We start from the raw sequence: 115,343 nt of genomic DNA, 5'->3' as shown, positions 1-115,343 counted from the left end.
TGTCGGTAGCAACAATTTTACAGAACTCGCATTTAGTGCAAATAAGTTTCAATTTTTCACCAAAACTCTTACCCTTAATAAGCTCGTTCTCAAGCATCGTGTCTTTTACAAACATACATCCGCGCCCGGCGCATGTACCACCAAGGTATCCGTCTGCGTCAATAAAGATAGAGGCTGGGCATTGACCGTGAAAACCACATTTTTTATATTCCCAGCAGTTTAGTAACTTTGTCATATCATCATGGACTTTTGCCTTTTTGATATTAAACTTTTTTAGTTTCTCTATTAGTTCATCATCCAGCACCACGCCACATTCTACCAAAGGCTCAGAACCGGATTGAGAAAATATGTCATCTGCAACTACCATCCCCTTTTTTAAGTTAAATATGTTGACCTCTTTCGGTTTTTTAAATCCAAAAGATTGATACAGGCACTCATACAAACTCTCAGGTGTAAACGGCCTTATTATTGCATCAACGATTGATTCCGAGTCCTTGATTGCTTTCACCTCAACACTTGTTACCTCAGGGTGCAGCACAGCCAGCATTTTTAAATGTGGATATTTAGCATAAATTTCCTCTGCGTGTTTTAGAAGGGGATCAAATACCAGCGAGTCAATAATAAGATAATTGCACGACTCGGCATCCAGCGCCCTTTTTAAATCTTTAATTCCTTTGTAGGCTTTGAGGTTAATAAGGCTCTTGAAGTCATTTTTCAGACTCCAGCGGATAGGATGATCTATATCCTCCGACACACACATAAAAAAAATCTTTTTAGTAACCGGTGTTGATACTTTTTTTGCCATGAGCTTATTTTAACATAGTTATACTTAAAATGTTTTTTTATTTTCAACAGTAGAGAAATATTCCGCAAAAATTGCAGTTGCAACTGAGAGAGCCGCAGGTAAAATCAGGAAGTTTTTAAGAATGTTGCACAGGCTATGTTGAAGGCTTTTTTCTTTTTATGAATTCATCCCTGGCGGCATCCATATTCTTCCTTTTTGTGATGTTTTTTTCAATATGTTCCATCAACTCCCTGGAGGGAGGGATTTTACCGTCATTACTGGTTACTATCATTGTGTAGAAATCACAGTCACGGCAGATTGTATTTATTTTTTCATCCCAGGTTTTGTACCTTCTGCCGCCTCCGCACATATCCGTTGTTGCGTTTATATACATGCAGGCGCGTCCGGCATTGACACCGTCTAAAAATCCATTGGCGTCAACATTTAAAAAAGAAGGGCACTCTTCAAAATTATTACACTTCTTAAATTCCCAGCAATTGATGACTTTATGGGAGTCCTCGTGCACTTTTACTTTTGAAATATTGTGTTTTATCAGCTCCAAAATATGGGCATCATTAAGTACCACGCCACATTCTATCAATGGCTCGTCTTTGCCGGGTACATAGACGTTTTCCGCTAATATCACACCGCTTTTGAGCTGAACACTCGTGATATGTTTTACCCCGGCCACGATTGCTCTTTTTAAACCGAAAACTCTCTCTACATATCCGTACATGCGCTTTAGTGTAAAAGGTCTCACCAGTATATCAACAATTACATCACACTTTTTCAAAAGCTTTTGCACTTGTCCTATGTCGGTATGAGAATTCATTATGGCCAAAATCTTAAAGGTGACGTTAGAATATTGAATCTTATAGATAAATTCACAAAAAGCTTCAAGGTCTGTGAAATGGCATTCGTCAACAATTAAGAGGTCACAACGCATCGTAAAGAGAAATATTTCAAGACGTTTTAAGCTGTTACATCCATTAGCCACAACCACTCCCTTATAGTACTCCATCAAACTCCATAATATTGATGAAAAAATATCTTCCCTGATGTAGACAACAAATTCCTTCTTATTTACTGCATGCTTGTTGAGAATTCTTCTTAATAACTGCGATTTTTCTCTCTCTTTTTTTAGCTTCTTTGCGTTAGGCAGTATTACATCGGAGTTAAAAAAAGCCTTCATAAACATACTTAACGTATTACTCATGTCATCGGTTACTTCCATAATATCTAATTCAAAAAACGGAGCAGAATCCATTTTACCCGATTTTTCAATATCACTGTAAAAACGGTAAATTACTCCGTTTGTAAGTATAGCGATTTTTGCAGGAGTTAATGAGAAAAATTCATGAAGCGGATTTTTTTCCTTATCAAGATTAGTGCCCCAATGCTTACACTCTATCAGCATTGACGGTACTCCTTTTTGCATAATTGCATAGTCAACCTTATAAGGGACACTGTGCTCACCGCTTATCAGATAGTCAGGGACAACCTCTGCAGGGTCAAAAACATCGTATCCGAGAGCTTTTAGCAAAGGCATGATTAAAGCAACCTTTGTGGATTCCTTGTTTTTTATAAGATCATACTTTTTACGTATCTCAGCAGCAAGAGCGCGTAATCTTTTTACTAAATCAATCATTCAGCAGTCCTCTTTCACCCCCTCTATGATGCATACTAACATGTAGCCGGCATAGTTGTCCATATTCCACGATACTCATACCAAGTTGCAGGCAAAAATAAACACAGGCAGCAAGGGAGAATTTGCGCCTGCCGAATAAATATCGTTTACTACAAAAAAATCCCTATTCCCGTCCACGCTCAGGATGCACAGCGGTATAGGTCCCCCACACAATACTACCCCTCGATAATCTGCCCCTTCAGGCCATCGGGAGTGTAAACGCATATGGCGTCTTTATTACCGGAATCAGGATAAATCATGCACCTGTAGGAAGCAACCTTGCCATAGTTTACCCTTATGTGCTCCCAACCGTTTACATAAAAACTGCACTCGTCATTAAAGCATACATACAAAAACGGTGTACACCAACCCAGTCCGTCACTTAAATTAAACGCAGGTGGTTCCATCTTGTCCATCTTCCGCCCACAGTACGGACACGGCGGCGCCTCTGTTATTTTCATCTCTGTTGCCCTGGTCTCTGTAACCATAGTCTGTATCATCTCCTTTAATTTAACAACGGTTTATTTTTAAAACCGCCGTCTGCTTTTGATTTATTAAAAACAACTGCTCTAAATCCCCGACGATAACCTATGATACTCCTGGATTGATTTAATCCCAACCTTCTTTGATTTTAACATTTCTATGGCAGTTACAACAGCCCTCGCCGCTGAAATTGTTGTTGCATACGGTATCTTATAAGTCAGAGCCGACGTCCTGATTGACTGTGAATCCAGTTTGGATTTGGAATCAGAAATCGTGTTGATTATAAAACTGATCTCCTTGCTCTTTATTAAATCAACAATGTGCGGTCTGCCCTCATCTACTTTATTAACAACCTCTACTTCAAGCCCCCTGATTTGCAAAAATTCAGCCGTACCCCTTGTCGCCACTATTGAAAAACCCTTTGAAATAAGGATACGCGCCACATCCACACACGTCTGCTTGTCCTTATCCCGCACGCTTATAAAAATCTTACCCTCCATAGGAATCTTGTTATAACCGGAGACCTGCGCCTTTGCATACGCTAATCCGAAATCCACATCTATTCCCATAACCTCACCGGTTGATTTCATCTCAGGTCCCAGTATCGTATCCACCCCGGGAAACCTCCCAAACGGCAACACTGATTCCTTTACTGCTATGTGTCTTATCACCGGCTCCTTTGTAATGCCTAATTCGTCAAGACTCTTGCCGGCCATTACTTTTGCAGCCAGTTTGGCTATTGACCGCCCAGTGGTTTTACTGACAAACGGTACCGTGCGGCTTGCCCTCGGGTTAACCTCCAATATGTATATATCACCATCTTTGACGGCAAACTGTACGTTCATAAGCCCTACAACGTTAAGCTCCAAAGCCAATGCTTTTGTCTGCTTTTTTATCTCATCCACTATGCGGGGATGTAATGAATACGGCGGTAGTGAACACGCTGAGTCGCCTGAGTGAATCCCAGCCTCCTCGATGTGCTCCATCACACCGCCTATTAACACTTTAACTCCATCCGATATCGCATCCACATCCACCTCTATGGCGTCCTCCAGATACTTATCTATCAACACCGGCTTTTCATGTGAGACCTTAACCGCCCTTCCCATATAATCATACAAAGACTCTGCATCATAGACTATCTCCATAGCCCTGCCGCCTAAGACATACGACGGCCTCACCATAACAGGATACCCAACCTCATTGGCTGTCTTTACCGCCTCATCAACAGACCGTGCTATACCGCTAAGCGGCTGTTTGAGGTTTAACTTATGCAAGAGCTCCTTAAACCTCGACCTGTCCTCCGCCCTGTCTATAGCATCAGCAGATGTGCCAAGCACCCTGACCCCTGCCCTCTCAAGCGGCACAGCAAGTTTTAGCGGCGTCTGCCCCCCAAACTGCACTATCACCCCCTCCGGTTTCTCCACATCCGTTATCGAAAGTACATCCTCTATTGTAAGCGGCTCAAAGTACAGCCGGTCCGACGTGTCATAGTCCGTACTGACCGTCTCAGGATTACAATTTATCATGATAGTCTCATACCCAAGCTCCTTAAGGGCATAAACCGCCTGAACGCAGCAGTAGTCAAACTCTATCCCCTGCCCGATTCTGTTGGGGCCGGAGCCGAGAATCACTATTTTTTTCCGCTCTGTTGGGTTTGCCTCACAAGCCGATACTTCTATTTTACCGGTTCCATCACCGGTTAATCTGTAAAACGGCCTCTCATATGTTGAGTACAGATATGGTGTACGCGCTTTAAATTCCGCACCGCAGGTATCCACTATTTTATATACAGGCACGATTCCTTTCTGTTTTCTTAGCTTTCTGACCGTATCCTCATCCGTCTTAAGCAGTGCTGAAAGTATTTTGTCTGAATAACCAAACTCCTTCGCTTTTCTCAATAGCTCCAAATCCGTATCTAATAATTCAGCTATTTCCGCTTCCGAGAGGTTTTCTTTGCCATGAGCCATCTTAGCGATGGATTTTTCCATATCTATAATTTCCTTCATGTTGTTTAAAAACCACGGGTCTATTTTTGTTACATCAGCCAGCGTCTCAACTGTGACCCCCCTTCTGAGCGCCTGCCCTGTAAACCAGAGTCTTTCCGAATTAGGCACTTTTAGTTTTAACATAAGAGCCTTTTCGCTTATAACATCAACGGGCTCATCAAAACCGTATGTGTCCGCCTCAAGGCTTCTCATAGCTTTCTGAAGCGATTCCTTAAAAGTCCTCCCAATAGCCATAACCTCACCCACGGATTTCATCGCAACGGTTAAAACCGGCTCAGCCTCAGGGAATTTTTCAAATGCAAAGCGCGGTATCTTTGTCACCACATAGTCTATGGCAGGCTCAAAAGAGGCCGGAGTTTCACGGGTTATATCGTTTGGAATTTCATCAAGCCTTAAACCAACGGCAAGTTTAGCGGCTATTTTTGCTATTGGAAAACCTGTTGCCTTGCTGGCAAGTGCAGAGCTTCTTGACACCCGCGGGTTCATCTCTATAACCAGCATTCTACCGGTCTCAGGGCTTACTGCAAACTGGATGTTACTCCCTCCTGTGTCAACCCCGATTTCGCGGATAATTGCAATTGAGGCATCCCTCATCCTCTGATATTCACGGTCGGTAAGGGTCTGCGCCGGGGCCACAGTTATAGAGTCCCCTGTGTGGACTCCCATAGGATCAAAATTCTCAATTGAGCATATGATAACAACATTGTCGGCGTTGTCTCTCATTACCTCAAGCTCGTATTCTTTCCAGCCTATAACCGACTCCTCAACAAGCACCTGAGTAACAGGGCTCAAATCCAGTGCATTTTTGATAAGAGCGCCGTATTCCTCAAGATTATAGGCAATACCTCCGCCTGTGCCCCCCAGTGTAAAGGCAGGACGCAAGATAGCCGGAAACCTGACATATTCAACAGCCCTCATTCCCTCCTCCACAGTGGTTACGGCAACACTGCGTGGAATTTCAAGCCCAATACGCTCCATGGAATGCTTAAAGAGCTCCCTGTTTTCAGCCTTTCTAATAGCATCAAGCCCGGCACCTATCAGTTTTATGCCATATTTTTCAACAATTCCAAGCTCACAAAGCTCAACAGTCAGATTCAGCGCCGTCTGCCCTCCCATTGTGGGCAGCAGAGCGTCCGGGCGTTCCTTTTCGATTATCATCTCAAGGATTTCACAGGTAAGGGGTTCAATGTAGGTTACATCGGCCATATCAGGGTCAGTCATTATCGTTGCCGGATTGGAGTTTACCAACACGACCTCATAGCCCTCTTCCCTCAGCGCCTTACACGCCTGAGTCCCCGAATAATCAAACTCGCACGCCTGACCAATCACTATCGGGCCGGAGCCTATGATAAGAATCCTTTTAATGTCCAGTCTCTTTGGCACTTTTTCCCTCTTGCTTTATATAATTTTCCATCTCATCAGTCAATTTCTGAGCATCCTCGACACTCTCACTGCTGTATATTATCACATTTTCATGTGGCTCACTTCTAAAAAGACATTCAACTGCATACATATGTTCGGAAACACCAAAGCCGGGAATGACAGTCCCGTGCCCCAGAGCTATTTTTTTAACAAATTCCACCCCATCTGGGTTAGACATCTTAAACTCTAAGTGATTGACTCTGACTCTATCGAGATCGCTTAATTGTTTTGTTAAGACAGTGCTTCCGACAATACCATGCTTATTAAATGTTATCAGCCCTGCGTCTTTATCCACCAATACCTCAAGTGATAGTTCCTTAAAAAGAAAAGCTACAGACAGTGGAAATGAGATAATTACCAGTACTAAAGCAACAATGTAGTGGATAATGGTCAAATCGCCGGCCTTGTAAATTATAAACATATATAAGAGAGCAACTCCCCCTGAGACAAATGCCGCAGACATCTCCCTGTTAAATATCCCCACATGTAAAACACTTGTCTTTTCCGCCTTAAATGATTTGGAGATTAGCAGCAGATGATTGCCTTCATAGCAAATGTCATAATTGTGCCCGCTATGCTTATTATTGTTTAAAACTGAGACAACCCTCCCTTGACGATAAAACTATGTTGTGATTATAACAGCCCGACGTGTTTAAGGGCCTCTTTGATGGCTGGGTTTGTAATGGATGCTTCTTTAAGGGCTTTTTCAAGCAATTCAGCCAGTTGCTCGATTTCTTTGGTTTTTCGTACAGTAGGGGCAAGTGCAGTACGTCTGTCCCACAATACAAATCCCATTAAAAGCCCCATGCCGCTAAAAAATAGTCCAAACAGTATTCCAAAGCCCCAAAGCATGAAAGTTGTCATCTGATCAAACCGTCTGTTCATATCAGCTTTCAAGCTGTTTATATCAGCTTTCATATCGTCAATCCTTTGGTTTGTAGCTTTCAACCCCTCTTCAAGCCTTTGGTTTGTAGCCTTTAGCCCCTCTTCAATCCTTTGGTTTGTAGCCTTTAGCCCCTCTTCAAGTCGAATCATGCGATCTCTGTCGGCCTGCGTAAAGGATGAATCTGCTGCGGAGGCAACGGTTGATAGAGAAAACAATATAAATATGGATATCGCTATGCGCTTCATGGTTAATTGTAACACATAGTGGTTATTGCCCGCAACAAGGCTGTGTTTTTTAAACTACTCCGTGTTCAGAGAGTATGCTTTATCTGTGGCATGAGTTTTAAAGTGCCATTTTAAATTCCAGCTCGGTGATGCCGGCATCTTTAATTATTGCTTTGAGTGTATATGGATTTATGCGCTTATTGTTAGGGATTGTTATGCGATAGGTTCCATTAAACATACCGATATGTTTTCCTCTACTAACAACGTTGTAACCAAACTTACTAAATGCCTTAATTGCACGTTCTGCGGATACATCAGTGAACAGCATTTACCAAAGCGACTTCTACTTTATATACATTATTGTCCTTTAACTCCATCTCTATCATTTCGAGATAAGTTTTTATAGCATCTTTAATATTCTCTTTGGCTTCATCAAGAGTATCCCCTTGGCTGTGGCATCCTCTGAGGAGAGGACAATGAACATCATAACCATATTCTGTTTCATTTATAATAACTGTGAACTCCATTTATTACTCCTTGATTTATGATATCAGAAATAACTGAAAAATACTATTGTTTAAATATTATTCTCCCGACTTCATCACTTGAGGTTGCCCCTGTAAATACTAATTTTCCACTATAGCCGGCTATGCTGCCTGATGATACATCTGATATTGTTATTGTAGAAGTACCTGTAATACCTTCCAAAACAGTGATACAGCACCGCCTTTAATACCAAGCTGCGTTCAATCATCTAACTTCGTCGGCATTGTCACAAGCTCCTCAACGTACGCTTCCTTAAAGGGGAATCCCCTGTAAGGGGAGGTGTTTCTCCCAGCCGCCTGCATTTACTTTTGACTGCTACTTGGTATTACATTTATTTTTCTTTAAATATTAAATTAAAAAATGAGCATATTTTTATCAAAATGTTGTAAAATCACAGTAAAACTTAAGAGGACTGATGTTTGACGGAAAAACGATATTAGTGACGGGCGGCACAGGGTCTTTTGGTAAAAAATTTGCCGAATACGTATTAAAGAAATATAAGGTAAAAAAACTTATAATTTTCAGCCGTGACGAGTTTAAACAGTATGAAATGTCCTCTGTATTTAAAACTCCGCAGTATCCAGTAAGGTATTTTATCGGCGATATAAGGGACCGTGAGAGGCTCTACAGAGCATTTAATGGGGTTGATTACGTAATACATGCCGCCGCAATTAAACATGTCTTAGCCGCCGAATATAACCCTTTTGAGGTGGTCAAGACTAACATAATCGGCGCAGAGAATATTGTTGAGGCAGCAATTGATAACGGTGTAAAAAAAGTCATAGCATTGTCAACCGATAAGGCGGTTAGTCCGGTAAATCTCTACGGCGCCACTAAACTTGCCATGGAAAAGATATTTGTTGCGGCAGGCGCTTACGTAGGCGGCAAAGACACCAAATTTTCCATAGTCCGCTACGGCAATGTGGTTGGCAGCAGAGGAAGTGTTGTTCCGTTTTTTATGAAATTAATAAAATCCGGCATTAAGGAATTACCCGTTACCGATGAACGTATGACCAGATTTTGGATAACTCTTGAGGAATCTGTGGAGTTGGTTCTTGATGCCCTCATGGAGTCTGTCGGCGGCGAGGTGTTTATTCCTAAAATTCCAAGTATGAGAATTACTGACCTTGCAAGAGCAGTGTGCAGCGACTGCAAATTTAAATACGTGGGTATAAAGCCGGGTGAGAAAATCCATGAAACCCTTATATCCGCCGATGAGGCACGCACCACCATCGAGTATCAACCCCCCGGGATGGATATGTTTGTCATTGTGCCGCACACGCACTTTGAATCTAAAGCTACGGCTAAATACAGAAGTTTTAAACGGCTAAAAGAAGATTTCACTTACAGAAGCGATACAAATGACAGTTGGCTTACAATTCAACAGATGCGCTCTTACATTAACACCATGTATGAACACAATGACTTATGAGCCGCTTTATTCCCTATGGCAAACAATTAATAGAAGATGACGACATTGCAGCAGTAGCAGAGACACTAAGAAGTGACTTTATTACACAGGGGCCGAAAGTTGAAGAATTTGAAGACGCTCTCGCTGCATACTGTGGAGCAAAACATGCCGTAGTATTTAACTCCGGCACCTCAGCCCTTCATGCTGCATACTTTGCTGCAGGGTTAGCTTATGGGGAAGAGTTTATAACAAGCCCGATAACATTTTCAGCCACCGCCACGGCAGGTCTTTTCTTAGGTGCAAAGCCTGTGTTTGCTCCGGTTGAACCGGATACCGGAAACATTGATACAGCAAGCCTTAATGACCTGATAACGTCTAAAACGAAACTGATTGTTCCAGTTCATTTTGCCGGAGCTCCGGTTGACTCTAAAGCCCTGTTTGGAATACTTCAGAGTACCGGCGGAAAAATTGTGATTGTCGAGGATGCATGTCATGCCCTTGGCACTGAGTACAGGGACGAATCAACATGGCTAAAAGTCGGAGCCTTAAAACACTCCCATATGTGCGCTTTTAGTTTTCATCCTGTTAAGGCAATTACCACCGGTGAGGGTGGCGCCGTTACCACAAACGATTCATTATATTACAGAAAACTGAAACTGTTCAGAAATCATGGAATAACCAAACAGACTGATAATTTTGTTAACCCTGAGGGTGCACCGTGGTACTACGAAATGCAGTGTGAGGGCCTCAACTACAGGATGACCGACATTGCAGCGGCGCTGGGGATTTCACAACTTAAAAAACTTCCACAGTTTATAGAAAAGCGGCGCTCTGTTGCCAATACCTACAGCAGCGCTTTTGCCGGCAACCGGTACTTTGATTTGCCCGTTGAGAGGGATTATGCCAAATCCTCATATCATCTATATCATATAAGGCTTAAAGATAAATATATTAAACTAAAACTTGAAATTTTTAATAAACTCAGAGAACATGGACTTGGCGTTCAATGCCACTACATTCCGGTGTATCATCATCCATATTACAGAGGGCTGGGCTATAAAAACATCGAAAGTGCAGACGATTTTTATAGCAGGGAAATCTCAATCCCCATATTTCCGGCAATGACGGATGCTGACGTTGCATATGTTGCAGAAAAAGTATTTGAAACTTTTAGGTGGATTAACTGATATGGCTGATATAAAATTAAGGGCGGTTGCCTTTGTTCCCGTCAGGTTAAACTCCAGCAGACTTCCCGAGAAACATCTTAAATATATCGGACGGCAGAGGACACTTCTTTCGTGGGTAATACTGCGGCTTAAGGGGGCACTTGAAATTGATGACATAGTAATATGTACGACCTGTGAGAAGGAAAATGAGCAGCTCAGAGATGCAGCCCTTTTAGAGGGTGTATCGTTTTTTGCCTATGACGGTGGCGTTGATGATGTTGTAGGGAGGCTGACTGCCGCCTCTGTAAAATATCGAGCGGACATATGTGTTTTGGCAAGTGGTGACTGCCCGCTGCTTAGTAGTGAGACAATTGATTTAATGGTTAAAACATTGAGGGAAAACACTGAGGCCGATAATGTGTTGTTTTCCGATGTTAACGGCAGGCAGCCCATACATGAGGGCATTATAGTATCCAGGCGAAAACTCTGGCAGCTGGCCGATAAGTACTCGGACACGCCTGCTTTAAGGGAACACCAGTTTCCGGTTTTTCTGAGAAATGTCTATCCCGATAAGTTTGCACACATTAAAAACGTTTATGTTAAAGACAATGAAATTTTCTATAACTTAAACCACCGCATATCTATAGACACACCTGATGACCTTAAATTTATTAACAGGCTTTTCTTTCTCTTGCAAACACAGGGGAGTGAATTTAATTTAAAAAATGCGATAACCGCAATTATTGAAAACCCTGAAATCTGCAATATCAATAAACACGTCTATAGAAAAACCCTTGAGGATGTGACACTCAGAGTAGCATTTTTTGTTTCACCTGGGACAGCCTGCGGATATGATAATCTGCGCAGAGCGCTTGAGATTGCAGGCGTTTTAGTTAACAGGTTTGGCTTAGGAGTGGGATTTTTCGTTCCTGATGATGAATCTAAAAAATTTGTGCAAATGCAGGGCTTAAGGGCTGACACAGCAGAGGCCGGCAAACTTGTGGACTTCCATAAAGATTTTTCCTTTAATGCAGTTGTCTTTGACATTGACAATAATTATTATATTGACAGGGAGTTGATAGATACACTTAGAACTTCTGTGGGAGCAAAGGTTATTGTAATATCGAATATTTTCAGAGACTCGATATGCCCGGATATGCTCATTGCCTCAACATTGAATTACACGGTTAACAATAGTAAATGTAAAGTAAAGTCAGGTAAAGATTACATCGTTATCCCGCAGGAGATAAAAGATGCGACGATTGATATAGCCGCCAAAGAGGACAAATTGGTTATATACTCTTACGGAGATAGTTTTATTCCACGGCTTGCAGAGAAGCTTAGCGAACAGGACATCGGTTTCAGACAAAAATTTTACGATAGTGTTAGCGCAGAATTTCTCAGTGACTTTGCCTCCTCAAAGGTTCTACTCTGCACGATGGGAAACAGGGCCTACGAGGCAATTTATCTTAACTGTGTTCCAATTATTGTTTCTGTAAATCCAAAAGAATCACACGAAATAGCGGTCTTTAACAGATACTTGAAGGAGCTAAAACCGCATGATTTTGAAAACGGAGCAGTTAATATTGCTAAAGTAATTGTTGATCTTTTAGAAAAGTAGAGAGAGAAATGAAAACTCAAAGGACGGAGAGAGATTCTTTGAAGAGAGATAACGATAGTGCCTTTACCTAAAAACGACAATTGAAAATCATATAAACTGGCTTATTGTCTTGTTTTACAAGGAAATTCGGCCTCTGCGGAGCAGTTCATTTTACCGACTTTTTATTAAACCTGAGATTGTGTTTTTTTACATTTTGCTGAACACCACATGCCTGACCGCTATATAATGATTTAGAAAATATCTGAATTGTGATTATTATCACTACAGTACTGAGTTGTCTATCAACTCAATGTGTTACTAAAATCACACAACAGCCTTGAGCGCTTTTATTTAATCCATTGTAAATGGCCGTAATTTTAACTATATTATAAAATTTTAGTTGACAAACGAATTAATATCCTGTAACATATATCACAATTTAATGCAAATCTTATTATTTAAGAAACTGGACATTGACAAAGGTCAATAAATACTTTTATGTGAGGTGGTTGTATCAATTGAATAAATAATTAAAAAACAGATGCCATTTATTTTAGATGAATGTATTACAGGTTTTTCACTAAAAAAATGAAAACTAAAAATAATTTTTGTCTGTTTTTTACAAAAATAAAGAGGACGAGTTTAATAAAGATGGAAATGTACAAAAGGTTTTTTCTCCCAAATTATTTGCGTGCACCACCAAAAGCGCAACTGATACCAGGTTGCAGTCAGAAGTAAACACAGGCGGCTGGGAAAAAGCGACGCCTCCCCTTACAGGGAATTCTCCTTTAGAGGAGAGTATACCCAGGAGCTTTTGACGCACGCCAACGAAGTTAGACTATTGAATGCAACTTGGTATGACTTAAGTTTGTGTTGTCAATTTAGGATACCTACCACGGTACCCTACAGTAAAGAAGTGACTCTTTTATTGAAAAAGAGCATTGTCAATAAGGTTATGGAGGAATGTACAGTGAAAAAAATACTTATATCGGTAATAGTTGTTATGATGCTTTTTACACTTACACAGACGGGCATTACTGCTGAAGATACACAATCTGACACGGCAGTAGTTGTAAGAGGAGACACTAAAATAACGATTGGTGGAGAGATCAGATTCAGAGGTGCATATAGACACAACACTGCCGACCAGGTAAATGACGGCTCTTCTTACTACACAAAGTTAAACATTGTAGGATATACCGCCGGTACAGCTACCCCTTATAACGTAACCAACATATACGGCACTAACTACAGTGGCACAGCTACAAACGGTTCATATACGCTGGGGTCAGGTTCACTCAGCTCAGGAGACGACCATCAGGCATTTTACGACACCCGGGTGAGACTCTCTGTAGATATAAAGGTATCCGATTCGGTACATGGTTTTATCGAACTTGAAAGCAATCAGGGAGATACAGACACCACCGATACAGTAAGGTGGGGCACATCTTCAGCAGCGACCGGAATCGCAGCAGTAGGTAACTCAAAATCCGGTGACCTCAGGCTTCGCCAGGCATGGCTTCAGTACGCTAGGGACAACTATGGAGTAAAAATAGGCCACCAACTAGTCAAGCTTGGAAACGGACTGTTCCTGGATCACAGCAAATTCGGTGACGATGCCATCCTTGCTTTTATAAAACCTGCCAGGGAAATGTTGCTTGCAGCAACTACCATCAAATTTAAAGAAGGTACAATCAACAATCCTGATGACGCCACAGCTTACGCCATAGTAGGAGCCTACACTGGTAACAGATACAATATTAGCGGCGACATCACCTTTATTGACGACCAATCCTTTAGCAGTACCACTAATTACAAAGCACATGTATGGAACATCGGCCTGCGTGCAGACGGCACATGGATGGTAGGTAGTAAGGATTCATTAACCGCCCGCGGTGATATCGAATTACAGGCAGGTGATGTAAAATGGAACACTGTTAATATGGAAGATTCAGCAATAAGAGGATGGGCTCTATTGGCAGGGCTTGATTATAAAATAGATAAAAACATCAAATTGACCCTCGAGTACGCATACGGCAGCGGTAATGCAGATGACGATTCCAGCTCTAACGTCAATAACTTTATCACCTCACTGGGTGCCGATCAGCACTACACATATGTATATGAATACCATGTGCCGACAGCTTGCGGCGGATTGACCGGTTCTGGGCTCTGTAATACCATGTACTTAAAGGGCGGTGTAGCAGCAGACATTACCCCGTCTCTTTATGGCGAACTCTATGTTTACTGGCTACGTGCAGCCAAAAACATAAATATCTACAACGGCGATATGTCCAGTAACCTCGGCTGGGAAATTGATTCTAAACTCTCCTATAAGATCACAAAGAACCTTCAGTACTGGATCGAGGGTGGTTACATGTTCACCGGAAATGCATATGACAGAATCAAAACACAGACTTACACCTACACTTATTTGAGCACTAACCCTGCCGTTACATACGAAAACACCAGAAACAACGCTTATGCAATCAGACATGGTATTCAGCTGAATTTCTAATTTTAGTATTTCCACAAAAGGCTGCTTCAATACGAAGCAGCCTTTTATGTTTCAGGCGATTGAACCAGGTTGCAGTCAAAAGAGTAACGAGGCGGCAAGGAGAAAGCAACACAGGCGTACGAAATAGTACGCCCGTGTTTACCTCCGGCTGCAGCTTGGTATTATTTGTGTAAAATACGCTCCGAATTATTTCCGAATTATTGAAAAACTGCAACTCGGCCACTTGAAAAACAACATGTATTGTGTTATACTCCACGATGCTCTTAAGAAATACTTCATAACAACAAAAGGAGAATGCTGTATTAAATTCAATGACAGGCATAGAACTATTAATAACCTTCTCGTATTGTCTGTTGACAGCTGTTGATACTTTTACAGGTTTAGCACCAACCACTACAACGGCAGCGGCAATAACAGTACCTGTAATGACAAGTGCCTGAAATATTGATATTTGCAGTCTAATCTGGTATGTAGGAGGAGTATATTTTATTGTTAAAGCCGGAATGTAAAATAGTTTTCAGACTTTCTCAGAAAGTTTTAACCACTAAAAACATGAAAGGATATTTATAATTAAAAAGATGCTGACCGACAGGCGTGCTTTTTTGAAAACTATTTTGGGTGGTGGTTTACTTCTCATCTCCGGTTATCTGTTTAAAATTAATCTTTATCCATCCAGACTAACTAAAGATGAGACGGACACACTAAGGGTGTTTTTTGACGTGCTGATTCCAGGGGATGAAAGCCCACCGGCATCTGCGCTTAATGTGGATAAAATTTTAATAAGCGAAATTGAACAAGACAAAACCCTCCTGTTGCCGGCAAGAAAAACTTGCAAGTGGTTAAATGCATTGTCAAACAGCTCCTTTAACATTAAATCTTTTAAATTGTTAGATGATGCCAATCGCCAAAAAATAGCCGGCATAGCCTCAGAAAGTACAGAAGGCACAGTTCAAAGGTTTTTTTTTGATACAACTTTGAGAAAAGCTCTTTCTCATTATTACGCTAATCCCGCAAGCTGGAGCTCACTCCGCTACAACGGTCCCCCTCAACCAAACGGATTTCCGGAGCAGTCGGAAGCTCCGGTGCAGTTATAAATGAGTAACACTGAATACGATGTTGTGGTGGTCGGCTCTGGAGCAGGCGGAGGTGCCATTGCATGGGCTCTGTCGAGTCAAAAAATAAAGGTATTATTACTTGAGGCCGGGGGTTTTTATAATCCCGCAAAAGATTATCTGCTGGATAAACCACAGTGGGAACAAACCGGTTTTCCAATGAAAGAACCGCATGAGAAGTTCTATAGTTTTGGAAAGATGCAGAAACTAAACGAACGGTTTTCATCGCTTGCCGGCTTTAACCACATCACAGGGAGGTCAAACAAGACAAACCGGAGACTTGCCGGCACGTATCATCACCTGCGTGCAGTGGGCGGTTCAACCCTTATGTTTAGTGGTGAGGCTCACAGGTTAAACCCTAACTCGATGAAAATGAAAACCAGGTTCGGAGTGGCTGCCGACTGGCCGATGGAGTACACAGAGCTTGAGCCTTTCTATCAAACAGTGGAAAATATCATAGGTGTATCCGGACAATTTGATGCCAATGCTTTAAGGCCTTTCAGTGCCCCCTACCCTCTCCCACCCCACAAGATAAGCTACAGCAGCTCAATTATAAAGGAAGGCGCCCTTAAACATGGTATCAGCTTTGTGCCGAATTCTTTGGCTATATTATCAAAACCCTATGATGGCCGCCCTGCGTGCAATTACTGCGGAGGCTGTCTGCGAGGGTGCATGTTAACCGACAAAGGCAGCGTTGATGTTACTTTCATTGCAAAAGCAATTGCCACAGGATACCTGACGATAAAAACTCAATCCACAGCCGTAAGTATTGAGGCAGGCCCAAATGACAAGGTAGTACAGGTTCAATATGTGGATAGCAAGAGAAATTATCAGACGGCACATGGTAAGATATTTGTAATATCCTGTGGAGCGGTACATACTCCACGCCTTTTATTGCTCTCCAACAACCGCTACAGCCCCGACGGTTTATGCAACGATTACGGAGTCGTCGGGCATAACTTTATGGAAACCCTTTCCTGTACAGTCTCCGGCCTTTACGATAAACGGATAGAAAGTTACAGGGGGCTGCCCGCAGACATTATCTCCTGGGATTACAACAATCCTGACTCAATAAAAGACGTAATCGGCGGTTGCCGTTTTTCAGCAGGTTCAATAGAAACGGACTTTACAGGCCCGATAAACTATGCGCTGAGGGTAGCCGGAGGATGGGGCAAGAGGCACAAAGACGAAATGAGGAACGTCTTTGGTAATATACTCACGATTAGTGCTGTGGGGGAGAGCTTACCAAATAGGAGATCGTATGTCGGGCTGAACAAAAAGAAAAGGGATGCCCATGGAATGCCGCTTCCTAAAATCTGTACATATCTGGATGAGATGGAATTAAATCGTTTGAAGTTTATGCTTGAGACTTCCAAAGAGATATTGAACGCATCCGGCGCCGGTAAGATAATTGAACAGAACACATCTTACGACATTTTTAACTCTACGCACGTATTTGGCACCTGCAGGATGGGAACAGATATAAAGGACTCGGCAGTAAACCAGTATTGCCAAAGCCACAGGTGGAAAAATCTGTTTGTTGTGGATGCAAGCGTGTTTCCCAGCTCCGGCGGCGGACAATCTCCGTCTCTGACTATCGAAGCGCTGGCCTTAAGAACCGCAAAGTATATTACAGACAATTTACGATAATTATAATGAAATTCAAAAGTATAACGCAGGCGGCAAGGAACAAGTGACGCCCTCTCACAGGGGATTCACCTTTAGGGGAGACGCCCCGGAGCTTGTGACTAAACCAACAAAGTTAGACAAATGAATTAGAAAATGAGTGGACGGTAGGGGATTCGAACCCCCGAACACCCTTGTGGCTACTGGGTTAGGAATGTATCCAGGAACGAAACCGGAATGAGTGCATAGGTTGGCATTTGGTTATTTTCATTAATGCACTCTACCCCCATATCTTTTTTTATGCAACTACCAACTCAAAAGGGATAGTTTTACCATCTATGTCTACAGTTTTACTTACATAGAGTTTTTCGATTCCGATAACCATACCATCTCTGTTTTTCTTAAATATTATACCTTCACCAGCCTCTTCACAAATATACTCATCCTCTGGTTTCCCAAACCAGATATCCATAGTATCAAGTTCCTTTTGATAATATACAGTTACTTTGTCCATATAATTGTAGTGAACAGTATTTAATCTGACAGGTGCATAATTTCATCCTTTTCAAAATTGTAACACATTTCTATCTCTCTTCTTTTTAGTTAGAAGCATTTATTTCTTCTTATTTTCCCATTAAAATGTTACATATCAAAAAGTCTTATGCTTTAATATAGCATATCAAGCGTCAATTTAACCCCATCTACTAAAAAATAATCAGATGGGGCATACTTGTACGAAAAAAGAGGGGACACAGCAATTCTGGACTGAACACGTTTATGCATGGAGTAACAACTTGGTATAAAATACGAAAACAGATGGACTTTCATGTGTTTATAATGGCAAAATATATGGGGCTAACTATGGAATCTGTTTACTTTGCAAAAAGAAAAATACGTTACATCTTAGCACTTCTGGGATTGTGTGCAACGTTTGCTTGTATCGCCGTAGTTAGTGTCAAAGATGACGGACTTACTATTGATGAAATAGTTCATATCCCCTCGGGCTTTGCCGCTCTCAGGGACCAGAATTTTATAATAAACCTGGAGCACCCACCATTGTATAAAATGATTGCGGCAGTACCGTTGCTTTTTCAGAATATCAATTATAAAACCGACCTCATATTTTCCGGTTCAGAATACGAATCGAATGAGATTAACACTTTTTATACCCTCAACAAAAGTAACTATGACAATATTTTGTTTGCCGGACGTGTGGCACTAATCGTATTTAACACATTTTTACTATTTATCTTAGGTATGCTTCTAAGACAAATAATCTCACCTGTGCCGGCATTGCTTGGTGTATTTTTTATTGCCTTTGAACCAAACTTTTTTGCACATGCCCGTTATATTACAACCGATGCCGGTGTCGCCTTATTTTCAGTGCTTTCACTGACCGCCTTTGGCATTTTCCTGAAAAAACAACGGAGCACGTATCTTTACTTAACCGCTTTATTTTTGGGGGCGGCACTCTTAAGCAAATTCTCTGCAATACTCATTTATTTATTTATTTTAGTTTTCCAGATTTTTTATGAGCTTAAACAATTTTTTAAGCCTGACGGAGTAAAAACATTTAAAAAGATCTTTTTTAATTCTGCTCTGATTCTGATTGCACCATGGCTTTTAGTTTATCTGGTTATTTTTGGGGCCGCCATGCACGTAAACACAAATCAGCTCAATTATAAGATTAAAAACGGCCTGCACACTACAGAGTCAACCAGTGAAACAAGTATTTTCTTAAGGCCGGTATTTATATATAAGATTGGTTTTAATCATGTCACTATACGTTCCCGGTTAGGACATCAGCAGAGTCACCTGCCCCAATATCTAAACGGTGAGGTCAGAGTTAATAAAGGCTGGTGGTACTATTTCCCTTTAGCTTTGCTCTATAAAGAAACCCCAACTCTGCTGGTCTTATTCGCTCTGAGTTTAATACTGTTTTGGCGGAAAAACACTGAAGCACACCCTCTGGAGAAACTCCTGCTGTTTTTTAGCGGAATCTACCTTTGTGTATCTATAACCTCTGACCTCAATATAGGCATCCGCCATATTCTGCCGATGATTACCTCTCTTACTCTTCAGGCGATTATGCTCTTGTCACGCCAACAGTTTTGGTTAAAATATAAACTATGGTATGGAGCTGTAGCTTTTCAGCTTTTCAGCCTGATTAGCATCTATCCATACTATACAGCTTATTTCAATGTTTTTGCCGGAGGCCCCGCTAATGGTTACAAACATCTGCTTGATTCTAACCTGGACTGGGGGCAAAATCTCAAACGGCTTTATTTTTGGGCTCAGAAAAACAAAATAGAGTCAATTACCGTTCATTCATGGATGGAAACTTATTCCGATCTTTTCGACGAAGGAAAGATATTTAAACACCGGCTGAGTAGCGAAAACGGCAAGCCTAAAGGCTATCTTGCTATCAGTATTACTGCTATTGAGTTGGGTGGAAAGTTTTTACCCAAAGGCTATGAACGTCTGGAAAGAATGTATCTGAGAAACATGAAGCCCGTTGCAGTCGTTGCCCACAGCTTCCTTGTGTATCATTTCCCTTAAATTTCAGCTGCCTGCTAATATTCATACCAAGTAGCAGTCAAAAGAGTAACGAGGCGGCAAGGAGAAAACGACAAAGGCGTACTATGCTCGTACGTCAAGGAGCTTTCGACGAAGCCAACAAAGTTAATAGAATGACTGCAACTTGGTATCGCTCAATATCAGTTATACCGCCTACCGCCGCCTGTCCATATCATAAATATGGTAAACAAAACGCCCTCTAATTGTAAACGTTTCCATTTGCCACTCATTGGGTAGCGGCCAAAACGGCGAGGCATCTTTGATTGACTGTACTGCGGCATCATCAAGGCTGCGGTTTCCTGAGGTCCTAAACACATAAACCTGCCCAAGAGTCCCGTTTTTGTTTATTGTGAAACTCAACTGCAAATCTCCGGTTATTTTGCGCTTTAAAGCATCCGGAGGATATATCCATGAGGCTTCTATCATCTCACGTAGTCTTCTCATATATCCCTCATATTTCATATCCTCAACTTCAAAAGACAAACCTGTGTCTTTCTCCGCTCCATAAGTCCTGTCCTTACCCTGTTTAACACCGGTAATCTGTGAGTGTTTAGCGATTATATCTTTATCAAAGAGATTTGCAACGCTTGGAGGTGAGGGTTTTTGCCCCCTTGACGGAGTTGCGGTTTTCGCTGCACCGGCGCTGTCGGCTTCAGAGCCGGTGATTTCTGTTTTAGCGGGGGCGTGTGGTTTTTCTGTCTCTCCTTGGCTCCTATGTGGTTTAACGTCAACCTTTGGTTGCTGTGGTTTACCAGCAGGCTGCGTCTTTGCAGAATGCTGAGACGGCGGCTGCGGCCTTTGTGACGGTGATGCCCTACGTGACTCACTCTGAGGCGCCGCCGCTGCCGGCTGCTGCGGCTGTCCCGCCCCCTTTGTTTTCTCTTCACTATCTGCTCTCTCCGTCTTGTCTGAGTCTGGAACCCTCGGAAAATCAGCTTCCTTTGTTACTATCTTAGCCGTTATGGGCGGAGGTACCCACGGTTTTTTTTCTTTTTTGTAAACATATGTCAGAAGTAAAATCAGAATTATGTGAAATAAGGCTGAGAGAATTATATAGCGTTTAAACATTAGCTGAGGGGCCTTTGCTCAGAAAGTGTAAAATGCTTATAATATTAATACAAAACTGATGCAATGATAGAAAAACCTTAATTTCCAAAAAAATACCTTTTAAGTAACTTTGTCGTTAAGGTGGTGATTTCCTTTAAGCTTATAGTTTTTTGAGTCCAGAGGCCCATAGAAGCCTCTCTGATATCAGCCCTGCCATGAATTGACACAAGCTCCTCGGCTGCCTCATCACTTTGCAAAAAATAACTCTGAAGCGCTCTCATAAGAATAAAGTGTTTTCTGTATTTCGATTGCCAGTGTTTTTTGTAATTTTTCGGCCTGTCATTTATTATAGCTTCAGCAGCCAGTTTGGCCGACTTCATGGCATAGCATATTCCCTCATAGGTTACAGGAAGCACCTGCCCTGCCGCATCACCCACAAAAAAGACCCCGCTTTTGTAGTAGGCACTACCGTCCCAGACCGGAATGAAGTATCCCCTCCGTTTGCCAACTGTTTTAATGCCGCTGTCTTTAATAAAATTATCCAGACACAGTCCGGCGGCAGCGGTGTCCACCGTGCCGGTTCCTACCGATATTCCGTTATGGTGCGGGAAAATCCATGCATAAAACCCAGGTGCATAAAGTTTCCCAAATTGAAAACGGCACTTTGTTACGCCCCGGTCAGGGATAACCTCATGAGTTGTAAATATACGGCTGGGGGAAGTGCCGGTTACCGCCCTTCTTACAGTGGAGTTTACACCATCGGCGGCAATCACATACCGGGCCCTTAATGTCCTCTGCCACCCCTGAGAATTAATCCTAAGCGCCACACCACCTCTGTCAACGGAAACTCCGGTAACAGTACCTGTAATTACATCAACACCTGCCCGCTGCGCCTCTTGTCTAAGTGCTTTATCAAATTCCCTGCGGTTGATTATCGACACATATGCGCCCTCCAGGTCTATCTCCTGCATCGCACCCTTAGGAGATATGATTTCAAGGGAATGGACTTCTTTAGTGATTAGAGACTGTGGTATTTCAAACTCATCAAAAGCCGTGGATATTAACCCGCCACCGCAAGGTTTTTCATTATCAGGATTTCTCTCGATTAATACCGTCTCCACGGAGGCCCGTCCAAGCACCCTGGCTGCTGTGGCACCTGCCGGGCCCCCCCCCACTATCGCCACATGTACGTCATATTTAAACATTTCCTGTGCTTAGTATATTACTCAGACTGGATACGTGTTGTCAAAACCGGACACTTGGCATTTCTTACCACCTTTTCCGCCGTACTGCCAAAAATCATCCTGTCAATGCCTTTTCTGCCATGAGTTCCCATCACTATAAGGTCTATGCTGTTGGTGTCTGCAAATTTAAGAATTTCATCTGCCGGATTCCCTCTGGCTATGTGCCTGGAGACTGATTCCACATCCTTAAGCTGTTGCTCATAGATCAATTGAAGTTCCTTCTGAGCATTCTCCTCTATGTCCTTATAGAACTCATCATAAGACAACTGTGGCAGGTACCATCCCACAGCGCCGGCAACGTCGTAAATCACATGGAAAACATAGATTGAGGCACCATAACGCTTTGCTAAGTCTGATGCGTAATCCGCAGCCCACGATGCGCCTTCCATAAAATCCGTCGGTACTAATATTTTCCTTATCTCCATAAGACACCTCCTTGCAAGATGTAAAGGGACATCCACCTGACCTTATATCCCCTTACTTAGTCGTTCATAAAGAAGTCCGAGCCCCTTCAGAGAAAGGTTCAAATCATACAAGTCAACTTCCCTTAAAAAGGACTCCATTAATGGAGCATTGCCACCCGTTACCGCTATACTTATATTATAACCTAATTCTCTTTCAATTTCACGTGTAATGTTATCTACCGCCCCCGCCGTTCCATAAAAAACTCCGGAGAGAACCGCTTCTTCCGTATCCTTTCCCAGTGCAGACGGTTTTATCCCCTCAAGTTGAACAAGTGGAAGCATTGCGGTGTGGTTATGAAGGCTCTCTGAAAGTAGTCTGATTCCCGGCAAGAGTGCTCCTCCGGAAAACACACCGTCTCCATCCATTACACTTATTGATGTCACGGTGCCAAAATCCACTGTTAATGAGGGGCCTTTAAAGGCCTCAACAGCGGCAAGCGCCACAGCCACTCTGTCAATTCCCACTTTCTGCGGATACCTGACACTGAATTTTACCCCTGACTCCGTTGCTTTGGTAATCAAAACCGGCTCAATTCCAAAATATTCCCTTGCACAATCCACAACATGTACGGAAATACCCGGAACAACCGACATCACGGCAATATCCGTAATTTTGCCGCCTACGGTATAATTATTAAAAGGATTTTGCACTTTTTTCCTGAATGACTCATTTGGAATTGATATTTTCTCCAAAACACCGGGCTGTCCGATAATGCCGGCCTTCACATTAGTGTTTCCGATATCAATTGCCAACAACATGGGTAATCTCCCCACTCTTTAGTAAAACACTTGTTCCATCAGGTTTCTTAACTATCAGAAATCCATCTTCATTTATACCAACAGCTCTGCCACTGAGTGCTTCAGATACTGTTTGAATAGTAATAGTGGAATTTATCGTCCGGCTGATGGATTCCCATGTTTTAACCAGAGAGTGTTTATCATGTTTTAATTGCTCACAATAGTTAATAAAATACTTTAATAAAGACTCTACAATATTTCCTCTTTCGAAGTTTTTATTAGTCTCCAAACTGATACTTGTAGCGGTGTCATTCAACGAATCGGGAAACGCTGTGACATTAACATTTATGCCGATACCGGTAACGATATAAGACAGTGAGTTGCCTGCCACTGATGATTCAGCCAGGATACCTCCAAGTTTTTTATTGCCGCAGTAAATGTCGTTTGGCCATTTAGGCCAAACTGTTAGATTGCATGTCTCCTTAATGGCTGAGACAACAGATAGTGAGCTGATGACATTCATAAGGGTCTGTGGAAAGCCTGTTTCCGGCCTCAATATGACAGAGATGTAGATATTTAGCCCCGGGGGTGAAAACCACTGACTGCGGCCCTTACCGCGCCCGCTGTGTTGGCAGTCTGAAATAATCACAGTTCCATGTGGAGCATTTTTTTGTTTAGCCATGGTTTTGGCCAAATCGTTGGTAGAGCCGGTTTCAGGTATATACATGATATTGTAACAGCCAATGGGCCTCTTAAGGCATCTCAGATCAGAAGCTATGATGTTTTCAGGAACAAGTGAAATGTCTTTACAGAGATTACTCTCAATATCCATTATGAAAACCCACGGGAAACTCTCTTCGGCTGTTTGTTTTTAGAGGATAATTTATCTCGCCGCAGGCATGGCAAGATGCCCCTCTTTTCCCCGTTGGGGCAGTCTTGCAGACTGCTCCACAACATTTGGATACAGAACGAGTCAAACACTAATACCAGGTTGCAGTCAAAAGAGTAACAAGGCGGCAAGGAGAAAGCGACGCAGGCGTACTGTTTAGTACGTCGAGAAACTTTTGACGAAGCCAACGAAGTTAATCGAATGAATGCAACCTGATATAAGGCAGATGTGCAACCGTCACTACTTATACACCCTAAAAAAAGACCGGTTTTATCAACTGTTTTGAACCGGCTTCCAAACGTCTCTGAACAATCTACAAGATTGTTCCTACAGATGTTAAATCCATTCCTCAGGCTTTTTTGTCCGGCCACGGGCATAACGCATTCAGAAAGCATTTAGAACATTGGGGGTTTATTGCTTTGCATGTTGAGCGGCCAAAGAGGACAGTGCTGAGGGAAAATGCAATCCACTGCTCCTGCGGGATTATTTGTCTCAGGGTCATTTCAACCTTCTCAGGATTTTTAGAATTAACCAGCCCCAGACGGTTGGTTATTCTTAATACGTGAGTGTCAACCGGTATTGCGGGAATTGAGAAGGCTACAGCTAAAACCACGCTTGCCGTTTTCCTTCCAACACCGGGCAATTTAGTTAATTCCTCTATCGTGTTGGGAACATTGCAAGCATAATCTTCAATAATTCTGTGAGAGCAGGTTTTTATCGCCTCGGCTTTATTTTTGAAAAACCCTGTTGTTTTTATATCCTCCTCAAGTGTGCTTAAATCGGCATTTGCAAAGTCATCGATAGTAGGGTATTTTTTGAAAAGTGCCTTTGTCACTATATTAACTCTTACGTCGGTACACTGGGCGGAGAGAATGGTTGCTACAAGCAGCTCAAAGGCAGTTGTGAAATTCAGAGCACACTGAGGATTGGGAAAATTAACCCTTAGTTTTGAAATGATTTCGTCAACCTTGTTTTTTGATTCATTAAAGAGCATTAAGAATATGAACCTCAACTTTTCCCTTAAGTAATGATGAAAACTTTTCGGCATCAGCCTTAGTTCCCACCACGGTGCCATAGTGCATGGGGACAGCCATTTTAGGTTTTATATCAGAGGCCGCCTCTGCCGCCTCATCAGCGGTCATAACATATGTGCCGCTTACGGGAAGAAGCGCTATATCAATGTTTTTCAGGGTACTCATCTCCGGTATCCTGTCAGTATCTCCAGCCATGTAAACTTTTACACCGTTTACCTTAAATATATATCCCAGCCAGTTGTTAGATTTTGGATGGAAACTCTTATTGGTATTGTAGGCAGGCACAGCTTCAATTTCTATCCCTGAAACGGTAAGTTTATCTCCGGGAAGTGCAACCTTAACATATCTACCGCTAAGTTTAAATGCACAGTCATGCGTGACAACGAATTGTGTATTTTTATCGCTTATTTTACTTATGTCTTCCAGCGAAAAGTGGTCAAAGTGGCTGTGGCTTATAAAAATCAAATCAGCCTTATCGGATTTCTTAATGTTGTACGGGTCAGTATAAATCGTTTTCTCTCCGGTTATTTTAAAGCAATCATGACCCAGCCAATTAATATTTTCTATCATTTTAATGCTGCCTCCCGTGTTTTGTTTAATTGTATCCAATCCGGTAATTTTCAGCAAATTATACCTTAACAGGCTGCTCAAAAGCCGTGCCAGTCTCCGTTTCGCTTGTTGGTATCAGTATAATAACAACAGCACATTATCTACGTCAACTTTATTGTGCCTACCACTTTAAGCATTTTATGATGTTTATCATGGAAGATAACAGCTGATTCGTGGTAACATAATAATAAAAGTCAGGAGGAAGGATGGATAAATTTGTAAGGAATTTTATAGTGATGAGCATAGTGTATTTAGGGGTGGCGGCCTTTATGGGGGTTTTTATGCTTAGCGGAACTAAATTTCTTTCGCTTAGGTTTGTACATTCCCACTTCATGGTTCTTGGGTGGGTCTCAATGATGATATACGGAGTGGGATATCATATACTTCCCAGGTTTTCCGGACGTCTGCTTAAAAGCGTAAAAATTGCTGAGGTTCAGTTTTGGCTTGCTAACATTGGGCTTATCGGTATGGCTGTGTTCTATCCCACGTGTCAATACACATCGTCGTGGCAGTCGTTTCATATGCTTGCCCCTGTGTTTGGTTTCATAGAGTTTATATCAATAGCCCTGTTTTTCTACAACATGCTTGCCACACTTTTGGCTAAGGCGCCCGGGCAGGCTTAGCTGTCGATTTTTTAACGGCACTCCGGCAACTGATAAGTTATAAAGCACCTAATCCCTGTGAGGGCTTAGGTGCCCCCGGCCGTAATGACATCTTTAATAAATTCAACAGTACCTTCAAAATCCGATATTAACGCAATACAAGCTTTTCTATTATTTGTTTACCTTTGCCACTATTGACATAATTTATTAAAAAGTACTAAATTTTATAATAAAACTTAAAACGGTTTATGGAATACATTGAAATTTAATAAAATATTACTTATAGCTATATTGTTAACACTATCGCTTTTTTCCTGTAAAAGTGAAGTTCCAGCTCCAAAAACCGGCCAGCCAAAAGCGGCACTGTCAGTAAAAATAGGGATAATCTCAGCCCTTAGCGGGCCTGCCTCCGGCTATGGAAACTCCATAGCAAAGGGGTTTAAACTAGCAGCCGCAGAAATCAACAAAACAGCCCCTCTTCACATAGAATTGATTATCGAGGACTCCGCCGGCAAACAGGAGCAGGCGCTGTCGGTAGTAAAAAAACTGATTAACTCAGACAAGGTTACAGCAATTTTAGGGCCTACCCTAAGTACCGAGATGCGGCTTGTGGGACCGGAGGCAAATAGTAACGGCATACCCATCATGGCTACCTCAAACACAGCCTCCGGCATAACAGACATTGGACAATTCGTCTTTAGAAATTCCATGCCTGAATCCATAGCAATCCCATTTGCCGTCAAAAAGACAATTGAAAAATATCAAATTAAAAACGTAGCCCTCCTTTACGGTGATGATGATGTTTTTACGAAATCCGCTTTTGACACCATGAAGCTCACTGCAGAAACGCTCGGCTTAAACATCACCACCATAGAGAAGTTTCAAAAAGGCCAGACGGATTTTAAAGCCCAGCTTACGAAGATTAAATCCACCTCACCGGATGCCCTGTTGTGCTCGGCGCTTTACAACGAGGGCGGGGTGATTCTGCAACAAGCAAGAAAAATGGGAATCACTGTACCTGTCATTGGCGGAAACGGTTTTAACTCACCAAAGATATTTGAAATAGCAGGGAGTTCATCAGACAGCCTTATAGTTGCAACCCCGTGGTTTAGCGAATCGGTGGAAAACCCTGCAGTTAAAGACTTTATCACTATTTTTGAGAAAACTTACAGCGTTAAACCGGACCAGTTTGCCGCTCAAGCCTACGACGGCCTGCTTATTATGGCACATGCAATTAAAATGGCAGGCTCCTCAGACAGAAACAAGATCCGTGACTCTCTTGCCTCTGTCAGAAATTTTAATGGAGTTCTCGGGAAATTTTCATTTGACCAAAACCGTGATGTTGACATGGAACCTTTCGTGTTGATAGCTAAAGACGGTAAATTCCAATTGTTACAGTAAAAGCTATCCCACAATGCACCTCTTTATCGAGCAGTTAATAAACGGCATAACACTTGGAAGCATTTATTCTTTGACGGCTTTGGGTTTTACACTTATCTTTGGTGTGCTGGATATTATTAATATGGCACACGGTGAAATATTTATGTTTGGAGCTTTTACAGCAGTGCTAATTGTAAACAAACTGGGGTTGCCGTTGTGGGCAGGTTTTTTAGGAGCTTGTGTTGTCAGCGGACTTTTAGGATATGCTCTTGAACTATTTGCCTTGCGGCCGTTGAGAAGGAGAAAAAACATATCACCTCTTGCCCCGCTTATCAGCACAATAGGAGTGTCCATCATGCTTGAAAACATTGCCAGAGCGCTTTTTGGTAGTGACACGATTTCTTTTAAGACCTCAATTTCTGAAATAAACTATAAACTGGGTGAAATAGATATAAACTTAATAAATATTGTAATCCTTGCTGTTTCTTTTAGTTTAACCATAGTTTTATACGTTTGGCTGAAAAATTCCAAAACAGGGCGTGCGCTGCGGGCGGTTTCCGAAAATCCCGACACTGCTGCTTTTTTGGGAGTTAACACCTCAGGAGTTATAACCTTTACCGTGGTTAGCGCCTCTTGTGCCGGAGGGGCGGCGGGAGTGCTTGTTGCAATGGCCTTTAACAGTGTAAACAATGAAATCGGATTGGCTATGGGACTTAAGGGACTTGCAATCATAATTCTGGGCGGCATGGGAAGCATAAACGGCGCAGTCGCAGGGGGGCTGCTGCTGGGGCTTGCCGAGACTTTCGTGGTTGCTTACGGAGATTCCGGCTACAAGGAAGTTGCCGGTTTTATAATTATAATTGCCGTACTGTTAATCAAACCGTCGGGTCTATTCGGTACAGTTGAAAAAGCATAAGTGTCCGGCATTTTAAATTCATATTATCTTCAAATCGGCTCATTTGCAATGATTAATATTCTGCTGGGTCTCAGCGCCTGGATACCGCTTTCAACCGGACAGCTTTCTCTGGGTAGTGCAGGGTTTATGGGGTTGGGAGCTTACACATCCGCCATTTTCGTAACAAGATTTGGAATACCGCTGCCTTTTGCCATAATTATTGCCGGAGTACTCTCAATGTTGGCTGGAGTACTGGTCGGAATTCCGGCGCTTCGCCTCAAAGGTGTATATCTTGCCATAGCCACACTCGGCTTTGGAGAGGTGATGAGGGTGGTTTTCATAAAATGGGAATCAGTGACCGGAGGCGCTGTCGGCATAGCCGGCATACCGGTAATCAGCACTCCAACGGTCGGTTTTTTAATTGACAGCAGCATTATAGATAGCTCTGACAAGAACCTGGTATCTGATTTAACTACATTTTTAATACTACTCTTAGTAACCGGATTTTTCATCTGGTTTTTTATTGCAATGAGAAAGACCCGCATATGGAGGGCAAACAGCGCAATCAGGCTGGATGAGACGGCGGCTGAATCAATAGGAATAAACGTTCACCACTACAAGGTGTCGGCATTTAGCCAAAGCGCCTTTGTCTCTGCAATTGCAGGGGCGCTATATGCCCACACTGCATCATTCATAAGCCCGTCTGATTTTACATATCACAAGGCTGTTGAGGCACTCATGTTTACAGTAATTGGAGGGAGCGGACACGTCTTAGGGGCTGTGTTGGGAGCGAGTGTTTTAACGATTATACCGGAGGCGCTGAGGTTTTTAAAAGACTACAGGTATGCGGCTTTTGGTGGTGTTCTTGTCACTATGATGGTGTTTAAGCCGGAGGGGATTATTACAGAAAATCTTTTCAGAAAACTCCGTAAAAAAGTGTAATCGATGTTGCAATTAAAACTTATAAATAAACACTTTGGAGGGGTAAGGGCATTATGCGATGTTTCGCTTGAGGTTACAGCTGGGCGGATAGTCGGCCTTATAGGCCCTAACGGGGCAGGGAAAACCACGCTTTTTAATATCATAACCTCAATAACTAAACCGGACTCAGGACGGATTATATTTGACGGTAAGGACATAACCGGACTAAGGCCGTTTAGGGTAGCGAAGCTTGGAATTGGACGCACGTTTCAAAATATAAAACTGTTTGGCCGGATGGAAGTAGTTGAAAATGTCATGGCAGGGATGCACTGTGTAAGCAGGGGTGGAATTTGCAGATGTGCTTTTAAGTTTTCCAACTACAGGCAGGATGAGAAACTTTTGCATGAAAAAGCACAACGCCTGCTGTCTTTTGTCGGATTAGAGGGAAAGGGAGATGAGCTTTCGGAGAGTTTTTCCTATGGGCAGCAGAGACGCATAGAGATTGCCAGGGCATTGGCCTTAAATCCACGGCTTTTGCTCTTGGATGAGCCGGTCTCAGGTATGAACGAGACTGAGACACAGGACATTATGAGACTCATAAAGGAAATACGCAACAGCGGGGTTTCAGTGCTTTTAATAGAGCATGATATGGGCCTTATCATGGGCGTGTGTGACACCGTTATAGTGCTGAATATAGGACTTGTTATAGCAGTAGGGAGCCCTGAGGAGATTCAGAGAAACCCTGTGGTAATTGAGGCCTATCTCGGCAATGCGCCTGTAAGGGACAAAAGTGCCCACACTTAGAATAGATTCCCTGTCGGTTAGTTACGGCCACATTGAGGCTTTAAGAGGTGTTAACCTCAACGTCAGGGAAGGACAGATAGTTTCCCTTGTGGGCGCAAACGGGGCAGGGAAAACCACACTGATGAAAACAATCGCCGGACTAATTCAACCACTAACCGGTAAAATCACTTACAACGGCACTGAAATTAAAAACCTCAGAGCCGACCAGGTAGTACGAAAGGGGATATCATATGTGCCTGAGGGAAGAGCAATCTTAAATAAGATGACTGTTTATGAAAATTTGCTTATGGGCGCTTACATCAGAGACGACAGTGAAGTCATGACAGACCTGAAAAATATAATGGAGGAATTTCCGATTCTATGGAGCAGAAAAGACCAATTGGCGGGAACACTCTCAGGAGGTCAACAGCAGATGCTTGCAATTGGGAGGGCGCTAATGTCAAAACCGCAGGTTATGTTATTTGATGAACCCTCACTTGGGCTGGCCCCAATGGTTATAGAGCGTATATTTGAGATAATAAATGAAATAAACGAACGTGGCGTAACCATTCTCCTTGTTGAGCAAAATGTTCACAAGGCGTTAAGTCTCTCCAGCTACGCATACGTGATGGAAACCGGCAGGATAGTCATGGAAGGCAACCCAAAGCAATTGCTTAATGAAAAAATCATAATGGATGCTTATCTGGGAGGAATTAAAGGAGTTAGATAATTCGTAAGCGTCAAGTTAACCCCATCTTTTGAAACATTCAGAGGTGTCATACTTGTGCAAAAAAGAGGGGGTAATGGTCTGTTTTCTTTTTTTGTCATTCCCGTGAAAACGGGAATCCAATTTTAATTATAATGAAATTCAAAAGTATGTTCATATTGATTTTGTAAGAAAATGTGATTGCCACGGGATTTCATCCCTCGCAATGACGTTATGTGCTTGTTTTTGCAGTATTATTTTATCCGTCATTGCGAGGAGCGATAGCGACGTGGCAATCTTAGTTTTCAGAAATAATGAACGGAATTCTGCACATTGCTATAGTGACATTAAACGCAATAGATATTTTGTTATTTACATCTATGAATGCAACTCGGTATGACTGTTAAAAATTCAGGGGGGGCGGTGTTATGGCTCCATCCCCTCAATCACTACAGAAGGATATATATCACAGAAAATATGAGAGTGTTCAAAAATTTTAAATATTAAGAAAGTCGCTTTGAGGCATACCAAGGTGGAATCCCTGACCGTAGGTAATTCCAATTTCCTCGATTATTTCCATTATACGGTGGCTTTCAACAAACTCCGCCACGGTTCGTATGTTTAACTTTTTACATAGCGTTTGAATACTTTCAACAAAGGCATAATCTCTTGGATCCTCTGTGGCCAGCTCTTTTATAAACTCACCGTCTATCTTCAGAAAATTGACCGGCAGGTACTTTAAGTAGTAAAAAGAAGAATAACCGCTGCCGAAATCATCTATTGCCAGGTTAAAACCGTTTGAAATTACGGTTTGCAGAAAATCCTGAATTTTTGACAAATCTCCGGCAGCTTCTCTTTCAGTTATTTCAAAAACTATCTCCGATGGATTAAGCCCTGTTTTATAGGCCTCCTCTATTATAAATTCAAGAAATGTCTTGTCTTTGAGTTCCTTACCTGAAATATTTACAAAAAGGTAGTGATGGTCGTCCTTTAATTTTTTATTCTGAAACGCTTTACGAATAACCATCCTGTCAACATCAAAAATTTTGCCGATTCTCTCACACATATCAATAAACTTATAAGCAGGGATGACAGTTCCATCCTTGTCAATAAGCCTTGCAAGGACTTCATATGCAGCTATTGTCTTTTTATCAACATCGAAAATCGGCTGATAGTACGGAACAAATCTGTCATCCTCAAGAGCATCTTGCAGGAGGTTGAATTTTTCCGTTTGCTCCTTAAGAGAGTGTTTAATTTCACTATCGGTAGGAATAAAAATCTTATTTTTGCCAAGCTCCTTGGCATTGTACAGGGCGGCGTCAACAACGACCATAAGTTCAGCAGCAGTGTTACCGTGGGTTGGGAATTCAACAAGACCGATAGAGGCCTTTATTGGGATAATTTTCTTGTCAGGGGCCACTATCTTTTTGTGTTCAAACGCATATTTAATTTTTTCGGCTACAACTTTACCTTTTATAATATCAGTTTCACTGAGTATAACTGCAAACTCATCACCACCAAGTCTTGTCACAACGTCACCGTCACGCAAAAGCTCCTGAAGTGTGTTGGCCACTTCTTTTAAATACAAGTCGCCAAAAGGATGCCCGTAGTTGTCATTGATATATTTAAAATCATCAAGGTCCTGCATCATCAGTGAAAACTTGTAATTTTTCCGCTTCACTCTGGCTATTTCATAGTCCAAAAAATGCTCAAACATCCTTCTGTTATAAAGACCTGTGAGGGGGTCATGGCCGGCATAAAACTCCAGTTCGTTTATTGCCTTTGACAGAGCCCTTGCCGAGCCTGTCACCATGGTCATTATAGATACTAATGAATTTATGATGTTTATGTCCTTTTCGCTTATTTCCCCATTATAGAAAACACCCATTCCTAAAATCCCGCCTATCCCGGGCGTCTCAGACAGGTACTCGTGAGCTTTAATCATAATATTGTCTTTAGAAACGCTTTTATCTTTGCCTGAAAATATCGGAATAGGTATAAACTCCATTGGAATCGTATCTAAAATATCCGATATATCAAAACATTTTTTAACATGCTCATGAATCTTGTTTTTAAGCTCATCCATCTGTTTTTCATCAGGCTCGTTCATAAGAAACATATGGGCATCGAGCCTCTTGTCTTTACTTTCAAATATGTTAAAAAACACATCAAACGGGTAAATTCTGTATAAGTCTTTAAGGATTTCCTCAGAACGTTTTTCCCATTTTACGACATTGTCTCTGGAGAGAACAATTTTTGTAAGAACCTGTGTGAACTTTTCAAGTAATGCAGTGTCAACGGAACTTTGCTCCAGGGCATCCACTACCCTCAGGGACCTAAACAGAGTTTGCATAACCAGTGTTTCATTAGAACTAACAGACTTACCGGCGATATCCATCAAAACACGGAAGAGTTCAATAAGAACGGTTAAGTCTGTTGAGATATCCTCATTATGTTTCGTCTTTTCTGAAATTTTAGCTGTGAAATCTAAAATTGAACGTTCAATCCCCTCAATTAGAAAACTCTCCCTGATGAGATTTTCTAAAACGCTGCCGTTATCTTTAGAGAGTTGACACCTTAATACGGAAAAATTCATGTCCTCATATATCATATCAGGTCAACCCCGCATTTAAGTTCATAGAGCCACTTTATGAATTTATCTTTTGTATCACCCTTGAATAAATATCCGTGCTGAGGAGCAATAATATCAATGTCATAGGATTCAATCGCCTTAATCCATTTCCTTAAAGCCTTATTGCACGACATATATCTGCTGTGAAACGGCTCAATGCAAGGCAGAAACTCTTCAAAATCCTCGACAAACAGATTGTTTGAAGAACACGGCAGCACAGAGGCTCCTATGTCTCCGGTAAAGAGGATTTTAGATATGTTGTCGTAGAAGTTAAAGTGCCCTGGTGAGTGTAAAAAATGGGCGGCAATTACATTAATTTTAAAATCATCGTTTATTATAATCTCAGTGTCGCCGTCTTTTATTCCAATTATATTTTTTGTATTTCTGATTTCGTAATGAGGGATAAACCTGGTCCAGAGACTCGATATATATATCTTAGCACCTGTGACCTTCTCCCACACATTTAAACCACCGCTTACATCGGGGTCCTGATGGGAAAGCAATATGGTCTTTACGTTTTCAATTTTTGTGTATTGGAGTACCCTTGCAACCAGTATTGGAAAGAGCCCGAAGCCACCCGGGTCCATAAGCACAGTCGCTCCGTTATGCACTATCATATACTGGTTTGAGGGAACGCTTTTTTCATCCGGTGAGTCGGCAAAACCCAATAGTATGTATTTATGATTTGCCTTGTCATAAATAACTGTATCCATTCCATCCTCCTTGCTGAGTAATACCAAGCTGCATTCAATCGCCAAACTTCGCCGGCTTCGTCAAAAGCTTAGGGGCGTATCTCCCCTAAAGCCTGGTATAATGCAACTGCCTAATTATAAAGTTTTACCGTTTTCTATTGCAAGGGGGCGGCGCTCCATAAACACTCAAGATTGTCTTACAATTTTGGCAATGGAGAAATATGCATCAGTCAAATAAATATCGTTTACTACACATAAACTGAAACTTTCAAATTCGATTTAGTGTTAGGGGTGGGCTGGGTATAAGCGGCTGTTATATTAGCAAAATTATTGTTAGCACTCCTATCGGTTTGATCTGAGGTTTCTTTTGATTTACCTACCACTGCGCTTTCACCTGATTGGTCGGTCCGGCTGGTGTTGCCCTGAGCCTGAGCGTTGTCTTTGCCACCCTCAGCACCGGTTGTGCCTTGTGTTTGTTCATCACCGCCTTGCTGTTTTTCAAAGGACTTTCTTGAAACCTCCTGCTGTGCCGTTGCCTCTTTTTGTGAAGCCTCCTGAGCTACTTTCATATCCTGTGAGGAAGGATTGGCAGGGGCCATAGCCGAGGCCCTAACCTGTCTCATTTTACTTACTGTGGCCTCAGGATCCTTTTCCTCAGATGTATCTATTGATACCTCACCACCGGAGATGTATCTCTTTCCGTCAGGGCCGTTCTGATACTCATACCGCGGAGAGCCTGCATAACGGCCTCCTACCGATTGATGGGCTAATTCGTGGGCTCTTACTTCCTGGTCTCTTTGCTTTAACTTCTGAACTTCACGGTCAATTTTTTCCTGTTCCTCTTTGCTTCGCCCCTTGCTGCTTCCTATCTCTACAGTGTCTTTTACTTCTTTACCGCTCTGGTTTTTGGTGTCTCTCAGGCCGTTTTCACTTGTAACTGAGGCATCCCCGCCCTCAGTGCCGGTACTCCTGCCATCACTTGCGGCCACTGTGCCGCTCGACCTATCCAGACCCCACCCATAGGAATCCATAGGGTTTCCATAGCCTGCATAACCTACACCATCAACACCCATACTCCCCCCCTCTCATCAAGGGCTTCTTAATACCTCCACAAACCTCTCTCACACGTACACACAAAGGCCGCCATATTAACAGTACGCCGCCTGCGGGGCAGCAAGAGGATTTGCAACCAATGTCCTAATCGGTATGGAATCGTCACTTAACACCAAATGGGCACCTTTCATATTTGACGTGTTTATTATTATCGGTGATTTCAGATTTGCGTACAACTTCTTTCCGTCAACATTTAAAATTACTAGTACCAGAATGTCCTCAACATTATTACATCCAAGATATTCCTCTACAAAATCCTCAATTCTAAACGAATAATACGGGAAAAACTCAAACGGGTCAGTGACTATAAAAGCCACATCAGGGTCATCGGTAGCGTGAAGCCACTTTACCGGTTCCTTATATGGCAATATGCAGAAATGCTTTAAATCCTTAAAGCCTATTATACCCCTAGGGAAGGTGATTACCTTGTCATCATCAATCTCAACCATGTCAAACCTTGTTGTGTTGAACCTCATTAAGCCTCCGCTTGTTCTTTGTCTGCCACCCATACCATATGATAACATATTGTACATAATTAACACCTCTTCTATTTTTTATACAGATTATGTGTGCATATCAACCTGCTGTGTCGTGCCGACAGTGCCGTCATTTTTTGTGAATAAACTCATACCTGCTAAACGCCCGATTAAATTGCCGGCTCCGTCTTTGTAATCAAACCACCCGCCTATATTGCCAAGGTAAAGGGCTGACACTGCATTGTCTTGTAAAGTACTTAAACTGCTCTCCCCGTTTTGAGAATTTCTTAATACCGAGAGCTTATCAAAAACAGAATCATTTTTATCTATCCAGTTGTTTTTGTCCTCATCATAAGCGGAAAGCTCTGAATAACCATTACCGGTTGACGGACCAAAGAGCTCTTTCCCGTTATTTATTACACCATCGTTGTTTGAGTCAAATGAAAGAAAACCGCTTCCGGCCCCAAGCATCGGCATCTTGTCAGTCTGCCCGTCGGAGTTAAGGTCAAAGTTAAATGTCCCGCCGGTTAAATCCGCAGCATTTCCCCCAAAGTTTATAATCAGTGGGTCGGTTAGTTTAGCATCCCCTGCCGATAGTGAGGTGGAGGTCTCTGTTGTATGCTCATAACTCATATTTACGTCAAGATGGAAGTTAATTTCCAGGCCGTCTTTGGTTTTAATAGTGCCGGAGGCGTTAAATGCATACTCCTGCCTTTCGTACTTTGTTTCATGCGATGAGTACTGAAGCCCCCAGCCCTGAGGCTGCTGAGAATCATCTGAGGGGTTACTTAGCGGTGGTTGTTGTAGTGTATTATCGGAAGCCGTCTCCAGCACCTTACTACCGTCTGCTTTGCCGCTGCCGTCAACTATATTGGATACGTCAATTTTCTTACCGGTCATTCTCTCAAGTAATACTTTCAGAACCATTAATTTAAAATCACCCATGGAGGCTACATACATGTTGTCATCAATTTTTGCGTCCTTTTCACCGTTGCTGCCTTTAGTGTCCAAAAGTTTCCGGCTGTCACTGGAAATACTCACCTTATCTTTTAAAGGAGGCTGATTAAAGGACTCGATAGAGCTGCCTGTTGATTTGTTGTTGCTCCAAAAAGACAGATTCTCAGTATATTCATATTTTTCCAGCATCGAGTATTTGGAACTCAATCTGATGTTAGACGACGCTATATCCATATCATGTACCTCCTTTCTTGAAAACTCTGTTTATAACTCTAAAAGCCAACCCCAGTTAGTTACTTATACTTTCGGTAAAAAAACTAAGAAACTTTAAATCTTCTATGTGTGTGTGTTCAGGTTGGATTAGGAAAGGTGGAGGGAGTTTCAGAGGAGAGTTTTTTGCTTCCCTGAAACCCCTTCCACCTGTTTGGAGGATTGTGTTGGGGAGTATAAAATAAGGGGGGCGGGGGAACCCCCCTTAAGAACCAGCCCTATGCTGACACACTTGTCGTACTACTTGTGCTTGACGATGTGCCGGAAATTCCTTCTATCAACATCTTATACTTATTAAGCATGTTTTTCTGTGGATTACTATTGTTTAGCTCACTTGTGCTCAATTTGCCGTCTCCATCTGTATCAATGCTGTTAAATAAACTGGTTGACATCCCTGCTGAGGATGCCTCTGTAGAGCTTAAGTAACCGTCACTATCTGTATCAAAATTGTTAATATAAGACTGTGACATTGAGGTCAGCCGGTTGGAGTAATAACCATATACTAACTCATTAGCATTAACATAACCATCTGAATCAGTGTCTAAAGAGCTGAATGCGTCACTGGAAAGTCCTTTTGCTGTAAATTCAGAGGATGTTAATTTGCTGTCACTATCTGTGTCAAGACTGGTTATGATATTGGCGGCTGATGAATTTATAGCATTTTCATCGTTTTTGGCAAATGCTGTAAAGTCACTTGAGAATGCTGTTGAATATGAGTCGCCTCCTTGTATTTTCATCATATCATATGACGGAATTCCTGTACTTATTCCACTTATAGCTGACATATTAACCTCCTTTTAAAATATATTCTTAATATTCCTTTTATTTCCTATCCTTAACTAATACACTCTGACATCATTAAAGCAAATGTTATGCCAACCCAATAAACATGCGGCTTTACATAGCTTTATGACCTAATGGAAGGATAAAAGAATACTAAGGGAGGTAATATTTTCCAAACAGCACGGAAAGAATTTCCCGCTTTACAGCTTTTTAATGCTGCAAAGCAAGCCTCTCAAGCGGTATGAGCCAAAAGCAGGATCATAAGGAGGAGTATCTGCCGTAAGAACATTGGCGTTAGAGCGGAAAAAAGACTCATCAGTGGAAAAAACACTCTCAGGAAACCACCAGCCATGCTCCACACTTATCACCTCAGGGGCAATATCTTCTGTGACCCTTGCAAGCATAACAATCTCCCCACGCGGGCTTGATACCCTCACCCAATCACCATCCGCAACACCGGCATCTTTTGCCGCCACAGGATGTATCTCCGCTACAGGGTCAGCGTGCCGCTTTCTAAGCCCCTCTATCTGTCTGTGCTCACTGTGGAAAAATTCACGGCTCCTTGCTCCGGTTATTAAAACATAAGGATAGTTATTTGAATCAGGGTTATTAACCGGACTCTCAGGTGGCTCCACATAATCAGGAAGAGGACAGTACCCCATCCTCTTTAACGCTGTACTGTAAAGCTCTACCTTTTTTGAAGGCGTTCTAAACCCCTTTGTTTTATACTTATAATACTCATGAGGCGGACAGTGTGACCCCGTATCAACAAGCTGTTCAAACCGGATTCCCAGATTGCCCAGTTGATAATCAAATATATCCATATAAGACATGTCTTTTGAGGGCAGAGAAAGGCGTTTGGATAACTCATCTATAATCCACTCATCCTGCCTTGCATTATAGAATGATGTTAATGCCCGTTGAGCATAGACAAAATTTTCCACAACAAGCGGAATTCCCATCAAATGATTAATTTCAGGCCAGAAAGCGGCAGGCAGTACAAAGTCCGCCTGAAGCGCAGAAGGTGTCATAAATAAATCCGTTGCCACAAGTAAATCTAGTTTTCTTAGTGCCGAAAGGGTTCTATGTGGGTTTGATACGGTAAGAAGAGGGTTGTTGCCAAAGAGCATCAGTGCCCGCACCCTGTAAGGAATCCCCTCGTCAATGGCTTTAAACAGTCCGGGGATATGTGCCGAAGGCATATAGGCGCGCCAGCCGCTGAGAAGTTTAAACTCATCACCACCTATTCTTTTTTGCGAGGACTCTGTGGGAAGTTTGTCCTTTAACACGGGGTAACTTTTTAAAATATTCATTCCTAAGATGTCACCGCCCGGAACGTCCAGATTTCCGGTAATTGCCCTTAAAATTGCCACAGCCCGCACTGTTTGAAGTGAATTGGCGTTTTGCTCAAGCCCAAGCCCCCAGTCTAAAACTGCAGGTTTTACAGTGGCATAAGTTTCAGCCGCTCTTTCTATATCTTTGGCCGGTATCCACGTTTTTTCCTCCGCCCACTTAGTGGAGTACTGAGAGACGTGGGCTTTCAGCTCATCAAAACCAACCGTATAGTTTTCAACAAAATCGTTGTCATAAAGGTTCCGGCTTATTATGTGGTTAATCATGGCAAGCGCAAGGGCGGCATCAGTACCGGGTCTTATAGGAAGCCAAAACTTACACCTTTTTCCTGTTTCGGTTCTTCTCGGATCTACTGAGATTGTCTCACAGTCATTGTGCAGAGCCCTAAACACAGCCGGCGCCAGCTCTCCGTCAGCGCTGGTTACAAGAGGGTTATGCGCCCAAAATAAAATACATTTTGGTTTCACAGCACCATAGTAGTCCCCAACTACAAAACCGCCGTAGGTCAGATGGCTTACCGTTATACGCGGAATAAAGCACTGTGCAAGCCCCGGTTCGTACCAGTTAGGAGTACCAAGGGCATTAGCAAAGCGAACAACGTGCATATAGTGGTGACGCCCCGTGCCCTGTCCGATAGCTACACTCTCCGGGCCGAAATTGCTTTTTATGTCAGCTATTTTCCCTGCTATTTCATCTAATGCCTCATCCCAGCTAATCTCATCCCACTTATTTTGGCCGCGACGCCCTGTTCTTTTAAGAGGATTTTTCAGCCTTTGCGGATGATTTGCTATTTCGTGGGATCTCAACCCCTTAATGCACATATAGCCGCGACTTATAGGGGAGTCTGCATCTCCACGGACTTTAACCACCTTGCCACCTTCTACGTAAACAAGTGCTCCACAACCTCCATGACAAACCCGGCAAACGCTCCTATGTATCTCCAGAGGCATTTTAACCTGCTAATTTGAAATGGAAAAACCGGTACTCGTGCTTTTCTTGCCTTTCTTTAAAATATCGATAACGTCCGGGGTCAGGATAATACCGCTTTCAACCTGAACAATAAAAGATATAATCTTAGATATCCGTGTCAGTGCATCTCCTAAGTCCGCCATAAATGTAGAGGGTACAAACACTATATCGTCAGCCCTTATATATATATTTTGAGCCGCATCACCCTTTAACGCCTTTTTTAGGTCGAAGATCGCTGTTTTTCCGTCTCTTATCACTGTAACACCGGATTTGTCGGCATCTGCAGTGAACCCGCCGCATTTATGTATTACCTGAAGCAAGGTCATATTCTCCTCCATAGTAAGCACGCTTGGAGTTGTAACCTCGCCGGCAACAATCGCCTTTTTGCTTGTTAGTGCCGTCGGATTGACCATAACCATAGGATTTACTATATACTCTTTGAATCGCTCCATCATATGTGCCTCAAGAGTCTTCACTGTTTTACCGCGGGCCTCCACCTCACCAATCAGGGGATACGTAAACTTGCCGTCTAACCGGATCCTTACGCTAGTTAACGAAAGATCATCATGCCTATAGACTTTTATAGTTAAAATATCACCCGGGCCAAGGGTAAATTCAGGCTCCCTCTCCAACGCCTGCGTTGCATGAGAAATATTGTCCTCCTGCCCTCCTTCAGATTTGAACACCCCTGTTGACTTTGAACAGTTTAAAAGCAAAAAAACAGAAACAACCAACAATGATATTTTTAGTATATACTCTATAGTTTTCTTCATAATCCAGCCCCCACAAGTAGTTTTGCCAACGCTGTACGTTATCATAAAAAAAGCTTTTTAGGCAAGCTCTGTTGTTATGTTTTTTTATTGATAACAGAACAAGTGCTGGAAAATTTAAATATTTTCTTCCGGTTTAGTTCTATTCCGTAAGCAGAGATTATAGCGTTGTGCCGGTCAATCGCCTCTGTACTTAAAATGTTTGCAAAAACAAGATAATAATCCTCCGACCGTATTAAGTTTCCGTCAAATGGGGCTATAGAGCCAAAGAATACCTCACCGCTTTCCTCAGTGTAGTAAGACAGAATAATCCTTTTGCCTTCTACCGGAGTCTTTATATTTCCTGAAATATAAAGTTTCTCTCCCGGCAACTCCTTACATTCCGTGAAAAAACCGTATGAAGGTTTATTATCAGCAATTAAAGTTAATTCACCGAGGCGGGGAATTTGAATATTCAGAACCCTCATTTGGGTTAAGTATTCAACCTTTTTTAACAATTTTTTACCGTCAGGGTAAAGTGCTCTGAGTGTTCTTTCTGTTGCGTAAATATTACTGAGTTCAAGCGAGGCTCTGGCTGTTTCACGGCTGGAGCAGTTTGATCTCATCGAATCTATGGAATTGTCATACATTCGGTAATACAGGAGGCTAAAGAGAAAAAACGCCGGCAACAACACAGGAATTTTAGTTTTATTGCCGCTCTTAGCAATATACATTGAAAGTAAAATTACAGATGATATTATAAAATAGGCGGAAACCGTCATGTACCTGCTGGCGGTTGTATATATTACCCCTGCTCTGTTAACTGAGATCAGGGTAATTGTTGCTGCTGCATAACAGGCTGTAACCAGCCACGGATAATATCTTCTCAGGTTATCTTTTAGTTCCGGTATGATTTTGTAAACAACCGTTGTAAATAAACTAAAAAACACTAATCCGCACAGGAGTGAATGTTTGAGATTATCTTTTATCAAAGGGCCGCCGATACCGGAAAAAAAAGCTTTAATAATCTCAACCAAATCCCATTTGCCTCTGGATACAATGTGATGCTCATAGCCAAGAAAAAACACTGAAACACAAGCAAAGGCCAATATAATATAAACACCTATGTACCTTCTTTCCGTCTTAACAGTGTTACTTTTAAAGAGCTCATTAAAGGGAAAAAGAAACAGCCACAGAAGTAATCCGTTTGCAAAAGAAAAGGTTCCAACAAACGAGAAAATGGAATTTAATATTACTTTGCGTTTTAATGAAAAACCTGAAGTGTTGACAACAAGGCCTGCGCAGAGTAACAGGGGTGTTATATAAAAAACGAACTGCATCCCCCAAAGCCAGTTTTCATCTGCAACCGGAGAGAACACCATCAAGTTAACGAAAAAAACATTAACATATGCAATGACCGTATTTTTAAACGACCGTTGTATCAACACATAAATACAAATTGATGTCAAAAGAGCAAGGAAAACGCTCAGATACATAAAAATCCTCATATCGAGTCCGGTTAAAAGACCGGCAAATAAAAAAACCAATTTGGGGAAAAACATCCTGCTGTCAGTATGTTGTTGAAACAGGAAAGCAAAGAGATTTCCATTGTAGAAGGCGTCAAAGACCCCTGTAATATCCCATTCATCCCAGAAAGGGATATTGACCTGAAATCTGAAAACAAGGTAAAGAAGCAGGAAAAGGGGTGAATAAAGCAGAGTCAACAACGGTAACTTAAAGAAAAATATATTCAACTTCCACTTAATCATAGTTTGAGCACCCTTATAAAAGAAAGCATTTTAAGCCATCTCCGTCATGTTTTCTTGTTGTACACAGAACATGTATTTGAAAAATTAAATGTTGTCTTCTTGGTCAGGTCAATTCCGTAGGCTGAAATTATGATGTTTTGCTCCGGCAGATTGTCTGCTTTTAAAAAGTTAGCAAAACTCATATAATAATCCCGTCCCTGTATTAAATTATCGTCAAAAGGGGCAATAAAATCAAAGAGTTTCTCCCGCTCACCGGCAGTCCTGTAAGATAAAAGAATTCTTTTACCTTTTACTGGATTTCTCATCCGTCCTGAAATATATAATTCACTTCCTGGTAATGCCTCACAGTGTGTAAAAGAACCGTATGCAAGGTTATCAGGAGGCAGCAATTCACCGGGACTTGGAATCTGAATGCTTAGAACCTTCATTTCCGTCAGACTTTTCACCCTTTTAAAAAGGTGGCCGCTTTCAGGATAAAGCAGACTGAGTCCTTTCTCACTTCTGAAAACATTACTGACCTCAAGGGCTGCCTTAGCAGTTTCACGTATAAAACTCCTTCCCTTTATATATTCAACTGAACCGGTATAAGTGTGGTAATACAGGATGGAAAAGAGTAAAAACACCAATACCGTTACGGTGATTTTAACTTTATTGCTTTTCTTTAACATATACAATGAAAACAAGATGATTGTTGATATTGTGAAATAGCAGGAAACCGTAGTATATCTGCTGCCGGTTGCCGGCGTAACTCCTATTCTGTTAAATGAAATTAAGATTATTGCCAATGCTGAGTAACAGGCTGTAACTAACCACGGATAATATTTATTAAAGTTATCTTTTAAATCCGCCATGCTTTTGTATATAACCGCAGCAAGTAAAATAAAAATCACTATTCCTGCAATCAGTGAGTATTCGGTTTTATCCTGCATCAGAGGCCCCCCTATACCTGAAAAAAACCCCTTAACAACTAAAAGAAAACTCCAGCTGCCCGCCTTAGGTGCAACGTATCGCTCGTAGCCGAAAAAGAATATGGAGACGGAAACAAAGGCTGATAAAATATAACCCCATATGTACTTTCTTGGTGGTTTTTCAGCATCAGATTTTAAAAAATCGTTGAACGGAAAAATAAAAAACCATAAGAATAGTCCGTTTGCAAAAGAAAATGTTCCGACAAAAGAGAAAAAGGAATTGAATATTACCTTGTACTTAAAAGAGAAACCGGAAGTGTTGACAACAAGGCCTGCACAAAGTAACAGGGGTGTTATATAAACCACAAACTGCATTCCCCAAAACCAGTTTTCTGCCGCAGCCGGAGAGAACAGCATCAGATTAACAAAGAAAACAAGTATATACATAAAAACCATAGTGTCGCAGCAACGCAGTATTAATTTGTAAATACACAGGGAAGTTAAAAAAGCGAGGAAGACACTGAGATACATGAAAACTCTAACATCGAGTCCGTTTATAAGACCGATAAGTAAAAAAATCAATTTCGGGAAAAACATTCTGCTGTCAGTATGTTGTTGAAATAGGAAACCTGGAAGGTTCCCATTGTGGAAGGCGTCAAAAACCTGCGAAATATCCCATTCATCCCAAAAAGGGATATTAACCTGAAATCTGTATATAAGGTAAAGGAGAGGAAAAACAGGAGACCATACTAAAAGCAGTAAGAATAACTTAAAAAAAAATACTTTTAACTTTTGCTCAGACATAACAGTATCACGAAAACACCCTCTCCCTCATTGGTAAAAACACGAAAAACAACCCTGTCGGCCGCATAAAGCCCCATCTTAAAAAGCAAATTCTTAAATCTGTATGCGTCTTAGAAAGCTAAAACGAAAAAGCCTAATCAAGTTTTATTACATTTGTAGCTTTTTGGCCTCTTTCTTCATCAACGAGATCAAAGGAGACCTTTTGTCCCTCTCTCAGCGTCTTAAATCCATTTCCCTGGATTGATGAAAAATGTACAAAAACATCGCCACCGTCTTCTTTTTGAATAAACCCATATCCCTTGGCCTCATTGAACCATTTAACCTTACCTGTCTGTGACATCCTTAAAGATACCTCCATATTTTTAATCGCCCCAAAAGGACTGCAACAATGTTGTTATACTAATTCATCCCGTTTTAAGTCAAGATTTTTTTCTTTTGATTGTTTTTAATAAACTTTTTATCATACTGTGGGTTTATTATCTTCCGACAGTACAATTATCCGTGGTTCATAATTTTTTGGTATCTCATCCTCAGCAACATAACTAAAGCTGAAAATGATTATCCTGTCCCCGACAACACCCCTTCTGGCTGCAGCTCCGTTTAAACATACCTCTCCGGAGCCTCTCTTGCCGGCAATCAGATATGTCTCAAATCTTTCACCGTTGTTTATGTTGCTTATTAACACCTTCTCATACTGATTCATTCCAGCTAAGTCCATAAGGTCCTCATCGACAGTGAGGCTTCCGGAGTAAAGCAAGTTAGCCTCTGTAACCCGGGCCATATGGAGTTTCGCCCTTAACATGCATCTGTACATCTTAATACTTACCTCTTTTTTAGATTCTTTACAGCTTCAACCGCTCTCTTTCTACACTTATCATACCAAATATCACCATGGTAATGCAAAAAATAATTGCGGCTCAGCATGAAATATATAGCGAAAACCATAATTCCGTTCATTATTTTTAGTGGTTGAGATTGCCCTCCTCTGAAGGGGATTCCCCTGGTCGCTATCGCTCATGGCAATGACGAATAAAAAAACACAGTAAAAAAAGCTACATGCCGTCATTGCGAACCCCCGCAGGGGGTGTGGCAATCTCTTCTTTAATAAATTCAATAAGAACATACTTTTGCTTTTTGCTATAATTCAGGAAACTAATGAACCCTATTACCAAGTTGCAGTCAATCGTCTAATACCAAGTTTTACTTTTGCAGGGAATTTTTTTGTAAATCAGCCGGAACAAACCACTGTGGCTGATTGTATCCAATGCCGATAGCGGTAGGCTTGATGCCCTTAAAGCGGCTGCTTACGACAGGAAGCGCATCCGGCACATATAAAAACACGTAAGGGACGTCCTCTGCTAATATCTCGTGCAGTCTGTGATAGGCCCTTTTTCGTTTTTCTTTATCGAAAGCTCTCCTGCCCTCCTCTAAGAGAGCATCAACCTCCTTATTGTTGTATCCTATAAAGTTAAACTCCTTCTCCTTTGTTTTACTTGAATGCCATATATCATACTGGTCGGCGTCAAGCCCTATTGACCATCCGAGCACAATTGCCTCAAAACGCCTCTTATCCACAAATTCATTTATAAAAGTACTCCACTCAAGGGCACGTATATTGACCTTTATGCCAACCTGCTTAAGGCGATACTGAATTATCGTGGCTGTCTTTGTCCTAAGAGAATTTCCCATATTTGTTATAATTGTAAACTCAAAGCGGTTTCCGTCTTTTCTAAGCACTCCGTCTCTGTCCTTTTCCATCCATCCCGCCTCACGGAGTAGTGAACGGGCTTTTGCCGGATTAAAGTCATATTTTTTTACATTTGGATTATAAGGCCATGTGTTTGGTACATATGGTCCGGTTGAGGGGCTGCCAAGGCCAAAAAGCACCGCATCCACTATCTCTCCCTTGTCTATTGCATGGGATATTGCCTGGCGCACTCGCTTGTCCTGAAAAAACGGATGCTTCAGATTAAACCCCATAAACGTATAATTAAATACCGGATAGCGGAATTTTTGAAATTTTTCTTTAAAGAGCGCTGTATCGGTTTGTCTTTTATACTGGATAGGAGTAAGTCCCATAAAATCAATACTACCTGTTTTAAGTTCCAAAAACATTGTTGACTGGTCCGGGATTATCCTGTAAACGTATTTGTCAATATATGGTCTGCCCTCAAAATAATCATGATTTGATTTCAGCTCAACCCGCTCCCCTGCTATCCACTTATCCAGCACATAGGGACCCATCCCGACCGGAGACCTGCGAAAGGTATCCTTTAAAATATCCTTACCATCCAGCAAATGCTTTGGTAACACAACCAGTGCTCCCCAACTGCTCAGGGCAGGCGCAAAGGGTTTTTCGTATGTAACTCTGAAGGTATGCTTATCGAGCACTTCAGCCTGCTTAACCTGTAAAAAGTCCTCCTTATAGGCTGAGGGAGTTTTTTCGTCAATAATTGTCTTATACCCAAACATAACGTCATCGGCGGTAAACTCAACACCGTCTGTCCACCTGACTCCCCTTCTGAGGTGAAACGTGATTACAAGGCCGTCTGTGGAGACATCCCAGCTTTCAGCCAGATCCCCCGTCAACTGTAAATCGGGAGCATACTTAACAAGTCCGCTAAATATATGCCCTGCCACGGCATGTGAGGCGCTGTCACCGGCAAGCATCGGAATTAAAACGCTTGGCTCACCTATTGCGCCCTCTACTATAGTATCGCCATAGGCGGGCTCAAAGACCTCTGTTACGTTATCTGTTTTCCGGCTTAACTGCTCCGCTCCACCGCTTTCACATCCGCAGATTGCAAGTGAACACAACAGAACACTTAATATGATTTTATTCATGCTGCTATTTTACTACTTTTTGTATTGTTAATATAATGTATTGTGTCATTGACACAAGAAAAAGTATCAGAACAGCCGGGGCTACCGTTTTATATAACTTTATAACGTCTGCCTTAAAATACTCCCGTGTCACCACAAAACACACATGCACGGGAGAGAGCAGCACCCCTGCATATCCCGCCATAAAGGCAAATGAAAAAGCATACGGGCTAATCCCCGGCAGATGAAGCAGCAGTGGAAATGTACTTCCCACAAAGGCAAGTGTAAAGCCCGTCAGAAACCCGGCTATAAAAGGCAGCAGCACAAGCAGCGGCGTAAGGGGTATCCCCTGAGATGTAAAGTAGTTGCTTAGGTTTATGACTGCCCCTGAGTTTTGAAGCGTCTCCTTAAATAACATAACCCCAAGTATTAAGACTATAACATCCGGCTTAAAACCATACTTCAGAACTTCATAGATTTCCATGAGTCCATATCTGTAAACGATTAATAACAAAAAAACCGTTACAACCATTGCGCTGTGGAGTTTCACTTTAAAAACTATTACAATAAAAAGCAACAACACTATCGGGATAAAACTCCTTGTTGCACGCCATGGGCCGATATTTCCCGTCTGTTTTTTGTCAAAAGAACCGCTTATTCCTTTCATTCCAAACACGAAACCAATAACAAGCATAGAGAGTGAAGAGGTAAGGTTGAGTAGTATGAACTGCCTAAGCCCTATTTCCGTTATAATGCTTGCAAGTAAAACACCGGGATAAAGAGGAAGCATTATTTCCCACGGATGTCTAAACCAGTAGTTTGTGAAGGCTTTATCCTCTTTTGAAAGATTAAGTCCATGGGCGGACTCTTCCACCATAGGGCAGGAAAAATAGGCCCCTCCGATTGAGGGAAGCATCCCGATAAGTAACGGCATTGAAATTATTACAAACTTCTTTTTCCTTAGCAGCCCCTTTACTGAGGCCATCATTTCCTTAAGCACATCTCGTTCGCGCAGTATTTTCTCAACCATGCGGATAAAAGTAAGGGCTATCATAAGTGCCATGGTGTCTTTTGATACTATCGCAGTATAGGTGGTATTTAGAATTTTTTCAGGTACCATCAGATACTCCAAAAACAGAATAACCGACGCTATAATCAGCACAAAACCGATTTCCAGTTTTTTTCTGAGCAGAAAGACCATCACCATAAAGACAACCAGTATTTTAACAATATCAGACATAGGGGTTGTCTCCGCAGCTTTTTTTCAAAATATCCTCAACGGCAATCAATGCTTCAGCTCTGTTGGAAACACCTCCGGTAAGAGCCATCACCTGCACCTGCCTGATTATCCTGCTAAACAGTGGAGATGGTTTTAATCCAAAAGTCTCCATGAGGTCATAACCTGTTATAAAATGTCCGTCTCTGAGCCGTGGTAAAAACGTTTCCTTATAGAAGGTAAGCAGGTTTTTGCAAAATAAATTAAACCCGCAGGTATCTCCGGCATTTAAGGTGACCTCCGCCTGAGTCAAGACTAAAGAAGCAATGAAATCATCTCCTGTATCCAGCAGGAATTTTACAACCACATCTGTGTTCATCGCAGACTTAAAAACATCAAAAGCACAGCTGTGATTTTTAAGAATTTTATACACGAAGCCTGCCTCGTCTGAGGATGTTTTTAGACGCATACATATCTCTGAAGCTGCATCCGCGGTAATCTGAGAGGCATAAAATAAAGCTGATAGTTTAAGAAACGGCAATCTGTAAGATACACTATTAAAATAGGAGTCCAATTCAGCCATAAACTTTGTATAGAAGCCGCCGTTTATAATTGTTTCCACCTGACGATATAGTGCTGCAGCTTTTGACAGATCAACAGTTTTGCTTTTCATTTCAGGAAATATTTCGGTAAGCAGACTGCATTGATTCATAAAGTCAACGGCCCCTGAAGATTTCTCCTGTGCAGCCGTCTCCTTAAGTTCAAACATCACCCTTTCAGCCGGCACGTTACCGATAAGTTTTTTTAACGACACAATACCCTGAACCGTTTGCTCCTCTATCATAAAATCCAACTCAGCCATAAACCTGAAAGCCCTGAGCATTCTGAGCGGGTCATCTTTAAAGTTTTTGAGTGACACCATTTTTATTAAACCGATTTTCAGGTCATTATAGCCGCCTGTTACGTCAACCATGGATTCAATCCCGTTGTTAAGCGGAAAGGCCAGTGCATTTATTGTAAAATCTCTCTGCAACAGGTCATCCTCAATGGTTTCGCCTCTGAAGGAGGTAAAATCAAAGTAATACCTGCCCTTAACGACACGTGCCGTTTTAAACTTATCGTTGAGTTTAACAAAAGAGCCGCTGATTTTATCGGCAAAACCTTTAGCCTCTTTATAAGGGTTCTCTCCGGGCAGGGCTATGTCAATATCTCTCAGCTCCCTGCCTATCAGAATATCCCTCACTGTGCCGCCCACAACATAAACATCCTGCCTGCCGGAAAGGGTTTCCCTTAACGCATCATACAAAGTGCACAACCCGCTATTTCTTATATCCATGCTCATAAGTTGCTATCAACGGGTATTATAACAGAAAACACCTGTATAGTTTGAACACCACAACTCCCCTGTTTACAGCAGCATTTAAGATTATTTGTAAGCCTTCCGATAAATTTTTGCCGGTATTTGATGCATAAAGGCCTCGAGTCTTGTCATTTGGTTACCTCCCTGCTGTTGTTCATAGATTAGTGTCAGGAGGGGGATATTACCGTAATCCTTCCGCATTCGCTGTAAAACGCTTGTCAGCACATTACCAAAGGAGCAGTTTAATGTGATTACATTAATAATCCCCCTGGCGCCGTGTTCAATCATGTCTATGACACTTCCAAGGGGCGAGATTACACCACTGGAGAGCGTGGTGCTTAAATATTTAGAGGTCTTTTCGAACACCTCAGCAGGAGTCATGTCGAAATTATTCAAAATATCATCCTCAAATATACTGCGAACCTTCTGTGCCTGATACTGCAATTCCAGATTCACCAGCAGATATCTGATCAACTTCATATATTCAAGGCGCTTGCTGTATCTCTCTATATTTTTCGCCATGAATATAGGAACAATATCCACAAGGGTGGGCGGCACGAAAATGATTCCGTCCAGTTCCTCTATTCGCCGGTACAGATCGTTATTTGCGAAGGGATTGATCCTGGTGTAGTAGTCCCCGGTAAGGGCCACGGCTTTTTTAGGTATTGCTCTGTCCACTGTCACACCGTTAAAAACGGAAAGAGCGTACTCAATCCCCCTGATTGTCTCACCGCGCTCTATGCCATTGCATATGTGATTTCTTGCGATTTTAAAGGCGAAGTCGGCTGTTCCTTTTTCGATTTCATATGGACGCGACTCGTGGAGCTTCTGGAGTATCCTGTCAATGGCGGCCATGCCGATATAGATTGTATCCAATATCTTCATCCTCTGAAGCATTGAGATGTTTTCCCCGAAAAGCTGCTCAAAGGTTCCTATAACTGGAAGTGTATATGGAAGGTATTTTAGACCTTCGTAAATGGTGTTTTGACCATACAATCCCAGTTTGCAGTCCCCGGCCATAAACATAAAAAAAGCAGTCCCCTTCTCTCCGAAAGAACCACTTTCCAGCAGGTGAAAATAATCTCCCAAAAGAGTGATAAATGGCATACACTCGCCTGCTATAGAGTGGCGGCGTCCAAACTCCAGAATGGTTCCATCAGGGGGTGGAAGCACTACGGCGTCGGTCCCGTTGTATCTTAAGGCCGATGCAAGAATATGGGCGTGTTCTGAAAAGTGGGGAATATAGACTTTTTTAGGCCTGGGTGGGTCTGAAATAATGTTTGGGCCATCTTTAAGGAAGCCTGAGTTGTCCTTTAGATGCTGACATGACCGTCTATACTCCATTACCTCGTTGTGAAAGGCCTCTATGCGTGTAACAACGCCTGCGTCTGCGGTTTGTTCGTCAATTTCGAGAACCAATAGCGGTTTGTTGGTAAAGACGTTACTTATGTACCTGAAGCTCGATGCATCCGGACCGCAGCCGTAGTTTGTCAGAATAATGGGAAAGAGGCGTGGGTCGTTCCTTATCAGCTTTGCAATATTGAGCATCAACCGGTTGTAGTGCCATGGCACATTAGGGGTAATTTCGGAGGAGGGCTCCGGTGTCGGCTCTATAAGGTCGGCAGGGATTGCCTCCATCCCGATGTTTGCCATCTTACGGAAGAGGTTCATATTTAATTCCGGATCATACAGGCTGTAGGGTTTGCCGAAAATAACATAGATAGTATCGTTGCCGCCATAAGCGTTAAGGAACCCTCTCCCCAGGGTGTAACGCGCTTCTTTATATTTTTTAAAATCCTCTACCGCTTTCTGAAAGTAGTCGGTCAGTCTGACACCCTTGATGTAAGGTTTGATTGCCATATCGAGAAAGGATTTCTTAGGTAGCAGCTCACTTGCCAGAGATGTCAGATTCCTCTCGTATCCATCTATGTCAGTGTTGTTGGACAGTGTCTGGGTTACAACTCCGGTGCTGAAGGCTGTTCTGATAAACTCAGGTACGCTTTGCAGATAGGGACAGTGGATAATGGATGTATCAAGTGTTTCCCATGACGGGATATTTACATGCCCGGGCACGAATATGGTGTTGCAGCCTCTATCCTTAAGTTCCAGCACATGTCCGTGATAAACTTTCATGGGCAGACATGTCTCTACAGTGACATATGGCATCCCTCGTTCTATAAGGGAGCGGGTCGAAGGTCCGGATATTATGACCTGAAACCCTGCCCTTGTGAAGAAGCTGTTCCAAAGTGGGAAGTATTCATAAAACAGCAGTCCACGGGGAAAGCCGATAGAACCCTCAGGTTTTTCAGGGCATGAAATTGAAAGATTATTGAAAAGTTTGTTTAGACTTTCTATCAATTCAAGCGTGGCAGTTCCGGGTCTGCACCTCTGAGGGCTTGACGGAGAGCCACCCACTGAGGACATTCCAATATCATACACGATTGAGTCATATCTGCCGCAGATACCCCCGCAATGGATAAGGGATTGATTGATTTGCATCTGTTGTATATTGCAGCGGTTAGTGCATCCGTTACATTGAAAGCTCTTTTTGAGGCGGATATCTTCAACTGAGTCAAGTTGAAATCGTGTTGATACATATTCATGACGTTCCATGGCACTAAGGGTCATAAGGGCAACACCCATGGCGCCTGTGACCTTATGATAGGGTGGCACACAGACTCTTTTTTTGAGTAAGTGCTCAAAGGCTATTCTGACCGCCTCGTTTGAGGCCACACCACCCTGAAAGCAGATCATCTCTCCAAATGCACGGTGCATAGCAACCCGGTCAGTGAAGTTACCTGCAACCGCATAGCTAAGACCTGCAAGCAGGTCATTAATCGAATATCCCTTTTGTATGTAATAGACCAGATCGCTTCCCATAAAAACAGTACACTTGTTACCCAGGCTGACAGGTCTTACCGATGCAAGAGCCAACGCAGAGAAGTCACGTTCTATGTTGATATGCAGACGGTCCGCCTGTTCCTGTAGAAAAGACCCTGTGCCTGCGGCGCATACCCTGTTCATCAGGAAGTCTGTGTGACCGTCCTTGTTCATTGTGATAAACTTTGAGTCCTGGCCTCCAATTTCGATAATTGTATCGCACTTAGGAACAAGTCGCCTGGTTCCACAGACCTGAGCTGATATCTCGTTCTTTACAATATCGGCTCCTGTCACCTTTGCAGCCAGGTAACGTCCGCTTCCTGTAACCCCTGCCCCCAGTATCCCGGACTTTCCGTATTCACTATCTTTAAAATCCCTGAGCAGATGCTTTAATGTTCCCAGGATATCACCTGATGAGTAGCGGTAGTCATGATATAGTACAGAGCCGTTTCCATCAATGGCAACCAACTTTTCACTTACCGAGCCGATATCCATCCCAAGAAAAAGACCACGGCTTGTAGATTTCACCCAATGGGAAAAAGGAACGTTGGAATCTGTCTTATAAAACGATACCTTTGCATCATTTTGACTGGTATTATTTCCCGTAATTTTTTGTCTCAAAGGAAGAGGTGGCCTGTTGATGGAGTCCGGCGAATCAATATGGCGGGGGACGGACAACATCCCGATGAGATGTTGAAATGTATGAGAGGGATATGGCCTTGAGTCTTCCAGCGCAAACAAAGCAGCGCCGAAGGAGCCCATTGTTTTATAGTATTCCGGGACGATTATTTCCTTTTCATCCAGATGCAGGAGGTCGCAAAAGGCCTTTTTCATGGCCTCGTTTGAGGCCACACCGCCCTGAAAGGAGACAGGCGGAGACAATTGCCTGCTGCGGAGCAGGTTACTGATGTAATTACGGGCCATGGAATAGGCCAGGCCTAGGAGGATATCGGATAAAGGGGCACCTTTTTGCTGCAAATGGATCATATCGGTCTTTGCAAAGACAGCGCAACGCCCTGCTATACGTGACGGAGAGTCTGACATAAGGGCGATACGGGCGAAGTCCTGTATGTCAATGCCGAGCCTGCACGCCTGCTCGTCAAGAAATGCCCCTGTTCCGGCGGCGCATAACTCGTTCATAGTAAAATCCCTGACAGCGGTTTGAGCAAGGGATTTGTTCTCTTGATCCAGAAGTATTAGTTTGCTGTCCTGTCCCCCGATTTCAATAATCGCATTTACATCCGGATGCAGGGCCTTTGTCCCCGCTGCATGGCATATTATTTCATTTTCCACTCCTGCGTGAAGGTATTGTTTAACAATATTTTTGCCGGATCCAGTTCCATAGATACCGGATATCTCCATATCAGGATACATCTTCCCGTATCCTTCCAACATACCTCGCAGGACTTCAATTGGCCGGCATTGCGACCTCTCATAGACGCTCTCCAGTATTTGGCGATTGCAGTCGATAAGAGTGCACTTAACACTGATGGAACCTATATCTATGCCTAAATAAAACAGTTGTTTATCCACAAACCACCTGTCAAATAAAGCCACTCTGTTAAACAAATGGACGCATTGGAAACATAATCTACCACCTATATTTTACAATAAAAATAGTACGGTTATTTATTTATTTTTATTCGTTACAATTTGAAAGAATAAAATGAAATAAACTGTGGTTTCTACATGTAAGCGGACACTTTTATTTTGCTCAATTAGGACATTTTTACTTTGCTAAGGCAATTTTTTCAGGGGAATTGACACATAATAATTTTATATGATACCTTAGGTGTCAGGTAAAACAAAAGCCGGTGTGGTGGAATTGGCAGACGCGACGGACTCAAAATCCGTTGGGAGCAATCTCGTGGGGGTTCGACTCCCCCCACCGGCAGTTAGTAAGACCTTGATAATAAAGAATATACCACAGTGATTTTGTCACCAACGATTTTTTTAAAATCCCTTGCTAATTGAATTCCGAACTTATTATAAGGTTCCCAATCGAACTCATTGAAGGAAACCATCATATCTATATCCCAGTATTTATTATCCAACCTTCAAATCTATCTATTAATTCTTGTGGAATATTAAAAGACTCAAGAGCTGGAGCACAACCCTTATTGTCACAAATGCCGGATTCATCATAGCCTAGGTGAAACTATTATATAATCTATATCGTCAACATCCGAACTCCATAATTTAATATCGTTATCACTCATAATAACCTCAGCAAATAAATTATCCAGGTATCAATTTCTTTATAAACCGCTCTGTGGCTTTAAAATATTCTTTAACGGCGTTAGCCTCGTTTATCAATCCTCTGTAATAACCGGCAATATGAAGGCCGTCATAAAGATAATCAAATTCCCTCATCAGCTTACCGTTGTTTACGGATAACTCCTTTCTTAAAACTTCCCTGTAAGCCTCTACTGACTTAGGAAGCTTCTTTTTAAGCAGCCCCCTCTTAATTAAAGCCTCGTCTATGGCCTCCAGTAGCGCTAAATAGGCCGTGCTGAACGCTTCTCTTACAGGCTTGATGTCTGTATAAAAGTTATCCTCTATCGGCGATTGGCTTAATAATTCCCGTGCATTGGCCAAATACCTTAAGGCCTCTCCTGGTGTATGTGTTTTTGCTCGACGTGCCATATCAATTACTCCTGAAATCTCAGTTTCTTTTACTTTGCTCTATGAATGTATCTATGTCTTTTTTATCAAAAAGAGTTCGCTTACCAATTTTGACAGTTTTTAATACATCTTTTTTCATCAGATTATACAGTGTTGCTCTGCTTATTCTCAGGTATTCTGACGCTTCTTTAATATTTAATAAATTAATAGCCATATAAACATTATAAACCGTCTACCACAACATGTCAATATCCAATTGTGTCTATGGTACTTTATTAATTTATTGACATTTAGAGTAATTAATAGCATAATAGATTACATTATAGCATTATATATGATACAAGAATCTGGAGGTAAAATGTCAGGTAACCAAACAACAGAAACACAGGAAAAGGCTTTAGTACCTGTGGACATCAGGTATGAGGAATTTAACGGGCAGCCTATCAGGATTGCTATGTAAGCGTCAAGTAAACCCCATCTTCTAAAAAATAAATAGAGTTGTCATACTTGTGGGAAAAAAGAGGGGGCACAGTATGGCAAACATAATCCTTATCAGAATTTCACGCTTTACCTTTTTCCTAAAAAATGGATAAAATATTAATATGGATGAAACACCTACAGCTCCAGAAATAGTGCATATCAATGAGATGTGGCCTGTGGTGGAGGGATGAATCTCATTTAGAGGCTCTTGAGGCAATAAAGTCGTAGGGGAAGATAAAGTACTACGGCAAATCCCACAACAACATATGACAAAACATTATACTAAACCAACAAAGCATTGCAATGAAGGGGTCAAGGGGGCTAGCTCCCTTGCGCAGAGGGTTGTAGGGAGAGGCGGCGCCTCTCCCTACTCTCACTCCTCCCTTATAATGGCTTTGTATGGGGAGATTGATTATGACGGGCGTGTTCAGAGGGTGGCGTCGTCACTGGGTGAGTTGTTTGATGTTACGGTGTATTCGATTGATTCAAGGAGAGGGTACAAGAATGATTCATTTCGGTCTGAGCCGATAGGGCTCCCGCCGTTTCGTAAGGGGATTAAAATTCTGAGGTTTTTTTATTTTTGGATTACATTTATATTGCGTGCCATGAGGGTAAACCCGGCGATAATCTATGCTAACGACTCTAATGTGGCGATTCCTTGTTTTATAGCAAGTGTGTTGACCCGCAGTAAGTTTGTTTATGACGCCCATGAGTTGTTTATTCCGGATGAGGGTTCTGTGTTTTCGTTGAGGGAGGAGTTTTATTACCGGCTTGAGTGGGCGGTAGTGAGGTGGGCAAAGCTCGTAATAGCAGCAAACAGGGAGAGGGCTGAGATAATGAAAGCCCACTATAAGTTAAAGTCGTTGCCGCTTGTGATACCCAACATTCCACCCATGCCGGCCTCTACTATAAGTGTGGATGAGTTATATGAGAAGTATCCTGTATTAAAAAGGCAAAGTCCGCATAAAATACGCCTTGTCTATCAAGGGGATATAAACTATGACAGGGGGCTCAGGGTTTTGTATGATGCTATGAAATTACTTGACGATACTTTTGAGCTATTGTTTGTAGGAGGTGGGATTTCACTTGAGGGTATGAAAGCTCAGGCAATAGCCGATGGGTTAGATGGCAGGGTGTTTTTTTCCGGGCGTGTTCCCAGAGACCATCTTTTTGATATTTTGCAAACGTGTGATATTGGAGTTGTAATTTACATATCATCAAGCAAAGTGTTTCTGTACTGTGCTCCGAATAAGATTTATGAATACATTCAGGCGGGACTTCCTGTTTTAGCTACTTGTCAGCCGCCGCTGAAAGCACTTGTTGATACATTTAATGTTGGGCGTATGGTGGGATGTAAAGACAGTGCGGTTACTCTTTCCCCTGAGGAGTTTGCTGATGAAATCAGAGCGTTTCCAGCTCTCTATGACACTTATAAGGGCAACCTCGGTAAATTTCTGTCAGCTAACAGGTGGGAAGATATAAAGGCTGAACTACTTAATGCTTTCCGTAATTTTTGATACCCAGTTGCAGTCATTCGATTAACTTTGTTGGCTTCGTCTAAAGCTCCTTGACGTCTCCCCTAAAGGGGAATCCCCTGTAAGGGGAGGTCGCTTTCTCCTTGCCGCCTCGTTACTCTTTTGACTGCTACTTGGTATGAGATGTTCAAGATATCAATATTCATAAGGTCAAAATGATACAGCTTGGTATCAGCCTGTGGATACATCTCCAGCTCCGTTTACATCAAAACTTATCATAAACTCAACACCATCGGCAATGTTCTTAACTTGCAAGGTGCCGCCCATATTTGTCTCTATTATAGTTTTAGACATATAAAGCCCTATGCCGGTGCCTTCCTTTTCTTTCGTTGTGAAATAAGGTTCAAATATTTTATCTATAATGTCATCTGGAATTCCTCCGCCATTGTCTATTATCGAAACTGTGACTTTGGATTTGTCTTCATTATTGTTGATACTAATTTCAATATTTCCTTTTATCTCAGGGATATTTTTCTTTCTTGAAACAATCGCATCCCTTGAGTTATTTAGAATATTAAGGATCACTTGTTTTAACTCATTAGGATAGCCTTTAACAGGCAGTATTTGATATTTATCTGCCTTTACAGAAACATCTATATTACTTTTACTAAAAACACTTATAAACATCGAGAGTAGTTCTTCTATAGCCGTTTTTACATCAAACAGCACTTTCTTCTTTGAGGGTATAAAGAAGTTTCTGAAATCATCGATGGTTTTTGCCATAAAATCTATTTGATGCATTGTAGAATCTACTAAATTTCCAATGTATTTATCGTTAACCTCACCATAGGCATAACTATCTTGTAAATCTTGTACTTTTAATCCAACAGCGTTAATCGGTTGCTTCCATTGGTGGGCTATTAATCCTATCATCTCTCCCATAGAAGCCATTTTGGATTGCTGGATTAGCATTTGCTCATGTACTCTTCTTTTTTCGGTTTCTACTGCTACCATTGTCTCAAGGTTTTTGTTTAATTCTCTTAGTTGGGTTTCCATTTTCTTACGTTCGGTGATGTCAAGATTGGATCCCCTGAGTTTCACTACCTTACCGAGAGCGTCAAGAACAGGCTCACAGATAGTGTTGACAATTCGTTCAGTTTTATCAGGATGAATAATGCGTATCTCTAAATCATAGGGCTTGCCAAGTTCAACTGCCTCACTTACCGCATCATCAAAACGTCGGTAATCATCAGGATGGATATATTTTATGTGTTCAGAATAGTGTGGAGCGCCTTGTTTGGGATCCAGCCCCCAGATATTAAACATTTCTAATGACCACTGCGGTTGCCGGCTCATCGGATCATATGTCCAGGTACCAAAGTGTGCCTTACTTTGTGCCTCTATTACATCAAGTTGGCTTGCTTTAAGGTCATCGGACAACTGTTTTTCATTTGTTATATCTTTAACTATGTTGAGATTAAACAACGGTTGATTTGCGCCTAGTGAAAAAGGAACACATGTCAGACTTACCCATACCACTTTAGCGTCCTTGAGAATATACCGTTTCTCCATGTTATAAACCGATATATCACCATTGTATAGTTGTCTAAGCCCATCGAGTTGTTGTTGAATATCATCTGGATGGGTAATGTCTCGAAACGTGAAGTTAACAATCTCATCATGAGAATAACCGATGATATTGCAGTACGCCTTATTAACCTGAACAAATTTGCCGGTATTTATCTCAGTAATAGCAATCCCTATCGGCGTTTCATTAAAGATAACCCTAAATCTCTGCTCACTTTCCGATAATCTCTGCTCTATATGTTTTCTCTCTATTGCCACCGAGTATATGGACGCCAATCGTTCGATTATTGACAAATCCCTTTCCGTATAATCCCTTCTGGAATTTGCCAGGGCTATTTGCCCGATTATCTTGCCTCTCGATTTTACAGGAACCGACAAGAAGTTCTTTATCTCAACGTGTCCTGCCGGGGTACAACCCTTATATGAAATATGTTCCTTCGGTGCGTTGGTGAAAAAACCCTCTCCTGTATTTAGTGAATGTCCCCACAAGGCATTATATCCGTTCGGTCCTTTGGGAAATATGGCAGTTTGTTGTTCCTTTGCAACTTTACATTGCTTGTCCACCATGTCAGTAAGATTGACGGCCATGTTATCATCGTTTTCACATATCAACGATGCGTATCCATGCTCGCTCTCAGTAAGTAATAGCGATTCGTCGTGTACTATTTTTGAAATATAGTATTTGTCATTCTCAGGGTTTAAAAGGGCTTCTGTTACCTTAGCAATCGAGGATTGAAGCACAAGGTCCTGGTTCATTATATCCTGTATCTTCAATTGTTCCGTAACGTCAGTCGCTGTACAATAGGAAATACCCTCTGAAGGAACAGGCAATACCGTCCACGAAAGAAACTTATACGTACCGTCTTTACATAAAAATCTGTTTTTAAAACTATATAGCGGTATTCCATGCAATGCTGTTTCCACTGCATTAAGCGATGTCTGGATGTCCTCTGGATGTATAAACTCCATGTATGGCTTTGACTTAAGCTCATCGAGTGTAAATCCAAGTGTCTTCTCAAACGACGGACTGAGCACCTTGAAATACCCGTCAATCTCGGTTATACATAACATATCTATTGCAAGATCAAAGAATCTCTCGAGATCTTCACTTGCCTTTTTCCGTTCTGTAATATCGGTGTGTACTGATATCCACACTTTACCGTGTTCTGAGTGTTCAAAAGTTGAAACAGTTGCATGACACCAAAAGCGTTCGCCGGTCTTTTTAATATTTTGTATTTCTCCTTGCCAAAAATTGTTTTTATTTATTGATGTTATAATTTCTTTGGCTGTCTCTTCTGATGATTTCTCAGTAGGGGCATTAACTACTGAAACATTCTTGCCGATTAACTCCCCTGGGTTATACCCAAACATTTGTTCAAATTTTGGATTACAGTACAAAATACTTCCATCGCTAACGTTGATAAGGTTGATACCCTCTGACATATTGGATATTATTTCACTTTGAAGTTTCAAATCCTCTGTTAACTGTTTTTGTAGCTTTTCTAATTTACTATATGCATTAGTTAATTCATTTTCAACTTTTTTGCTTTCTGTTATGTTGTGCATAGAGACTACCGCACCAATGTTATCACCGTTGGAATCAATAAGAGTTCTACCTGTTGCCGATAGAATATAAGGGGAGCTTCCCTTTGGGGCTATGACCATCTCAACATTTGTTACTTCTTCTCCTTTAAGTGTTCGGAACAATGGGACATCTTCCATGGACATTTTTGTTTTTCCATCAGCATGATACAGATCGTAGTAGTCAGCCCACTTATCAGGTAATAAAGGTTCAGCTGGTAAGCCGTGAAACTTCTGAGTTGCTCTGTTAAATAGTTTTAAAACACCATCGCCATCACACGCTACTATTCCATCCTCTATACAATCCAACACAGCCTCTAAAAATAACTTGCTTCTGACAAGCTCATCCTGCATCTTCTTATGTTGTGTTATATCATTACCAATGCATAAGATTTCTGTAACATTACCTTCGCTGTCACAGATTGCCTTGTTTGTCCATGAAATCCATAGTCGCTGTCCGTTTTTGCGTATATTCTCATTTTCATTTATCTCATATTTCTGTGGATTTATTAATAAATCTTCTATGAAAGAATTTAAATCTCTGCCGGTTGTCTCAACCTCAGGTACAATCGTACCAACTACATTTTTACCTATTATTTCAGAATGTTCAAAACCAAACAAATCCAAAGCGTATTTGTTAATATAAAGAATATTACCTTTTATATCCATTCTCAATATAATACTATTGGCGCTTTCAACAATGGAGCCACTGCGTATTAAAGCTCGTAATTGCTCTAATTCTTCTATAAGTTGTTCTTTTGTCTTTTCAGCATCTCTCATAGAATTCTCCATTACGTCAAAATGAAACCATTTTCACTATTTGATTATAACATAACAAATGGGAACAGGGATTTATAGCGATGAGTTCCTTAGGAGCGCCTGCATCCTGTCAATCTTCAACAATATCCCAGTTAAGGGGAGTTCCTTTCTTTATATCAACCTTTGCACGTTTTGTAAGTATCAACGGCAAATACTTAGGCGGCAGCCCAAAGGCAGGTCGTATGGATTTTACATTTTCCTCTGTGAAAGCCTCCTGTGCAGATATGTCTTTAACTACAAAAAGTGAACGGGCATGTTCACGGCTTTTTTTTACGGCGCAAGACAGCTCATAGTTCACAGTACCAAGCGCTGTCTCCGTTTCCCTTATCCCATCAACCATTGCCCTGAACTCTGAGGGGTCAAGAGAAAACGCCGAATCAGGTCCCCCTATTGCTTTATCCAGTATGAAATGTTTCTCAATTATTTGAGCACCTAACGCTGTTGCCGCTATCGGCGTTGTTATACCCACTGTATGATCGGAAAGACCTATGACCGTATTTAATGTATCCCTCATATGCGGGATTGTTTTTAAATTAGCCTCACAAAGCGGAGCCGGATACACGCTTGAGCATTTCAACACAGCCATGCTCTCATTTCCTGCCGCAGTGCAAGTAGCAAGAGCCTCTTGTATTTCCTCAAAGGTTGCAACACCGGTTGAGATTATCACAGGCTTGCCCTTGCCGGCTGTGTATTGAATTAAGGGTAAATCTGTTATTTCAAACGATGCGATTTTGTACGCAGGCACACTCAGAGATTCAAGAAAATCCACCGACGTTTTATCAAACGGTGAGGAAAACCATATCAGACCCAGCTCCTGCGCTCTCTTTACTAATTTTGGAAACCACTCCCACGGTGTGTATGCCTCGCAGTAGAGTTCGAAGAGTGTCCTGCCGTCCCAAATAGTACCCTGATTAATCTTAAAACTGTCGCAGTCACAGTCTATTGTAATTGTATCTGCTCTGTATGTTTGAAACTTAACAGCATCGGCACCGGAGTCTTTTATCGCCTCTATGGTTTTAAGCGCTATGTCAAGATTCTGTCTGTGGTTTGCCGACAGCTCCGCCACTATAAATACCGGAGCGTCAGCCCCGATGTTTCTGCCGCCTATGATTATATTGCTCATATCTTGCCTCTATCCTGGAAAAATACTCTGTCAGAGTTCTTATGATAACACGCCTCCCCGGAAAATTTACAGGTGTAGATGCTGCTTTTTCATCCCTTATAATATGCACTCCCTCTATGCCCAGTGCCTCAGCACCGGTAAAGTCCTTTGCCGGATTATCCCCCACATAGACGGCAGCATATGGCGCTTTCTGACCAAGAAGATTAAAGGCTGTCTGGAAAGGCACATGAGAGGGTTTCCAGTACTCCCTTCCAAGTATATCCGTGTAGATTACCACATCAACAAGAGACTCTAAGCCAAGAGCTTTAATTTTATTTTGCTGCACGGAGGCCATCCCATCGGTTATGACGGCTGTTTTTATGCCGGAGTCTTTTAGTTTTGTTATTACCGGCACTACGTCATCATACAGGGTAATGTCAGGGCTGTGGTCTCTGTACAGATACAGAAGTGTCAGGACGTTTTCATTGCTGAATTGGCCTGTTTCACCGAGAATATTGTCAAAGACCTTGCCACGCCCTGTGCTGTTGAGGATTTCCATCATTCGGTTAAATAAAATGCCGCTATCCAGGGAAAACACATTAGCCATGTACTCTGAGACTACTTTAAATCCGCTTTTTACAAATTCCATTTCTGGATAAAGCGTGTCGTCAAGGTCAAAAAGTGCCGCTTTCACGGGTTAAACGAACCTTTTGGTTGTTAATGAGTTTTCATCAAGAAATAACTCATCCGTGTATCTGAGCATGTACAGGTTATCCCTAAAGTTTTGGAAATCAGGGGTGAGTGTGCCGCCTTTAAGGATTTTAATTAAATAGCGGGGGGTGTCTGCACCTGCTTCAATACTCAGTGCCGCCCCACCGCCGTATCGCGGATTTACCTCTATAAAAAACACTCTGTCAGTTTCCCAAAAACACTGTATCGTGTTGTGCCCGACCAGATTGAGTGCTTTGGCAAGCCTTACGGATTCATCTATAATAGTCCGGTTACATTGGGTTTTTGAGACGTAAGACTCCCCTCCAAAAACCACAATCCTTATCCTTGGTACAGCACAGATTACGTTTCCTGAAAAATCAGAAAACAAATCGACTGTGTATTCAGGGGCATTTATGTACTTTTGAATTATACAATCATGTCCTCCGGTGTTGATAAAGAGTTGAAGTTCATTGTGAGAATTGATTACAGCGGTGTTTGTGCTGCCCTTACCACGTATTGGTTTAACAAAGAGTGGGAATTCTAAAGCAGCACCGGCGTTGTAGGTTGGAGGGACGTTAAAGCCGTGGCCATTACAAAAGCCAATAAACTTTTTTTTATCCTGACAGACATCAATGGTTTGTGGAGCGGCCGTCATTATAAAGATTCCGTCTTTGAGAAAAACCTCTCTGAGTTTTGAAAAAATCGGCAGCTCTTCATCTCTTGTGGGTATTATAAGAGTAATTTGATGTTGCTTGCACAGGGATAAGACGGAATCTGCAAAGTGAGGGTCCGAGTCTCTCAGGCATAGGTAATGACAGTCGGCAAAGTAAAGAGCGGGGGCGTTTGGGCTTATGTCAATGGCATAAACCAGACCGCCGCCCTCTGCTGCAAGTGCTTTTTTGAAGGCTTTAATAAGCCATACTTTTTTTGAAGCGCTTGTGATAAGTACATTCATCGGATTACTGTAACTTACTCTTTTCGTACTCTACGATGTGTTCTATGCCTGAGCGTATGGAGACCACAGGGCTCCAGCCTGTGAGTTTCCGCAGCTTTGTAATATCGGCGGTGCTTGCCTCGTAGTGTTCAATACATCCCATGTCTTTTTGGTTTAACGGGATTATTGAGGCGATAGCACTTAAGACGTCCTCAACAGATGTACTGATACCGCTTCCAAGATTAATAACGCCGCAGCAGGCATCAGACTCAAAAAAGTGGTAAAGTCCTGTGGCAACGTCCTGTGAGTATATAAAGTCAAAACGGTTTTGACGATTATACACATGGATTTCCTCATTTCTGAGGGCTGCTCCGACCCATCTGGATATGACATCCCTTGAGCCCTTGCCGTAAACCCTGTAAATCCTGGCATTAACCATGCGGGCGTTAGGCAGCATGTACTCATTTATGAATTCGAGTTCCTTCTCGGTATAATATTTAGAAGCACCTGTTATATTTCTTGGGTTAACAGGGCTGTTTTCGTTCAGGAGCACGGGGGCGGAGAGATTTTCAGACATATAGAGAGCCGGTGAGTAAATCAGGTATGAGGACGCAAAAAGAAAAACCTTAAGAGCCGGCATTTTTGATGCAATATCAATAATCCTGTGGCTGAGCAGTGTGTTTTCGTTCCAATTTGTGCTCCAGAATTCCGGTGACTCCTTTGATCTTTCAAATGCGGCGGCAAGGTGAAATATGGCGGAGGGGTTAAAATCAATTATTTCATCAAGATAATCCGTGGAGATGTCGGCTATTAAATGCCGCAGATTCGGAGAGTGGCTTCTGATTTTATCCATCGGCGGAGGTTTCTTATCAACAGAGAGAACGGTGAAACCTTTGTCTGATAAAATGGCAAGGAGTTCGCATCCGATGACTCCCGCCCCACCTGTCACTAACACACGTTTTTTATTTATTGCGTCTTCCATCCTCTCCTGTTAATTTCGGTATTTTGGGGTAAGTTGTTTAACTATTATTTTTAAAAAAGGGGTTTATATTTTTTCTACATTGAATATACAAAACTACTGAGTAATGCAGTTACTTATTATAGCAAAAAGCAAAAGTATGTTCTTATTGAATTTATTAAAGAAGAGATTGCCACACCCCCTGCGGGGGTTCGCAATGACGGCATATAGCTGTTTTTACTGTGTTTTTTTATTCGTCATTGCGAGGAGCGATAGCGACGTGGCAATCTCAACCACTAAAAATAATGAACGGAATTATGGTTTTCGCTATAGAATACTTGAACAGCGCTGCCGCACACTTAAGCTCCTTCATGACTTATACCAAGCTGCATTCATTCGATTAACTTTGTTGGCTTTGTCAAAAGCTCCGGGGCGTACACTCCCCCAGAGGGGATACCCCTGACCCACTATGTGGGCACCAGTGATTTTTTTATTTAATAATACCTAACAGTTTGGAGATTAAATCAAGTGCCCTGGGATTGGTGAGAATTATCAGAAACGCTAACATTAAGAAATATAGTTTCATTTCGAGACGAATATTCTTAAAGTTATTGTCTATTTTATCATCAAGTCTTTTTATTTCAGCTCTAATGCCTGTTTCAAGCGTATCTATTTTGCCTTTTAAATCTGCTTCAAGCGTATCTATTTTGCCTTTTATGTCTGCCTCAAGCGTATCTATTTTGCCTTTTAAATCTGTTTCAAGTGTATCTATTTTGCCTTTTAAATCTGTTTCAAGCGTATCTATTTTGCCTTTTAAATCTGCTTCAAGCGTATCTATTTTACCTTTTAAATCTGTTTCAAGCGTGTCTATTTTGCCTTTTAAATCTGTTTCAAGTGTATCTATTTTGCCTTTTAAATCTGTTTCAAGTGTAGTTATTTTACCTTTTATGTCTGCCTCAAGCGTGTCTATTTTAGCTGAAAGTCTTGTTTCGAATAGTTGCAAATCGGCCTTAGAAGACAGTTCTTGCGATAACTCTTTTTTTATCTCTGCTTTTACTGCAGAAGAATACTCAGAGGTTTCTTTAAACACCTCCGCTATCTCTTTAGCCGCATTATCTCCAAGATCGGTCTTTCTAAGCCGCTCATATATCTCTAACGTATCAATTGCCGTTATCATGTTTCTAAGATATCATAAAAATTAAAAAAATACAATATCTTTCATTTTGCGTACCTTATAACTCCCCGTCTTTTAAAGGTGCACCACCTGCCTGACAAGCTAAGGATACACAGCTGTGGTGGAGTGGGAATTAAAAGATAATAAAAAACCCTCCTCTTAGGTTATATCTTTCCTTTCCATCTCCTCTTATATGATATCGTGAAGTTCATGTAATGAGGAAATTCTTTTGACATCAGGTACTGTGACGGAATACTTTTTAGATTCCATACAAATGGCTGTTGCGCCTACGGCAAGCCCTGCATTTATATCAGCATCTTTATCACCTACCATGAAAGATTGCTTTAAATCAATTTTGAAATCGGAGCGCGCCTTGTAGAGCATTCCAGGAGAGGGTTTCCGGCAGGCGCAGTTATCTCCGCTGTTATGTGGGCAGTAGTAAAATCCGTCAAAACCGTATTTTTCGATATATATATTATTTACCTCATTTACAAAACACTCATCTACGATACACCTTGCTATGCCGGATTGGTTAGTTACTCCAATAAGTAAATAGCCCTTTTCTTTAAACCTCATCAGGTTTTCGCAACCGTTAAAGGGTTTGAAATTGTTAATGTTATTTAAGTAGTGTGCATCCTCACAAATTGTGCCGTCACGGTCAAAGAAGATTGCTTTTTGTGTACATATAATATCCCCAAGGGCATCGATTACCTGAGCGGATGTTATAGAGCTCATACACTTAAGGTGGCCATGCGGACAGGTACGCTTAAAACACGGGGAACAGTCCATGGAACTATTTAAAACCTTCGACAAAAAAGAGTGTTGACAGTCTTCAGGTATGTCAGGCGGCCCGGTAAGTTCACAAGAGGTGGAACCAAAGATTGAAACACACGGTGTTGAGGTTGCATAGGCAATGTGCATAGGCCCCGAGTCATTTGTTATGACGGCGTCACACTCGGAAATCAGGGCGCATAACTGCCGCAAACCGGTCTTACCGGTTAAATCCATAAAAGCACTTTCTTCCGTGATGATTTCACTCAATGTTTCACCGGAGAGCTTATTTGAAGTATCGGTACCAAAGATTACTACACTACCGTTGAGCTCAGCCACAATGTGTTTAATGACTGAAATGTAATTATCATCAGGCCAGCGCTTTGCCGAGCCGTAAGCAGCCTGTGGGTTAATCCCAATAACCGGCCGCTTAAGAGGACGCAGAACTTCCCTTGCCTTCCGTCTTTGCTCCAGTGTCAGATATATCCACGGCAGAGTATAAGGCGCCTCGATACCCGATTCCCTGAGCAGGTTTAAGTAGTACAACACGTGGTGAAGTTTAAGCGTGTCTGCGTTGACTGCTACTCTGTGTGTCAGAAGCAGACCTCTGGCATCACGGTCATAACCGGTACGTTTACCTATTCCTGCCATAAAAGTGATGAGGGCTGCATCAAATGCGTTTTGAAAAAGAAACGCCTCATCATATCTCTCCGCCCTTAATTGCGATGAAAGACTAAATTTACCGGTGAGCTTTTCATGTGCCTTAGTGTATTTAACAAGAGCATCAACATTTGGGTTGTTTTCAAAAAGAGGCAGAACATTTTCTTTGGCTACAATGCTTATGTGGCTGTCTTTACGTGCTTTTCTTAAAGCTCTTAGAGCAGGCAGAGTCATCACAGCATCTCCTACCCAGTTAACTTCTCTGACAAGAATTTTTGATGCCACAGTTTTAGCGGCTTAACAAATCTCTACTGCTGCTGAAGAGGTTGAACACCGGCCACGGGCGGCGTATTCTATGATAAACCAATTTTTAGCCTGCACTCCCACATATTTTGTCAGGGCGTAGTTCAGAGTTCCCCCGATGATAATTCCAAAACCGTACGGCAATGACTTTTCTATCGCTTTTCTTGTAAAGTGCGTTCCGATTCTGTTGAATAGGTCTTTAATAACGTGTAACACAGCACCGCGTAAATAGTGCTGAATCATGCTAACTCCTGCGTCACTTGCTATTTTTACACCGATATTTGCTCCAAAAATCTGGAAAGCGGCACCTTTAAGGTTGCTCTTAAGTAATTTCATCGTAGTCTTATTCTCACATGCCGTCTCAATGTGCAGCCCGGCTTTTTCAAGCGTACCGGCAGCGGCTAATAAAAATGACAGATTAAGTGCTTCCTCAGTTGAGGCGTCAAACCCAAATGCCTCACACAAACACAAACACATATCTACCTGTAATTTCATAGCAGTGACCACATCAACCGCCATACCGCCGGTTATGGCAATCACTGTTCCTATGCCGGGAGTAATGCTGGGCAATGCCGTCACGCTGCCGATTAGTGCCGCCAGGTTTGAGTACTTTCTTACTATTTTGTCGGCTACCGCTATGTTGGCTTTAAGCTCTGAGTCGGAACCGCCGTAGCAGTCGTATGTGTCCCTGTATTTCTTCACTATCTTTTTTGCACTCTCAGGCCTCATAATTGCAGACCGGACAGTTTTAAAAAGCGGACATTCTTCTTTTGTCTCTCCTGTGTCCATATTGCTGTATTATAACGCACTTTTATCTTAAAAAGCATCAAGCCTCACAATGTTCACAAAAAACCCAGCGTTATATTTTAAAAGCATGGTATTTTCTGTTACACTATTTTGAGTGCAAGTTTACGGTACGGGCAATACAGGAGCAACAATGGAAAGAGTTGTGCAAATAGATAGATTCTCAATAGTTAAAAATGTTTTATTGTGGCTTATAATAATTTCAGCCCTGTATGTTAGCAGTTTATATGGTTATTTAGTCTTTCACACCTTTGCCGAGATGTTCAGTATAGTTATTGCTTTTAGTATTTTTATCATAGCCCATAATACTCGCAGTTACATGCAAAATAATTATTTATACTTCATAGGAATAACATATCTTTTTGTCGGTAGTCTTGACGCGTTGCATACGCTTGCATATAAAGGCATGAATATAATACATGGCAGACCGGCGGCCACTGAAATATGGATTGCCACCAGATACATTGAAAGCATTTCCCTGTTAATTGCTCCTTTTTTCTTATATAAGGAAAGAATCAGGCCATTTTTGATATATAGCGTTTACACGCTTATAACTTTACTAATTTTGACTTCGATCTTTATATGGAATAACTTTCCAGTTTGCTATGTACAAGGAGTCGGGCTGACAGCATTTAAAAAAATAAGTGAATACATCATTTGTTCCATTTTAGTTGCTTCATTAATTCTGTTGTTTAAAAATAAAAGATTTTTTGATAATAACGTTCTGAAATTATTATCACTTTCCATTTCTTTTGCAACAGCTACAGAGCTTTGCTTTACTCTCTATGTTGGCGTATATGATTTTATGAATCTGCTTGGGCATATGTTTAAAGTCATATCCTATTATTTTACTTACAAAGCTATAATAGTAACCGGAATGACTAAACCCTTTGATCTTCTGTTCAGGGACCTTAATCTTAGCAACAAAGCCAATATGGAGCGTGCAGAGGAAATCTCGATTTTCAATAAAAAACTGACAAATGAAATAGCACGACGAAAAAAAGTCGAAGATGAATTAATATCTCTCAATAAACATCTTGAGAGACGGGTTGATGAGGAAGTGGAAAAACTCAGACAAAAGGAAATGTTATTAATCCAACAGTCAAAGATGGCACTTATGGGTGAAATGATAGCAGCCATATCACACCAATGGAGACAGCCTCTTACTATTATTAGCTTTTTGATTCAGGACATGGAAGATGCCTACAGGCATGGAGAGCTCGATAGTAAATACGTTGACACTACTGTGAGCGGAACTATGAGGCAGATAGGTTTTATGTCAAAGACAATAGATGATTTTAGAGACTTTTTTAAACCGGCAAAAGAAAAAGAAACATTTGATATGATTGAAATTGCGGGGGAAGTGTTTTCATTATTTTCATCTCAATTGAAAAATGTTACTTACCGCATCACTTGTCACGCTCACAACAAGACATTTACTAACTTCTCCGAGGTAGTACCCTGTGGCGCTACGGTAATCACAACGTACAAAAGCCTGTTAGCACATGTTATATTAAACATAATAAAGAACTCAAATGATGCAATCATGGAAAGAGAAAATAGGGGACTCCCAGCTGCAGCACAACAGCATGGCATGATAATGGTGGACTGTTATAGAAATGACAATATATTAAAGATGGAAATAAGTGACAACGCAGGTGGAATTCCTGACAATATAATGGAGACGATCTTTGACCCCTACTTTACCACCAAGAGCAGTGGTACCGGGATAGGACTCTATCTGTCTAAAATAATTATGGAGGATAACCTAAACGGCAGGATTAGTGTAAGAAATACAGCGACAGGAGCAAAATTTACTTTGGAGTTTAATGTGTAATACCATGCCTGTGTTAACCATATGTTTTCAAACCGGCAGAGTTTATTCCTGGGCGACAATAATTATCGCCATCGGCCATGTCCGTGCCACAAGGGGCTTTGTGAATTTGAATCCCGAAAGCGATAGGTTTTCGATTCAGAAGGGATTACAATAGAAAACGCTGATATGTATAGTCCTCCATTTCTGTCGTAAAATTTTGATCCCGTTACAACTACACTCATCTGTGTCTTTACGGCAAGACCAATTTGATTTAAATACCACCGCGGGCCGGTCACTACCTTGTAGGTCTTATCAGATGAAAGCAGTGTAAAAACACAAGGCCCTCTCATCCCCTCATCCACACCGGCAACAACACCGGCAAGTGTTACCTCGGTGTTTAAGTCGTAACCATCACCCGCATCAGCACCTAAATTATGTGTCAATAGTATAATGAAAACGGCTGTCAAAAAAATTTTTCTTATCATAGTAATCCCCGTGTTTAAACACATAACACGGCATCATTAATCTTGCCGTGTTATGTGCCTCATGTCAAGGGTTAACGCATCCTGCCACCCATTCCTGAACCCGCCCAGTATGGAATGCCGCTTTCATCTCTGAGTTTGAGCACTTCATCGTCCTTTTTAACCTCAGCCGCAATTATGGCGGGCTTGGAGTTGAAGGTTATTTTTGAGCCTTTAACCTCTACAGTGTCGCCCTTTCTGAGTTCAACGTCCTGCCGCTCGATATACCATACCGGACCGAGATGTACAGCTACTTTGCCGTCTTCAGTTGTAAGCACGAGATGTAGTCCCTGAGCCATACCCCTCTTTGCCTTAAATGTTTCCACTGCCTCGATGGTTCCAGTAACAGTGGCGGCAGTTGACGGATCGTACATCCTTTGATACGTACTGCCCTGCCCCCAGCCGCAGCTTCCCTTCCAGCCGCGCCACGGTTGTGCTGAGGCGGTTGCTGCAAGCCCCAGTATCAATGCTATCGCTAATATTGAAATTTTCTTAATCATAATGCCCCCTTATTCTTTAGTTTATTAGTGTTAATTAGCCCTGTACGGGCAATTGGGGCCATACCCCATACCTCTGCACATACATCTTCCCATGCCCCTACCCATACCCCTGCCTGCTAATGCCGGTCTGCCGGCAAACGACTTCTTTTGATCCGTGGTCATCTCCGCAACTCTTTTACTTAGTTCCGTGTGAAATGCGATTCTGTCATCAACTGTGGCATTCCACATAGTGCCCCTGAGTCCTAAAAGCTCATCGGTAGTGTATGTGCTAAAATCCGTCGCATACGCAACCCCCGTCAAAAGTGTAAGGGTTAATACTATCATAATCACCGTTTTCATATCCATTCACCTCCTTTTTGATGCTTTATAAATGTAGTATTGCAAACAACGTGCCGGAGGTAAAATACTTAAATATCAATATCTTATAATACCTTAAGCTTATATTGAATACAGAATTTTGCATGTTTAAATGCAATAATTGCACTTTGGTTTGTTATACTGATTTGCAGCCGGAAGTATAATTCCAATTCTATAGCAAAAAGCAAAAGTATGTTCTTATTGAATTTATTAAAGAAGAGATTGCCACACCCCCTGCGGGGGTTCGCAATGACGGCATATAGCTGTTTTTACTGTGTTTTTTTATTCGTCATTGCGAGGAGCGATAGCGACGTGGCAATCTCAACCACTAAAAATAATGAACGGAATTATGGTTTTCGCTATAATACCAAGCAGCAGTCAAAAGGGTAACGAGGCGGCTGGGAGCCGGCGTTTACTTTTGAATTAGAATTGGTATAAATTAACGCTTCCGTTTTAACAAATAGTCCCAAATAGGGCCGCGATGCCCCATTTGATGAAAGATTTTTACTTTATCCAAATCCTGAGAACCAACAGGATAGACCCGCTCCCTGCACAAAGCAAAAGATTCCCTTAGTTCCCTGTCAATATGTGCAGGGTCAATATAAGGTGAAAAATAATACACAGGCTCTGTCAGATTATTCTCTTTACTTAGCCTATTTTCCCGGATAGCAAGCCCGTGTATATATGTATCAGGAATTATACGAAAACCGATGTTGGCCATTACTACAGCATGTTCAATCTGCTGTACATTTTGCAGTCCCTGTTTAAATGTTTCTGTTGTCTCACCAGGGCCGCCAAAAATAATAAAGTGATTAACCGCCACAGAGTTACCGGCAAAAAGTTCATTAGTTAAAAGAACCTCTTTCCATGTAAAACCCTTCTTTAAAGCCATAAGCGTAGTGTCCGTAGAGGCGTCTGTTCCAAACTCAACTGTCTTTAGACCTGCCCTCTTCAGCAGCTCAACATCCCTTGAGCTAAACCCCTGCGGCCTTAAAAATGCCGTAAAGGGAATATCTATTTTACGCCTTATCAGCTCCCTTGCAATGTTTAAGTAGTTACCATCCACATCATTAAACACGGAATCTGCGATAGCATAATAATCCATGTTAAAATTATCACGGAGTGCTTCAATCTCATCAACCACATCAACCGCCGTCCTGAAACGATACGTTGAGCCCTCCAGCAAGGGGTAGGAGCAGTAGGCACATTTCATTGGGCAGCCTCGCTTTGTAAATAAATTAAGCATACCTCCGTGCTTTAGATAAAACCCCGACAATTCACTATTTCGATAAGAGAAGCTACAGCTTTCAGAGTGCCCGCCCCCTGTGCTGTAAAACAATTTTTGAGCAGGCCGCCGACCATTGGTAAGCCTTGCCACCAGCTCAACAAACAGTATCTCTCCCTGCCCAACTACACCGTAATCAGCCCCGCAGCTCTCCATCAGTGCAGAAGGAAACAGTGAAAACCCGGCGCCGCCCATAACCACAGGGGCCGAACTTATCCCATGCAATGTTTCAACCACTCTTTTGTACTGCTCAAGATAAGACTCAGGTTTTGCATAGTTAAGATTATCAATGTTACGGATAGAAAGCCCTGTAATCTCAGGGTTGAAGTCCCTGCACATATCCTCTAAGTTGTAGCCCAACTGTGGAGAGGCCAGCATGTCATACTCTGCTACCGTGTGTCCGGCTGCGGTTAAAGCTCCGGCAATCATGGCCATTCCCAATGGATACACCGGATACGGCTCAACTGTTGTATTACATGAAATTAAGAGTACTCTTGCCACTTAAGTTTGACCCGGCCTGTCAGACTTTCTAATATGGTCAACCGGCTTATAAGTTCCGTCTTTAACCTCACGGGCGATTACATCAAAAAATAGCGCACCCATACGAACTTCCTGAGACTTTTCCCTGTGAAATGTGTCCCAGGCGTAGTGATACGCCGCCTCCAGCTCATCAACAGACATACTCTTAGGCTTGAACACTACCCTGTCACAGGTGTAATCATCCCAGCCATTGTGGAGCAGTCTGCCCTGTTTAATGAACTGTTCCCTTACAGGGGAGTGCATAAAAGGCGTAAGAACTGTGAATTCCGCTAAATCGATATTAATTTCCAAAAGAAAATCCACCAAACGCTTTATCCCGTCAAAGGTGTGCTCATCAGTGCCCAGAATAATCGTTCCCTCCACCTTGATACCATAATCGTGGTAGTGTTTTATCCGCTTTCTGATAGTGTCCGAGGTATCCACCACCGCCTGATACACGTACCATGCACCGGCCTCATAGGCCAGCCCCAGAAGTTTATCGGTATCCTTGATTGGATGGCTTACCCATTTTTTCTTTAATGGAGCCATAGCCTTAAACAACTCCTCCTCCCATGCGTCATCCTGTGCCAGTGAGTTATCCACAAGAAACAACCGGGTATTGTCTATCTGCTCAAGCTCCTCCACCACACGCCTGAGAGGACGGGGCCTGAAGACCTTACCACCCAGATAACCGGTGCAGCAGGGAAAACAACTGAATTTGCAGCCGCGGGAGGCATGGAAAAGGTCAACCATGGGCAGCCCCCGGTACTGATACCTGCTGCGGTTTAAAATCTCTCTCCTTGCCGGCCCTACCAATGCAATATCCGGTGGATTGTGCAAGTAGTTATAGGTCCTTTTCAGATGGTTATTCTTTAAATCATTCAGCACTGCCTCCATTCTGCCCTCCGCCTCACCAATAAAAACCGCATCAACATGCTTTGACAGCTCCTCACTGTGCAAAGCGGCGGCTATGCCCCCGGCAATAACTGGAATTCCTCTGTTGCGGTAAACCTCAGCAATAGCAAATGCACGGGGCAGTTGTGCTGTAAGCATAATCGAAAGGGCGGCTACATCCGTGTTGTCATCAAATGTAAGTTCATCAACATTGTCATCAACAAATTCCACTTCAACCCAATCCGGAAGTGTTGCCGCAAAAACCACAGGCCCGTGCGGCGGCAGATGAAAAGGCGACTGTCTTAGCAGCTTACGCCACTTTGGATATATTAGTTTCATCTTCACGTTATATACCTCCGTATCCTCTTTCCGAGAAACTCCTCCTAATACCAAGTTGCATTTATTCGATTAACTTTGTTGGCTTCGTCTAAAGCTCCTTGACGTTTCCCCTTTAAAGAGGTCCATAATAGATGTTATCTCCGTGTTAAGTCCATTGCTCAAACATCCCCAATCGTGCATGATAATTTTCGAGTCAGTGTCACCAACATTTCCCTCAAGAAAAACAAAAATCGAAACCGGCGGGTCATCCGTCTCCTGTGGCGGATCATCTACCCATCCGACAAGCATCTGAGCGGCCTTGCCTGATTCAATTAACCTCACTGCGTTCTTTAATGCTGTAAGTCCCTCACGCCCCCTTTCATTACCCACACAAAAAGCCGGTCCGGTTATAGAAAAAACAATGCAGCACTCACCCAGTATAATCACCGGAAGGGTATATGAAAAAAGATTAGGACTGCTCAAAAAACCATCCTGTTCCAATGTTGTCTCGTAGTAAGCCTTATCGGTGTTTACAGTATCATAGAATGATGCGACAATCATGCCGCAAATGCTGCCTTTATCCGCCCTGTAGCCGGCATCATCCAGGGCAAGTGCAGCCCCCGCAAAGCCCATCTTGGTGAAACTATCAAAACGTCCGAAACGGGCGGGCATTCCGGTCTTTGCAAATAATTGCTCAACTGCCGGCATCTCCACAGTACCCTTTTTCAGCGGCAGCGGCAGCGTATCGTTTAATTTACCAAAACCGTTGGCTGTCACAAAGCCGCCGCCTGAAACTCTTATATTCACTCAGGAGCCCTTATAATTAGTGCGGCATTTATGCCGCCAAATCCTGAGTTTGTTGTTAGTATGTTGCAGCCTTTAAACTCCTGCTTATAGTCTCCGGCTCTGTCTGAGGCCCGCTGCTCAGGATTTTTACATCCACAGGTGGGCGGTATGGTATGCAAGGAAAGTGCCTTCAGGCAAATTGCCGTCTCCAAAACTCCTGCTGCGCCCAGAGTGTGTCCAAGCGCTCCTTTTACCGAAAACACAGGGAAACGTCTCTTATCAAAAACTCTCTCAAGGGCTGTAAGCTCCATGTCATCATTATACCTGGTAGCTGTGCCGTGGGCACAGAATGCGCCGATATCCACAGGGCTCAGGGAGGCCTGTTTCAGTGCAGCATGTATAGCCGAAGTCAGGCCGGCACCGTCCCTTGAGGGCCCCGTTATGTGGTTGGCGTCATTAGCAATCCCTGAGCCTATAAGCTCAGGCAAATTCTCACCACTGCCCTGCCGGTCTGTCAAGTGCACCGCCGCCGCCGCCTCACCTATTGCCAACCCGTCTCTGTTTATATCAAAAGGGCGGCAAACCGTTTTTGTTAATGCCCTCAGAGATGCAAACCCTGAAAATGTAAAACGGCTTACCCAGTCGGCGCCGACAACTAAAACACTCCTACACTGCCCACGTTCAATTAGCTCCGCCCCCACAGAGATACCCACCGTTGAAGAAACACACGCAGCGTTTATTTCCATCCCTGTGCCGTTGAGGGACAACACCTCCGCTATCCACTTACGGTAATCCGAGGCCCATTTCTCACTTAACCGTGCAAGCCCTCCGGCTTGTCTTTCTATCTGCTCCACCCCGCCCTTTATCCCTGTCCAGATGACAAACGTATCCGGTGACAAATCATTCAGCTGTGGTAGTAACTTTGACAAAAGCGTAATTATCTTATTTGAATCACTCATGTCTAATGAAGGTATAATGGCTGCATCCGTGCCCTCCATGTGCACGGTACTGAATCTCTTAACCGGCGCTATTGCGGTTTTTCCCAAACACAGTGCATCGAAAGTATCATCAAGGTTCTCACCCAGGGAAGTAAACGCAGCCGCCTGCTTTATGAAGACTTTAGCCATGAAGCTTACCCTCTTTCCATAAATTGCGAAACCTCTCCAGATACTGAGGTATTAACACAAGGAGATTGAAGTTAAGGTCAGTCAGAAGCTGTACGGAGTATCCTGTAGCAATTAATCTTTCCGCCGGCCCTCTGAGTTCATATTCAAAATTCAACCGTGCCGCATCTGACCAGATTGCCCTGGTGATTATTCTAAACTCCTCAGGAAAGACAATCGGCGTGTGATAATCAAAATGTAATTGATAGATTGGCGCCAGAAAGCCTGCGTTATACATATCCATGTATCCAAAGGAATATTTTCCGCCGAAAGCGGCTCTGCCGTCTTCAAAATAACTGGGATAACGGCCATGCCATACGACATGCAAGGAGTCAACCTCTTCAAAACGTGCCACACGTTGAGTTTCTACAGTCAGAGGCGGCGGGGCGGCAGGGGATGTTTCAAAGTATGCCTTGCCCCTGCGGTTGCTCATCAGGCCTCCCTCACGCTAAACAGTGCAGATGCCACTTTTCTATTGTTTACTGTAAATGCTGCATTGCACATTTTTTGTTCCCCCTTGTCTGTCACTTTACATTCACATATGAGGGGCTGCTCAGGCAGTACAACGCCCATAAATTTTGCTTTCTCTATTGTTTCCAGCCTCAAATGCTTATCCGTTAGTATCTCCGCCGCCGCAAGGGCGCTCTGAAGCACCACAACTCCCGGCAAAACAGGCGCCTGCGGGAAATGGCCGGCAAACCCCATAAACCCTGAATTAAAAGGAATGCACATAACCAAAGTGTCCTTGCCCCTGACATTTATGAGTGTATGCTCAAAAATATAATTTTCCACCCGGCTGCCCCCGCCTTTAAGTTCATCCAGCAGAGCCTCCCTTTTGCCGGTTACATCAGAAAAGGGGGATTGTCCGCTTAAAACCGGCGGCTCAAGCGGTTGATCCAGTATCCACAGAGTTAAGGTGCCCTTAGCACACACCCTGCCGTCTGAGTGTTTTATTAGTCCCTCAAGCACTGTGGCATTTTTCATGTCAAGACTACGCATTATATCTATGCAAAGAGTATCGCCGGCTCTGCTTTCAGCCGTTACCTGAAAGTCCTTAACCCCCGTTAAAAAGCCCGACCTCACAGGTTTATTTTTTTGTCTGTCGTCATAGCCTGTATAGGCGGCGGCTGTCTGGGCTATAAGCTCAACATATGCCGCCGGATTTAATCCCTCATCGGAAGCATAAAAGATATTATCCTCTTTGATTACAACGGAGGCGCCTCCCGTATCAGTTTGTACATATAAGAGCTCATCTATAAGGAGCATAGCATCACGGTGTGGCAGGTAGTCTTCTATTTTCCTTCTGTGGCTCTTTAGGGTCATGTTGCATTGCTCCTGAGGTCAAAAAACAATATGCGTTTCCGTTTACCGGGCACTGTGGTACGTGCTTCAAACTCCTCTGTGGTTAATATCTTAATCTCAGGCGTCACCCTGGCCACGGCCTGTACTTTTTCACGTATTATACGCATATCCGTGAGCTTCTGATGCAGCGCTACACATAAGATGACATGGTCTGTTCCGTCGTCGTTTAAATGCGCCTCCACGAAGCCTCCCGCCACCGCCTCCACAGACTGTACGGCATGGAGAAATGTCTCCGGATAGACTCTCGTACCCTTAAATTTAAGCATTTGGTTCTTACGTCCCAACACCGGTGCCATACGCATGGTATTGCGGCCACAGCCGCACTTTTCACTGATTAAAAACGATATATCCCCTGTCTTATAACGCAAAAGCGGCATACCCTCCACTCCCAATGGAGTAGCTACAATCTCACCTGTCCGCCCGGGAGGTAAAACATTACCATCCTTGTCAACTATTTCCACTACTATCAGCTCCGGTATTATATGGCCGCCTTTTTGCTCCTGACACTCACAGAAGGATGTGGCCATTTCAGTGGAAGCGTAGGTTGACAATACCCTTGCGCTGCACAATGCCTCTAACTCAACTATATGCGGTAGGGGCTCAAGAGCACTGTTACGGATAGACTCTCCAATTCCAATGATACGTTTCACACCGGCACTGCGGGGCTGTCCGCCGTTTCTTTCGGCCTCAAGGGCACAGCGTCTTAACAGCGACGGCACCCCTACCACTGTCTGCGGCCTTGTCAGCTTTATCAATTCCCATAGCTGGGCAGGGCTTGAAGCGCCTGAGCGGATTACTCTGTTGCCTAACTTAACTGCACCCAGAAAATAAGCAAGCCCCGCCATAAAACAACGGTCTAACGCAGCCCCCACAACCATCGTCTGTCCTTTCTCAACTCCCGCTGTTTCAAATGCAATCTCCTCATTATACGCCAGACGGGATAAATCGCCTTTGGTCTGAAGCAGCTGTGCAGGTGTTGAGGAGGTAGTTGCCGAGCTCAGGCATACATCCGCTATTTCCTCCGGCGGCACAGATAAAAACTCACTGCAACAGGTATCTAAATCGCCCTTATCTGTAAAGGGCAGGTTTTTTATTTCAGAGAGTGAACTGACCGATTGCCATTGTGTACTGTGTTGTTTAAACGTTTTCCGGTAGAAAGGAGAGTTAAGAGCGCAATATTTCAGGTGCTTTAAAAAAATCTCCGTTTGTACCCGCTCAATCATTTCAGGTGATTCAAAGGCAAGCCCTCTCCACATTTCAGCCTCACATTGGGGCAGTACCGGCATAAGATGCTTGTTATTCATCACTCTCCAAGTTTATTTTTCATCAGATTAAAGACATGTTTTTTCATTTCATATTCCCTAAACTGCCCGGTAAAGGCGTCATTAAATACCGGGGGCAAAATCTCTATGTGTATCTTAGCCGGAAACAAATACGGCCTTTGTTTTGAGAGACATCTCTCCGAGCCCGTTATACACACCGGTACAACAGGAATATTGAGGCTGCATGACAAAGAGAAAGCGCCTGAGTGAAAACGGTGGAGTTTATTGTCCGGGGATCTGTGTCCCTCCGGAAAAATAAGCATTGACACATTACGGCTAACCAACTCTTTACCTTTGGTTTCAACAAATTCAAAAAAGGACATCTCCTCGGAATTAACGTAGCCGTTTAAACGCATGATTGTTCCATAGAACGGTATTTTAAAGGGCCATGCCCTTACAAACATTATAGTATGGCAATGAGCATACGCAGCGGTAAGGTAAGCGTCCACTGCCGAGCGGTGATTTACCACATATACAACAGGCCCCCCCGGCTGTAACTCCCTGCCGGCAACCGAAATTCTCAAAACCGGCCAAAAAAGAGCCATCGAAAACTTACTGTATATATAGGTAAATCTTCTTGCTGAGCCGTCTATTCCACAGCCCTCTGCAATAAGGCTGATTAGTACTATAAACGGCACAAATGTCAGATAAATTATGCTCATAATAATAAAATAAACTAAAAATATTTGGCTAAAAATAATAAAAAAATAATCTGAAATGGATATTTTGCCTCTGTTCATCCCTCTCTCTGTTTACTGTCAATGAAATCATAAATATCGCTGACAGTACGAATTGCCCGGACCTTCTCCTCATCTTTTTCACGGGAAAACTTAAAAGAAAAAGCCTTTTCCAAAGCTGCCACCAGGTTGACACTATCGAGGCTGTCCAATTCCAAATCCGTATATAAATTAGCTTCAGAAGTTAAAGCAGCCTCATCCAGCTCAAACTCGTTAATTAAAACCTCTTTGACCTTTTTTTCAATCTCCTTGCGGCTAATCATTCCCTACACCTCCTGATAACTAACACCGAGTTTGTTCCTCCAAACCCGAAGCTGTTTTTCAAAAAAAAACGTCCACTGTATGATGTATGCCGTTTCTGTATATATGCCGGCCCTTTACAATCCTCCGAGGGGCTCTCCAGATTCATAACAGGTAAAAGCAGATCATACTCCATTGCTTTTAAACAAGCAATCAGCTCTATGACCCCGCTTGCTCCCGTGGTATGGCCGATATACCCCTTAAGTGAATTAACAAGCACCGTCTCATCGCCAAAGACCTCTCTTATTCCTGCGGCCTCTGCGGCATCACCCTGAAGAGTTCCTGTGGCGTGGGCATTAACAAAGCTGATGTCCCTCTCACTGAGACCTGAGTCCGACAGTGCCGCCCTAATGCAGCGTACAATGGACTCAGTGCTTGATTGTGCCATAGAGGAGGCATCGGTCAGTGTGGAAAATCCTGTCACCTGAGCAATGCACTTTGCTCCACGGGCCTTAGCCGAGCTCTCCGACTCTAAAACCAGACACCCGGCGCCTGCGCCGCAAACCGTACCGTCGCGGTCCTTATCAAACGGCCTCGGGGTACGCTCCGGTGTGTTGTTGTACTTGTACGAGCTGGCCTTAAGCAGATCAAAGGAGCTTGACACCAATGGGTGCAATTCATCTGAACCGCCACAGAGCATAATGTCCTGTGTACCGTTTCTAATGGTTTCAAAACCAAGGCCTATAGACTGTGTAGATGATGTACAGGCCGAGCACGGTGATATCACTCTGCCGTATATACCAAAGGCATGGGCGATATTAGCCGCAGAGGTATGGCTCATTATTTTAAAGAAAGTCCCTGAATCCGTATCTGATAAGCTGCGCTTTTGAAAGTAACTCTCAAAAAAACCGCTCAATGCCTCTGTAGAGCCCGTTGTTGAGGCAAAAGACACACCCATTGTGCCGCTTGCTCTCAGCTGCTCTGTAATCCCTGCCTCATGCAGGGCATCTTTTACTGCATAGTATGCCATCCGGCTGGTTTTCCCCATACATCTGCGAAATTTCCTGGGTATTGCCCTGGAATCAAAGGCATCGTCACTAACCGGAGCTCCCACCCAACATTGCAGGTCAGGAATGCAGCGTTCCCACGTTTCTTTCATATTCCTTACTGCACTTTGCCCTGCTTTCATTGAGTTTAACATAATATCAACACCCATGCCAAAAGGAGACAACACGCCCATCCCTGTAATATAAACACTATTCATTATAAAGCCTTATCTGGTTCCGGATATTTTCCAACCCAAAAATCATGGACGTTGAGATAAAAGCCGATATCATAGTACCCATTAAGCCTGGGAGCTGAACACTCTGCCCGCACAGGTACAGAGCCCGCACTGAGGTGACAGGGATTAGATCACTCTGATACACTGTGTGCTTAGTACCGTATGCCGACCCTCCGGGTGTTGCCGTGTAACGCTCTATTGTATGCGGGGTGGCAGCCTCTAAGAGTCTATAGTTGCCGGTAAGTGCCGGAAACAGCTCCTCCACCTTTTTAAGAATATACCGGGTGTGTTTATCTTTAAAGTTATAATAGGCAGGGTCAACCGTGCGCTGTGCATATTGTTCAATTCCGGGCATTTGCTGAGGACTTGTGCTGATAACACTGAGAGCTTTCCTTTTATCTCCTCTCTCATCAGAGGCCATAACGGCTATATACTCCCTGCCGTCAGTACTAAAAACATAATTATTGGTAGCCTTAAAAACATCCGGCATGTTAAAAACATCCAGCCAGATTATAAAAAAAGAGTCAGTGCCGGCATGGCCTTTGAGTCTGTTGATAAAGGCAGGTTTTACCGCTCCTTGCGGCAGCATTGTACATAAGAGGTGCGGATGTGCGCTAAAGAGGCAGTAATCACACTCAACACGGCCGCCATCTGATGTATGCACGGCTTTAATGCTCTTACCCTCCGCTACCTCCAACTGCACAACCTCACGGTTACAGGCAATCTCACCGCCCTGTGACATAAACACTTCTGAGAGCGCATCTGCTATTTCATCACCGCCTCTGTCAAACATGTAGGCTGAATCATAAAAAGCCCCCATAATCAGTGCATGGTAATGCATAGAGATTTCCCTGCCCTCTGTTGCACACAAAGCATAGCAGTGATTCCCTGCGATACTTATGAATTCGTCCTCTGCACCGTGGCCTTTGAGAAAATCATGAAAAGAGATATCGCTGTTGCATGCTGTTAAAGAGTAGTTTTCAAAGTCTAAATCAAAATTTATAAACGGAGTACTATCCTGTGTCTTTATTATATAGTCCATGTAGGCATTAACAGCGGTGGCACTTTCAGGGAAATAATTGAGATATGCCTGTCTTACATTTTCAAATCCGCATGGTATTTCATAGACTTTTCCATTGTAGAAGATACGGTCAAAAGCCTTTGTATTCATAAGCAGTGGAGTTACCCTATCCCATATTCCGAGATACTTAAACATTGCAGGCATTGCAGAAGACTTAAAACCACCTGCATAATGAAACCCCACATCGCACCAGAGCTCATTACGCTTAAAACGTCTTACAAGGGGTGAGGGCTTCTTATCTCTTTCCAGCACCAGCACTTTGTGGCCGTTTTTTTGCAGCACTATGGCGGCACTAAGACCCGAAAATCCTGAACCTATTACTATTGAATCGTATTTCAATTTTCAAGATCCAGTAAGAGGCACGAATTAGTACCTCCAAATCCCGATGAATTACAGAGGATTTTCTTCAAGTTGAAATCAGTTATTTCCTTTACAATTTTTAAGGGAGGAGCATCCTGTTCTTGTCTTTCAAAATTAAGATTAGGGGCAATAAAGTGCTCTGCGGCCATAAGCAGTGAGTAAACAACCTGACCGGCACCTGCCATCCACATCTCATGTCCGGTGTATGATTTCAAAGAGCTAACCCACGGCCCCTGTGCACCAAAAACATTATAAATAGCCGCCGCTTCCGCTCTGTCCCCTAAAGGTGTGGAGGTTGCATGAGCGCAGATATAATCCACCTCATCAGTGTTTGTGCACCCGCCTTTGAGACACTCTTCCATGCAGCGCTGAAGCCCCTCGCCTGTGGGGACAGCCAGATTCTTCCCGTCTGAGGAAAATGCGTATGATTTAACTGTGCACAGAATGGGAGCACCCCTCTTTCTTGCCAGCTCCTCTCTCTCTAAGCAAACAACAGCGGCACCGCCCCCAGGAATCAGCCCATCCCTCAGGGCGTCAAAAGGACGGGATGCCCTGTGAGGCTCATCCTCCCTGGTTGACAGGGCATTGATGGCGTCAAAGGCTGCCACGTTTTCCCAGTTGACTTCCTGCACACCCCCGCTTACGGCTCTGTCCTGTCTGCCCATGGCTATCAGACCGGCGGCCTGTCCTATGGCATGTCCGGCGCTTGCACAAGCTCCGCTTAATGTCCATGATGCGCCTCTGTTGCCTAACAACACGTTGAGATTCATTGTAACAGTGGAGGTCAGGGCCTGAAAGACCAGATTGGCGCCAAGAGACATCGTACTCTTTGCCTCCATAGTAAGGGCGGCCTGTTTATAATTAGCCAGCGTGCTGGAATCATTTCCCAGAATCAATGCGGTTTTCTCACTTCTGATTTCATCATCACTCCAGCCGGCCTGCCCGATTGCCTCCAATGCCGCCACATATCCGTGCTTGACAAACTCAGGCATCGAGAGGGATTTTTTTCTTTCTATTTTAGGCATCTGAAAATCATCAATAACACCGCTTAAGGCACTGCGGAAACCGATAACTTTACGTTCCGGTACAAGCCTGATGCCACCCTTGCAGTGCTTTAACGACTGTGTTACCTTTTCCTTACCACATCCTAAACATGAAACAATCCCCATTCCCGTAATAGCCACTGAGTGCATTGTGCAGTATTCCTGATCTTAAGTATCCAAAAGCATTCAGAAATACACTCCACTATGGATAACGACGGAGTTAATACCGGTATTATTTTCATTAAGCCCACCGTTTGACACATGGTGCCAGCGAAGCTGCACATAATATTTCTTTAATATATCCACACCAAAACCAAACTGTGGATTAAAATTAAAATTCAGTCCCTGACCCTCCACTTTAAAGCCGGTATAAATCACACCTATTCCGCCCAGGGCATAGATACCCGCACTATCAGGCTCAGTTGTAAGTAATAGTTTTACAAGGACACCCGCAGAGAGAATCAATTTAGCCGGACCATCCACAGTAGCGCCTGCCTGTGCCTCCAATATCCAATTAAGGACAGGGGAAGCCTTGTAGGGGAAAAAAGGGTCTCTGTCATAAACCCAAAAGACATCTGCAGTTGTAAATCTTATATCATCCGTATGAGGAGACCAGTTTTGGCCATAAGATACGCCAAGCCCCCGACTAACCGGCCCTTTGATTAAGCCAATCTCCTCAGCCCTTACTGCTACAGCCCATTGGAGCAATACAAGGACGGAAATGATTATCAATAAACCATGCCTTATCAACATATACCGCCATTTACGCCGATAACCTGCCCGTTAATGTAATCAGCGTTTTCAGAGGCCAGAAAACCCACCAACGATGCCACCTGCTCCGGCTTACCAAGTTTTTGTACAGGTATCATTTTCACTATTTCCTTTACTGGAAGGTCTTTAACCATGTCAGTCTCAATAAAGCCTGGAGCGACACAGTTAACATTGATTCCCCGTTTGCCGACCTCTTTGGCTAATGCTTTGGTGGCGGCTATCAGCCCGCCCTTTGCTGCGCTGTAGTTTACCTGCCCGGGGTTGCCTATAACGCCGGATACGGAAGCAATGTTTATAATCTTACCGCTTTTACGCTGCAACATGCCGGGCAACACCTTCATCGTCACGTTAAAGAATCCGTTTAATGTTGTGCCTATAACCGAAGTCCAATCATCCTGTGTCATCCAAATCATTAAGCTGTCACGGGCAATTGCGGCATTGTTAACTAAAACATCCGGCGTTCCCAGCCTTTCCGTCAGTTCAGTTAAGGCTCCGTCAACAGCTGCATTATCTGCCACATCAAACTTTAAAAGTAAAACCTTACGTCCAATTTGCTCAATCAGGCCGGCCACCTCCCGGGCCTGCTCGTCACGGCTGTGGTAGTTAAGCCAAATATCAAATCCTTGCCATGCAAGCTGTAAAGCTATTGACCTGCCTATCCCTCTTGATGCACCTGTTACCAATGCTATCATAAGAACCCGTTAAATAATACAGGGTTGCTGTCGAAAGAGTAACGAGGCGGCTGGGTGCTTTCGATGATGCCAACAAAGTTAATCGAATGAATGCAACCCGATATAAGCCGTTTATGAAGTTTACAAATAATAAAACAAGGCATTACCTACCGTTTTCCCCCAATTACAACACTATTTTATTGAAAAGCCGTGCCCGCATCTAAATTCTACATCTTTATAAATTAATTGTCAAGTTTTTTAAAGAGCGTGTCATACTACTGTCAATGAGGTTGGAGGTAAAAATCCTTTGGCGGTACTTATTTTAGTTCAGTTGGAATTAGACATTTCCCATGCGATATAATCCTCTGTAAAGTATTTTGGCCGCACCTTCTTGAACTCTTTTATCGAAAATAATACTTTATAATCGTTCAGAGAGTTCATGTTATTGATTTTTTCAACTACCGCTTCCACATCCCCGACACTCTTGCCATGTATAACCCCATAGAGATTATACAGCCACTGATGAGTTGTGGTACGTTCATAGCAGTGTGAGACGGCTTTAAAGGAAGCAATACTTGAGCCGACCTCAGCTATTCGCTCCTGCGGGACCCTCCACACCACCATCGCATTAGCACTGTAGCCCATCTTTCTGTGAAACATAACGGCGGCAATCCGGCGTATTATTCCGCGCTTTTGAAACTCCCTGAGTTTATCCAGAAGATAATCCTCATCAAGCCCTAAGATTTCAGCAAAATGCAAAAACGGTTTTCCAACCAGCGGCATATCTATCTGAGTTACACGCACAATTTGTTTTTCCTCGTTTGTAAGAGGTATAAAGACATTTTTGTTTACTTGCACCTCTTCCCTGTCACCGGCCTCCCAGTAAGAGCCAAGCATAACGTTTATTTTAAAACGCTTCACCGGTGCTAAAATTGCGTAGTCTGTAACACCGCAGAGCTCTGCAAGCTTTTGTACTGTTTTATCAAGTCCGTTAAAAACGCTTGAATCCACCGCTATTGTAAACCAGAGATTAAAAAACTCTGAACGTTCGTAATTATGGCTTACGCCTGGATACGTGTTTATTATTTTAGCCGCTGAGTCTATGGTGTCGGAGGTAGTTCTGAAAGCAACCAACGCTACCTCATAGCCGAGCATTTTCGAGTCGTAAATAGGCGATATTTGTCTTATTATTTTATTGTCTTTAAGACTCTTTATCCTGTTGATAAGCTCTGTTTGCGTCAAACCGAGGGTTACTCCCATCTCTGAAAACGGCTCCTTAGTAATGTATATGCCCCTTTCCAGAAGTTTGATAATTTCATCCTGTTCCATCTGATTTCCTGCCTCTCTTAATATATGAAAATACCGGAAGGGCTTGGAACTTCATACAATGGTTTGAGTTCCATGCTTTTCATGTCAATTGATTTGATCATGTTTTCAAAGTACGATGATACATAAAGGGTGCTGCTGTTTTTTGAAAATCTCATGTGCATTATTCTTCTGCCGGCTTCTATGTTTTTAATCACTTTTTGGCCGGCTAATTCTATAATTGTTATGTAATTATCCATATCTCCGCTGTAGTTTACCGCAATGTATTTGCCATCCGGCGACACTACGACAAATACCGGAAGGCCGATTAGTTCGATAAACCCAAGATGTTGAAAATTATTAATATCGTATAACATCAGCTTTTTATCGCCTACAGCAGGTATGTAGGCTTTCCTGTGGTGTATTCCCCATGTGCCGAAGTGCGGGATTTTATACACAACTTCCGTCCCCGCCTTTATTATATATTCGTTGTACTGAAAGTCTTTAAGGGAAAGAGCCCCGGTGCCTCCCTTAAAAAAACCTACCATGTAGGTATCATCGGAAAGTAATGCATCGAAAGGCAAGTTACCGGTTGTCTTTATGGTTTTAATTTTTTCAAAGTTTTTATCGGCATTGTGTATCCAAATTTCATCTCTGTCCATAAGTGCATACATAAAGTAGTTATCTGCACACTTTATTCCAACATTTCTTGATTCTGTATCAAATTTCTTAACTACCTCCAGATTAAGGTCAAGAAAGACAACATCACGGGGGTCATAATTCGCTACACCGATAAAGTTTCCACAAGAGACAAAACCAATGCCACTTTCACCAACTGCTACTTTTTTAACAACAGTGTCAGTGGTTGTATCTATTTTGGAAAAATAGCCGTCTCTGCTGATAACATAGGCAAACTTACCGTAAAATTTTAACGTTGCATGGTTTAAGTTACCAAGACCGGCAATTTCATATGATTTCTTTTGTTCATCTATAACGGCAAGTGCACCACGCTCACGCTCCACAACATATATCTTCTCCGCCTCTGACGTGCTTACCCATAAAAGGCAGCATATAGTTGATATTATGGCTGTTAGATAAGACATCCCGGGTCCTCCGCATCATAAGTTCCATAAAAGGCATAAGCCCGCGCCCTGCAGTTACCGTTACAAATCGCCAAATACTCACAATTCATACATTTACCTTTAACCTTCCTTGGCTTTTCTCTGAGCATGGTTAATAAGCCGTTGGAGTTCCAGATTGAAGTTAATGAGTTTTCGTGCAGATTGCCGCAGTTATGTACAAAAAACGGATCCGGCCTTACCTCACCCCTGTGGTTTATATTCATAAGTTTCACTCCTGCCTGGTTTCCACCCCAATGTGTTAAGCTCTGCAAAAGGATTGGATAAACCTCCGGCAGCTGCTCCTGTACAGTGTTTAGAAACACCACAGCCTCGGAGTCATTGTTGCCGGTAACTATTTTTGTTATGCCACCCTCTTTAAAATACTCAATTGTTTTATTAATTGTCAATCTAACCGAGGACAAATACTCCTGCCGTTTTGGTAACATCAGGTCTTTGCCACGCCCTGATGTGACTATGTGTGATATGTAGAGTTTTGGAATTTTCATTTCCTCAACAAGTCTGAATATGTGAGGCAGACTTCTATAAGTAAGATTTGAAAGAGTAAATCTGACCCCGACGTTAATTCCGGCCTCCATGCAAAGCCCTATAGCCCGTATAGAGCTGTCGTATGCACCGAATCTACCACGAAAGTGGTCGTGCACTCCGGGCTCTCCGTCAATGCTTATCCCGACATACTGAAAGGAGTCCTTTATCTTATCAATTATATTTTCGTTTATTAATAAGCCGTTAGTTGAAAGTGTCAGATTCAAACCGCTCTTTCTCATGATACCGGCAATATCGAAAATATCCTGTCTGAGGAGGGGCTCCCCACCGGAGAGAATTACCATTTTTACACCTGACTCTTTTAGTTGCGGCAACACACCGGCTATTGTTTCAATACTCATTGTGCTTTGAAGTTCCTCATTAGCACTTGAGTAACAGTGCTTGCATGTAAGATTACACTTATTAGTCAGATTCCAGATGCAAACAATACCCTTCATTTCCTTATAAAGTTTTCCTGATGAGGAGTCGTGAAGAAACTCTGAAAGCCGAAGCATTTAGTTATCCTTAAACTCATACATAAATCTTAAAATCACTTCCAACTCTTCCTTTTTCAAGTTAAGGTGAGGCATTGCCGAGGTTTTACTGTACTGCTCTTTTGCAGACTTTTCAGGGTCAACTATGTGGGCAACAATTTTACCTTCATCTCTGTTATTTACAATCCACTTGAAAGAGGGACCGAAGGCCTCACGGGTCGTGTGGTGGCAGCCCCAGCACTTTACATTAAATACCTCCTGTCCAAGTTGAAACTTCTCATATGAGCGGGATTTATGCACAAAATTGTATTTCCCAACCGGCAAAACGGCCTTAACCCTCTTTAGCTCTTTTAAAGTTGCCGAGTCATAAAACACCAATTCACCATCAGGGTCAAACACGCTAACCATAGCAATAGAGCCATCGCCGGTAAACTCCGTATGCGTTGCCTTTTTGCCCTTAAGTGGCGTTATTTCCCTCATACTGAAGTCTTTTTTATTTAATAAGACCAGTTTATCCGACCCATTGTCTATCCATAAATAAGGAGTTTTAGGCGTTGTCTTTACAAAAAACCCCTCACCCCCGATTTCTATCTCTTTAACCATATCCCAGTTATACATTTTCCATACTGATATGGTGGGTTTACTTATGTGAGGAGTCGCAAAATAAAAATCCCCGCCGCTATACCAAAAAGCGGCAGGCGCAAGGTGGGGCATACTCTCCATCTCTCTTCTATAAACTTCTTTTTCCGTATGAAGATCATAAACTATTACCAGCTTTTTACCTCGTGAGGTACCAACTACATACCGCTCTAGAGGATCTATAAAGAAATCATCGAAAGTACATTCAACTGTAGTGTAGTCTATCTTAAAATCAATTGTGTTTAATTTGCCGATTAGCGGCTTTTCGTTTATTGTAAACAGAGCCTTATCGTCACTATACGTTTCATAGATAGCGTTAATGCGTCCTGGAACCTCCAGGGTCTTAACCGGACTCAGGTCGGCCGCCGATAAAATTTCTATTTGCTGCGGCATAAGGCACGCCGCCAATATATATTTACCATCTCTTGAGAGACTTATATTTCTAAGATTCACACAGGCTCTTACCTTGCCGTAGTAGCGCTCATCAGTAAGGTTATACTTGCCTATCCAGCCGTCTCTTGAGGGAATAAAAAACATTTTTCCATCTGTTGAAAACTTCCCGCCACCGTGGACGTTTTGGAAATCAAACCAGTCAAAAGCCCTGTCGTTATACATTATCCATACTTTATTCCTACCTCTTTCAACAACAGCGGTTATGTTTTTTTTGTCAACAATTTTCTTAAACTGCTCGATACTGACCGGGTTTATTTCAGTTTTGTTAAGTGTTATGCTTTGTAAAATATCACTCTTGTCCCACTTTACCGTTGCCGGGGATCTGACAAAAGAAATTATATTTTTTACCTCAGCATCCGAGGTATCCGGAAACGAGGGCATCTGAGTTGCGGGCAATCCTTCCCTTATGACTTTTGTAAGAGCCTGGTCGGAGTACTTCTTAAGAAGAGGTGGAAGAAGCGGAGAGGCTGTTTTTCCCAGCCTGTCCGCTCCATGACATTGTGAACAATATTTGTTGTACTCCTCCCCGTCTCCACACAATGCTGAAACGGGAAGGAGCACTATAACTATCACTACTGCTACAAAGTACTTAAAAAACATCAACTGAGTGATTAATAGATGTCATCTTTTGTATTGTAAACATTAAAGTGTCCGGTAGGAGTCCTTACCCAGTCGCCTGTGATTTCGTTTTTGATAGCAAATGTTTTTGCGTCATAAACCAACAGAGCTGTTGTATCGGCCTTTTTACCCCAAACGGATACCCAAATCTCGTCTCCGGCTTTGTTAAACTCAAAGTGTACCGCCCTGCCCTTATACTTATCAGGCATTTCGATTGTTTTTACAACCTCAAGTGTCTTTTTGTCAACTACAAATACGGATCTCTGGAGCTTAGCATCAGGATTTAACGGTCTGTCAGCCCACATATAGTCAGATTTAGGATGTGTTTTGACAAAGAGATTACCGCCGCCCTCGCCAGGCAGTTTGATTTTCTTTACGACTTTCCATGCATTGTTTTTATGGTTTACAGGGTCTGTGCCAATACATGCTATTGTGTTGTCGCCAAGGTGGCCTGTACACCATATCGGACCTAATTCGGAATGTTTGATATTTGCTCCGCGTCCAGGGTGCGGCTTCACACCGGTCTCTACTTTCGCTACAAGCTTTTTATCGATAGTATCTACAACAACAACAGTGTTTTTCATATTTGCAGCGACAAGGAAATACCTTTGCGTTGAATCCCATCCACCGTCATGAAGGAATCTCTCCGTGTCAATGGCGGCAAGCTTGAGGTTTTTAAGGTCAGAGTAATCCACCAGCCATGTCTGTCCGGTTTCTTTTATATTGACTACCCAAAGAGGATCATGCGTGGATGCAACGATGGAAGCAACTCTCGCTTCTCTTAAAAACTCGTTGGTATCATAGGTGTAGCTGCTGGTGTTTACTATTTTCAAAGGCTCAAGTGTCTCACCGTCAAGCACGACAAAACTTGGCGGCCAGTAGCAGCCTACAATAGCCAGCTTATCAATAAAGTCGCCGGCTGTTCCCTTGTATTTGCTTGTGTCAACGCTTCTTGCGTCATAGCATGTTTTTACCTCCGCCACCTTATCAGGTTTTTTCAGCCACAGGTCGATGAGCGTAGTTTTTCCATCTCTTCCGATAGAGTAGAAATATCTGCCGGATGCGCTGGATCTTAGTATGTGCACGGCAAATCCGGTATCTACAATATTTACGAGTTCTTTGGTATCACCGTCCACAATGGCAACCTTTCCGGTATCTCTTAAGATGATACCCATGAAGTTTTGCCAGTCACGATTATGCTCCGGCGCCTTTGGCCTGCTGTCAGGCTGCAAATGCACCTTTCTTGAGCTCTTCATCTGCTCTAAAGACATCTCAGCAGGTGACGGTGGCTCATGTTGAATATAACGAGCTACCAGATCAATTTCCTCAGGAGGCATAACACCTTGTTTACCCCAGTCGGGCATACCGCCGGGTAATCCGTTTGTCAGGATTAACTTCAGATTTTCAGTTCCGATGTTTTCCATTTTGTCGGGCGTAAGAGCAGAACCTGTAGCTCCCTTTCTTAACATACCGTGACAACCTGCACATCTGTCAAAATAAATCCCTGTCGCTTTTGTCATCTCAGCCGCTGTTATTGGGGGAGGCGGCTTTTTCTCTGGTGTAGCTTTCTTATCCGCAGTGGCTTTCTTATCTGCGGTGGCTTTCTTATCTGCCGTTGTGGTTTTTTTGTCCTCAGCATATGCCCCTGAGGACACTAATATCGCCAGCACTAACAATACTAAAAGACTTTTACTTTTTTTCACCATAGACTGTTTCAGAACGGTTGTTCCTTATTTACCCCCTATTTTTTTTATGTTCATAGACAACGTCGTTGTCACAAAATTAACTCACAGTTGTTATTATATTCATGTCTCACTTTAATAGCCCGGCTACTAAAGTAACATTTCATAAATCTATACTGAAGCGCACTATTGGGTATGTAACTTAAGTCACTAAGATGTTGCTTCTGCATTATTTAATTTTTGATAGTCACAGACATTTGCACTGTGTTAAAATATGATGGTCTGCTTAGTATTTTTGTACAATATGTTACAAATCATATTATAAACCTCAAATAATATGATTTAATATAACACTTAGATAACACTAAAAGACAGCTTAGTTGTCATTAAACAAAAAACATTTCAAAAGAGGAGATACTATGAGCGCATACCTTGAAATAACATTGAAAATTGATGCAGCAGACAGGCCTAATGCAGCAGGTGTATATACAAAGTATAAACAACCTTTTTTAAGCGGCATTACCGGCGCAAAATCTAAGGAATTACTCGTACGTGATGAGGATGTACAAGTGCTGCACGGTTTTGACACTGTGGATTCAGCTAAGGCATACCTTACCAGCGATCTGTTTAATAAAGATGTGGTTGAGGCTCTGAAACCGTACATCAAGGCCACACCCGAGGTCAGAATTTATCAGGTAGCATAAGGGAACTTATGGAAGGCACCGGCCGTTACCTTACGAGGTGCCTTCCCCACCCCTCCTTAAAAAGGCGGGGGCCCGCAGGGTGGGGTGGTTCTTCTCATTTACTTTTTTGATTGCAACATGGTATTAGTACCTCTGCGTAGCTTTCTCCCAGCCGCCTCGTTACTCTTTTGACTGCTACTTGGTATTAAACCCCCTTTATTAATATTCTTACCCACACAAAACGGAAAGGAACCAAAAATTTCTTGATTTTTTAATTCTAATAGGTTATATTAGTACTAATGTTGGTAATGTCAATTACTAATTACTTTATTATAGGTGCTGAAGGGAAGGTATATGAAAAAACTGGAAACAAAAAAGAATTCACCTTTGCACAAAAATGATTTACCCCTCTATGCAATCGGAGTGGCTGCCGAGTTGGTAGGCATAACCGATCAGACACTGAGATTGTACGAAAGACACGGGCTTATCAAACCGGCAAGAAGAAATAAAAACAGATATTACTCGGAAAATGACGTTAAGTGGTTGCATTGCATAAGAGACCTGATTCACCAGAGAAAGATAAGTATTGAAGGTTTAAAGCTCCTTCTGGACTATGCTCCATGCTGGGAGATAACAAGCTGTCCTGAGCAAAAGAAAAGTATTTGTTCAGCTTTTGTTGATAAGTCTATGTCATGCTGGGAGTTAAGCAAAAAGAGATGTATCAAGGAAAACGGGGTAAATTGCGAGGATTGTATAGTTTACTTAAAAAACTTCAAAAAACCTTAATTTACATGTGGCTTAATTTTTAATAAATTATAAGTACAAATTATGATTTTAATGTAAAATATTTTTCAACTGAACCGGAAGGATAAGGAGGAAAAGATGGCGGAAGTAAAGGTGGCAGGGCAGCCTAAGAAAAAAGGTTTTTCAATGGGAGGCTCTGTAAGTGATAAAGACTTAGTGGTTTTTACACGCCAGTTTTCAACAATGATTGATGCAGGACTTCCACTTGTGCAGGCACTGGATATACTGTCTGAGCAATCGGAAAATCCTTTCTTCAAGAATATTATACGTGAAATGAAATTAGAAGTGGAAGGGGGTGCGACATTTTCCGATGCTTTAAAAAAGCACCCTAAGGTATTTGACGAACTTTATGCCAACATGGTTCAGGCGGGTGAAACGGGCGGTATTCTTGATACCGTGCTCCAGAGACTGGCAGATTATATAGAAAAATCCATGAGGCTTAAAAAGAAAGTAAAAGGGGCTATGACTTACCCGATTGTTATTATCTCAATAGCGGTTATCTGTATAGGCGTTATTATGGTATTTGTCGTACCGACATTTGCCAAGATGTTTGCCACACTTGGAGGTACGCTACCTGCCCCGACAAGGGTGATTATAGCACTGAGTGGTTTTATAGCGGGCTGGGGCGGCGTAATGATTGTTGTAGTTGTGGTGGCTGCCGTGTTTGTTTATAAACAGATTCGCAGTACCGATAAGGGAAAATACGTTACGGATCAGATATTATTGAAATTGCCCATATTTGGCATTCTTATAAGGAAGGTGGCTGTTGCTAAATTTACAAGAACCCTTGGCACGCTAATCTCAAGCGGTGTGCCTATTTTGGAGGGGCTTGAAAATACCGCAAAAACCTCCGGCAACAAAGTTGTAGAAAGAACAATATACACGGTAAGGAGCGCGGTAACGGAGGGGTTGGCGTTATCTGACCCACTAAGTAAAGCTGGAGTTTTTCCACCCATGGTTACCAGTATGATAGCAATAGGAGAGTCAACCGGAGCTTTGGATGCTATGTTGTCTAAAATAGCGGATTTTTATGATGAAGAGGTTGACAACACAGTTTCAAACCTGACAGCTCTTATGGAACCTCTGATGATTGTTTTTCTTGGCGGAACTGTAGGTTTTACCGTTGTTGCCATGTATTTGCCCATCTTCAAGATGGTCACGCTCATTAAGTAAAGTTGATTGGTGAGATAAGAAAAGTCAGGGCACTGATACTTCTCAGGGTCTTTATCACTTATCTTTTGCTTGCATCGTTTTTCCTCTATGGCGGGAAGTTTGCCATTTTTCCATATCCTGTTTTGCTTTCCAACCTTGCAGTGTTCATATTCATTCTGACAATTCTTTATCTACTTATACTCAAGAGGCTTCAAAAGACCCGCGATGTTGAAACAGGCGACAGGTTTTACTTGTTTACTTATTTTCAGATTGTGTTTGATATCTTTTTAATTCTTTTTCTAATTATCATAACAGGGGGGATAGACAGCTGGTTTTCCTTTCTTTTGCTTGTAAATGTAATATCGGCAGGTGTAACGCTTGGCCGGCCTCCAATTATGGTAACGGCATCTTTAAACTCAATCGGCTATGGTGTGCTTATCGGGCTGCAATTTTACCGGGTACTAAAAGTTCCATACTCACCTGTATTAATTGGCCAGGATTTCTTTTATAACATCTTTGCTAATATAACGGCTCTCTTTCTTACCGCCTACTTGAGCCGTCACCTTCTTATCAGGCTTGAAAAAACCTCCAGTACTCTTAAACAAGCTGAAAACGATTTTCAGGACCTCTATTCCTTTCATCTGGAGGTTATAGAAAACATACCGGCAGGGTTAATTTACACAGACAAGATAGGCAATATAGTACTCTTTAACAGGCCTGCCGAAAAAATCACCGGCATTTCAAGAAAAACGGCAACTGAGAAAACGTTGGAAGATATTTTTAAGTTTGTGCCTGTTCCAATCTCCAACGGAATTTTTAAGGGTACAATTACAGATTACAGTGATGAGAGCGAGAAAATTATAGAAATGAAGATATCCTCACACATAAATACTTCCGACCGGCTTATGGGGTTTGTTATAGCCTTTGAGGATCAAACAAGGATAACCGAGCTGCAGAGGGATATGAAAGAAAAGGAAAAACTGGCGGCCATTGGAGAGCTTTCTGCAAACATTGCCCATGAGATAAGAAACCCCCTGGCGGCATTAAGAAGCTCAGTTGAAATGCTCCGTGAAGACAGTCTCTCCGGCAGGCTTAAACCTGAGCGTACAACTCGTATTATGGACATCGCCATTAAGGAAATGGATAGACTCAATAAGATTATCACGGATTTTCTTATATACTCAAGCCCCAAACCTCCAAATCTGGCCATGGCGGAGTTAAACAAGGTGCTGCGTGAGAGTGTGGACATGCTGCGTACCTCAGTAATAACGTATGTAGAGGGTGGCAGGCAGATAAGCATTAACTATGACGAGCCGGAGAGGGTATTTCTAATCCTTTGTGATGAGGATAAAATTAAGCAGGTGTTTTTGAATCTCGGGATAAATGCCCTCCAATCGCTGGTAAACGGCGGGCAACTTAATATTTCAGTCAAATCCGCCGGAAGTTTTATTAAAATAACCTTTAATGACACAGGAACAGGGATAGAAAGTGATGTTTTAAAAAAGATATTTTATCCATTTTATACAACAAAAAGAGGGGGGTCGGGCCTAGGCCTTGCCATAGTGTACAGAATAATAGAGGAGCACTCGGGGAAAATAAAGGTAGTAAGTATTCCCCAAAAAGGTACCACGTTTGACATCTTTTTGCCTGGAGGCTGATATATGGAATTTGGGAAAATCCTAATAGTAGAAGATGAAAGGAGCATGAATGAAATCCTGAGAATGCTTTTAGAGGGTGAGGGATATGAGGTGTTCTCCGCTTATGACGGTAAGGAGGGGTTGGAAGCTGTAAAGAAAGACATATTTGACATAGTGTTGACAGATATAAAAATGCCGCTGCAAACTGGATTTGAGGTTTTAAAAGGAGTGAAAGAGCAGTCTCCCGAGACAATTGTAATAATGATAACAGCTTTTGGAACAACCGAGGATGCCATAGAGGCGATGAAAGCCGGAGCTTACGACTATATAAATAAACCATTTAAGATAGACGAAATACGGTTAATAATAAAAAAAGCTCTTGAAAAAAGGCGGTTGAGCAGGGAAGTAAAAAACTTGAAAGACCAACTGGAGGGCAGCTACCGGTTTGAAAATATAGTGGGCAAGAGTAAGAGTATGAAGGACCTTCTGATGGCGGTTCCGAGGGTGGCCGATAGCAACTCAAATGTGTTATTAACAGGTGAGACCGGATGCGGTAAGGAGCTGCTTGCCCATGCCATTCACAAGCTAAGCAAACGGTGTGCAAATGATTTTGTGGCGATAAACTGTGCAGCCCTGCCCGAGGGTCTATTAGAGAGTGAACTTTTTGGCCACATGAGGGGCTCTTTTACAGGGGCCTCCTCAAACAAAGAGGGGCTTTTTGAAGTGGCAAATGCAGGCACCATCTTTTTGGATGAAATCGGAGATATGCCCCTTTCACTACAGGCAAAGCTGCTTCGGGTGCTTGAGGATGGCACTTTCAGAAGAATCGGCGGAACTAAAGACCTTACGACTGATGTCAGAGTAATATCGGCAACAAACAAAATTCTTAAAGATGAATCCACTGCAGGTAGATTCAGAAGTGATCTCTATTACAGGTTAAACGTTATTCCACTTCACATTCCTCCTTTGAGAAGCAGAAGGGACGACATCCCTATACTCATTGATCACTTTCTGGAAAAAAACAACATAACCGGCAGAAAGTTTTCCAACAGTGCCGTAGATGCTCTTATGAAATACTCATGGCCGGGGAATGTCAGAGAGCTTGAAAACATCATAGACAGAGTGCTCACCTTCTCCGAGGCAGAAACAATTACAGAAGATGAACTCCCTGCAGAGCTCAAAGAGCAGGCTATTTCTATAGAGTTTCCGCAGGAAGGGGTTTTTCTTGATGACATATTGATGGATACAGAAAAGCTGTATCTCAAAAAATCCCTTGAGATAGCCCACGGAAACAAAACAGATGCGGCTAAATATCTTAACATATCGTTTCGACAATTCAGGCACAGACTTAAGAAATACGGCATTGAATGAACACCTGGGAGGGAGTTTCTTAGCAGAGATACAACCCACATGAGAATCAATATTGATTTCATCTTAAAGAATCTATATGAGCATACATTTAGGTTTTAATATAAACTTGCCAAATAACCGTATTTTTTGCTATGTTAAATCAAAGATTAGCAGGAGTGTGATTTGGTACGTACTAAGATAACTAAACTTGGCAAGTATGAAGTAAAGGAAGAGATAGGCCGTGGCAGCATGGGGGTGGTTTACAGGGGGTTTGACCCGTTTTTAGACAGGGAGGTAGCCCTGAAAGTGGCGCTGTCTGAGATGATGCAGGATAAGGAGTACTCCCAGAGGTATAGCAGGATGTTTTTTAATGAGGCCCGGGTTGCCGGTATGCTTGACCACCCAAACATAGTCCACGTTTATGATGCAGGAATGGAGGGCAGCTATAGCTATCTTGTTATGGAATATATAAAGGGTGGGAAGACCCTGAGGGATTTCTCTAAGCTCCCCAGCCTTCTGCCACAGGAGAAAGTACTTGCTATAATATTTAAATGCTGTAAGGCACTTGATTATGCCCATGCACTTGGTGTTATTCACAGAGATATAAAACCGAGCAACATAATGCTTACAAAGGACATGGAAGTAAAGTTGGGGGATTTCAGTGTGGCTCAGATAGTAAAGGGTGATGAGACTCAGGTAACGGGTTTTCTTGGCTCTCCGCTTTATATGTCTCCGGAGCAGGTGAAGGAAGAGGAGCTGACAAACCGCACTGATTTGTACTCTGTAGGGGTGGTTTTGTTTGAGCTCTTAGCAGGGGTACCTCCATTTAGCGGCGACAATGTATCCAGCCTCATATATAAAATAATAACTGAGGACCCTATACAGATACGGCAGATACGGCCGGAGATACCGGAGACGGTTGCAAATATCATTAAAAAGGCGCTAAGCAGAAATCCGGATGACCGGTACCAGAGAGGGCTTGATTTTGCCGCAGATATAAGCCATGCCTACAGAACTCTGAAGCACTCCGGACAAGGAATTAAAGAGCAGGAGAAGTTTGAAAAACTTAAAAAACTGGAATTCTTTAAAGATTTTTACAATTCTGAATTGTGGGAAGTTATAAAAGCCTCCGACTGGGTAGAGTATGAACAGCAACAGAGGATAATAACGGAGGGAGATATAGATGAATCCTTCTACATAATAGTCTCCGGAGAGGTATCGGTGTTGAAAGGAGACAAAGTTTTGGTTAACCTCAAAGTTGGAGATTGTTTCGGAGAGATGGGGTATCTATCAAAATCCCGCAGGACAGCGGATATCATATCCTCCACACAAGTATCTCTTCTTAAAGTAAACGGCACACTGATAGACAAGGCCTCAGTGCATTGTCAGCTCAGATTCAATAAGGTTTTTTTAAGGACACTGATAGAGCGCCTGACAAGGACATCCGAGGAGCTTGCAAGGGATCGCTTAAAGCGCTCCTTAGAAAGTGTGTGAAATAAAAAAAGGGGGATATACCCCGATGGCTGAGAAAGTCAGAGTCATGCTCGTTGAGGACGAGAGTATTATAGCGTTAGATATAAAGAGCAGCCTGGAGATTATGGGTTATGCTGTAACGTCCATATCATCTGAGGCCGGGGACGCTATAAACAGGGCAAAGGCGGAGCTGCCTGATCTGATTCTCATGGATATTATGCTTGGCGGTAAAATGGAGGGGATAACAGCGGCCCGGCATATCCGCCAGACTTATGGAATACCGGTGATATTCCTCTCAGCATACTCAAGCGAGGAGATTCTTGCCAGAGCCACATCCGCAGACGCTTTCGGGTATATGCTTAAACCTTTCAGGGAAGAGGAGCTTCGCAATGCCATAGAGATGGCCCTTTGTAAACACAAAATGGAAAAAAGCATTTATGAGACCAAGCAGCTATTATACACCACTCTGGTAAGTATAGCAGACGGTGTGGTAACTACAGATGCAAGGGGGATTATCACGTTTATAAATCCGGCGGCTGAGGAACTGACTGGTTTTTCCTCCTCAGAGGTAGTGGGAAGATTCCTGCCCTCACTAATAACATTTACAGATGAATCAACAGGGCAAACCATAGACAATCCTGTTGAAAGAGCTATAACAGAAAAAATGTCCGTTACGTTTACAAACCATATATTAACAACAGCCGTGGGCAGGGTAGTGCCTGTAAGTGAGAGTGCAGCACCGATAAAAGATGACATGGGGCAATTGATTGGGGTGGTTTTAACATTTAAGGATCACAGTGAGCGGAAGCGGTTGGAGGCAAAGCTCCATCGTTTGACAATAACCGACTGTCTAACGGATTTGCACAACCGGAGGGGCTTCTATGTGCTTTCCGAGCAATACCTGAAGGTATCCCGCCGTATGCAACGTGATGTATATCTTGTCTTTATAGATGTTGACGGTATGAAATATATAAACGATACGTACGGACATCTGACCGGTGATACGGCGCTTATGGATGCAGCGGGAGTTTTAAGGGAAACCTTCAGGGAATCGGATATAATAGCCCGTCTGGGCGGGGATGAGTTTGTGGTACTTATTACAGATGAATCATCGCTTTCCGAAACATCAATAACCGAAAGGCTTAACGCTGCAGTTGAACAGTTCAACAAAAAGCATATTAGACATTATAACCTTTCGCTGAGTGTGGGTGTGGCAAAATGCACGCCTGAGAGCACTTGCACAATGGATGAGCTAATGGCATATGCCGACAGGCTTATGTATCAACAAAAACAGACAAAGAAACCCGACAAGGTTTATGATAAAAGTCTTACTTAGAGAGGGCTGTAGATGATAAGAACTGTGTTTTTGTTTCTTGCTCTTATAACCATAACCCCAGCTGATGCGGGCGGTGTGATGAAAGTAACAAAAGAGGAGCTCAAAAAACAACTTGGCTCTGCAGATGTGACAGTGATTGATGTGCGCTCGCAGATGGCTTACAACGCAAGCAAGATTAAGATTAAGGGAGCTGTGAGGGAAAATCCTGCTATGTTTGGACAGTGGGCGCATAAATATCCAAAAGACAAAACGCTGGTATTCTATTGTACCTGACACAGTGAGGAGTCAAGTGCCAGTTTGGTACAAGAGTTTTTGAAGATGGGCTACACGAAAGTATATGCGTTAAAAGGCGGCTGGACAGAATGGGAAAAGGCAAAGTACCCCACCGAGGCTAAATGATTTATACCAAGTTGCCCATCGCTCATACCAAGTAGCAGTCAAAAGAGTAACGAGGCGGCAAGGAGAAAGCGACCTCCCCTTACAGGGGATTCCCCTTTTAGGGGAGCGTACGTCAAGGAGCTTTCGACGAAGCCAACAAAGTTAATCGAATGAATGCAACTTGGTATCAATAAAAATAAACAGGTGGATACATTGACAGATAGATTAGTAATTTTTTAATATTGTCGTTAGGTACAAAAAAAAACTACAAAAAGGCCTGTACAGAGATGGTAACTATAGTAATTCCTACGTTAAACGAGGCGGCAACTATTGGTGCAGTGATAGAAGGCTGCAAGAAGCACTCTGATGAGATTATTGTCATTGACGGCAATTCCACAGACGGAACCAGAGAGATTGCACAAAATATGTCTGTTAAATGTATAACCGACAGCGGCAGGGGCAAGGGAGCAGCACTAAGGCAGGCCATAGAAGAGGTCAGGGGTGATATTATCGTCTTTATAGATGCTGACGGCTCACATGAACCAAATGACATCCCTAAACTTATTGAGCCGATTGTTAAGGGCGAGGCTGACCACGTTACCGGCTCACGCCTGCTTGGCGGCTCAAGTGAACTCCACGGCGGCTTTGATGAGTTTTTCAGACTAATGGGAAGTTCTTTTATCACAGCCTGCATCAACTGGCGCTACAGGGTCAGAATAAGCGATTCCCAAAACGGCTTCAGAGCTATTAGAACAAATGTGGCAAAACAATTAAAACTTAAAGAAAACATTACCACTATCGAACAGGAAATGATTATGAAGACTCTTAAAGGCGGATTTAAACTCTCAGAGGTACCCTCACATGAGTATAAACGTAAGGCCGGATACTCTAAAATAAAATTATCCAAAGTGTGGTTTAGATATGGCTATTCTCTGGTTAAATATTTACTTTAACGCCTGGCACTTCAACATGGAATATCTTTAGGTCAGGTGTGACCCTGCACCGGCTTACGTTTTATTTATATTTTTGTTTAATAGCTAAAATTGTCTGATCGCGCAGTGTTTTCAGATATCTGAGGGTGTTTTGATCTACCACTAAGTCACCGGCTATGGGTTTATCAATATAAATAAGGCCAAGAGGTACCTTATTAACCTTTATAGGAAACAACATAAATGTTTCCGAGTCCAGGAGATTTCTGTACCAACTGGGTATCCGGTCTTTTAATCTGTCGTCATTGACATCATTTATGAGGATATCTGAGGTATTGTGCAGCGATTCACTAAAGACATCTTTGTATGCATCACCAAAATAGAACCTGAAATTATTTATTATCACCGCAACATTCTCTCCAAAACCAAACCTGCCCTCCATGACGTTTTCCCGCGACGCCTTTATTGATATTATTATTCGCAGAGGATTGAGCCCCCTGAACATGATTTCAAGGATCATTCTCAGCACATCGTTTAGTGAATAGTCCTCCAGTAGAGAGGAAGCTACTTCCTGAATTCCCCTGGAAAATATCAACTCAGGGCTTTCGCCACGGCCAAACATGGTGGCCTTACACTCAAGCATTTGCACGCCGTCTTTACTGTTATAGTCTTGTTGCTTTACAGCGGCCTGATCTTTGATTTCCGGAGCCTCACTAAGTAGTTGTTTATTTTTGAGAAGATCCTTTAGTGACTTTGCAAGACCAATCCGGCCTACATCTACATTAAAATCCTTTCCGTAGCCGTCTATTTCAGCATAAGACTTATTGAGGATTACCATGAGTTGTTCTTCACTTATGGTAAAACAGTTTTTGTATTTATTCATAAGTTTTAAGACGGCTTTTTTCCATGCATCAGGTCCCTTTGATGCGTTACCGACTGCCCGACACAGTTCACTGGAGAAGTTCACTATGGTTCTTATTGAGTCTGAATCATTTTCGGGTTTAGCAACCTCAGGCTCATTGAGCCTTTGCATGCTGAAAACTATCTGAGGTGAAAGAAGCCACTCCTTGCCCATGAGCATTCCGATTTTCTCGTAAGAAATCCCAAAAACATTCATTGAAGCGCTGTTTTCTGCAACCCCGTCCTTGGTAAACTCCGTGACTTTGATTGCCTCTGTAGGCATATAATAAGTTGCCAGAGTTTTGCCTAAGTCAAAAAACATAGAACACAGAAACGCCTCCTCCACGTTACGGTTACCTATAGCCTTAGAGACTTCTCTGGCAATAACAGCGCTGAGAAAACTTCCCATCATCACGTTTCTTAGCTCAGCGGCCAGTGACTTGTTTTCAATATTTTCAAAAAGCATAAGAGACAGGGCAGCGTTTCTAATATGGTCAAGGCCTAAAACATAAACGGCTCTTGAAATTGTGTTAATCTTGCCTCCGTACTGAGCCCTTATGTACTGAGCGGTATTGACGATTCTCAGAATTTTGTTGGTTAATGCAAAATCGTTAAGAATCGTATCTGTCAACTCCGTAATGGTAGCGTCACTTTTAGATGTAGCCTGTTTGCTGATTAACTTTATGGTATGAGAGGCAGCGGGGAGTTCCTGCAGGTCTTCCAGTTTCTTCTTCAGTATTTCTATTGTATCTTCTTTCTTTCCCATTGTTATCCTTTCATTTCAGATTTTGAGACTTGCCCTTTGAGTTTACCATCAAGAGATAACACCTCCTGTTCCAGCACATCTATTAGCACCTCGAGCTCTCTGTTGCCGGTTTGGAAATCTGTCACTATTGATTTAATCGCCTCGGATTTCTCAGCCTTAGCCTTATGGCGGTTGGTAAGGTGGTTATTTAACTCCGCTACAGTATGAAACCGCCGTATCATCTCAGTTACCATATCCTTAAACTCAACAATTAAAGAGTGTTGATTCTTAATCACAGAGTTTTGCTCTCTGACCACAGTGTTTTCTTTTACAGCTGAGTTTTCCCTTGATACAGTGTTTTTCCTTGCCGCAGAGGCTTGCTCTGCAGCTTTGTCAGCTTCAGCAAGTCTATTTTTTAAAACTGCCATCTGGTTGTTGTACTTCTTTATCATGTCATCAAGGGTTAGCTCTGAGTCAAGTGCCTTTTTCCGGAGTAGTTTAAACTCATTGCTAAAGCCTGCTTTGAGGGTTTCTATCTCCTTCAACATTTTTTTTTCCGTAACCCCGTGCTTAACATAAAAATAAAACGTAGCTGCTATAAAAAACAGCAGAACGCTCCCTAATATTATCAAAACAGTTAAATTCACTTTTATAAACACTTTCCAGGTCTCCGTAAGACAAGTATAACATGTATGCCTGTAAAGTACAAAATATCACTCTTATAAGAACAAAAAGACTCCAAGCAATCTCTCTTCCTGTTGTGGACAAAAAGCGTCTGGACATTTCCGGCAGTCTCAGCTCGAAGCATTGGGCATCCTGCCCCGTTTCCTGAAGAGCTGCCGCACAGATTGATTCAGCTATATACGTTTAAAAAAGATGTTGTTGTTGATCCGTTTTGCGGCAGCGGCACTACTTGTCTTAGCGCATTGAAAAACAATAGACATTATATCGGATATGAAATCGAACCATCCTATGTTAAATTAGCAAATCAAAGAATCGAATCTCTAATGACAAAACTGAACACATTCTAATGTTTTGAAGCAAGGGAGTTCATTTTTGATTTCATGGACAGGGCACTAACATTTCAGGGCTTCAATAAAACTTTGCAGCTTATCGGGTGGTAGAAACTCCTCCGGCAGCTTTATGTCGGGAAAGCATAAGGGTAATGAAAGTCTGAGAAAATCCTTAACGGCAAATTCAAATAATCCATTCAGAAACACCTCCGTTGCGTTTTCAATCAGAAACGCCTCCGTGCTCCACATATCTGTGCCGCCGCTGATTATACCGGCACAATCGCTTGTTTTTACAGGTGCCGGCTGCGCACCTTTAGAGATAGCAAAGGAGCGTACATTGAGATTTAATGATTGAAGCCCCTTGACGACAGGGTTTTGGCCGAAACGATGCTTACCGGTTGTTATCGGCAGAAAGAGTGATGTGTTAACGCCGGAGCAGTAGAGCCAGGGTCCCTCTGACCTTGCACTATACGGTTTCAATACAAAATACAAATAGTCGTTTATATACTCATAATTCATACGCTTATATTAAAACATAATTAGGTTGGTTTTTTCAAAAAAATTGTACACATTGACCGCCTCTTTTATGTTTACTTATAATTATGCTGTGAAAGGTTATCAGCATATGGGCTCCAAAGTTGACTTAAGGATGTCGGCGATATTGGGGCTTATCATTATAACTGTGGCGGCATACTTCAATGTTATTAACAATTCATTTGTAAATTATGATGATTTTAAATATGTAACTGAAAATCCACATATAAGAAACGGATTAACTATAAGAAATCTTAAGTGGGCACTGAGCACCACCCACGGCTCGCATTGGCATCCTGTAACGTGGATTTCCCACATGGCCGACATTCAGATATTTGGGCTAAACCCCGCCGGTCACCATCTTATGAGTTTGCTTTTTCATATTGCAAACGTCATTCTGCTCTTTCTGTTTTTATTTGATGTGACGGAAAGACTTTGGCAAAGTGCGTTTGTTGCAGCGTTGTTTGCGGTGCATCCTGTAAATGTGGAATCGGTGGCATGGATTGCAGAAAGAAAAAATGTTTTGTTTATGTTTTTTATGATTCTTTCGTGGTTTTCTTATGTCTCTTACATAAGAAATAAAAATATGCCGGTCTATATAATTTTACTTTTACTTGCAGCGTGTTCCCTGATGTCTAAGGCTGCCGCCGTGGTGCTTCCCTTTACTCTGTTGCTTTTTGATTTCTGGCCGCTGAGAAGGTATGAAATCGGAGTGCTCCACAACGGCATTCTGTACCAGGAAGAAAAACACATGGTGCGTTGGCTGATATTTGAGAAAATCCCGCTTATTTTAATCTCTGTTGCAGGAAGTGTAATCATAACACTAATTCAGGAAAAATCCCGCACGATTATCTCTTTTGAAGAGCTGCCACTAACCCACAGACTCTCAAATGCCGTCATTTCCTACTTCACTTACCTCAAAAAACTGTTTATACCGGAAGGTTTTACCGTCTTTTACCCCTATAACGATGTTAACTCACTTATCCCGGCAATAGTGGCGGCAATTGTTCTTGGGGGCGTAACCGCTCTTGTCATAGTCTTCAGAGCTAAGGCGCAATATGCTGCAATGGGGTGGTTATGGTATGTTGGAACATTTTTACCGGTCATTCAAATTATACCGGTTGGACTTGCAAGGATGGCGGACAGATATGCATACCTTCCTGAGATTGGGGTTTTTATAGCCCTTGCCTGGGGTATCGGAAAACTGCTGCAAAATATCCGCTTTCATAATACTGTGAAAATTATAATCAGCTTAATTATCGTGCCTCCGCTGGTTTTTCTGACTTATAAACAAACAACCTACTGGAAAGATTCAATATCACTGTTTAAGCACACAGTGGAAGTCACAAGTGGTAACTACGTGGCCCATAACAATTACGGGCAGGCACTTCTGAAAGCAGGTAAAATTACCGCAGCGCGGATGCAATTTGAAAAAGGTTTGAAGATTCGTCCATATAACAGGGAATTGAATTTCAACATGTGGTTAGCCCTGTTGATGGAGGGAAGCAGTGAGGACAGTGAGAAGTATTTCAGTGTGCTTATATCTTTTAGTGAGAAAAACAGCGATATTGGTCTTTATAAGGAAGCAGGCGGCGCCTTACTGAAATATGGCCGGTATGAGCAGGCGGCACAATGGTTAAATAAGTTTATAAAGCAAAACAATGGCGACTGGGAAGTATATAAAAACCTTGGGGCGGCCTATGGAGGCATGAAAAAATATGATACTGCAATCTCAGCCTTAACTCATGCTTCAAAGCTAAATCCGGTTGATTGGGAGCCGCACTTTCTTAAAGGATTGCTTCTGAGGGAGACCGGCAAGAGAAACGAGGCGGTTGCCGAATTTATGTCTGCATACAGACTGAATCCTGACTCTAAAACCCTCAGAGACATCCTGCAACACACAGTTGAGGGGCTTGGTAAAAAGCCATGAAAAACCAGCGGGGTGTTACTTTTATAGAAAACCGGATTTTAAAGATTAAGAAGAATCAGAAGGAGGAGCTTTGATATGGAAAAGTTTAGTAATAGAGTAATAAGCGGGATTTTGGCGCTTGGGTTGGCATATGTTTTCTCTATGTTACATCCGGTTTTAACTTTAGCGGACGAAGCGGTTGACCCTGAAAATCTTTTTGAATCAAAGTGTAACCAGTGTCATTCAACAGACAGGCCTAAGGGTGCAAAAAAGACCCCTTCAGAGTGGAAAGATACCGTGATAAGAATGAAATTGGGTTATGGCTGCAATATAACCGACGAAGAGGCTAAAATAATTATTAAGTACCTCTCGGAAAAATATCCTAATACCAAGTAGCAGTCATTCAATTAACTTTGTTGGCTTGTTCGAAAGCTCCTTGACGTCTCCCTTAAAGGGGAATCCCCTATGAGGGGAGGTCGCTTTCTCATTGCCACCTCGTTACTCTTTTGACTACTACTTGGTATCAGCAAGCTGCAGGAGGTTATTTTTTTAAGCAGATATGTTTTGCATGTCTGCAGTGTATGTGTTATAATTGAGCCGGCTTAGCAAACTGTCTCAAAGGTCGTGATTATGGCTGACAGTGGCTGCAGACATAAATATATGTACAGACGGAGTTTCCGGTAATTATGATGTTTAAAGACGGATTAAAACGGGACAATGGAGCTGACGACATCCCTGCCGATGAGTATATGTTTGTTGACTCATTAGAGGGTATTGAGCTGCCGGAGCCGACTTTTATTAACTTAATAATGAATTTGAGCGGTAATGCTTTGATTCATCTCGGCATTGTTAAAGCCCCTGACTATGAGCAGGAGGTAAACCCTGAAATGGCAAAGCACCTGATTGATACGATAGTCATGCTGCAAGAGAAAACAAGGGGTAACCTCAATGAAACTGAACTGAAGCACATCAATGAGATAATCTACCAGTTGAAAATATCTTACGTTAATATAATAAATCAGCAATAGGAGGTAACATGCATCAGAGATTGTTGGCGGTTGTTTTAGCCGGTGGAGAGGGAAGGAGGTTATTTCCGCTTACGGCCATAAGGTCAAAACCATCTGTTCCTTTTGGGGGGAGATACAGAATTGTGGATTTTGTCTTAAGTAATATGATTAACTCCGGGATTTTCTCCACATACCTGCTGGTACAGTACAAATCACAGTCTTTGATAAAGCATGTTCAGGAGAACTGGAGCCAGACCTCAGTCTCAAGAGACCAGTTTATCACCATAGTGCCGCCACAGATGAGAAAGGGAACCGACTGGTTTCAGGGCACTGCGGATGCTGTCCTGCAAAATGTAAACCTGATTCAGCAGTACAAACCAACTCATGTTGTCATATTCGGTGCCGACCATATTTACAGAATGGACATCAGCCAAATGCTGGACTTCCACATCAGATCAAATGCTAAAGTTACCGTGGCTTCAAGACCGGTGCCTATAGAGGAGGCCTCAGCTTTTGGAGTCATCAAGACCGCCTCAGACGGTAAAATCGAAAGATTTGAGGAAAAACCTAAAAATCCGTCACCTATGCCTGGTGACCCTTCCAAGGCTTATATTTCCATGGGAAATTATATTTTTGATACCGATATCCTGATAGAGTCTCTGGCAGAGGCACAAAAGAGAAACGAAAATGACTTTGGAGGCCATATTTTGCCGCATCTTGTTAATAAGATCAATCTGTACTCCTACGATTTTTCTCAAAACGTGATTCCCGGCACTGCTCCCTACGAGGAGCCCGGCTACTGGCGTGACGTCGGTACTATAAAGGCCTTCTGGGAGGCACATATGGATATGCTTGGTGAAAAACCGGTTTTTGACATATTAAATCCCCAGTGGCCGATTCATCCGGCTATGTCGCTGGTGCCGCCTGCTAAGATTATAAGCGGCTGCATTGAAAACTCTTTTATTTCAGACGGTGTTACTATTAAAGGCGCCGTTATTAAAAACTCCTTCATAAGAAGCGGTGTTACCATTGAAGACGGCGTTGAAATAACTGATTCCATAATACTCGAAAACGTGCGCCTCAAAAAGAACTGCAAACTCAACAAGGTCATTATCGATAAGGACAACACAATTGGTGAGGGTGAAAGCCTGGGGTTTGATAAAGACAAGGACAGGTTTAAAATGCACGTAGATGAGTGCGGCATAGGGATACTTCCTAAGACGGGGTCCATATAGGTTATGGAGGTCATTAACGAAACCCTGACATTTAGCACAAAAGGCTGCTGTGACTTAATAAATATAACCGGCCACGTTGCATCGGTTTTAAGCAACTCCGGCATCAGAAAGGGCATAGTCACTGTTTTTGCCGTAGGCTCAACCGCCGCCATTACAACTTTTGAGTACGAACCGGGATTAATTAAGGATATGACGAATTTGTATGAAAAAATTGCTCCTTCAAAAGCCTCATACGCTCATGATGCCACGTGGGGGGATGCTAACGGATTCAGTCATATACGGGCTGCCTTTAGCGGTCCCTCACTAACTATTCCTTTCGAGGACGGCTCTATGTATCTGGGCACATGGCAGCAAATTGTTCTTGCCGACTTTGACAACAGGCCCAGAAGCAGAAGCATTGTTGTAAACATTATCGGACAATAATAAAGAGGAGGATTCAAAAATGGAAGTTTCTGTTATAAAACCGCAAGAGAAAGAGCTTAAAGAAAGGGGAATTCAACACTGGCCTATATGGAGCAAGGAAGTGTCTAAGTTTGACTGGTTTTACGACAGTACAGAGGAGTGCTATATACTGGAGGGAAAGGTTGAGGTTGTAGCAAAGGATGGTAAAAAAGTGGAATTTGGAAAGGGTGATTTTGTTACTTTCCCTAAGGGGCTTGCCTGCACGTGGGAAATTAAAGAGCCTGTCAGAAAACATTATAATTTTAAATAGTTTGTTTAACGGGAGATTGTTAAAATTATTTTCCTATGAATAAAGAGTTCATTGATGAGTTTGTATCACCTCAGAGCAAAGAGAAATATACACTGGTTGCTGGTGAGATAGAAGGTGACAGGGTCAAAACAGGTTATCTTTTGAGCGAAAAATCAGGTGAGAGGGTGGAAATAACTAATTTCATCCCTCGTTTTGTTAAGAGTCAGGACTATACTGAAACATTTGGTTATCAATGGAACATTTTCAGGAAAACTCAACTTGACAGCAGCAACTTAACTGATTTATCTCAAAGGCGTTTTTACAACGGCACGAAATGGCAGCCCGTGGAGATGAAAGGCACAAAGATTTTGGAGGCCGGATGTGGTGCCGGCAGATTTACCGAGATTATTTTAAAAACCGGTGCTTTGACGTATTCCTTTGACTACAGCAATGCTGTGGATGTTTGTTATGAAAACAACTTAAATGACCGTTTATGTGCTTTTCAGGGAGACATTTTTAATATTCCCTTTCCTGAAAATTATTTTGACAAAGTGTTTTGTTATGGTGTGCTTCAGCATACTCCCAACCCCAGGGCCGCCTTTTATTCTCTGGTAAGAGCCCTCAAACCCGGCGGTAAAATATCAGTTGACTGCTACCTCAAGGACGGTAGAATCGAGCATTGGAAATCCAAGTACATATGGCGGCCTGTAACTACAAGGATGGACAGGGAATTATTATTAAAAATCTTACGTGCATATATTCCCGTGTGGTTTCCGGTTGACACTGTACTTAAGAGAATACCTTATCTGGGAAGGTTTTTAGGCTCTGTAATCCCATGCTGGAACTACACAGGAAGAGTGAAGGGCTACAGGGATTTGATAGAGTGGGCGGTAATGGACACTTTTGATGCTTTGGCTCCTAAGTATGATTTGCCCCAGAGGTTTGAAGATGTGCTACAATGGTTTCAAAATTCACCGGAGAAATTCACCGGCATAGATGTTTTTTTAGGTGCAAACGGAATTGTAGGAAATGCTGTTAAGCTATAACCGTACCTGGGATGGAACTAATAAGTTTGCTTACTGAGTGACTGTTAAAAATTCAGGGGGTGGTGCTATGGCGCCATCCCCCGGTACTTATACGTTTTTTGTCAGGTAGGTCAGGGTTCTTGCAAACCCTCCCCCTTAAGAACCGTACATGAGAGTTTTCCCTCATACGGCTCAAGCCTATTAAATGCCTATTAAAGACACGGCATCACACCTTCATTAAGACTTTGTATTACAGGTCTCATATGGATTGAAGTTATATTTCACTTTTACGTGCCGTATGGTAAGCGTCAAGTTAACCCCACCCACATTTTTTTATGTTAACAGTGTAAGCGTCAAGTAAACCCCATCTTCAAAAAAATAAGTAGAGGTGTCATACTTGTGTGAAAAAAGATGGGGTTTACTTGACGCTTACGGTTTACTTCTGTGAGTTTGACGGCCTGCGCCGCATTAAGGTGGCGGTTAAAATAATAGAAGGATGAGAGCTCGAAATCCGATGGTGTATCTTAATTATGTGTCCATTTTTTCTGGGGAACATCGTAATTTTAAAACGATAACTAACAGGTTTGTAAGGAGCAGGTCAAATAGGAAAGGGGTAAAATATACGTATAACTCATAATTATAAAAAAGCAGATCAGTTAGGAACTTTATCCCTGTCACCGAAAAAATGGTAATTAAAAAAGCCGGTAACCTTTTCATAAACATCACTATTAAAGAAATTATGAAAGTCGCTATAAATGCCATCACTTTCTGGTGTTTTAACTCTATAGGGGTAATAAAATTCCTGTTAAGTAACATGTCTATTGCATAGGCATGGATGTAAACGCCGGGCATTTTTTTAGAAACAGGACTTGACACTATATCGCCGGCTAATGGTGCACTTGCCCCTATTAACACTATTTTGTCTTTGAAAATCGTTGAATCTGTCTCATCAACCTTCCAAAGTGGTATCGAGGGAAAGTCCCTGTCCGTATAGTTAATAAAAGTGTAATAGTCAAGGATGCTTTCGTACATAGAAGGTATCATCATATCGCCAAGTTTACAATGTCTTATTCCAGCCGTGTTAAAGTCAAAGCCGGCATCTGCATACGGGGCATAAACCGCACCTCCAACATATTTACTTACCACCTCCATAGGAAAAGGCAGATACTGTTCGTAACTATAATAATCCGGGTTTATATCAAAGGCAGTTATTTCATTGTTTTCTGAAGGGATCGCTATTCTTACGTTTGCAAGAGTAACGTTGTTATTGTTTTTATAAATACTTTCATGTGTTTCGGGATTAATTTGTCGTAATAAAAAGCTATCTAATTCGTGACTGAAATAAGCAAGCACTATGTTGGATTCAGCATTTTCAAGTATCTTTATAAGTTTCAGATCTTCTTTTAAATCTCTTATACGGCAAAAAAAATTATCAATACCCAGTACTTTTGGTTTTCCTTTAAGAATCCCCTCAATAGCATCGGCAAACACAGAGCGTTCATAACCATAGCGCTTAACAGTTTCGTCATCGAAAGCGACAATCAGTACTGGAGTAGTACCCTTGCTTTTAGTTGGAAATCGCCTGCCATAAAGGTAGTCGTCAATTATGGGAAGTTTTTCTTTGATTATAAACGAAACGTCTGTCACGAAATAGACTATTAAAAGGGATAGCAGGAAATAATATTTATTCTTTAGAATCTCTTTCACCTTTATAATGATTTACTCACTTATGGACTTCCATATTACAATATTATATTATTAAATTAGCTTTTTTCAAATTTTTGAAACTTTAACAGCATTATTATACGGTATACCTTTCTCCATAGGAGCAATCCAACAAGTTGCTCCTATGGAGAAAGGTTGCTTAACAAGAAATTGTTAAATTGTTCTCTGCAAACTTATCGAGTTCCTCCTCCAGGTATTCTTACCGCTGGCATTCCTAATAATGGAGGTTTATATCCTCTTAATAATGGATATGTAGTTGTATTATCAGACGCACTTTTACTTGAACCTTTCTGACCTTTTGAAGCATTAGTGCTATTATCGCTGCTTTTTCTGCTCCCTTTCATTTGGCCTGTCTCTGGATCCTGAATATAATCAATTTTTTTCTGCCCTTTTGAAGAACTAGTAATATTATCACGATTATCGCTGATTTGAATTCTTCCTTCTAATTTGCCTGTTACTGGATTTTGAATATAACGATGTGCATTTCCCATAAAGTCCTCCTATATTTAAAAAAGATTTTAAAAGATATGTCATTTTATAATGACATTGTGCTTTACACCTCATTCTTTCTTCTGTTTTATTTTATCATGGTTTATAAAGTAATCATGTAAAATGTGATAATTTTTTAAAACAGCGCAAATTTTTCACAATATTCTTTTTCCAAAAGATTTTTATTATGTTTTGAAATTATGTAATTGTTGTATTTACCTAAAAAATAAGACAAACTACAAACAATAGCGTGTAATACCAGAGTGAAAATGTGTTGAGGAGCTTTTGACGATGCCAATGAGGTTAAGCGATTGAATGTAACCTGGTATCAGTCTTTATAGCTTAAAAAATGTAAACCAATGCTCCTTACAAAATGTACAGATTTCCCCTTCCATCAATAACATAACAATCCATAAATGGTTATTTTTTTAATGTTTTCACAGTATAATTATTTGGCATTATTTGTGCATATACAATTAAGGGGGAAGGCGAAATGGATAAAATGATGACAATAGAAAAATTAAAAAATTACGCTAATGGAATTACAGTCTTATATGCCGAGGACAGTGTTGATATAAGAGAGGAGACGGCAGCCGTTCTAAGGAGTTTTTTTAAAGTAGTTGATGATCTTCCCCCGATTCAGTGGACACAAAGTTAAGGTACCCCATTATAGAGTTCGAAGTCAATAGGGCTTAACAATCCATTTTTGGAATGCCTTCTTTGACGGTTATAAAAAGCCTCTATATACTCGAATATACTACTCTTGGCCTGTGACTTTGTTTCATAATTTTCATTGAATATTAACTCAGTCTTTATCGTATGAAAAAAGGACTCGGCTACGGCATTATCATAGCAGTCTCCTTTTTTACTCATACTTTGAATGACTCCGTATTGCTTCAGAGCATCCCGAAATCAGAAACTTTCCTGCCTCCTTCCACCACCAGTCGTACGGCCTCTGCTTTGAACTCCTTATCATACCTTCGCCTTTCCATTGTCTTACCTCCTTTTCAGTATTCTATCTTATTTAACTGTCCATTGAATCGGGGGAAGATCACTCAATACCGCTTGAGGTGGCGATAATTTAAGAATAATCAGATTTTAGCGTCAAGCACATCCCAGAACTCTTATTAACAAAAACAGATGTGACAAGCAAGTGACTTTTTACCACTTGAAAATGCAATAATTCTAAAATAAACACAAGGATGTAATCTGATAACGATATTTCACACTCTCTTCATCAAAAACTCCTTCAATTCATCAACTGAACCGGCCAGAAATCAAAAAGCAACAGAGTAAAGGGAAGCACCACGGCGGCAGCCTTAGACATCAGGGAACACGCTGCAA

The 115,343-nt window shown here is 42.3% G+C and carries 104 protein-coding genes, 1 tRNA gene and 4 pseudogenes (1 of these 109 running past the window's edge); 35 read left to right on the top strand and 74 right to left on the bottom strand.

The annotated features are described in order from the left end of the window. The 9 genes from H7844_04225 to H7844_04185 all read right to left on the bottom strand — a co-directional run. Window positions 1-805, bottom strand: the 5' portion of a protein-coding gene (locus H7844_04225; GenBank protein MEO5356488.1) for a hypothetical protein. 104 nt of this gene lie to the left of the window's left edge; the window shows 805 of its 909 coding nt (coding positions 1-805); it begins with the start codon at window positions 803-805; the stop codon falls past the left edge of the window. A gap of 133 nt (window positions 806-938) precedes the next feature. Next, window positions 939-2,432, bottom strand: a complete 1,494-nt coding sequence (locus H7844_04220) for a hypothetical protein (GenBank protein ID MEO5356487.1) — start codon at window positions 2,430-2,432, stop codon at window positions 939-941. A gap of 215 nt (window positions 2,433-2,647) precedes the next feature. Next, the gene (locus tag H7844_04215) at window positions 2,648-2,959 is read right to left on the bottom strand and encodes a hypothetical protein (GenBank protein ID MEO5356486.1); all 312 of its coding nucleotides are present in this window, start codon (window positions 2,957-2,959) and stop codon (window positions 2,648-2,650) included. Window positions 2,960-3,040: 81 nt separating this feature from the next. After that, the gene (gene carB, locus H7844_04210; protein MEO5356485.1) at window positions 3,041-6,346 is read right to left on the bottom strand and encodes a carbamoyl-phosphate synthase large subunit; all 3,306 of its coding nucleotides are present in this window, start codon (window positions 6,344-6,346) and stop codon (window positions 3,041-3,043) included. Then, window positions 6,324-6,848, bottom strand: coding sequence for a hypothetical protein (locus H7844_04205; protein ID MEO5356484.1), 525 nt, complete (start codon window positions 6,846-6,848; stop codon window positions 6,324-6,326). The genes carB and H7844_04205 overlap by 23 nt, the downstream gene beginning before the upstream one ends. A 170-nt stretch (window positions 6,849-7,018) precedes the next feature. Then, entirely contained in the window at window positions 7,019-7,531 is a 513-nt protein-coding gene (locus tag H7844_04200) for a hypothetical protein (protein ID MEO5356483.1), read from the bottom strand. An 82-nt stretch (window positions 7,532-7,613) separates the two neighbouring features. Then, entirely contained in the window at window positions 7,614-7,823 is a 210-nt protein-coding gene (locus H7844_04195) for a type II toxin-antitoxin system HicA family toxin (protein ID MEO5356482.1), read from the bottom strand. Then, window positions 7,810-8,022 (bottom strand): type II toxin-antitoxin system HicB family antitoxin, encoded by a 213-nt coding sequence (locus tag H7844_04190; protein ID MEO5356481.1) that lies wholly within the window; start codon window positions 8,020-8,022, stop codon window positions 7,810-7,812. Before H7844_04190 ends, H7844_04195 begins: the two co-directional genes overlap by 14 nt. 43 nt (window positions 8,023-8,065) lie before the next feature. Further along, window positions 8,066-8,203, bottom strand: coding sequence for a hypothetical protein (locus H7844_04185; GenBank protein MEO5356480.1), 138 nt, complete (start codon window positions 8,201-8,203; stop codon window positions 8,066-8,068). A 253-nt stretch (window positions 8,204-8,456) separates the two neighbouring features. Here H7844_04185 and pseB point away from each other — a divergent pair, with 253 nt between their 5' ends. The 6 genes from pseB (at window position 8,457) to H7844_04155 (ending at window position 17,498) form a co-directional block, all read left to right on the top strand. Beyond that, on the top strand, window positions 8,457-9,473 hold the full coding sequence (gene pseB / locus H7844_04180; protein MEO5356479.1) for a UDP-N-acetylglucosamine 4,6-dehydratase (inverting): 1,017 nt from the start codon (window positions 8,457-8,459) through the stop codon (window positions 9,471-9,473). After that, on the top strand, window positions 9,470-10,639 hold the full coding sequence (pseC, locus tag H7844_04175; GenBank protein ID MEO5356478.1) for a UDP-4-amino-4,6-dideoxy-N-acetyl-beta-L-altrosamine transaminase: 1,170 nt from the start codon (window positions 9,470-9,472) through the stop codon (window positions 10,637-10,639). Before pseB ends, pseC begins: the two co-directional genes overlap by 4 nt. A 1-nt stretch (window position 10,640) precedes the next feature. Next, complete coding sequence (locus tag H7844_04170) at window positions 10,641-12,239, top strand: NTP transferase domain-containing protein (GenBank protein ID MEO5356477.1); 1,599 nt, start codon at window positions 10,641-10,643, stop codon at window positions 12,237-12,239. A 949-nt stretch (window positions 12,240-13,188) separates the two neighbouring features. Then, the gene (locus tag H7844_04165) at window positions 13,189-14,736 is read left to right on the top strand and encodes a hypothetical protein (protein ID MEO5356476.1); all 1,548 of its coding nucleotides are present in this window, start codon (window positions 13,189-13,191) and stop codon (window positions 14,734-14,736) included. A gap of 602 nt (window positions 14,737-15,338) precedes the next feature. Beyond that, window positions 15,339-15,830, top strand: coding sequence for a gluconate 2-dehydrogenase subunit 3 family protein (locus H7844_04160; GenBank protein ID MEO5356475.1), 492 nt, complete (start codon window positions 15,339-15,341; stop codon window positions 15,828-15,830). After that, complete coding sequence (locus H7844_04155) at window positions 15,831-17,498, top strand: GMC family oxidoreductase (GenBank protein MEO5356474.1); 1,668 nt, start codon at window positions 15,831-15,833, stop codon at window positions 17,496-17,498. A 274-nt stretch (window positions 17,499-17,772) separates the two neighbouring features. Here the strand turns inward: H7844_04155 and H7844_04150 are convergent, their stop codons facing one another. Next, window positions 17,773-17,988, bottom strand: a complete 216-nt coding sequence (locus H7844_04150) for a DUF2283 domain-containing protein (protein MEO5356473.1) — start codon at window positions 17,986-17,988, stop codon at window positions 17,773-17,775. Between the two features lie 347 nt (window positions 17,989-18,335). Between H7844_04150 and H7844_04145 the strand changes: the two genes are divergently transcribed. Continuing rightward, window positions 18,336-20,033 (top strand): glycosyltransferase family 39 protein, encoded by a 1,698-nt coding sequence (locus tag H7844_04145; protein ID MEO5356472.1) that lies wholly within the window; start codon window positions 18,336-18,338, stop codon window positions 20,031-20,033. 171 nt (window positions 20,034-20,204) lie between these two features. Here H7844_04145 and H7844_04140 read toward each other — a convergent pair whose 3' ends face one another. The 7 genes from H7844_04140 to H7844_04110 form a co-directional block, all read right to left on the bottom strand. Further along, complete coding sequence (locus tag H7844_04140) at window positions 20,205-21,119, bottom strand: TonB family protein (GenBank protein ID MEO5356471.1); 915 nt, start codon at window positions 21,117-21,119, stop codon at window positions 20,205-20,207. Window positions 21,120-21,196: 77 nt separating this feature from the next. After that, window positions 21,197-22,303: a geranylgeranyl reductase family protein gene (locus tag H7844_04135; GenBank protein MEO5356470.1), complete on the bottom strand. Its 1,107-nt coding sequence runs from the start codon at window positions 22,301-22,303 to the stop codon at window positions 21,197-21,199. 17 nt (window positions 22,304-22,320) lie between these two features. After that, on the bottom strand, window positions 22,321-22,767 hold the full coding sequence (locus H7844_04130; GenBank protein ID MEO5356469.1) for a universal stress protein: 447 nt from the start codon (window positions 22,765-22,767) through the stop codon (window positions 22,321-22,323). Window positions 22,768-22,809: 42 nt separating this feature from the next. Next, a complete protein-coding gene (locus H7844_04125) occupies window positions 22,810-23,565 on the bottom strand; it encodes a type III pantothenate kinase (protein ID MEO5356468.1) in 756 nt (251 codons plus the stop codon). Next, complete coding sequence (locus tag H7844_04120; protein ID MEO5356467.1) at window positions 23,549-24,376, bottom strand: biotin--[acetyl-CoA-carboxylase] ligase; 828 nt, start codon at window positions 24,374-24,376, stop codon at window positions 23,549-23,551. The genes H7844_04125 and H7844_04120 overlap by 17 nt, the downstream gene beginning before the upstream one ends. Window positions 24,377-24,782: 406 nt before the next feature. After that, window positions 24,783-25,427 (bottom strand): endonuclease III, encoded by a 645-nt coding sequence (nth, locus tag H7844_04115; GenBank protein MEO5356466.1) that lies wholly within the window; start codon window positions 25,425-25,427, stop codon window positions 24,783-24,785. Next, window positions 25,417-26,037, bottom strand: a complete 621-nt coding sequence (locus H7844_04110) for an MBL fold metallo-hydrolase (GenBank protein MEO5356465.1) — start codon at window positions 26,035-26,037, stop codon at window positions 25,417-25,419. The genes nth and H7844_04110 overlap by 11 nt, the downstream gene beginning before the upstream one ends. A 245-nt stretch (window positions 26,038-26,282) precedes the next feature. On the opposite strand from H7844_04110, the gene H7844_04105 reads away from it, so the two are divergent. From H7844_04105 to H7844_04080, 6 genes are all read left to right on the top strand, one after another. Next, window positions 26,283-26,699, top strand: coding sequence for a hypothetical protein (locus H7844_04105; GenBank protein MEO5356464.1), 417 nt, complete (start codon window positions 26,283-26,285; stop codon window positions 26,697-26,699). A gap of 237 nt (window positions 26,700-26,936) precedes the next feature. Continuing rightward, complete coding sequence (locus tag H7844_04100) at window positions 26,937-28,079, top strand: ABC transporter substrate-binding protein (GenBank protein MEO5356463.1); 1,143 nt, start codon at window positions 26,937-26,939, stop codon at window positions 28,077-28,079. A gap of 13 nt (window positions 28,080-28,092) precedes the next feature. Then, window positions 28,093-28,974, top strand: coding sequence for a branched-chain amino acid ABC transporter permease (locus H7844_04095; protein ID MEO5356462.1), 882 nt, complete (start codon window positions 28,093-28,095; stop codon window positions 28,972-28,974). Further along, on the top strand, window positions 28,975-29,895 hold the full coding sequence (locus H7844_04090; GenBank protein ID MEO5356461.1) for a branched-chain amino acid ABC transporter permease: 921 nt from the start codon (window positions 28,975-28,977) through the stop codon (window positions 29,893-29,895). 3 nt (window positions 29,896-29,898) lie between these two features. Beyond that, window positions 29,899-30,678: an ABC transporter ATP-binding protein gene (locus tag H7844_04085; protein ID MEO5356460.1), complete on the top strand. Its 780-nt coding sequence runs from the start codon at window positions 29,899-29,901 to the stop codon at window positions 30,676-30,678. Continuing rightward, window positions 30,665-31,387, top strand: coding sequence for an ABC transporter ATP-binding protein (locus H7844_04080; GenBank protein ID MEO5356459.1), 723 nt, complete (start codon window positions 30,665-30,667; stop codon window positions 31,385-31,387). The genes H7844_04085 and H7844_04080 overlap by 14 nt, the downstream gene beginning before the upstream one ends. A gap of 472 nt (window positions 31,388-31,859) precedes the next feature. Here the strand turns inward: H7844_04080 and H7844_04075 are convergent, their stop codons facing one another. The 18 genes and pseudogenes from H7844_04075 to H7844_03990 form a co-directional block, all read right to left on the bottom strand. Beyond that, entirely contained in the window at window positions 31,860-33,974 is a 2,115-nt protein-coding gene (locus H7844_04075) for a bifunctional diguanylate cyclase/phosphodiesterase (GenBank protein ID MEO5356458.1), read from the bottom strand. After that, window positions 33,971-34,708 (bottom strand): FprA family A-type flavoprotein, encoded by a 738-nt coding sequence (locus H7844_04070; GenBank protein ID MEO5356457.1) that lies wholly within the window; start codon window positions 34,706-34,708, stop codon window positions 33,971-33,973. Before H7844_04070 ends, H7844_04075 begins: the two co-directional genes overlap by 4 nt. A 227-nt stretch (window positions 34,709-34,935) precedes the next feature. Further along, window positions 34,936-35,760, bottom strand: a complete 825-nt coding sequence (locus H7844_04065; protein MEO5356456.1) for a hypothetical protein — start codon at window positions 35,758-35,760, stop codon at window positions 34,936-34,938. Window positions 35,761-35,835: 75 nt separating this feature from the next. Then, window positions 35,836-36,333, bottom strand: coding sequence for a flagellar assembly protein FliW (locus tag H7844_04060; GenBank protein MEO5356455.1), 498 nt, complete (start codon window positions 36,331-36,333; stop codon window positions 35,836-35,838). A 30-nt stretch (window positions 36,334-36,363) separates the two neighbouring features. Continuing rightward, window positions 36,364-37,467 carry a hypothetical protein gene (locus tag H7844_04055; GenBank protein MEO5356454.1) on the bottom strand — a complete coding sequence of 368 codons (1,104 nt, stop codon included), beginning with the start codon at window positions 37,465-37,467 and terminating at the stop codon, window positions 36,364-36,366. 254 nt (window positions 37,468-37,721) lie between these two features. Next, on the bottom strand, window positions 37,722-38,288 hold the full coding sequence (locus H7844_04050) for a hypothetical protein (protein ID MEO5356453.1): 567 nt from the start codon (window positions 38,286-38,288) through the stop codon (window positions 37,722-37,724). Window positions 38,289-38,486: 198 nt separating this feature from the next. Then, window positions 38,487-38,948, bottom strand: coding sequence for a hypothetical protein (locus tag H7844_04045; GenBank protein MEO5356452.1), 462 nt, complete (start codon window positions 38,946-38,948; stop codon window positions 38,487-38,489). 252 nt (window positions 38,949-39,200) lie between these two features. Beyond that, window positions 39,201-40,415 (bottom strand): annotated as a pseudogene (locus tag H7844_04040) (molybdopterin-dependent oxidoreductase). Window positions 40,416-40,478: 63 nt separating this feature from the next. Next, a pseudogene (locus tag H7844_04035) lies at window positions 40,479-40,589 on the bottom strand (hypothetical protein). A gap of 9 nt (window positions 40,590-40,598) precedes the next feature. Then, window positions 40,599-41,381 carry a polysaccharide export protein gene (locus H7844_04030; protein ID MEO5356451.1) on the bottom strand — a complete coding sequence of 261 codons (783 nt, stop codon included), beginning with the start codon at window positions 41,379-41,381 and terminating at the stop codon, window positions 40,599-40,601. A 74-nt stretch (window positions 41,382-41,455) separates the two neighbouring features. Continuing rightward, window positions 41,456-43,126 carry a hypothetical protein gene (locus H7844_04025; protein MEO5356450.1) on the bottom strand — a complete coding sequence of 557 codons (1,671 nt, stop codon included), beginning with the start codon at window positions 43,124-43,126 and terminating at the stop codon, window positions 41,456-41,458. A 44-nt stretch (window positions 43,127-43,170) separates the two neighbouring features. Further along, window positions 43,171-44,481: a hypothetical protein gene (locus tag H7844_04020; GenBank protein ID MEO5356449.1), complete on the bottom strand. Its 1,311-nt coding sequence runs from the start codon at window positions 44,479-44,481 to the stop codon at window positions 43,171-43,173. A gap of 490 nt (window positions 44,482-44,971) precedes the next feature. After that, window positions 44,972-45,178 (bottom strand): cold-shock protein, encoded by a 207-nt coding sequence (locus H7844_04015; GenBank protein ID MEO5356448.1) that lies wholly within the window; start codon window positions 45,176-45,178, stop codon window positions 44,972-44,974. A 120-nt stretch (window positions 45,179-45,298) separates the two neighbouring features. Next, complete coding sequence (locus H7844_04010) at window positions 45,299-45,652, bottom strand: aspartate 1-decarboxylase (GenBank protein ID MEO5356447.1); 354 nt, start codon at window positions 45,650-45,652, stop codon at window positions 45,299-45,301. A 386-nt stretch (window positions 45,653-46,038) separates the two neighbouring features. After that, the gene (locus H7844_04005) at window positions 46,039-47,682 is read right to left on the bottom strand and encodes a peptide-binding protein (GenBank protein ID MEO5356446.1); all 1,644 of its coding nucleotides are present in this window, start codon (window positions 47,680-47,682) and stop codon (window positions 46,039-46,041) included. Window positions 47,683-47,686: 4 nt separating this feature from the next. Continuing rightward, complete coding sequence (locus tag H7844_04000; protein ID MEO5356445.1) at window positions 47,687-48,901, bottom strand: DUF401 family protein; 1,215 nt, start codon at window positions 48,899-48,901, stop codon at window positions 47,687-47,689. Next, the gene (locus H7844_03995) at window positions 48,894-50,213 is read right to left on the bottom strand and encodes a hypothetical protein (protein MEO5356444.1); all 1,320 of its coding nucleotides are present in this window, start codon (window positions 50,211-50,213) and stop codon (window positions 48,894-48,896) included. Before H7844_03995 ends, H7844_04000 begins: the two co-directional genes overlap by 8 nt. Window positions 50,214-50,303: 90 nt before the next feature. Beyond that, complete coding sequence (locus tag H7844_03990) at window positions 50,304-54,650, bottom strand: acyl-CoA dehydratase activase (protein ID MEO5356443.1); 4,347 nt, start codon at window positions 54,648-54,650, stop codon at window positions 50,304-50,306. Window positions 54,651-54,927: 277 nt separating this feature from the next. Here H7844_03990 and H7844_03985 point away from each other — a divergent pair. Continuing rightward, window positions 54,928-55,011, top strand: a tRNA-Leu gene (locus tag H7844_03985). A 344-nt stretch (window positions 55,012-55,355) separates the two neighbouring features. Here H7844_03985 and H7844_03980 read toward each other — a convergent pair. Both H7844_03980 and H7844_03975 read right to left on the bottom strand, forming a co-directional pair. After that, window positions 55,356-55,763, bottom strand: a complete 408-nt coding sequence (locus tag H7844_03980; protein MEO5356442.1) for a DUF5618 family protein — start codon at window positions 55,761-55,763, stop codon at window positions 55,356-55,358. Between the two features lie 19 nt (window positions 55,764-55,782). Further along, a complete protein-coding gene (locus tag H7844_03975) occupies window positions 55,783-55,956 on the bottom strand; it encodes a helix-turn-helix domain-containing protein (GenBank protein ID MEO5356441.1) in 174 nt (57 codons plus the stop codon). Window positions 55,957-56,488: 532 nt separating this feature from the next. Here H7844_03975 and H7844_03970 point away from each other — a divergent pair. Continuing rightward, entirely contained in the window at window positions 56,489-57,739 is a 1,251-nt protein-coding gene (locus H7844_03970) for a glycosyltransferase (GenBank protein MEO5356440.1), read from the top strand. A 189-nt stretch (window positions 57,740-57,928) separates the two neighbouring features. Here the strand turns inward: H7844_03970 and H7844_03965 are convergent, their stop codons facing one another. The 8 genes from H7844_03965 to H7844_03930 form a co-directional block, all read right to left on the bottom strand. Then, window positions 57,929-61,645 (bottom strand): PAS domain S-box protein, encoded by a 3,717-nt coding sequence (locus tag H7844_03965; protein MEO5356439.1) that lies wholly within the window; start codon window positions 61,643-61,645, stop codon window positions 57,929-57,931. 109 nt (window positions 61,646-61,754) lie between these two features. Further along, complete coding sequence (gene pseI, locus H7844_03960) at window positions 61,755-62,807, bottom strand: pseudaminic acid synthase (GenBank protein MEO5356438.1); 1,053 nt, start codon at window positions 62,805-62,807, stop codon at window positions 61,755-61,757. Further along, window positions 62,767-63,480: an HAD hydrolase-like protein gene (locus H7844_03955; protein ID MEO5356437.1), complete on the bottom strand. Its 714-nt coding sequence runs from the start codon at window positions 63,478-63,480 to the stop codon at window positions 62,767-62,769. Before H7844_03955 ends, pseI begins: the two co-directional genes overlap by 41 nt. A gap of 3 nt (window positions 63,481-63,483) precedes the next feature. Next, window positions 63,484-64,452 (bottom strand): ATP-grasp domain-containing protein, encoded by a 969-nt coding sequence (locus H7844_03950; GenBank protein ID MEO5356436.1) that lies wholly within the window; start codon window positions 64,450-64,452, stop codon window positions 63,484-63,486. Between the two features lie 4 nt (window positions 64,453-64,456). Continuing rightward, window positions 64,457-65,413: an NAD-dependent epimerase/dehydratase family protein gene (locus H7844_03945; GenBank protein ID MEO5356435.1), complete on the bottom strand. Its 957-nt coding sequence runs from the start codon at window positions 65,411-65,413 to the stop codon at window positions 64,457-64,459. A gap of 466 nt (window positions 65,414-65,879) precedes the next feature. Beyond that, complete coding sequence (locus H7844_03940) at window positions 65,880-66,566, bottom strand: hypothetical protein (GenBank protein MEO5356434.1); 687 nt, start codon at window positions 66,564-66,566, stop codon at window positions 65,880-65,882. 186 nt (window positions 66,567-66,752) lie between these two features. After that, window positions 66,753-68,279: a lipopolysaccharide heptosyltransferase II gene (gene waaF, locus H7844_03935; protein ID MEO5356433.1), complete on the bottom strand. Its 1,527-nt coding sequence runs from the start codon at window positions 68,277-68,279 to the stop codon at window positions 66,753-66,755. 12 nt (window positions 68,280-68,291) lie between these two features. Next, window positions 68,292-69,086: a hypothetical protein gene (locus H7844_03930; GenBank protein MEO5356432.1), complete on the bottom strand. Its 795-nt coding sequence runs from the start codon at window positions 69,084-69,086 to the stop codon at window positions 68,292-68,294. A 148-nt stretch (window positions 69,087-69,234) separates the two neighbouring features. Between H7844_03930 and H7844_03925 the strand changes: the two genes are divergently transcribed. After that, window positions 69,235-70,938: an ATP-binding protein gene (locus H7844_03925; protein MEO5356431.1), complete on the top strand. Its 1,704-nt coding sequence runs from the start codon at window positions 69,235-69,237 to the stop codon at window positions 70,936-70,938. A gap of 62 nt (window positions 70,939-71,000) precedes the next feature. On the opposite strand, the gene H7844_03920 is transcribed toward H7844_03925, so the two are convergent. The 22 genes from H7844_03920 to H7844_03815 form a co-directional block, all read right to left on the bottom strand. Next, window positions 71,001-71,402, bottom strand: coding sequence for an OB-fold nucleic acid binding domain-containing protein (locus tag H7844_03920; GenBank protein ID MEO5356430.1), 402 nt, complete (start codon window positions 71,400-71,402; stop codon window positions 71,001-71,003). A gap of 71 nt (window positions 71,403-71,473) precedes the next feature. Continuing rightward, entirely contained in the window at window positions 71,474-71,938 is a 465-nt protein-coding gene (locus H7844_03915) for a DNA-binding protein (GenBank protein ID MEO5356429.1), read from the bottom strand. Window positions 71,939-71,968: 30 nt separating this feature from the next. Continuing rightward, window positions 71,969-72,277 carry a DUF1104 domain-containing protein gene (locus H7844_03910; protein ID MEO5356428.1) on the bottom strand — a complete coding sequence of 103 codons (309 nt, stop codon included), beginning with the start codon at window positions 72,275-72,277 and terminating at the stop codon, window positions 71,969-71,971. A gap of 457 nt (window positions 72,278-72,734) precedes the next feature. Continuing rightward, on the bottom strand, window positions 72,735-74,081 hold the full coding sequence (locus tag H7844_03905) for a cobalamin-dependent protein (protein ID MEO5356427.1): 1,347 nt from the start codon (window positions 74,079-74,081) through the stop codon (window positions 72,735-72,737). Then, a complete protein-coding gene (locus H7844_03900; protein MEO5356426.1) occupies window positions 74,082-75,338 on the bottom strand; it encodes a cobalamin-dependent protein in 1,257 nt (418 codons plus the stop codon). 63 nt (window positions 75,339-75,401) lie between these two features. Then, on the bottom strand, window positions 75,402-76,118 hold the full coding sequence (locus H7844_03895; protein ID MEO5356425.1) for a hypothetical protein: 717 nt from the start codon (window positions 76,116-76,118) through the stop codon (window positions 75,402-75,404). Beyond that, on the bottom strand, window positions 76,115-77,224 hold the full coding sequence (locus H7844_03890) for a beta-ketoacyl-[acyl-carrier-protein] synthase family protein (protein ID MEO5356424.1): 1,110 nt from the start codon (window positions 77,222-77,224) through the stop codon (window positions 76,115-76,117). Before H7844_03890 ends, H7844_03895 begins: the two co-directional genes overlap by 4 nt. Continuing rightward, a complete protein-coding gene (locus tag H7844_03885) occupies window positions 77,217-77,693 on the bottom strand; it encodes an acyl-CoA thioesterase (GenBank protein ID MEO5356423.1) in 477 nt (158 codons plus the stop codon). The genes H7844_03890 and H7844_03885 overlap by 8 nt, the downstream gene beginning before the upstream one ends. Next, window positions 77,693-78,583 (bottom strand): hypothetical protein, encoded by an 891-nt coding sequence (locus tag H7844_03880; GenBank protein ID MEO5356422.1) that lies wholly within the window; start codon window positions 78,581-78,583, stop codon window positions 77,693-77,695. The genes H7844_03885 and H7844_03880 overlap by 1 nt, the downstream gene beginning before the upstream one ends. Beyond that, window positions 78,580-79,926: an AMP-binding protein gene (locus tag H7844_03875; protein ID MEO5356421.1), complete on the bottom strand. Its 1,347-nt coding sequence runs from the start codon at window positions 79,924-79,926 to the stop codon at window positions 78,580-78,582. Before H7844_03875 ends, H7844_03880 begins: the two co-directional genes overlap by 4 nt. Beyond that, window positions 79,926-80,684 (bottom strand): 1-acyl-sn-glycerol-3-phosphate acyltransferase, encoded by a 759-nt coding sequence (locus H7844_03870; GenBank protein MEO5356420.1) that lies wholly within the window; start codon window positions 80,682-80,684, stop codon window positions 79,926-79,928. The genes H7844_03875 and H7844_03870 overlap by 1 nt, the downstream gene beginning before the upstream one ends. Then, complete coding sequence (locus tag H7844_03865; GenBank protein ID MEO5356419.1) at window positions 80,681-80,944, bottom strand: phosphopantetheine-binding protein; 264 nt, start codon at window positions 80,942-80,944, stop codon at window positions 80,681-80,683. Before H7844_03865 ends, H7844_03870 begins: the two co-directional genes overlap by 4 nt. After that, window positions 80,941-82,185: a beta-ketoacyl-[acyl-carrier-protein] synthase family protein gene (locus H7844_03860; protein MEO5356418.1), complete on the bottom strand. Its 1,245-nt coding sequence runs from the start codon at window positions 82,183-82,185 to the stop codon at window positions 80,941-80,943. The genes H7844_03865 and H7844_03860 overlap by 4 nt, the downstream gene beginning before the upstream one ends. Beyond that, window positions 82,178-83,623 (bottom strand): NAD(P)/FAD-dependent oxidoreductase, encoded by a 1,446-nt coding sequence (locus tag H7844_03855; GenBank protein MEO5356417.1) that lies wholly within the window; start codon window positions 83,621-83,623, stop codon window positions 82,178-82,180. Before H7844_03855 ends, H7844_03860 begins: the two co-directional genes overlap by 8 nt. Then, window positions 83,620-84,837, bottom strand: coding sequence for a beta-ketoacyl-[acyl-carrier-protein] synthase family protein (locus tag H7844_03850; GenBank protein MEO5356416.1), 1,218 nt, complete (start codon window positions 84,835-84,837; stop codon window positions 83,620-83,622). The genes H7844_03855 and H7844_03850 overlap by 4 nt, the downstream gene beginning before the upstream one ends. Before the next feature lie 36 nt (window positions 84,838-84,873). Next, a complete protein-coding gene (locus H7844_03845; protein ID MEO5356415.1) occupies window positions 84,874-85,440 on the bottom strand; it encodes an acyloxyacyl hydrolase in 567 nt (188 codons plus the stop codon). After that, window positions 85,434-86,150: a 3-oxoacyl-ACP reductase FabG gene (fabG, locus tag H7844_03840; protein MEO5356414.1), complete on the bottom strand. Its 717-nt coding sequence runs from the start codon at window positions 86,148-86,150 to the stop codon at window positions 85,434-85,436. Before fabG ends, H7844_03845 begins: the two co-directional genes overlap by 7 nt. A 306-nt stretch (window positions 86,151-86,456) precedes the next feature. After that, window positions 86,457-87,458 carry an Lrp/AsnC family transcriptional regulator gene (locus H7844_03835; GenBank protein MEO5356413.1) on the bottom strand — a complete coding sequence of 334 codons (1,002 nt, stop codon included), beginning with the start codon at window positions 87,456-87,458 and terminating at the stop codon, window positions 86,457-86,459. A gap of 17 nt (window positions 87,459-87,475) precedes the next feature. Beyond that, the gene (locus H7844_03830) at window positions 87,476-88,537 is read right to left on the bottom strand and encodes a NirF protein (GenBank protein ID MEO5356412.1); all 1,062 of its coding nucleotides are present in this window, start codon (window positions 88,535-88,537) and stop codon (window positions 87,476-87,478) included. Beyond that, window positions 88,525-89,613, bottom strand: a complete 1,089-nt coding sequence (locus H7844_03825) for a radical SAM protein (protein ID MEO5356411.1) — start codon at window positions 89,611-89,613, stop codon at window positions 88,525-88,527. The genes H7844_03830 and H7844_03825 overlap by 13 nt, the downstream gene beginning before the upstream one ends. Then, entirely contained in the window at window positions 89,614-91,284 is a 1,671-nt protein-coding gene (locus tag H7844_03820; GenBank protein ID MEO5356410.1) for a nitrite reductase, read from the bottom strand. It abuts the gene before it with no gap. An 11-nt stretch (window positions 91,285-91,295) separates the two neighbouring features. Beyond that, window positions 91,296-93,008, bottom strand: a complete 1,713-nt coding sequence (locus H7844_03815; GenBank protein ID MEO5356409.1) for a nitrite reductase — start codon at window positions 93,006-93,008, stop codon at window positions 91,296-91,298. A gap of 395 nt (window positions 93,009-93,403) precedes the next feature. Here H7844_03815 and H7844_03810 point away from each other — a divergent pair, with 395 nt between their 5' ends. The 9 genes from H7844_03810 to H7844_03770 all read left to right on the top strand — a co-directional run bounded on the left by H7844_03810 (window position 93,404) and on the right by H7844_03770 (window position 102,750). Next, window positions 93,404-93,688, top strand: coding sequence for a hypothetical protein (locus tag H7844_03810; protein ID MEO5356408.1), 285 nt, complete (start codon window positions 93,404-93,406; stop codon window positions 93,686-93,688). Window positions 93,689-94,021: 333 nt separating this feature from the next. Further along, window positions 94,022-94,453 (top strand): MerR family transcriptional regulator, encoded by a 432-nt coding sequence (locus H7844_03805; GenBank protein MEO5356407.1) that lies wholly within the window; start codon window positions 94,022-94,024, stop codon window positions 94,451-94,453. Between the two features lie 96 nt (window positions 94,454-94,549). After that, on the top strand, window positions 94,550-95,644 hold the full coding sequence (locus H7844_03800; protein MEO5356406.1) for a type II secretion system F family protein: 1,095 nt from the start codon (window positions 94,550-94,552) through the stop codon (window positions 95,642-95,644). A 2-nt stretch (window positions 95,645-95,646) separates the two neighbouring features. After that, entirely contained in the window at window positions 95,647-97,281 is a 1,635-nt protein-coding gene (locus tag H7844_03795; protein MEO5356405.1) for an ATP-binding protein, read from the top strand. Window positions 97,282-97,284: 3 nt separating this feature from the next. After that, on the top strand, window positions 97,285-98,631 hold the full coding sequence (locus H7844_03790) for a sigma-54 dependent transcriptional regulator (protein ID MEO5356404.1): 1,347 nt from the start codon (window positions 97,285-97,287) through the stop codon (window positions 98,629-98,631). 162 nt (window positions 98,632-98,793) lie between these two features. Continuing rightward, window positions 98,794-100,104, top strand: coding sequence for a serine/threonine-protein kinase (locus tag H7844_03785; protein ID MEO5356403.1), 1,311 nt, complete (start codon window positions 98,794-98,796; stop codon window positions 100,102-100,104). 25 nt (window positions 100,105-100,129) lie between these two features. Continuing rightward, window positions 100,130-101,419, top strand: coding sequence for a diguanylate cyclase (locus H7844_03780; protein ID MEO5356402.1), 1,290 nt, complete (start codon window positions 100,130-100,132; stop codon window positions 101,417-101,419). Window positions 101,420-101,497: 78 nt separating this feature from the next. Further along, the gene (locus H7844_03775; protein ID MEO5356401.1) at window positions 101,498-101,818 is read left to right on the top strand and encodes a rhodanese-like domain-containing protein; all 321 of its coding nucleotides are present in this window, start codon (window positions 101,498-101,500) and stop codon (window positions 101,816-101,818) included. A 266-nt stretch (window positions 101,819-102,084) separates the two neighbouring features. After that, window positions 102,085-102,750 carry a glycosyltransferase family 2 protein gene (locus H7844_03770; GenBank protein ID MEO5356400.1) on the top strand — a complete coding sequence of 222 codons (666 nt, stop codon included), beginning with the start codon at window positions 102,085-102,087 and terminating at the stop codon, window positions 102,748-102,750. 61 nt (window positions 102,751-102,811) lie between these two features. Here the strand turns inward: H7844_03770 and H7844_03765 are convergent, their stop codons facing one another. Next, entirely contained in the window at window positions 102,812-104,392 is a 1,581-nt protein-coding gene (locus H7844_03765) for an HDOD domain-containing protein (GenBank protein MEO5356399.1), read from the bottom strand. Between the two features lie 2 nt (window positions 104,393-104,394). Further along, entirely contained in the window at window positions 104,395-105,030 is a 636-nt protein-coding gene (locus H7844_03760) for a hypothetical protein (protein MEO5356398.1), read from the bottom strand. 93 nt (window positions 105,031-105,123) lie between these two features. On the opposite strand from H7844_03760, the pseudogene H7844_03755 reads away from it, so the two are divergent. Next, window positions 105,124-105,402, top strand: a pseudogene (locus tag H7844_03755) (site-specific DNA-methyltransferase). A gap of 45 nt (window positions 105,403-105,447) precedes the next feature. Here the strand turns inward: H7844_03755 and H7844_03750 are convergent. Further along, a complete protein-coding gene (locus H7844_03750; protein ID MEO5356397.1) occupies window positions 105,448-105,903 on the bottom strand; it encodes a hypothetical protein in 456 nt (151 codons plus the stop codon). Window positions 105,904-106,009: 106 nt separating this feature from the next. Between H7844_03750 and H7844_03745 the strand changes: the two genes are divergently transcribed. The 8 genes from H7844_03745 to H7844_03710 all read left to right on the top strand — a co-directional run bounded on the left by H7844_03745 (window position 106,010) and on the right by H7844_03710 (window position 112,285). After that, on the top strand, window positions 106,010-107,848 hold the full coding sequence (locus H7844_03745; protein ID MEO5356396.1) for a tetratricopeptide repeat protein: 1,839 nt from the start codon (window positions 106,010-106,012) through the stop codon (window positions 107,846-107,848). 75 nt (window positions 107,849-107,923) lie between these two features. Then, window positions 107,924-108,223, top strand: coding sequence for a hypothetical protein (locus tag H7844_03740; protein MEO5356395.1), 300 nt, complete (start codon window positions 107,924-107,926; stop codon window positions 108,221-108,223). A 290-nt stretch (window positions 108,224-108,513) separates the two neighbouring features. Beyond that, the gene (locus H7844_03735; protein MEO5356394.1) at window positions 108,514-108,855 is read left to right on the top strand and encodes a DUF1844 domain-containing protein; all 342 of its coding nucleotides are present in this window, start codon (window positions 108,514-108,516) and stop codon (window positions 108,853-108,855) included. A gap of 8 nt (window positions 108,856-108,863) precedes the next feature. Then, on the top strand, window positions 108,864-110,069 hold the full coding sequence (gene glgC / locus H7844_03730) for a glucose-1-phosphate adenylyltransferase (GenBank protein ID MEO5356393.1): 1,206 nt from the start codon (window positions 108,864-108,866) through the stop codon (window positions 110,067-110,069). 3 nt (window positions 110,070-110,072) lie between these two features. Further along, on the top strand, window positions 110,073-110,492 hold the full coding sequence (locus H7844_03725) for a secondary thiamine-phosphate synthase enzyme YjbQ (GenBank protein ID MEO5356392.1): 420 nt from the start codon (window positions 110,073-110,075) through the stop codon (window positions 110,490-110,492). 19 nt (window positions 110,493-110,511) lie between these two features. Beyond that, the gene (locus tag H7844_03720; protein MEO5356391.1) at window positions 110,512-110,781 is read left to right on the top strand and encodes a cupin domain-containing protein; all 270 of its coding nucleotides are present in this window, start codon (window positions 110,512-110,514) and stop codon (window positions 110,779-110,781) included. Between the two features lie 35 nt (window positions 110,782-110,816). Beyond that, window positions 110,817-111,806 (top strand): methyltransferase domain-containing protein, encoded by a 990-nt coding sequence (locus tag H7844_03715; protein ID MEO5356390.1) that lies wholly within the window; start codon window positions 110,817-110,819, stop codon window positions 111,804-111,806. 380 nt (window positions 111,807-112,186) lie between these two features. Beyond that, window positions 112,187-112,285 (top strand): YjbQ family protein, encoded by a 99-nt coding sequence (locus H7844_03710; GenBank protein MEO5356389.1) that lies wholly within the window; start codon window positions 112,187-112,189, stop codon window positions 112,283-112,285. A gap of 28 nt (window positions 112,286-112,313) precedes the next feature. On the opposite strand, the gene H7844_03705 is transcribed toward H7844_03710, so the two are convergent. Both H7844_03705 and H7844_03700 read right to left on the bottom strand, forming a co-directional pair. Beyond that, window positions 112,314-113,492 (bottom strand): CHASE2 domain-containing protein, encoded by a 1,179-nt coding sequence (locus H7844_03705; protein MEO5356388.1) that lies wholly within the window; start codon window positions 113,490-113,492, stop codon window positions 112,314-112,316. 191 nt (window positions 113,493-113,683) lie between these two features. Beyond that, the gene (locus tag H7844_03700) at window positions 113,684-114,001 is read right to left on the bottom strand and encodes a hypothetical protein (GenBank protein MEO5356387.1); all 318 of its coding nucleotides are present in this window, start codon (window positions 113,999-114,001) and stop codon (window positions 113,684-113,686) included. A gap of 491 nt (window positions 114,002-114,492) precedes the next feature. Between H7844_03700 and H7844_03695 the strand changes: the two genes are divergently transcribed. Beyond that, entirely contained in the window at window positions 114,493-114,657 is a 165-nt protein-coding gene (locus H7844_03695; protein MEO5356386.1) for a hypothetical protein, read from the top strand. Here H7844_03695 and H7844_03690 read toward each other — a convergent pair. Both H7844_03690 and H7844_03685 read right to left on the bottom strand, forming a co-directional pair. Beyond that, window positions 114,654-114,911: pseudogene (locus tag H7844_03690) on the bottom strand (IS3 family transposase). The gene H7844_03695 and the pseudogene H7844_03690 sit on opposite strands and share 4 nt — an antisense overlap. After that, window positions 114,896-114,991 (bottom strand): transposase, encoded by a 96-nt coding sequence (locus H7844_03685; protein ID MEO5356385.1) that lies wholly within the window; start codon window positions 114,989-114,991, stop codon window positions 114,896-114,898. The pseudogene H7844_03690 and the gene H7844_03685 overlap by 16 nt, the downstream one beginning before the upstream one ends. Window positions 114,992-115,343 lie beyond the last annotated feature (352 nt).

The organism is Nitrospirae bacterium YQR-1, assembly GCA_039908095.1.
Lineage (GTDB): Bacteria > Nitrospirota > Thermodesulfovibrionia > Thermodesulfovibrionales > Magnetobacteriaceae > Magnetomonas.
The sequence above is the reverse complement of the archived record's forward strand: the minus strand, read 5'-3'. Positions and strand labels throughout refer to the sequence as shown.

Coding starts and splice junctions, on each gene's coding strand:
- H7844_04220 (MEO5356487.1), bottom strand. CDS start 2,432: ATGATTGATTTAGTAAAAAGATTACGCGCTCTTGCTGCTGAGATACGT.
- H7844_04215 (MEO5356486.1), bottom strand. CDS start 2,959: ATGGTTACAGAGACCAGGGCAACAGAGATGAAAATAACAGAGGCGCCG.
- H7844_04205 (MEO5356484.1), bottom strand. CDS start 6,848: ATGTCTGCGGCATTTGTCTCAGGGGGAGTTGCTCTCTTATATATGTTT.
- H7844_04195 (MEO5356482.1), bottom strand. CDS start 7,823: ATGCTGTTCACTGATGTATCCGCAGAACGTGCAATTAAGGCATTTAGT.
- H7844_04190 (MEO5356481.1), bottom strand. CDS start 8,022: ATGGAGTTCACAGTTATTATAAATGAAACAGAATATGGTTATGATGTT.
- pseB (MEO5356479.1), top strand. CDS start 8,457: ATGTTTGACGGAAAAACGATATTAGTGACGGGCGGCACAGGGTCTTTT.
- pseC (MEO5356478.1), top strand. CDS start 9,470: ATGAGCCGCTTTATTCCCTATGGCAAACAATTAATAGAAGATGACGAC.
- H7844_04170 (MEO5356477.1), top strand. CDS start 10,641: ATGGCTGATATAAAATTAAGGGCGGTTGCCTTTGTTCCCGTCAGGTTA.
- H7844_04155 (MEO5356474.1), top strand. CDS start 15,831: ATGAGTAACACTGAATACGATGTTGTGGTGGTCGGCTCTGGAGCAGGC.
- H7844_04150 (MEO5356473.1), bottom strand. CDS start 17,988: ATGGACAAAGTAACTGTATATTATCAAAAGGAACTTGATACTATGGAT.
- H7844_04145 (MEO5356472.1), top strand. CDS start 18,336: ATGGAATCTGTTTACTTTGCAAAAAGAAAAATACGTTACATCTTAGCA.
- H7844_04140 (MEO5356471.1), bottom strand. CDS start 21,119: ATGTTTAAACGCTATATAATTCTCTCAGCCTTATTTCACATAATTCTG.
- H7844_04135 (MEO5356470.1), bottom strand. CDS start 22,303: ATGTTTAAATATGACGTACATGTGGCGATAGTGGGGGGGGGCCCGGCA.
- H7844_04130 (MEO5356469.1), bottom strand. CDS start 22,767: ATGGAGATAAGGAAAATATTAGTACCGACGGATTTTATGGAAGGCGCA.
- H7844_04125 (MEO5356468.1), bottom strand. CDS start 23,565: ATGTTGTTGGCAATTGATATCGGAAACACTAATGTGAAGGCCGGCATT.
- H7844_04120 (MEO5356467.1), bottom strand. CDS start 24,376: ATGGATATTGAGAGTAATCTCTGTAAAGACATTTCACTTGTTCCTGAA.
- nth (MEO5356466.1), bottom strand. CDS start 25,427: ATGCTCTTTAATGAATCAAAAAACAAGGTTGACGAAATCATTTCAAAA.
- H7844_04110 (MEO5356465.1), bottom strand. CDS start 26,037: ATGATAGAAAATATTAATTGGCTGGGTCATGATTGCTTTAAAATAACC.
- H7844_04105 (MEO5356464.1), top strand. CDS start 26,283: ATGGATAAATTTGTAAGGAATTTTATAGTGATGAGCATAGTGTATTTA.
- H7844_04095 (MEO5356462.1), top strand. CDS start 28,093: ATGCACCTCTTTATCGAGCAGTTAATAAACGGCATAACACTTGGAAGC.
- H7844_04085 (MEO5356460.1), top strand. CDS start 29,899: ATGTTGCAATTAAAACTTATAAATAAACACTTTGGAGGGGTAAGGGCA.
- H7844_04075 (MEO5356458.1), bottom strand. CDS start 33,974: ATGATATATGAGGACATGAATTTTTCCGTATTAAGGTGTCAACTCTCT.
- H7844_04070 (MEO5356457.1), bottom strand. CDS start 34,708: ATGGATACAGTTATTTATGACAAGGCAAATCATAAATACATACTATTG.
- H7844_04065 (MEO5356456.1), bottom strand. CDS start 35,760: ATGGGTGTTGATGGTGTAGGTTATGCAGGCTATGGAAACCCTATGGAT.
- H7844_04060 (MEO5356455.1), bottom strand. CDS start 36,333: ATGTACAATATGTTATCATATGGTATGGGTGGCAGACAAAGAACAAGC.
- H7844_04055 (MEO5356454.1), bottom strand. CDS start 37,467: ATGGATATAGCGTCGTCTAACATCAGATTGAGTTCCAAATACTCGATG.
- H7844_04050 (MEO5356453.1), bottom strand. CDS start 38,288: ATGTCAGCTATAAGTGGAATAAGTACAGGAATTCCGTCATATGATATG.
- H7844_04045 (MEO5356452.1), bottom strand. CDS start 38,948: ATGGGGTACTGTCCTCTTCCTGATTATGTGGAGCCACCTGAGAGTCCG.
- H7844_04030 (MEO5356451.1), bottom strand. CDS start 41,381: ATGAAGAAAACTATAGAGTATATACTAAAAATATCATTGTTGGTTGTT.
- H7844_04025 (MEO5356450.1), bottom strand. CDS start 43,126: ATGATTAAGTGGAAGTTGAATATATTTTTCTTTAAGTTACCGTTGTTG.
- H7844_04020 (MEO5356449.1), bottom strand. CDS start 44,481: ATGTATATACTTGTTTTCTTTGTTAATCTGATGCTGTTCTCTCCGGCT.
- H7844_04015 (MEO5356448.1), bottom strand. CDS start 45,178: ATGTCACAGACAGGTAAGGTTAAATGGTTCAATGAGGCCAAGGGATAT.
- H7844_04010 (MEO5356447.1), bottom strand. CDS start 45,652: ATGTACAGATGCATGTTAAGGGCGAAACTCCATATGGCCCGGGTTACA.
- H7844_04005 (MEO5356446.1), bottom strand. CDS start 47,682: ATGAATAAAATCATATTAAGTGTTCTGTTGTGTTCACTTGCAATCTGC.
- H7844_04000 (MEO5356445.1), bottom strand. CDS start 48,901: ATGTCTGATATTGTTAAAATACTGGTTGTCTTTATGGTGATGGTCTTT.
- H7844_03995 (MEO5356444.1), bottom strand. CDS start 50,213: ATGGATATAAGAAATAGCGGGTTGTGCACTTTGTATGATGCGTTAAGG.
- H7844_03980 (MEO5356442.1), bottom strand. CDS start 55,763: ATGGCACGTCGAGCAAAAACACATACACCAGGAGAGGCCTTAAGGTAT.
- H7844_03975 (MEO5356441.1), bottom strand. CDS start 55,956: ATGGCTATTAATTTATTAAATATTAAAGAAGCGTCAGAATACCTGAGA.
- H7844_03970 (MEO5356440.1), top strand. CDS start 56,489: ATGACAAAACATTATACTAAACCAACAAAGCATTGCAATGAAGGGGTC.
- H7844_03965 (MEO5356439.1), bottom strand. CDS start 61,645: ATGAGAGATGCTGAAAAGACAAAAGAACAACTTATAGAAGAATTAGAG.
- pseI (MEO5356438.1), bottom strand. CDS start 62,807: ATGAGCAATATAATCATAGGCGGCAGAAACATCGGGGCTGACGCTCCG.
- H7844_03950 (MEO5356436.1), bottom strand. CDS start 64,452: ATGAATGTACTTATCACAAGCGCTTCAAAAAAAGTATGGCTTATTAAA.
- H7844_03945 (MEO5356435.1), bottom strand. CDS start 65,413: ATGGAAGACGCAATAAATAAAAAACGTGTGTTAGTGACAGGTGGGGCG.
- H7844_03940 (MEO5356434.1), bottom strand. CDS start 66,566: ATGATAACGGCAATTGATACGTTAGAGATATATGAGCGGCTTAGAAAG.
- H7844_03930 (MEO5356432.1), bottom strand. CDS start 69,086: ATGGACACAGGAGAGACAAAAGAAGAATGTCCGCTTTTTAAAACTGTC.
- H7844_03925 (MEO5356431.1), top strand. CDS start 69,235: ATGGAAAGAGTTGTGCAAATAGATAGATTCTCAATAGTTAAAAATGTT.
- H7844_03920 (MEO5356430.1), bottom strand. CDS start 71,402: ATGATAAGAAAAATTTTTTTGACAGCCGTTTTCATTATACTATTGACA.
- H7844_03915 (MEO5356429.1), bottom strand. CDS start 71,938: ATGATTAAGAAAATTTCAATATTAGCGATAGCATTGATACTGGGGCTT.
- H7844_03910 (MEO5356428.1), bottom strand. CDS start 72,277: ATGAAAACGGTGATTATGATAGTATTAACCCTTACACTTTTGACGGGG.
- H7844_03890 (MEO5356424.1), bottom strand. CDS start 77,224: ATGGCTAAAGTCTTCATAAAGCAGGCGGCTGCGTTTACTTCCCTGGGT.
- H7844_03885 (MEO5356423.1), bottom strand. CDS start 77,693: ATGAGCAACCGCAGGGGCAAGGCATACTTTGAAACATCCCCTGCCGCC.
- H7844_03880 (MEO5356422.1), bottom strand. CDS start 78,583: ATGACCCTAAAGAGCCACAGAAGGAAAATAGAAGACTACCTGCCACAC.
- H7844_03875 (MEO5356421.1), bottom strand. CDS start 79,926: ATGAATAACAAGCATCTTATGCCGGTACTGCCCCAATGTGAGGCTGAA.
- H7844_03870 (MEO5356420.1), bottom strand. CDS start 80,684: ATGAACAGAGGCAAAATATCCATTTCAGATTATTTTTTTATTATTTTT.
- H7844_03865 (MEO5356419.1), bottom strand. CDS start 80,944: ATGATTAGCCGCAAGGAGATTGAAAAAAAGGTCAAAGAGGTTTTAATT.
- H7844_03860 (MEO5356418.1), bottom strand. CDS start 82,185: ATGAATAGTGTTTATATTACAGGGATGGGCGTGTTGTCTCCTTTTGGC.
- H7844_03850 (MEO5356416.1), bottom strand. CDS start 84,837: ATGCACTCAGTGGCTATTACGGGAATGGGGATTGTTTCATGTTTAGGA.
- H7844_03845 (MEO5356415.1), bottom strand. CDS start 85,440: ATGTTGATAAGGCATGGTTTATTGATAATCATTTCCGTCCTTGTATTG.
- fabG (MEO5356414.1), bottom strand. CDS start 86,150: ATGATAGCATTGGTAACAGGTGCATCAAGAGGGATAGGCAGGTCAATA.
- H7844_03835 (MEO5356413.1), bottom strand. CDS start 87,458: ATGGAACAGGATGAAATTATCAAACTTCTGGAAAGGGGCATATACATT.
- H7844_03830 (MEO5356412.1), bottom strand. CDS start 88,537: ATGTCTTATCTAACAGCCATAATATCAACTATATGCTGCCTTTTATGG.
- H7844_03825 (MEO5356411.1), bottom strand. CDS start 89,613: ATGCTTCGGCTTTCAGAGTTTCTTCACGACTCCTCATCAGGAAAACTT.
- H7844_03820 (MEO5356410.1), bottom strand. CDS start 91,284: ATGTTTTTTAAGTACTTTGTAGCAGTAGTGATAGTTATAGTGCTCCTT.
- H7844_03815 (MEO5356409.1), bottom strand. CDS start 93,008: ATGGTGAAAAAAAGTAAAAGTCTTTTAGTATTGTTAGTGCTGGCGATA.
- H7844_03810 (MEO5356408.1), top strand. CDS start 93,404: ATGAGCGCATACCTTGAAATAACATTGAAAATTGATGCAGCAGACAGG.
- H7844_03805 (MEO5356407.1), top strand. CDS start 94,022: ATGAAAAAACTGGAAACAAAAAAGAATTCACCTTTGCACAAAAATGAT.
- H7844_03800 (MEO5356406.1), top strand. CDS start 94,550: ATGGCGGAAGTAAAGGTGGCAGGGCAGCCTAAGAAAAAAGGTTTTTCA.
- H7844_03790 (MEO5356404.1), top strand. CDS start 97,285: ATGGAATTTGGGAAAATCCTAATAGTAGAAGATGAAAGGAGCATGAAT.
- H7844_03780 (MEO5356402.1), top strand. CDS start 100,130: ATGGCTGAGAAAGTCAGAGTCATGCTCGTTGAGGACGAGAGTATTATA.
- H7844_03770 (MEO5356400.1), top strand. CDS start 102,085: ATGGTAACTATAGTAATTCCTACGTTAAACGAGGCGGCAACTATTGGT.
- H7844_03765 (MEO5356399.1), bottom strand. CDS start 104,392: ATGGGAAAGAAAGAAGATACAATAGAAATACTGAAGAAGAAACTGGAA.
- H7844_03750 (MEO5356397.1), bottom strand. CDS start 105,903: ATGAATTATGAGTATATAAACGACTATTTGTATTTTGTATTGAAACCG.
- H7844_03745 (MEO5356396.1), top strand. CDS start 106,010: ATGGGCTCCAAAGTTGACTTAAGGATGTCGGCGATATTGGGGCTTATC.
- H7844_03740 (MEO5356395.1), top strand. CDS start 107,924: ATGGAAAAGTTTAGTAATAGAGTAATAAGCGGGATTTTGGCGCTTGGG.
- H7844_03735 (MEO5356394.1), top strand. CDS start 108,514: ATGATGTTTAAAGACGGATTAAAACGGGACAATGGAGCTGACGACATC.
- glgC (MEO5356393.1), top strand. CDS start 108,864: ATGCATCAGAGATTGTTGGCGGTTGTTTTAGCCGGTGGAGAGGGAAGG.
- H7844_03725 (MEO5356392.1), top strand. CDS start 110,073: ATGGAGGTCATTAACGAAACCCTGACATTTAGCACAAAAGGCTGCTGT.
- H7844_03720 (MEO5356391.1), top strand. CDS start 110,512: ATGGAAGTTTCTGTTATAAAACCGCAAGAGAAAGAGCTTAAAGAAAGG.
- H7844_03715 (MEO5356390.1), top strand. CDS start 110,817: ATGAATAAAGAGTTCATTGATGAGTTTGTATCACCTCAGAGCAAAGAG.
- H7844_03700 (MEO5356387.1), bottom strand. CDS start 114,001: ATGGGAAATGCACATCGTTATATTCAAAATCCAGTAACAGGCAAATTA.
- H7844_03695 (MEO5356386.1), top strand. CDS start 114,493: ATGGATAAAATGATGACAATAGAAAAATTAAAAAATTACGCTAATGGA.
- H7844_03685 (MEO5356385.1), bottom strand. CDS start 114,991: ATGGAAAGGCGAAGGTATGATAAGGAGTTCAAAGCAGAGGCCGTACGA.